Genomic DNA, 113,506 nt, shown 5'->3' with positions numbered 1-113,506 from the left:
GGTGTGGGGACTCCGACCAGGACCACCGTGCCGGCGAGGTCCCGGGCGTAGAACGCCTGCTGCCAGGTCTCCGGTCGGCCGACCGCGTCGACCACCACGTCGGCGCCGAACCCGCCGGTCAGCGCTCGGATCGCCTCGACCGGGTCGGTCTCCCGGGCGTTCACGGTGTGGGTGGCGCCGAAGCCCCTCGCCCACTCCAGCTTCCGGGGGTCGGTGTCCACCGCGATGATCGTCGTCGCGCCGGCCAGGACGGCACCGGCGACGGCACCGTCACCCACCCCACCGCAGCCGATCACCGCGACCGAGTCGCCCCGGGTCACCTGTCCGGTGTTCATCGCCGCGCCGAGCCCGGCCATCACCCCGCAGCCGAGCAGGCCGACCGCAGCCGGTCGGGCCGACGGGTCGACCTTGGTGCACTGTCCGGCGTGGACGAGGGTCTTCTCCACGAACGCGCCGATGCCCAGGGCCGGTGCGAGTTCGGTGCCGTCGGTGAGGGTCATCTTCTGGGTGGCGTTGTACGTGCTGAAGCAGTACCACGGCTTGCCCCGGTTGCAGGCCCGGCAGTCACCGCAGACGGCCCGCCAGTTCAGTACGACGAAGTCGCCCGGTGCCACGCCGGTGACACCCTCGCCGACCTGCTCCACTATCCCGGCTGCCTCGTGTCCGAGCAGGAACGGGTAGTCGTCGTTGATACCGCCTTCGCGGTAGTGCAGATCGGTGTGGCACACCCCGCAGCTCTGCACCCGCACCACGGCCTCGCCCGGTCCGGGGTCCGGTACGACGATCGTGGCGACCTCGACCGGTGCCCCCCTGGCCCTTGAGATGACACCGCGTACTTCCTGACCCACTGGTCCGCCCTCGCCTTCGCCGCGATCGATCCTCGGTCTTGATCTCGGAGGTATCACATCACGTGCATCGATCGAGTACCAGACGTCAATCGCCGAGCAGCCGACCGTTCCGCTCGGCGATCCGTACCGCTTCGGTCCGATTGTGCGCCTCAGTCTTGCCGATCGCGGTCGGACGCCGAGCAAATCGCCGGAACGGCCGCCGCGTGCTCCGATCCGCCGGCGCCCTGATGCCGGAACCACCGGAGTCGTAGGGTGGCGACGATGAACAGGACCGCGCTGCGCGCCCAACCGCTCCAGCCGTGAACCGGATCGCGGCGGCGCCCCACATGACGCGTGGCACCCCGGTCGGCGGATGCGTCGGCGAGCATTATCAGAATCCCTGCCGTGCTCTCCTGCCGGCTCGGGCAATGCCGCCTCGGCGATCTGACCGGCATTGGGCGACCAGGGGTCTGCGTGAGAATCCCTTGGCTGCACTCGTACCCAAGGTCAACGCGTGAAAGTGCTGGTGGAGCCAAGGGGACTCGAACCCCTAACCCCTGCCTTGCAAAGGCAGTGCTCTGCCAGTTGAGCTATGGCCCCTAGCGGAGTCAGCCGCCGGGTAGGGCAATCCGGATCGCGGAGTTACCGGAGGTCGGGCGCGGTGGTGGCCTCGTGCCACAGGGCGCGCTCGTCGTTGGATTCCTTGACCTTCTTGGCGATCAGGGCCGCCACGCCGACAATGCTGGCGAGGATCAGAAGCTTCTTGAACATGACAGTCCCTCACGCTCGACTGCTGTCGGTCTAAAAGTGGGGCTAGCTGGAATCGAACCAGCGACCTCAGAGTTATCAGCTCTGCGCTCTAACCGACTGAGCTATAGCCCCTTGCGACGAGCAAGGTTACCGTACCTCCGGGCCATCTCCCAACTCGGGGGCTGACCCCCGCGCCGAGCTGCGACGATGTCCCGCGCGCGGGGCGCCGTGGCGGCCCTGGAAGACGCTACCGAATATGAAACGCCGGGGCCACCGCATTCGCGGGACCCCGGCGTTCCGCACGTTGTCAGTCGCGCTCGGCGAGGGTCAACTCGATCCCACCGACCAGGTCGGCGCAGACGTTGTAGACAAACGCGCCGAGCGTGGCCAGCGCGGTGAAGAGCACCACGTTCACCAGCCCGATCAGTGCCGAACTGAGGATCACACCCTTGGCGGTGATGGTGAAGGCACTGTCACTCTGACCGCCGCCGGCGTTGATCAGGTCGGCCAGGCTGCTGTTCACACTCTCGAACACGCCCATGGCGTCGAGTGCGAGGTAGAGCACCGAGGTCGCCACGATCACGACGACGAAAAGCACCAGAGACACCGCGAACGAGAACTTCATGACGGACCAGGGGTCGATCCGCTTGAGGTTCAGCCGAGCCCGACGCGGCCCACGCGAGGCTGCGGAGCCGACCGAACTACGGGCCGACCGCACCGCCTCGCTGACCCGGGCGGCACCGACCGCAGCGGCGCCTGCGAAGGTACGTCCCGCTCCGCCGCCGGGGTTCGGTCGAGCCGATCCGGTGGCGGACCCCTCGTCCTGGGCACCCGGACCCGCGACGGGTGCTCCCGACGACGGCTGGCCGAGTACGGACATTCCCGGCGAGGTCTGCCCGGGGGTGGTCTGCCCCGGGGTCGGCGCACCCGAGGGCTGGGGCCGGCCGGGCGTGGCTGGCCGGCTCTGGGCACCCGGTCCCGTCGAGCCGCTGGGCGACGGGGCGGCCGACGACGCGGTGGCAGTCGGTGCCGTACCCGACGACGGCGCGGGGCCCGCGCCGGCTCCGGGAGCTTCCGCCGGACGGCTCGCCTCACCGCTGGGCTGGTCCGGCGGGGGCGGCATGCCGGGTGCCCGGGTGAACTTCGGCGACGGCGCGTCGGCGGGGACAACCGCCCGGCCGACGGCCGCGCGGCCGGTCGCTGGTGCGCCGCCGGCAGCGGCCTCCTCATCGACCGGGTTGGCCGAGGTCCCCGCGCTCCCCGACTTCGCCTGTGTCTCCGTCATCAACTAGTCCTGTTCGTCAGGCTCGTCGGCATTGCGAGCAATGGCCACGATCGTCACACCATCCGGGAGGTCCATCAGCTTGACCCCCATTGTGTTCCGATCGCGTGTACGGCGTACAGGCTTCACCGGAGTCCGGATCACGCCGCCGTTACTGGTGATCGCGAACAGCTCGTCGTCCGGGCTGATCACAACTGCGCCGACCAGTCCACCACGACGTTCGGTGATCTTTGCGGTCAGCACACCCTTTCCTCCCCGGCCCTGGACCGGATATTCCTCGATCGGCGTACGTTTTGCGTACCCGCCGTTCGTCGCCACCAGGACGTCCATCCCTTCGCGGACCACCTCCATGGCCAGCAGGACGTCATCGTCGGTGAAGCGCATCCCGATCACGCCCGTGGTGGCCCGACCCATTGGCCGGAGCGCCTCGTCGGTGGCGTTGAACCGGATCGCTTGCGCCTTTTTGGACACCAGCAGGAGATCATCCTCTGGTCCGGCAAGTGCCGCTCCGACCAACTCGTCCTCATCCCGAAGGTTGATCGCGATGATGCCACCGGAACGGTTGGAGTCGAACTCCTCCAGCTTGGTCTTCTTGACCAAGCCCTTCTGTGTGGCCAGCACCAGATAGGGCGCGACCTGATAGTCCGGGATCTGGATGACCTGGGCGATCTGCTCGTCCGGCTGGAAGGCGAGCAGGTTAGCGACGTGCTGCCCCTTCGCCGTCCGACTCGCCTCGGGCAGTTCGTACGCCTTCGCCCGGTAGACCCGACCCTTGTTGGTGAAGAAGAGCATCCAGTTGTGCGTGGAGCAGACGAAGAAGTGGCTGACGATGTCATCCTGGCGCAGCGTGGCGCCGCTGACACCCTTGCCGCCCCGGCGCTGCGAGCGGTAGAGGTCGACCTTGGTGCGCTTGGCGTACCCGGTCCGGGTGATGGTGACGACCACGTCCTCGCGGGCGATCAGGTCCTCCATCGAGACCTCGCCGTCGAACGGCAGGACCTTGGTACGCCGCTCGTCGCCCCACTTGGCCACGATCTCGCCGAGTTCCTCGGAAATGATCTTCCGCTGCCGCTCCGGCTTGGCCAGGATGTCCTTGAGGTCGGCGATCTCAATCTCGATCTTCGCCAACTCGTCGATGATCTTCTGACGCTCCAGTGCGGCGAGCCGCCGCAGCTGCATGTCGAGGATCGCGGTCGCCTGGATCTCGTCGATCTCCAACAGTTGGATCAGGCCCTGCCGCGCCTCTTCCACCGTCGGGGAGCGCCGGATCAGGGCGATCACGTCGTCGAGCGCGTCGAGCGCCCGGACCAGACCGCGCAGGATGTGCGCCCGCTCCTCGGCCTTACGCAGCCGGTACGCCGTCCGCCTGCGGATCACGTCGATCTGGTGCTCGACGTAGTAGCGGATGAACTGGGCGAGGTTCAGCGTGCGCGGCACCCCGTCGACCAGCGCCAGCATGTTGGCGCCGAAGGTCTCCTGGAGCTGGGTGTGCTTGTAGAGGTTGTTCAGCACCACCTTGGCGACCGCGTCGCGCTTGAGCACCAGCACGATCCGCATACCGGTACGACCGGAGGACTCGTCGCGGATGTCGGCGATGCCGGCGAGCTTGCCCTCCTTGATCAGCTCGGCGATCCGCTCGGCCAGGTTGTCCGGGTTGACCTGGTACGGCAACTCGCTGACAACGAGCGACGTACGCCCCCGCTTGTCCTCCTCCACCTCGACCACGGCCCGCATCCGGATCGAACCGCGGCCGGTGCGGTACGCGTCCTGGATCGGCTGGTGGCCGACGATCAGGCCGTAGGTCGGGAAGTCCGGCCCCTTGACGATCTCGATCAGGGCGTCGAGGGTGGTCGCCTCGTCGGCTTCGGGGTTCTCCAGGCACCACTGCACCGCCGCACCGATCTCGCGCAGGTTGTGCGGCGGGATCTTGGTGGCCATGCCGACCGCGATGCCCTCGGAGCCGTTGAGCAACAGGTTGGGAATCCGCGACGGCAGGATCGTCGGTTCCTTGGCCCGGCCGTCGTAGTTGTCCTGGAGGTCGACGGTGTCCTCGTCGATGTCCCGGAGCATCTCCATCGCCAGCGGGTCGAGCTTGCACTCGGTGTACCGCATGGCGGCGGCGGGGTCGTTACCCGGCGAGCCGAAGTTGCCGTTGCCGTCCACCAGCGGGTAGCGCAGCGACCAGGGCTGGGCCATCCGGACCAGCGCGTCGTAGATGGAGGAGTCGCCGTGCGGGTGGAACTGACCCATCACGTCGCCGACCACCCGGGAGCACTTCACGTACCCCCGGTCCGGCCGGTAGCCGGAGTCGAACATGGCGTAGAGGATCTTGCGGTGTACGGGCTTGAGGCCGTCCCGTACGTCCGGCAGGGCGCGACCGACGATCACGCTCATCGCGTAGTCGAGGTAGGACCGCTGCATCTCCACCTCGAGCCCCACCGGCTCGATGCGGTCGTGCTGGACCACCGCCCCGCCGGCGGCAGCCGCTTCCGGCTCGCTATCGAAGGACTCGGGAGTATCCGTCACTGTCAACCCTTATCAGACTAATTAGCCGCTCTCCATGTGGATAACGGCTGTGGAAACCGTCGAAGCTGTGGATAACCCTGTGGATTTCACCTGCCCGTACCCACTGGTCACCCTGATGTCCACCCTCAGTCATCCGGAAACCCGCGTCGCCGGCGAGACCTTGGTGTCCAGGATTAGCCTTAAATATCCAGGAACCGGACATCCTTCGCGTTCCGCTGGATGAACGACCGGCGCGCCTCCACGTCCTCACCCATGAGAACGCTGAAGAGCTCGTCGGCGGTTGCCGCGTCGTCGAGCGTGACCTGACGCAGCGTACGCGTTGCCGGGTTCATGGTGGTCTCCCAGAGTTCCGGGTAGTTCATCTCGCCCAGACCCTTGAACCGCTGGATGTCGTCCGGCTTGGCGTTGGCCTTCTTCTGCTGCCGCAGCGCGATCAGCCCGTCCCGCTCCCGGTCGGAGTAGGCGTACTGGGCGTCGTCGCCCTTCTTGTTCCACTTGATCTTGTACAGCGGCGGGGCGGCCAGGTAGACGTGCCCGAGCTCGACCAGCGGCCGCATGAACCGGAACAGCAGGGTGAGCAGCAGGGTCTGGATGTGCTGGCCGTCGACGTCGGCGTCGGCCATCAACACGATCTTGTGGTAACGCAGCTTCTCGATGTCGAAGTCGTCGTGGATGCCGGTGCCCAGCGCGGTGATCAGCGCCTGGACCTCGTTGTTCTTCAGCACCCGGTCAATCCGGGCCTTCTCCACGTTGAGGATCTTGCCGCGGATCGGCAGGATCGCCTGCGTACGGGGATCACGCCCCTGCTTGGCGGAACCACCGGCGGAGTCACCCTCGACGATGAACACCTCGGACTCGCGCGGGTCGGTCGACTGGCAGTCGGCCAGCTTGCCCGGCATCGAGCCGGACTCCAGCAGCGACTTGCGCCGGGCGAGCTTGCGCGCCTGGGCGGCGGCGATCCGGGCCCGGGCGGCCTGCGACGCCTTGGTGATGATCATCTTGGCTTCGGCCGGGTTCCGGTCGAACCAGTCCACCAACCACTCGTTGCAGACCCGCAGCACGAAGCTCTTCACCGGGGTGTTGCCGAGCTTGGTCTTGGTCTGACCCTCGAACTGGGGGTTTGCCAGCTTGACCGAGATGATCGCGGCAAGCCCTTCCCGGATGTCCTCGCCGGAGAGCTTCTCGTCGCCCTTGAGGAGTTTCTTCTCCGCGCCGTACTTGTTGACCACACCGGTCAACGCGGCCCGGAAGCCCTCCTCGTGGGTGCCACCCTCATGGGTGTTGATCGTGTTCGCGAAGGTGTAGACCGACTCACCGTAGGACTCGTTCCACTGCATGGCGATCTCGACCGACATGCCCTCCTCTTCGGCCCCGAACTCGACCACGGTCTTGTGGATCGGGCTCTTCGAGGCGTTCAGGTGGCGGACAAAGTCGGCGATACCGCCCTTGTAGCAGAAGGTCACCTCGCGCGCCTTGCCGTCCTCCTCCTGGACCCGCTCGTCGCGCAGCTGGATGGTGAGCCCACGGTTGAGGAAGGCCATCTCCTGCAACCGGCGGTAGATCGTCTCGAAGGTGAACTCCACCGTCTCGAAGACGTCCGGGTCCGGCCAGAACGCGACCGAGGAGCCGCTCAGGTTGGTGGTCTCGCCCTTCTCCAGCGGCGTCGGCTTGGAGTTGTGGTACTGCTGCCGCCAGACGTTGCCGTTCTTGTGGATCTCCAGAGCCATCCGTACGGAGAGGGCGTTCACCACCGAGACACCGACGCCGTGCAGGCCACCGGAGACCGCGTACGCCTTACCGTCGAACTTCCCACCGGCGTGCAGCACGGTCAGCGCCACCTCGACACCGGGCTTCTTCAGCTTCGGGTGGATGTCGACCGGGAAGCCACGGCCGTTGTCGACCACGCGTACGCCACCGTCGGCAAGCAGCGTCACCAGAATGGTGTCGCAGTATCCGGCGAGTGCCTCGTCAACCGCGTTGTCAACAACCTCCCAGACCAAGTGGTGCAGACCGCGCTCGCCGGTCGATCCGATGTACATACCGGGCCGCTTGCGGACCGCCTCCAGGCCCTCGAGCACCTGGATCGAGTCGGCACCGTATTCCTGCTTGTCCTGCGCTGCCACCTTGGCCACTTTCTCGCACCATCCGGGCACCAGGGCGCGGCGGCGCGGGTTTGGCGGGCACGGCGACCTCGGCGCACGGACCGGCACCACGATTGAACTGCGGATACGGCCGGAAGCGCCGGTCGCCGCGGATGCCCGCGGATCGCGATCGGCTCAGACCTGGTGCGGACTGGTGGCACAGGCCGGCCGGCCCGCGTCGTCGCTCCACACCCTGTCCTCGTCTCTGCGTCAATCCTACTGTGCCGAGACGACAGAACCAGTACGCGGCACCCCAGCGGACCGCCTCAGACCTCCGTAGCGGGCCGCACCCCGCCTCCCACGAATCCCCCCACACGCCAACAGTCGGATCATCGCCGCTCTCCGGCGCAACGCTCGATCCGCAAACGGATCTTGTCGGCTGGGGGGTCGCGCGAACCGCTCGCCGTGCCGTAACTTTGCGTCGCTGTCGCCGTGCCTCGGACGGCCGGTTCTGCTTGCGCTCAGGAAGGTGACGACCGATGGGGCTGGACAATGTCGCGGTGCATTGGCCGCGGACCGGCCGCTTCTACGACCCGGTGGCTCCGGCCGACTTCGTCGACTTCGGCGATCTCGCCGACGCGCCCGAGGTCGCCGCGCCGACCGCCGCACTGGCCGGCCACATCGCCAAGACCGGAACGGTCCGGGCAACGGCCTACACCGAACTGGTCGACCTCCTACTCGGCCTGGACGGTGTGCTCCACGCCACAGAGGCCGCCGCCGAGGACGAGGATCCCGTGATCGATCCCGACGGCTGCGCGTGGATCGCCGGCGGCCTGGAGCGATTCGTCGACGGCCACCGCCAACACGGCGATCTCGTGACCTTCGACACGGTTGGTGCCGTACTCCGGTCGGCGCTCGCCGACGGCCGCCTCGCCGAGCAGCAGTTGCGGTGGCTGGAGAGCCGGCTCGACGCACTTCGGGACGAGTCGGGTGCCTCGCCGCAGTGGAGCTTCGTACGCTCCGAGCTGAGCGTGCTGGCCGGTTTCTACCGACGCTGCGCCGACCGTGGGTTCGCCGTCTACGCCGACTCCTGATCCGCACCGGATCCGACCCCGTGGTCCGGCTCCACTCGACCCGCTTGTGCGTCCGCCCAGCTCAGTACGGGTGCGCGCCGGGTGAGGTCGATCACCAGAAGTAAGTGTTTCGCTACGACTCAGGCCAGTATTGCGGGTCGTCACCGAGGGTCGGTGACGAGTCGGGATCTGGTGGGTGCACACCGCGGCCGCCGTCCAAGGGGGTCGGCACGCGGCCATGCGCGCCACATTCGCTGCACTGCGCCATCGCAACTACCGGATCTGGGCCGGCGCCGGCTTCATATCGATCATCGGCACCTGGATGCAGGTGCTCGGGGTCAACTGGTACGTGCTCCAGGCGACCGGTTCGATCACCTCGATGGGCTGGACCATCCTGCTCCAGGCACTGCCCAGCCTGCTGTTGAGCACCTGGGGCGGCGCACTCGCCGACCGGTTGCGGGCCCGCCCCCTGCTGATCGGCACCCAGGTGATGCACACCGCGCTCGCCCTCGGCCTGGCGGCCGTCGCCTGGTCACACACCGGCGGGCTCCCGGTGATCTACGCGATCTCACTGATCAGCGGCGCCGTCTCCGCCGTCGAGGGCCCGGTGATGGGTCGCTGGGGTTCCACCCTCGTGGACCGGGCCACCCTCGGCAACGCGCTCGCGCTCGGCTCGCTCACCAACTCCGCCGGCCGGATCCTCGGCATGAGCGTCGGTGCCGTACTGGTCGCCGCTGCGGGGCCCGCCCCACTCTTCGTCATCAACGCGGTCAGCTTCGCCGCGGTGGTGCTGGCGCTCTTCTCGATCCGGCAGCGGGACCTGCACACCCCCGACCCGACGAAGCCGGGGGACTACGCCCCGCGCATTCCGGAGGACCCGACCCTGCCGGACAGCGGGTCGACAGCGGCCGTGGAACCCGCCGCCGACTCGGGTGGCGTCCGAGCCGGGTTCGCGTACCTGAGAGGTCAGCGGCTGGTACTCACCATGCTCGCGCTCGCCTTCGTCCTGGGCAGCCTCGGCCGCAACTACCAGGTGACGATGGCGGCGATGAGCGACGGTCCGCTCGGCGCCGGAGCCTCGGGGTACGGCATGCTCTCCACCGTCTTCGCGATCGGTACGGTCATCGGCGCGCTGGTCGCCGCCCAGCGTCGGGAACTCGGCTACGGCATCCTGGTCGGCGCCGGAATCCTCGCCAGTCTGCTCCAGATCCTGGCCGGTCTGGCCCCTGGCACCTGGACCTTCGCCGCGTTCATCCTGCCGATCGCGGCGACCGCGGTCATCATCGACACCACCGTCGGCACCCGGGCGCAGTTGGACACCGCCGGCGCCATGCGCGGCCGGGTACTCGCCGCCGTCGGGGTGACCGGCTCGATCGCCGCCGCCGTCGGTGCGCCCCTGCTCGGTTGGCTCTCCGAACACGCCGGTCCCCGACAGACGTTGGTACTCGCCGGAGGGGTCGCGGCGCTCGCTTCGGTGGCCGCCGGAGTGGCGCTCGCGCGGCAACGACGGCAGGCGGTCGCGGTGGTACCGGAAACCGTCGCAACGGTCACCGTCGGACGGGCGGCGGCCCGGCTGCGCGGCGCCGCCACGGTCAGCCGTATGTGTCCCGCGGGCCACGCCCCCGTACCCGTCGCGGCCCGCGCGACCACGATGGTGCGGTCGGCCCATGGATATTCAGCTTCCGAACCACGTTATGGCCGACCTCGCCGGCGATCCGTTGCAGCAGCGAACCGGCCAGCAGTCGAAGCTGGGTCGCCCACGCGGTCGACTCCGCCTCCACCGTGAGCTCGCCGTCCTCCAACTTGACCGGCCGGCTGTGCTTGGCCACGTCCGGACCGACCACCCGCTCCCAGGCGCCGAAGACGGTTGCCTCCGCCGTCGGTTGCTGCCAGCCGCGGGCCTTGACCAGACGGGCGAGCACGGTGCCGAGCAGTTGCGGGTCGCGGGGGTCCGGTCCAGGACCCGAATAGCCACGTAACCGCCGCCGGGGTTGCCCGTCGGCGCCCTCGCCGCCCGAGCCGTCCGCGCCAGGGCGGGCCCGCCGCTGCGGGCGGTTCGCCTCCCGACGGGCCCGCGCCGCGTCGAGTACGGCCCGCGCCAGTTCCGGACCGCTCGCCTCCGCCGCTGCCGGCAACATCGAATCCGCCGTCTTCGGCTCTTGCTTCGGCCCCTTCGCCGATGTCGCCTTCAGCCCAGTCGTCGGCTTCGATTTTGGCTCATCCGCCACGGCGCACCGTCCCCTCGGAGACGGCGTACCGGCCACCGCGCAGCAGCCGTGGCACGTCGTCGTCGACCGCGCAGGTCACCAGCAGTTGGCTCGCCCCGCCGACCAGTTCCGCCAGGCGCTCCCGGCGGCCGGCGTCCAGCTCGGCGAAGACGTCGTCGAGCGCGAGTACCGGCTCGATGCCGTCGGCCCGCAACAGGTCGTACGCGGCCAGCCGCAGGGCGAGCGCGTACGACCAGGATTCGCCGTGACTGGCGTACCCCTTCGCGGGCATCGGTCCGAGAGTGAGGGCCAACTCGTCCCGGTGCGGCCCGACCAGCGTGACGCCACGCTCCACCTCACTCGGCCGGGACTCGGCCAATGCGGCGGCGAGCGCCGCCTCCAGAGCGGACCGGTCCGGCAGCTCCCCGCTGAGTTGGATCGACGGCCGGTACGTGATGCCGGCCGCCCCACGTCCCGCCGCCACCGCGTCGTACGCCTTGCTGACGTGCGGCGCCAGGGTGGCGACCAGTTCGAGTCGCCCAGCGAGCAGTTCCGCCCCGTGCCGGGCGAGCTGCGCGTCCCAGACGTCGAGGGTGGAGAGGTCCCCGCCGCGCGACCCACCGGTCTTGCGCGCCAGGTACGACGTACGCAGCAGCGCGTTGCGCTGTTTGACCACCCGTTCGTAGTCGGCCCGTACTCCGGCGAAGCGGGGCTGCCGGGTAACCATCAGGTCGTCCAGGTATCGCCGTCGCTCCGCCGGATCGCCACGAATCAGTTCCAGGTCCTCGGGGGCGAAGAGCACCAGCCGCAGCGCGCCGAGCACGTCCCGGGCCCGGCGCGCTGGAGATCGTCCGAGCCGTGCCCGGTTGGCCTTGCCCGGCACGATCTCCAGCTCGACCAGGAGTTCCCGGCCGTCGTGCACGATCGCGCAGCGGAGTACGGCCGAGCCGGCTCCGAACCGGACCAGCGGTGCGTCCGTGGCGACCCGGTGACTGGCCAGGGTCGCCACGTAGCCCAACGCCTCGATCAGGTTGGTCTTGCCGACCCCGTTGGGGCCCACGAAGACATTTCCGCCCGGCTCAAGATCCAGCTCGACCCGCTCGTACGAGCGGAAGTTGACCAGCTCGAGCCGGCGGACGTACACCGGTTGCTAGTTCTTGTGGATGGCGTGGCCGCCGAACTGGTTGCGCAGCGCGGCCACCGCCTTGATCGCCGGAGAGTCGTCCTGACGAGACACGAACCGGGCAAAGAGCGATGCCGCGATGACGTTCATCGGCACCGCGAGCCGGATCCCCTCCTCGACCGTCCAGCGTCCCTCGCCGGTGTCGTCGGCGTAGCCCCGCAGGCTGGACAGCTCCGGGTCCTCGTCGAGCGCACGGTCGAGCAGGTCGAGCAGCCAGGAACGGACCACGGTCCCCTCCCGCCACGACTTGATCACGCCGGGTACGTTCGTCACCAGCTCCGAGGCGGCCATCAGCTCGTAGCCCTCGGCGTACGCGTGCATCAGGCCGTACTCGATGCCGTTGTGCACCATCTTCGAGTAGTGACCGGCACCGACGGGGCCGGCGTGCACGAACCCGAACTCGCCGGCCGGCTTGAGTGCCTCGAAGATCGGCATGAGCCGTTCGACGTGCTCGTTCGAGCCACCGACCATCAGGGCGTAGCCGTTCTGCCGGCCCCACACACCGCCCGAGACGCCGACGTCGACGTAGCCGATGCCGAACCGGTCCAGCTTCTCCGCGCGCGGCGCGTCGTCGCTGAATCGCGAGTTGCCTCCGTCGATCACGATGTCACCGGCGGTGAGCACGCCGGAGAGCTCGTCGATGGTGGCCTCGGTGACCTGTGCGGGCACCATCACCCAGACGACCCGAGGTGTGGCCAACTTCTCGGCCAGCTCGCTGAGGCTGGACACATCGGTGACCCCGGGGTCACGGTCGAAACCGACCACCTCGTGTCCGGCGGCGCGCAGACGTTCGCGCATGTTGCCGCCCATCCGGCCGAGTCCAACTAGGCCGATTTGCATTTCCGTTTCCCCTTTTGTTACGGCTTGCCGGCTTGGGTCATCGTGTAACCCGGATCGGCATGATCAGATAGCGGTAGCCGGGGATGATCTCCCCGTCCTCCCCGCAAGGGGAGATCACCGCGGGCTTGAAGGCGTCGACGAAGGAGAAGAGCGCCGTCGCGGCGCCCAGATTCTGCAACCCGTCGATCAGGTATCCGGGGTTGAACCCGATGGTCAGCGCCTCACCGGTGAAGGTCGCCTCCATCGCCTCACTCGCCCGTGCGTCCTCGGTGCCACCGGCCTCGACCACCAGGCCGTCGGCGCTGAAGCTCAACAGCACCGGGGTGGTCCGCTCGGCGACCAGCGACACCCGCTTGACGACCTCGACCAGTGTGCTGACCGCGACCCGGGCCTCGGCGTTGTGGCTGCTCGGGAAGAGCGAGCGGACCGGCGGGTAGTTGGCGCCGTCGAGCAGGCGACTGGTGGTACGTCGGGTGCCGCCGGCAAAGCCGATCATGCCTTCGCCAGCCGCGCCCTGGGCCAGGGCCATGGTCACGTGGCCGCCGATCGGGCCGAGCGTCTTGGCGGTGTCGTGCAGGGTCTTCGCCGGCACCAGCGCGTTCAGGCTGATCTCCGGGTCGTCCGGCTGCCACTGCATCTCGCGCAGCGCCAGACGGTACCGGTCGGTCGCCAGCATCGCGAGGGTGCCGCCGTTCAGCTCGATCCGGACGCCGGTCATCATCGGCAGCGTCTCGTCCCGCCCGGCCGCGATCGCAACCTGGCCGACCGCAGCCGCGAACGCGGCGGCGTCGATCGTGCCCGCGCTGGCCGGCATCTCGGGCAGGGTCGGGTAGTCCTCGACCGGCATCGTCGGCAGCGTGAACCGGGCGCTCCCACAGACCAGCTCCAGGTGCGAGCCGACAGCCGCGATGTCCACCGGCTTGGCCGGCAGCGCCTTGGTGATCTCAGCGAGCAGCCGCCCGGAGACGAGTGCCGCACCATCCGCGTCGGCCTGCACCTCCACGGTCACCTGGCTGGAGACCTCGTAGTCGAAGCCAGAGACGTGCAGGCTGCCCTCGGCGACCCGCAGTAGCACTCCGGCAAGAACCGGCACCGAAGGCCGGTTCGGCAGACTCTTGGCCGTCCAGGCCACGGCGTCGGCGAGCGCGTCGCGCTCCACTCGGAACTTCATGCCATTGCCTCCGCGTCGACGTCAGCGACCACTGTCTCATGCCGGGTGCCGCCTGCCCGCCCGGCCAACCGTGCGGATCCCCATCGCACCTTAGGCCGCGATGCTGTCGGCTGTGCGTCCGCCCCCGGTGTTCCGGTTCTCGATGCGGATCTTCGGTGAGGTCGAACAGCTGAATCCACAGAATGCCCAACGGTGATGATTGGTTTTTGTTGTCTTAGAGATAAAACTCATCGTCTTCATCGGTGTTGTGCAAACTGTGGATGGGCAGCGTTTGGGCAGGCCAGAGCATTATCCACCGGTGGGTTCGCTGTGGAAACCCTGGGGTAAAACCCGGCCCCAGATCCACAGCCGGTCGTCGGCTCACAGGCGTCCACGGTTATCCACCGGTTGTCCACCGGTTCTCCACCGGGTTTCTCCCCAGGGGTGGGGACAACCGATTCCGTATCGATCATCACCGTCCCCAGAACCTTCAACAGGCGATCCACAGCAGGACGTCACCCGTGGATAACTCGACTACGGAGCGTGTCTGTCCACAGCGGTTTCCCCAGAAGTTGTCCACAGGTTGTGGACCGTGGGGAGGGTTGCCACTACGGGTTGTCCACCGTCGGTGGATAACAAGGTGTGGACAACCTGTGGGGATCGGGGCGCCGGCAGGTGGGTCGGCGGCGGGCTCGACCCGGAGGCCGGCACAAAAAACTCGGGTACGGCGCGCGTCGGCGCCGTACCCGAGCAGATTGCCGTACGAGTGGAACGCCATGGGCCGACGATCGGGCCCTCGACGGATCAGGTGTTCTGCTTGATCCGGTTGGTCAGCTCGGCGATCTGGTTGTAGAGCGACCGCCGTTCGGCCATCTGCTGGCGGATCTTGCGGTCGGCGTGCATGACCGTGGTGTGGTCCCGCCCACCGAAAGCCTGGCCGATCCGGGGCAGCGACAGCTCGGTCAACTCGCGGCAGAGGTACATCGCGACCTGACGGGCGTTCACCAGCACCCGGGACCGGGACTGCCCCCGCAGGTCCTCCAGGCTGACGCCGAAGTAGTCGGCGGTGGAGACCATGATCTGGTCGGCGTTGATCTCGGGGCCCGAGCCGTCCGGAATGAAGTCCCGCAGGACCTCCTCGGCCAACGACAGCTCGACCGTCGCCCGGGTCAGGCTGGCGAAGGCGGTCACCCGGATCAGGGCGCCCTCCAGTTCCCGGATCGAGTTGGAGACCCGCGACGCGATGAACTCCAGTACGTCCGGCGGGGCGTACATCCGCTCCTGGGCGGCCTTCTTCTGCAGGATCGCGATCCGTGTCTCCAGGTCCGGCGGCTGGATGTCGGCGAGCAGCCCCCACTCGAACCGGGTCCGCATCCGGTCCTCCAGCGTGGCGAGGTCCCGGGGCGAGCGGTCGGAGCTGATCACGATCTGCTTGTTCGCGTTGTGCAGGGTGTTGAAGGTGTGGAAGAACTCCTCCTGGGTCCGCTCGCGGTTCTCCAGGAACTGGATGTCGTCGATCAGCAGGATGTCGACATCGCGGTAGCGACGCTGGAACGCACTTGTCTTGTCGTCGCGCAGGGAGTTGATGAAGTCGTTGGTGAACTCTTCGGTGGAGACGTACCGCACCGAGCGGGCGTTGCCCAGCGTGGTCGCGTAGTGCCCGATCGCGTGTAACAGGTGGGTCTTGCCCAGTCCCGAGCTGCCGTAGATGAAGAGCGGGTTGTACGCCTTGGCCGGCGACTCGGCGACCGCCACCGAGGCCGCGTGCGCGAACCGGTTCGACGAGCCGATGACGAAGGTCTCGAACATGTACTTCGGGTTGAGCCGGTTCCCGCCGCTGTTCGCGCTCTCCATCCCGCCGCCGAGCCGGCGGTCGTCCCGGCCCCCGGGGCGGTGGTCGATCGGGGCGCTGCCCCGGCCCGGACCGCTGTCCGTCCCGTTGTCGCGCGGCAGTCCCCGCGGACCGATGTCGCCGCCGACGTCGTTGCGGTAGCGCTGCTCAAGCTGCCGGGGGTCCAGACCCAGCGGACTGCCGCCCAGCCGGTCGGTGCCACGGTCGTCCAGGTTGCGCCGCTCCTGTTGTGGCGCTGGTGGCCGTCCGGGGTCGACGTAGGTCGCGTCCGGATAGGTCTGGTCGGCGTACGGCTGCTCCGGGTAACCCGCGCCGAAGAGGGTGTCCTGGCCGCCGTCACGGCTGTTCGGGATCAGGCCCATCCGGGCCGGGTCGACCGGCGCGGCGGGGAACTGGGCGGACCCGGTCGGTACGCGCTCACTGTGGTCCGGCGGTGGGCCACTGTCGCGTGGTCCCTCCGGCGTCGCCCCCGGCGGGTAACCGCCCGGTGTCGGAGGGGGCGCGTAGCCGCCCTGTGCCGGGCCGGGCCCGTAACCACCCGGACCACCGGGATTGGGGGAACTGCCGTAGAGGGTGCCGGTGGGGCGCCCCTGGCTGTCCTCGGGCGGCCGGACCGTCACCGCTACCTGGATGGCCCGACCGAGATGACGGGAGAGGGCGTCGGTGATGGCCGGGCGGAGGCGGGACTCGATCACGTCACGGGTGAAGGCGTCCGGCACCGAGAGCAGTGCGGTGTCCTCGACGATGGCGCGCAGGCGGGTCAGGCGGAGGTAGGCACGCTGCTGTGCTGAAATGATCTCGTCGGCGAGATCGTCGGTCGCGGCCATCCACACCGCGGCAAGGTCGATCGTGTCGGCCACCGTCGCGCCACCCCCATCGCCTCTGCGTTCCCGGCCGCCGCTGCTGCTTTGCCAGTCGACCGTTCCGGGCCTGCCACCGCTTCCGAACAGGCACGACCTGGCATGCCTCGGCGGCTGATAGAACCGTCGTCCACAAGTTATCCACAACCTGTGTATCGACTGATTGTGGCTCCCCGCCGGACCCCTGCCCGACCTGCCCCCGGCCGAATCAGTGTTGACGCGGGTTCATCTGTCGAACGATCGACCAGCTTGTCCAGTTTTGCCCAGCAGCGACAACTCAGCCCCCTGACGCTGACCGGCAAACGGGCACGCTAACAGCGTTCTCCACAACGCTTCAACCGTCGAACCGGTGCGGGCCCTCCGGAGATCGGCGAAAACTACCCCTTCGAGCATCGACGTCCCCTGCTGCCCGATTCCTCGGGGCGCCGCGCGTGATGTTTGACGGTCATTGCGGCCCTGCGTAGGCTCTAATGGCTGCTCTCTCGCCCTCTGCTAGGGTGATGGGTGCTTGCTGTCCGCGGTCGCTAGCCCGCGCCACGCCGGTCCGTGCACCACGGGGCAGCAACGACCATAGGCCACCCGTCTGGCGGCCGATGGCGGTCCACCACCCGACCCCGTAGTCGACCGACCGGGGCTCGTACGAAGACGGAGAGCCTGACGTGAGCAAGCGCACCTACCAGCCGAACAACCGCCGGCGCGCGAAGACCCACGGCTTCCGGCTGCGCATGCGTACCCGCGCCGGCCGCGCCATCCTTTCGACCCGACGCGCCAAGGGCCGTGACCGTCTGTCGGCCTGATAGCCGACGGGCCGGTCCGGGATGTAGACGTCGTGCTGGCGGCCGCGCAGCGACTGCGGCGTAGCGGCGAGTTCGCCGTGGCGGTCCGCGCCGGACGTCGTGCCGGCCGGGGTGCCGTTGTCGTGCACCTGGACCTGCCACCCGAATCAGCAACGCCAGAACCGGCGCGTCCGGTCGGCGCGGAGCCAGTCTCCGTGCCGGCCCGCGCCGGTTTTGTCGTTTCCAAGGCGGTCGGCCCGGCTGTGGTCCGGAACACCGTGCGGCGCCGGCTGCGGCACCTCGTCCGAGAACGGTTGGCCGACCTGCCAGCCGGGGCAACCCTCGTCGTACGAGCGTTGCCCGCCGCAGCGGACCAACCGTACGAGCGACTCGCCGCTGACCTGGACGCGGCGATCATCGCGGCGCGTCGTCCCCGTCGCCCCGCCCGGCGGTCGGGATGATCAAGGTCACGGGGCGGTCCCGGCCCGCCACACTCGGTGCCCGCGTGCTGGCAGGAGCCATCGTCGCGTACCGTCGTTGGATAAGCCCGGCGCTGCCGGCCCGCTGTCGGTTCTACCCGTCGTGCAGCGCATACGCCCTTGAGGCGGTGACGCGGCACGGTGCCCTCCGGGGAACCGGTCTCGCGGTCTGGCGGCTGTCGCGCTGCCACCCTTTCCACCCTGGTGGATATGACCCGGTGCCGGAGCCGGGCGGCCGCCGACATGCCGATGTGACTGGAGCCCCGAATTGAGTCTCGACTGGATCTACTGGGCGATCTCGTGGATCCTGCTGATCTGGCACTCCGCGTGGGACGCGATCGGGGTGCCGGCGACAGCTGCCCTCGGTACGAACTGGGCCTGGATCCTCTCGATCGTTTTCCTGGTGATCACCGTCCGGGTGATCCTCTTCCCAGTCTTCGTCAAGCAGATCAAGTCGCAGCGGGCCATGCAAGCTCTCGCGCCTCAGATCAAGGCGTTGCAGGAGAAGCACAAGGGTGACCGGGAGACGCTCCAGAAGGAAACCATGGAGCTGTACCGGAAGGAGAAGGCCAACCCGCTGATGGGTTGCCTTCCGATGTTCCTGCAGATCCCGGTCTTCCTCGGACTCTTCCACGTACTCCGTCGGCTCAGCCCGGACAACCCCCAGCCCACGATCTACGGCTGGACCCTGGACCAGTTCACCAGCGCGTCCAACGCCAAGCTCTTCACCGCCCCGATCTCGGGCCGGTTCGGATCGAGCGCAGCGCAACTGAGCGAGCTGGGTGCCAACCCGACCACGGTGAAGATCATCGCGGGTGTCCTGGTCCTCATCATGATGGCGACCACGTACCTGACCAGCCGTCAGATGATCCTCAAGACCGGCTGGGCGCAGGACCCGCAGCAGCGGATGATCCAGCGGCTGATGCTCTACGGCATCCCGGCCTCGCTGCTCATCTCCGGCTCGATCTTCCCGATCGGCGTGATCATCTACTGGGTCACCAACAACCTCTTCACCCTCGGCCAGCAGCAGTGGGTGCTGCGGAAGTACCCGCCGCCGCCCACCACCAACCTGACCGGCCTGCCGGGCTCCGCCCGTATCGGGACCGGCAGTCGGCCGACCACCGGCGGCAAGGCGACCGCGCCGGCAGCGAAGCCGGGCGGACTGTTCGGTCGTACCAAGGCCAACGGCGCCGAGCCGGCAGCGAAGCCCGCGATCGACACCAAGGCCCTCGCGCCCAAGCCGGGTGCCAAGCCGGTGAATCCGAAGAAGGGCCGTCCGGCCAACAAGCGTCAGGGTTGAGCTACCGGGCTGCCGGCGGGACCAACCGTCGGCAGCCCGTAGGAATCCGGAGTCCAGGCAGCCGCCAGCGCGCCCGGCGCCGGATCCGGATTCCGCCGCGCACCGCCGCGGTTGCGGGCGAGACTGCCCGAGAAGACGTGCCCGTGGCACTCGGCGACCTCCCGCCGGGCCCGGGAACCAGCGGACCGAACAGGTCCGGCCGAGCGAGTACGGAGATGAGACCGTGACCGACACCAGCATTCCGCGCGCCGAGCAGACTCTCGCTGAGGAGACCGATCCGATCGCGGTCGACACGCAACTCGATTCCGACGATGTCGATGACGACGCCGACGACGCGGTCGAGGCGCAGTCGGGGAGCGCCAAGCCCGCGACCGGCGCCACTGACGCCGACCTGTTCCGGCAGAGCGAGATCGCCGCGGACTATGTCGAAGGACTGCTGGACATCCTCGACTACGACGGTGACATCGACGAGCTGGTGTCGGCCGGTCGCCCGATGGTCGAGGTGGTCGGCGGTCGGCTGCAGCCGCTGGTCGGCCAGCGAGGTGCGACGCTCGAAGCGCTCCAGGAGCTGACCCGACTCGCCGTCTTCCGTCAGACCGGCACGCCGAGCCGGCTGCTGCTCGACGTCGGCGGCTACCGGGCCAACCGGCGCAAGGAACTTGCCGCAGTCGCGAAGAACGCGGTGGAGAAGGTCAAGGAGCACGGCGAGCCCGTACGGCTCGAACCGATGTCCGCCTTCGAGCGCAAGTGCGTGCACGACGTGGTCAACGCTCTCAGCGGCGTCGAGAGCGAGTCGGAGGGCGTCGAGCCGAACCGTCGCATCATCGTCCGCCCGGTCGGCTGACCGAGCGATGACGTATGACCCTGCGGCTCACGCCGCCGCCGGCCCGGGTGGTGTCACACCGCCCGGGCCGTCCCCTTTCTCCGCGCCGTACGACTCGGACCGCCGTCCGGGTCAGGAGGACCTCGCCGCCGTGCCGCTCCCGGTAGAGCTCACCGAAGCGGCGCGCACGCTCTTCGGCGACCGGCTCGACCTCGCGACCGAGTACGCCGAACTGCTTGCCACCGACGGGGTGCTCCGGGGGCTGATCGGACCTCGCGAGGCGCCTCGGATCTGGGACCGGCATATGCTCAACTGTGCGGCTCTGGCTGAACTGATTCCCGCCGGCTGCTCGGTGGTGGACGTCGGGTCGGGCGCCGGCCTGCCCGGCATCGTGCTCGCCATCGCCAGGCCGGACCTGTCGGTCGTGCTCGTCGAGCCGCTGGCTCGACGGACCGCATTCCTGACCGAGACGGTCGCCGCCCTCGGCCTGGATGAGTCGGTGACCGTGCTTCGGGGCCGGGCGGAGGAGTTCGCCTCCGGTGGACCCGATGGCGAGATGCTGCCGGCGGAGATCGTCACCGCTCGGGCAGTGGCGCCACTCGACCGGCTTGCTGGCTGGTGCCTGCCGCTCGTGGCGGTCGGAGGACGACTGCTCGCGATGAAGGGTGCCTCCGCAGCCGACGAGGTCGCGGAGTACGGGCAGGCGGTTGCTCGGCTCGGAGGTGGGTCGCCGGTGGTCAGGCAGTGTGGTGTGGGTCTGGTCGAGCCGGCTACGACGGTGGTGGAGATCGTGCGCGAACGCGCGCTCGGAGGGTCCGGTTCGCGAGCGGCTCGGACTTCGCGTCGGGTGGCTGCGCGCTCGGATTCCGACCGTCGTGGTGGTGGACGTACGCAACGCCGATGATGTCGGACTGTCCCGGCACGCGCGCCCGCACCTCGTTCGGCAAGGCGTATTTGTTGGCCACCCCGGTTGACCTTGCCGGGAGCCATGGCCTCGTTGGCCCATCAGCCGTAGGCTGGCCGCGCGTCGATAGTCTGGAGCGGGCGGCGGCCGGCCGGCCCTGTGGGCCACTGCCGGTTCGTGCCGGGCCGTAGGCTACAACCCGGAAGCGCGCAGATGTGGGCGCTGGCGGTGCCGACCCGTCCGAAGCTGGCAGGGATGACACGGTGCATGACAACGGTAGGTATGACGACCAAGGGATAACCGACCCCCGGAGCTATCGCTCGGATGGCACCGATGTTTCACGTGAAACCGAATACGAGGGTTGGTCGGCAGGGAGCCGGAGTCGCTCCCCGCATCCGGACGCCCCGAGCACGGTTCCAGGCGAGGAGTACGGCCTACCGCGACGGCAGGTCGAACCGATGAGCCGACCGGCGGGACACGAACCATCGGGCCAGACGCCCGCGATCCAGCGGACGGAGCAACCGAGCGCCGAGCGGCCCGATCCGCCACGGCAGGCATCCGCCGTACCCGCACAGCCCGCTCCGGTGCCGGCCGCCCCGGTGTACCAGTCGACGAACGTGATCGGCCCGGTCGCATCATCAGCCACCGGGACCCCGGCCGAGCAAGCGGGTCTCCCGGAGGTCGCTCCGGCAGACACGCCCTCGTCCACCGCTGGGCCCTTCCATGAGGATCCGAGCGGGGACGCGTACGTTTCACGTGAAACCACGTCTCGGGAAGAGGATGATCCCCCGTTGGCTATGGAGGCAATGCGCGCCGTGCAGATCCTGAACCCGAGCGGCGAGGTGAACATGCCTCGCCCCAGCCGGACGAGGGTCATGTGTGTCGCGAACCAGAAGGGCGGCGTGGGTAAGACCACGACCACGGTCAACCTGGCGGTCGCGCTCGCGCTGCACGGCAACCGCGTCCTGGTGGTCGACCTCGACCCACAGGGAAACGCCTCGACCGGGTTGAACGTCCCGCATCATGCCGGTGTCCCTGACGTCTACGACTGCTTGATCGAGAACGTGCCTCTCGCAGAGGTGGCCCAGGCGGTCGAGGGTATCCCCAACCTCTGGTGCGTTCCGGCAACCATCGACCTCGCCGGCGCCGAGATCGAGCTGGTCTCGGTCGTGGCCCGAGAGTCACGACTGGGGCGTGCCATCGCCGCCTACCCCGGCCAGTTCGACTACGTCTTCATCGACTGCCCGCCCTCACTCGGTCTGCTGACGGTCAACGCGCTGGTGGCGGCCCAGGAGGTGCTGATCCCGATTCAGTGCGAGTACTACGCGCTGGAGGGGCTCAACCAACTGATCAACAACATCAACCTGGTCAAGCAGCACCTGAACCCCACCCTTGATGTCTCGACCATCCTGCTCACGATGTACGACCGGCGCACCCGACTCGCGGACGCCGTGGAGCAGGATGTTCGGAACCACTTCGGGGACAAGGTGCTCCAGGCGGTCATCCCTCGCAACGTACGGGTTTCCGAGGCTCCGAGTTACGGTCAGTCGGTGATGACTTACGATCCCGGTTCGCGGGGCGCGACGAGCTACTTCGAGGCGGCCCAGGAAATCGCGGAACGTGGGGTCAAGGACCCCGTCGCCCGGAATGCATAGGTCGGTTGATTCGGTGGGAGGCGTGGGATGAAGAACCGTCCGCGGGGCGGGCTTGGCCGAGGCCTGGGGGCGTTGATCCCCACGGCCCCCATGGCGGCTTCCGGAGTGGCGACGGCCGAGGACGTCCCAGACCGGATCGAGGTCGCCCACTCGCTCCCCGTCAATGGTGAGCCTCTCCCGGTCGAGCCTGAGCCGTACGCGCCAGAACCGGTGGACGAACCGGGCCCCGAACTGGCCCCGGTGCCCGGAGCCCACTTCGCGGAGATTCCGGTCGGGTCGATCGTGCCCAACCCGAAGCAGCCCCGGCAGGTCTTCGACGAGGAGGCGCTGGAGGAGCTCAAGACCTCCATTCAGGAAGTCGGCTTCCTCCAGCCCATCGTCGTACGACGGCTCGATGACGAGCAGTACGAACTCGTCATGGGTGAGCGCCGGTGGCGTGCGGCCCAGGCGGTCGGCCGGGAGGCCATTCCGGCGATCATCCGGGACACCCGGGACGACGCCATGCTGCGGGACGCACTGTTGGAGAACATCCACCGGGCGAACCTGAACCCTCTGGAAGAGGCCGCCGCATACCAGCAGTTGCTGGAGGAGTTCGGTGCCACCCACGAGGAGTTGGCTCGCCGGATCGGCCGAAGCCGGCCGCAGATCTCCAACACCATCCGGCTGTTGAACCTGCCGGCCCAGGTGCAGCGGCGAATCGCGGCGGGTGTGCTCTCCGCCGGTCATGCCCGCGCCCTGCTCGGGCTGGACGACCCGGACGCGCAGGCCGAACTGGCCCTCCGGGTGGTGGCCGAAGGGCTGTCGGTCCGGACCACCGAGGAGTTGGTCAAGCTCGCCGCCTCCGAAGAGGGAACGACGAAGAGCACCCCGGCGACCCGACGAGCCAAACCACACGCCCCGGCTCTGACCGATCTCGCGGATCGGCTCTCCGACCGGTTCGACACGCGTGTGAAGGTCGACATCGGTCGGAGCAAAGGCAAGATCACGATTGAGTTCGCTTCGGTCGACGACCTGGAGCGAATCGTCGGCATCATCGGCATGGAGGAGCAGGAAGCCTCCAACTGACCCCAGCGCCGAGCCGATGGCCGCGTTGCCCACTCCGGTGGGCCGCGGCCATCACTGTTTCGGCGTCCGCCACTGCCGATAGTGCGATGGTCCCCGGGTTTGCGGGCCGGGCCGTTGGTACCGAGGCAGCCGGCGCTGCGAGCCCGAGTGTCGTACGAGCACTCGTGCGGCGACGGCTCCCCGTTGCCCCGGGAGGCCCGTTCTCGGTGCGGCCGGTCTGGCGATGGTGTCTTTGGAGGGGCTGCGCTCAGGAGCCTGGTCCCACAGGGGCGCGGTCCCGCAAGGGCCTGGTCCCGAGGGCACGGTTCCACAGGGGCACGGTGACAAGAGCCCGGTTTCACGTGAAACCGGGCTCGGGAGGGAACTGGAACGGACGGGCCTTCCGCTCGTGAGGCGCGGCCCCTTCGGGGCAGCAGGCAGACCTGCCCCCGGCCCGGTCGTTCCCATCGCTCGCCGATCGCCGCAGTTGTTCTGGCGAGTGACTCCCCGAACCATCCGGACGCCGACCCGCAGAAGCGGTTACCCGGATTGCGGTCGCCGTAGCGTGGGCGGTCAACCGGACACGGTCAACCGGACGCGGTCGCCGCAGCGCGCGCGGTCAACGGGGCGCGGGCACCCCTGACGCGGGCACCCCTGACGTGGTCGTCGGGACGCGGTCGTCTCAGGCAGCGAATCTTGCTTCACGCTCGAATCGTTCAGGTGTAACCGAGGTCGTCTACTGAGGCGGGCGCCGGCCCGGATCGCGCGGGTGCCCCGACTGGACACGTGGGCGACTGCACGCTGAGCGACTGCTGTGCCAAGCCGCTGTCCCGCGGCGCGGGTGCCGCAGGAGGCGTCGGGCGAGGTTGGCCGGGCAGGGACTCGGGAGTCCCATCCTGCACTCGGGCGCGGTTGTCGGTGCGCCGTCGGTGCGGTGTCGTGCCGGCGCAGGACCGCTTCGGTGGACCATGACGCGTAATCCACAGGGTTTTTCCACAGGGCAGCCCCGTTTCACGTGAAACAGCGCGTGAAACGGGGTGTTCGCCTGTGGATGACGGGCCGAAAACCGGGCCGTTATGGCCTGACGTGACACCGGGAGTCAGGGCGCTCCGATACCCAGGGCCGGACGTTGCCGCCATCAGAGCAGGCGTATCGGGCGGATCGCCGACGGCAGTGGTGGCGGGCAGCGGATAGATCGCCGACGACAGTGAGAGCGTTCGTCAGGCGTACGTGAGGCTGGTGCGGAAGGTGTGGCCGAGGAGATCGTCGGGTCAGATTCGACCTTGATCGCAGGCGTGTCCGCCGCCCGAGATGGGGAGGGACAGCCGTCTGTAACTCGGTTAGGGTCAGCGTCGTGCCCCACACCCCTCTCTCTGTTCCAGACTTCGCCAAGTGGCCCTCGTTCCCCTTCGAAGGCGACCTTCGGGTGAAGCACCTCGACGATCCGGTCGACGTCGAGCCGGCACGCAAGGGCGAAGGCTCTGCCGAATGTCTCTCCTGCAACGCCCCGGATGACGCCTACATCTGGGTCAGTGAGCGTTGGCGGGTACGTGCCATGGACCGCCCCACCGGGCTGCCGATGGTGCTCATCCTGGAGTCCCGGTCGCACCTTGACCTGGGTGACCTACCCAACCTGCTCGCCGCCGAGCTCGGTGTGATGACCGTGCGTCTGGAGCGGGCTATCCGATCCCTCGACGGTGTTGCCCGAGTGCACGTCAACCGCTGGGGTGACGGCTCGGCGCATCTGCACATGTGGTTCCTCGCCCGGCCGTACGGCCAACTACAGCTGCGGGGCACCTTCCTGTCACTCTGGGACGCCATTCTGCCCGCGATCCCCGAGTCGACCTGGCGCGAGAACCTTGCCCATGTTGCCGCCTGGCTCGCGGAGTTCGGTGGCCGTCCCCTGGCGGCACCGCCACGCATTCAGTGGCAGGCACCTTCGAGTCTGACCCAGCAGGCGGAGGCTGGCCACGGCTTGGACGACCCGGCAACAGAGGCCGGAGCCGCAGACGATATTGCGTCCGCGGATGTTGCTGGGAGCGAGCGGAAGCAGGATGGTGCTACCTCGGTCAACGGCACGAACGCGGCGTCGGTGACGGCGCAGTCCGCCCCGGCAGCCGACGAATCTCTGGTGGCGTACGCCGAGGCCCCGCCCGAAGTGACCGACACCGCGCAGGACGTGACGGCGGCGGAGGACGTGACGGCGCCGCAGGAGGAAACGGTGGGGCGGACGGGGACGCCGCCCGACGACACGCGCAAACCACCAGTCCGACCGGACGATCGGACAGCAGATTGACTAACCCGCCCGGCGAACCCCGAGGGGATCGGGTCGGCAATCGGAAAATCCGACGGCTCCCGATCCCCTGGCCGGGGCCGACCAGGGGATGCCGTATGACAGGAATGGCTGTCTGCCGGCGCTGGGGCGCGTCCGCACCGCGCCTCTAACCACGTATGAGGGCGGTAGGAGACAGCCGCTAGCTCTGGCGGCCGACGGCGCGGGCGACGAGTGAGCCGAGGAGCTTGCCGAAGTCCAGCCCGGCGGCCTGTACGGCGAGCGGTAGCAGTGAGGTCTCGGTCATTCCCGGAGAGACGTTCACCTCGAGCACATGCGGGCGGCCGTCAGCGTCGACGATCAGGTCCACCCGGGACAGGTCACGCAGGCCGAGCGCGTTGTGCGCGGCGAGCGCCGTGTCGGCAACGTCCGCGGCCACCGTGGGGGAGAGCCGGGCCGGTGCGTGCCAGGTGGTCAGACCGGCGGTGTAGCGGGCGGCGTAGTCGTACACGCCGTTGCGGGGCACGATCTCGACCGCTGGAAGTGCCTGGGGGCCGTTGCCGAGGTCGACAACGGAGACCGCGACGTCCATGCCCGGCACATACCGTTCGACCAGGGCCGTCGAGTCGTACGCGAAGCATCCGACCATCGCGGCTGGCAGCGCGGCCGCGTCCCGCACGACTGCCGCGCCCAGTCCGGAACCGCCCTGCGCCGGCTTGACCATCAGCGGCAGACCCAGCCGTTCGACGATCCGCTCCAGCACCGCGACGGCGCCGAGTTCGGAGAAGCGGTCGTGCGGCAGCGCGACCCAGTCCGGCGTGGGAATACCCGCCTCCCGCAGCACCGTCTTGGCGGACGGCTTGTCCCAGGCGAGCCGGGAGGAACGGGCGTCACAGCCGACGTACGGCACGTCGCAGAGGTCGAGTACGCCGCGGAGTGAGCCGTCCTCGCCGGTCGCGCCGTGCAGCGCGATGACCACCGCGTCCGGCGGGTCGACCAGCAACGAGGGAAGCAGTGCGTTGTCGGCGTCCCGCAGCTCGACCTCCACCCCGATCGTCCGGAGCGCGTCCAGCACCCGCCGTCCGGAGCGCAGCGAGACGTCGCGTTCGTACGAGAGTCCGCCCGCCAGCACCACCACGCGCAGTTCGCCGGTGACGTACGCGCGCGGCGACTGTGGTCGGTCGGTCGGGAACCCGGGGGCGGCAGAGGGCGTACTCATGCCCGGAATCATGCCAAGTCAGGACCCGGGGCGTCAGCGCCGGCCTGTCCCCGACGACGGTGGGCCGGCCGGTCGACCGCTCCGAAGACCTGGCGCATCGCCATCTCCTGTTCCATGACGCTGGCAAGTCGCCGAATGCCTTCGCGGATCCGCTCCGGCGGTGGGAACGAGAAGTTGAGCCGCATGTGACCGGTGCCGGTGCCGTCGGCGTAGAAGCCGGTGCCGGGGACGTACGCGACGCGCGCGGCGATCGCCCGGGGCATCATCGCCTTCGAGTCGAGGCCGTCCGGGAGCGACGCCCAGACGAAGAGTCCTCCCCCGGGCTCGGTCCAGGTGGTGCCGGATGGCATCAGGTCGCCCATCGCGTCCAGGATCGCGTCCCGGCGTTCCCGGTAGACCTCGCGGTAGGTCTTGAGCTGTTCGCGCCAGGGCATCGTGGTCAGGTAGCTGGTCACCGCGGACTGGGCGAACGCGCTCGGGCAGAGGATCTGGGCCTCGCTGGCGATCACGAGTTTGTCCCGGACCGCGTGCGGGGCGAGGATCCAACCCACCCGGAGCCCGGGTGCGAAGGTCTTGGAGAAGGTGCTGAGGTAGAAGACACCGTCTCGGCGTCGCGCCCGTAGCGGTGCCGGCGCCTCACCGTCGAAGCTGAGCTGGCCGTACGGGTCGTCCTCGACGACCAGCAGACCGGCGCGTTCGCAGATGTCGAGGACCCGTTCGCGCCGCTCCTCGGTGAGGGTCACGCCGGTGGGGTTCTGGAACGTCGGGATGGTGTACAGGAACTTGGCCCGTCGGCCGGTGCGTGCGACCTCGGCGATGGCCAGCTCCAACGCCTCGGGGATGAGCCCGTCGGAGTCCATCGGTACGTGCACGACCTGCGCCTGGGCGGTCTGGAAGACGCCGAGCGCGCCCACGTAGGTGGGGCCCTCGGCGAGCACCACGTCGCCCGGGTCGAGGAAGAGCCGGGCGACCAGGTCGAGCGCCTGTTGCCCGCCGACGGTCACCACCACGTCTTCCGGGGAGGCGCCGCACCTGCCGTCGATGCCGGATAGCGCCATCACCTCGCAGATCTGTTCCCGCAGGTCGAGCATGCCCTGGCCGATGCCGTACTGCAGGGTCGTGGCGCCCTGCTCGGAGGCGAGCCGGCCGAGCATCTCGCCGACCGCGTCGAGTGGCAGTGCGGAGATGTACGGGGCGCCACCGGCGAGCGAGACCACCTCGGGTCGGCTGGCCACGGCGAAGAGAGCTCGGATCTCCGATGCGGTCATGCCCCGGACACGACGGGCATAGCGGTCGGTATAGTCGTCGAGCGTCGTGCCGGTCATGGCTCTCCTCGCTGCGTCGGTCATGACGTCCCTGATCGCAGGTTGCTGGTGCCGGCCAACCCTAAGCCAGACAGCACCGGTAACTCGATCGTAATCCGGGGTCGACGCGTACGTCCGGATAGCCGAACCGGGGTCCACATCCCGGACGCTGGTCCGCCCGACCCTTCCCGTGGCGCGAAGTTACGGCGTACGATCGCTCGTTGGGGGCAAGGCGCGGCTGTGGCGATATTTCGCGGTCTTTGGACCTCCGACCGGATTTTTGGGGATACGGCGATGTCGCGACGTCTGGTCAGTCTGACCCTCGATACGCTCGAGGATCTTCCGCGCCCGTGCCGGCAGTGCGTCTACTGGGAACTTGACCCGGTTTCCGCCGAGCGGGCCTGCGCGGCCGGTGACCCGGGGCTGGAGAAGGAGGCATGGGTCTCCCAGACTCTGCTCGAATGGGGCTCCTGCGGCAAACTCGTCTACGTCGACGGGATGCCGGCCGGTTTTGCCATGTACGCCCCGCCGGCGTACGTGCCGCGCTCGATGGCCTTCCCCACCTCGCCCGTGTCGGCCGACGCCGCACTGCTGACCACCGCCCACATCGTGACCGCGTTCGCCGGCGGCGGGCTGGGCCGGATGCTGGTCCAGGGCGTCGCTCGCGATTTGACCAAACGCGGCATCAAGGCGATCGAGGCATTCGGCGACGCGAAGTTCGGTGAGGCCGGTGACGAGGCCGGGGGCTGTGTCGCCCCGGCCGACTACTTCCTCTCCGTGGGCTTCAAGACGGTACGCCAGCACCCGCGTTACCCGCGGCTGCGGTTGGAGTTGCGTACGGCGCTCTCGTGGAAGTCCGACGTCGAGTACGCGCTGGAGAAGCTGCTCGGTTCGATGAGCCCGGAAAGCCTGCTCCGCCCCGTCCGTCCGGCCACCCGGACCACCACCGGCTAGCTCCCGGCTCAGCGGGCGGCGGCCACCGCCGCGCGCAGCTCGCTGACGTCGATCGAGCCGGTCGGCACGTCCTGCTCCACCGGAAAGTACATCCGTTGTACGGCGGCGACGATCGCCTCCACCACGTGGTCGCGGAACCCGGGATTCACCAGCCGGGCGAGATCCGTGGGCGAGGTGAGGTAGCCGACCTCGACCCGTACGGCCGGCATGCGGGTGAGTCGGAGCAACTCCCACGTCTTCGCGTGCACCTGGCAGTTGCGCATGCCGGTTCGGGCGACGATCTCGCGCTGGACCAGGCCGGCGAGCCGCTCCCCGACGGTGGAGGTCACCCCGTTGTCGGTGCCGTAGTGGTACGTCGCCACGCCGTCCGCCTCCGGGTTCACGTGGCCGTCGACGTGCAGTGAGATGAACAGGTCACCGCCGAGTTCGTTCGCCAGTTCCGCCCGGGCCAGGTCGGGCAGGGGTGCGGCAGGCATCGGTCCCCGGGTGAGGTGTACCCGCATGCCAGCGGCGACGAGGCGACCCTGGAGCCGGTTGGCGAGGTCGTAGGCGAGTTCCGCCTCGGACCAGCGCAACCCTCCGTCGGGAACCACGACGCCGAGGTCGGCTCCGCCATGCCCGGGGTCGATGACAATGACCTTGCCCATCAGGTTCGGACCGGACTGCCGGATCGCGTCGGACTCGCGTAGCCACTGCGGTCGGCCGCCGACCACTTTGCGGCCGAGGCGGCGCAGCGCGTGCATCGTGTGTGGTCCGCAGGTGCCGTCCGGGGAGAGCCCGACCTCGCGTTGGAACTGGGCCAACGCCCTGGCGGTCTGTGCCCCGTAGATGCTGTCCGCCCGCCCGACGTCGTACCCCATCTCCAGCAGCCGTTCCTGGAGTGTCCGTACGTCCTCGCCGGTCAGCGGTTCGGGGATGGCGTAGTAGAGGGTACGGGCGCCGAGTCGCCAGCGGGCGGCGTCGAGGGCCCGCCAGGTCTCCGCGCCGACCTGGCCGTCAACGCTCAGTCCACGGCTCTGCTGGAAGGCGCGGACCGCGTGTTCGATCTCCGCGCCGAACTCGTCGGGTGGGGCTGACGCGTCTGCGGCGAGCAGGTCGAGGCCGAGGAGGACGCCTCTGATCTCGGTGACCGCCGGACCACGGTCACCACGTCGGACCGGACGCACAAACGACCTCCCTCTGCGCGTGGTGTTCGGTCGGCCCTGTCGGTTGGGCGGGTCGGCCGGATCATCCCGCGATGTCCTTTCCGTAGGCCGCCCGTCCGCGAGTTGAGACGCTTCCGGAGCCTATCGTGGCCCGCTCTTCGCCGCCCTCGGTTGACGGGAAGCGGTCGTTGCGCTCCGGTGTACCCAGACCTACCCGCCCGTACCCCCGATTTCGCCGGCCTCTGGGTGGCGACGGTTGCGCGGGGCCGGGCCGAAAGGCACCGCGCCCGCCTCCGGCAGACCGGAGACGGGCGCGGAACAGAATGATCCGAGCGCGGGCTAGAGCGCCGCTTCGATCAGCTTGACCAGGTCGCTCTTGGGGCGGGCACCGGCCACCGACTGGACCGGCTGGCCGCCCTTGAAGATGGTGAGGGTCGGTACTGACATCACCCGGTACGCCATCGCGGTCTCGGGGTTCTCGTCGATGTTCAGCTTGACGATCTCCACCTTGTCGCCCATCTCGCGGGCGATCTCCTCCAGGAGGGGAGAGACCTTGCGGCACGGTCCGCACCACTCGGCCCAGAAGTCGACCAGCACCGGCTTCTCCGACTGGAGCACGTCACTGACGAAGTTCTTGTCCGTGACCGCCTTTGTTGTTCCCATGAAAGACCCTCCTCCGGGCGTACGTTCTCGGTTGTCTCAGACTTCCAACGTGGCGAGGAAGCGCTCGGCGTCGAGCGCTGCGGCGCAGCCGGTGCCGGCGGCGGTGATCGCCTGGCGGTAGGTGTGGTCGACCAGGTCGCCAGCGGCGAAGACGCCGGGCACACTGGTCGTCGTTCCCGGCGCGTTGACCCGGACGTAGCCGTTGTCGTCCAGGTCCACCTGGCCCCGGAAGAGTTCGCTGCGCGGGTCGTGGCCGATGGCCACGAAGACACCGGCGACGTCGAGCACCTTGGCCTCACCGGTGTGTACGTTACGCAGCCGTACCCCGGAAACCTTGCCGTCCGCGCCGAGGACCTCCTCGACCATGGAGTTCCACTCCACCCGGATCTTCTCGTTGGCGAGGGCCCGCTCGGCCATGATCTTGCTGGCCCGGAAGCTGTCCCGGCGGTGCACGATCGTCACGCTCGAGGCGAACTTGGTGAGGAAGTTGGCCTCCTCCATCGCCGAGTCACCACCACCGACGACCACGATCTCCTGGCCCCGGAAGAAGAAGCCGTCACAGGTGGCACAGGACGAGACCCCGTGACCGAGGTACTCCTGCTCGCCGGGTACGCCCAGCGGGCGCCAGGCGGAGCCGGTGCTGAGGATGACCGCCTTGGCCCGGTACGCGGTCTCGCCGACGTACACGACGCTGACCGCGTCGGAGCCCGGTTCTCCGGTGTCGGCCAGTTCGACCCGGCTGACGTCGTCGGTGATGAATTCGGCGCCGAACCGCTCGGCCTGCTTGCGCATCGAGTCCATCAGCTCCGGGCCGAGGATCCCGTCCGGGAAGCCGGGGAAGTTTTCGATCTCGGTGGTGGTCATCAGCGCGCCGCCCGACTGCACACCTTCGATGACCAGCGGGTTCAGGTTGGCACGAGCGGCGTACACGGCGGCCGTGTAGCCGGCCGGCCCTGAGCCGATGATGATGAGGTTGCGGACCTCGTCCACTGCCGTCTCCCGAGTCTGTGGTCGCCAACCGGCACACGTATCGATGCCGGCCGACATGCCGGCCGATGATCCGCGACCGGCAACTGATGAGCAGAACGCCATACTACGAAGCGGAAATTCCCCAGCCGGTCGTCCGGTGGGTCACGTCACGCCGCCGGCCAAAGGCCGGTGAAGGAGTGGATTCACCCTACCCGTGCGTGGTAGCGGGTGTCGGGTCCAGACCCGGGCTGTCCGCACGCCACCCCGCTGACCCAGCCCCAGCGGGCACCGGTCTGGTCGGTGAACGCGACGACGAGGGCGGGATTTCCTTCGAAGGTGGCGAAGTCGACCAGTTTGAAGGTGACCGGGCCGAGGCCGTGGGTCAGCGCGATCGCGTCCAGGCATGCGGTGAGCGCGGTCGGATCGCCCAGGCGGGCCAGGGCGGCGGGAATCCGGACGCGGTCCTCCTGCGTAGAAGGTGCCGCCATCGTCCCTGGTGAGCCGCTCGGTGGTGCGGCGGTGTCGGCGCCGCCGCGTTCCTCACCGCTGTGTCGTCCGAGAGCGGCGAGTGTCGACGACAGGCCGGTCGAGGTGTAGTTCGTGCCGCTGGCGAATGCCCGCTCGGGTGCGAGCTCGTTCAACGGCAGTTCGCTGACGGCCGGTGGTGCGTCGACGGTGTTGGAGGTGGCGCCGCCGTCTTCGGCGGACATCCCGAGCCGGCTGAGTCCGAAGCCGGCGAAGGCGGCGACCGCCGCGGCGACCGCCACCGGACCGGCCAGCCGCGACCAGCGTCGTCGGCTCGCCCGGACGGGGCGGTCACGGTCGCCGGGCACCCGGTCCTCCGGATCGGGTACGAGGCTGAGCCGGCGTTCCGTGACCTCGGTGGGCTGGGACGGGATGGTCGCCGGTTCGATCGGAGCGGCGTTGGCGAGCGCGGCGGTCAACCGGTCGGTGATCTGGGCCGGCATCGGTTCGGGTGCGGCGGCGAGGACGTCGAGGCTCGCCCCGACCGAGTCGAATGCCCGGCTCAGCTCCGCGTGGGCCGATGCCCACTCCGGGTCGGTGCTGATCAATCGGGTGACCGCAGCCTCTTCGGGGGTGTCCGTCAGGACCCCCCCGAGGTAGTCGGCCAGTAGGTCGAGGTCGACCCGACTGGACTGGCCCGCGGTCACTGTTCCTCCTGGATGCCGTCGCGTCCGGACTGACCCGACCCCGATCGGACGTTGTCGCCGGGCACGGGGTTCCCCGGGGTGACCGACGGCACGGCCTCACCCGACCTGCTCGGCGCCGGTACGACCGGACCACGCGGTCGTAGGTGGCCGAGGATCAGGGCCAGCCGGGCGCGGCCCCGGGCGCAGCGGCTCTTCACGGTGCCCTCCGCCACGCCGAGCATCACGGCGACCTCCGCGACCGGATAGCCCTGCACGTCGACCAGGATGATCGCTGCCCGCTGTTCGGCCGGGAGTTGGGCCAGTGCCTCCTGGACGACGAGCGCGGTGTCATGGTCCGGAGCCGGGGCGGCGGGCTCTGCCCCTGACCAGCGTACGGACTCGTCGGTCCGGGAGCCGTCGGGCAGTGGCACGGTCGGATGCGCCTGTCGCCGCCGGATCCGGTCCAGGCAGGCGTTGACCACGATCCGGTGCAGCCATGTGGTGACCGCCGCGTCTCCGCGGAAGCGGGCCGCCGCCCGATGGGCCGAGAGGAGCGCGTCCTGGAGGGCGTCGGCCGCGTCCTCCCGGTCGCCGAGCGTACGCAGCGCCACCGCCCAGAGCCGGTCCCGGTGCCGGTGGAAGAGCTGGGCGAAGGCGTCCCGGTCACCGTCGACGTGGGCCCGGAGCAGGTCTGCGTCGGTATGCCCGGCGAGCCGGTCCGGTGCGTTGTCGACGGGCTCGCCGCTCGCCTCGTCCGACACCGGGAGGCCGGTCATGACTCGGCCCGGCCCCGTGGACCGGTATTGCGAGACGGCCGGCCGGTCACTATCCCTGGACCGTGATTTCCTGGATGCCGAGCCGGTACTCGCCCTTGGCGTTCTTGTCCATGTCTGTCACCCAGAAGAGCAGGTACTGGTATTTCTGGGTGGCGTCGAAGGCGCTGAAGGTCATGTTCGACCCGGCCCGCTCGTACGGCTCGCCGACGATCTTGTACGTGCTCACGATCTGGTCGTCCGCGGCCTTGCTCGACGCCGGGTTGATGTCACCGCTCTTCAGTTCGGCGGTGACGCCGCCGCTGGCGAGGTGGACGGTCAGGGACTTGACGGTGCGGGGTTCCTTCAGGTCGATCAGGACACCCATGCCGGACTTCAGGTTCGCGAACTTCGGCCCGTTGTAGGAGTCGGACTCCCAGCCCTTGTTCTCGTCGCCGTCCACCACCGCGGCGGCGCCGTCGAGTTCCTCGCCCCGGTCGCTCCCGGTGCTGACAATCCGGACGCTGCTGCCGTCGATCGCGATCTTCTGTGGCTGGGAGGCCGGAGTGTCGCCGCCGCCGGCAGGGGAGCTGACCCCGGGCGAAGTGGGCAGGGTGGCAGTGTCGGTGCCGCCCTTGTCGTTCAGCGCGTTGATGCCGAAGTAGAGACCGATCAGTGCGATCACCAGGAGTGCCGCCACCCCGGCGACGATCTTGCGGGTGCCGGCCGGCTGCGCCGGTGCTCCGACGCCCTCGTCGTGGTTGGCGAACCGCAGTGGCCCGCTGTTGTCCAGGTACTGCTCCTCCGCGGCGGCGTTCAGCCGGCCCAACTCGGCGGCGAGTACGTCGACGGAGGGGACGGCGAGCTGCGGGTCGAGCAGGTCCATGGTCAGGTCGTCGAGGTAGGCCGGCACGCCGGCCCGGACCTGGCGGGGGGCGGCGAGGGCACCGTTGGCGTCCCGGACGCCGTCCGGCAGGGCGGAGCGGCCTCGGCCGCCGGAGAGGTTGGCTTCGACGTGTGGCCACGCGCCGGTGAGGGCGAAGTAAAGCACGCCGCCGACCGCACGGGCGTCGGTCTCGACGGTGTCGGCACCGTCGGCGCGGGCGTCGGCGAGCACCACGCGGCCGTCGTCACCGACCATCACGGTGCCCGGGTGGACGTTGCCGTGCACCATGCCGGTGGCGTGCACGGCGGCGATGGCGCCGGCGACGGAGTGCGCGATGCTGGTGGCGCGGGCAGGTTCGAGTGGGCCGTCGGTGACCAGTTCCCGCAGGGAGTGCCCGTCCACCCATTCGCGGACGACGTACGCCCGGTCCTCTTCGTCGATCGCGTCGTAGACGCCGACCAGATTGGGGTGGATCACGCGGCTCGCGGTCACCGCGGCCTGGAGCATCTCCATCGCGGAGTCGCCACCCGGGTAACGCAGCACTACCGCGACGGGTCGGCGGAGCACGACGTCGACGCCCCGCCAGACCTGTCGGCCGGCGCTGTCGTCGTTGATGTGCTCGGCCAGCTCGTACCGCTCGGCGAGGACCTCACCGACGGCGGGTGCACCGAAGGCCAACGCGGGCGGAGCGACCTCGTCCGCCTCCTGACCTTCGCCGACCTGGGTCACCCGTCCTCCCTCGATGATTGTCGCGATCGATGGACCCGTGCTGCTGGGCATTGATTTTCCGCTCTATCGCCGGTGGACCGGACGCTGGGCGCCATCCCATAGCGTAGGCGCTCTCCGCACCTGTCGAGAGCGACCTTACCTGGGATGGACTCATCCCCGACATGTCATCTTGCGGGCGTACCCCACCTGGTGCCGGGTGTATGCCGAACAGTCCAAGTACGACCGGCGCCATCCGCCTTGACGGCACCGGCAATTCATAATCTATCGGTTCATTTCAACTAGATGGAGGAGGGGCAGGAGGTCTGTACCTTCCGGCACCTTCCCCCGCTGGCAGGACCCGCCGTTGTCCACAGCCCATCGGCAGCTCATCCACGACCACCCCTTGGTTATCCACAGACCATCCCCAGGCCGGTACGCCCGATCAACGACCGATCTTGCGTCTCACCAACTGGACCACCTCGCTGATCTCACGAATCCGCAGCAACAGGGCGAGGCCCAGATAGGTCAGCCCGATCATGCCGCCGCCGACGATCAGATGGATCAGTGCCTCCACCCGGTTCGGGGTGGAACCACCCGGCAGCAGTTGGAGGACGAGCCACCCGACGAGCGCCGAGCCGAGGGCGGCGACGATCACCTTGCCGACCGTCGCCATGATCTCGCCGAGCTGGAGCCGGCCGATCCGCCGACGCAGCAGCAGGGCAGTGATCACCACAGCGGCGAGGTACGACACCGCGTTGCCGAGCATCAGTCCAGCGGCGGTGAACGAGGTGCTGAACGCGGCGAAGAGCCCGACCTGCACCACCACCCGGATTCCCACCACCGGAATGTTGATCAGTGCCGGGGTCTTGGTGTCCGGAAGCGCGTAGAAGGCGAAGGTGAAGAGCTGGCTGACCGCGAACGGGATCAGCGCCAACGCCCCGACCAGGAGCACCACCGAGGTGGCGGTCGCGCTCTCGGCGCTGAAGGCGCCGTACCGGAACAGGGTGACCGCGATCGGACTGGACAGCACGGCGTAACAGACCGCGATCGGGGCGAGTACCGCGGTGACCACCCGGGTGCCCCGGGACAGGTCGGCCACCACGTCGGCGTACCGGCCCTCGGCTGCGGCGGCGCTCATCCGAGGCATCAGCGCGGTGAGGATCGACACCGCCACGATGCCGTGCGCCATCATCACCAGGAGGAAGACGTTGTTGTAGATCAGCGGGCCGGCGTCGTCCTCGTGCCCGGCCCGGTTCAGCAGGTTGAAGAGCACGGCCAGGCCGATCTGGCTGACCGCGACGTAGCAGAACATCCAGGCGCCGAGGCGGCCCAGCTCCCGTAGCCCGAGAGCGCGGAAGTCGAACCGCCAGCGCCACCGGAAGCCGACCTTGCGTAGCGCTGGCAGCAGCCCGGCGGCCTGGATGACCACGCCGAGCAGGGTGCCGCCGCCGAGCAGTGCGATCCGGCCGGGCGTCATCTCGTTCGCCGGGATCACCTTCGCGCCGAAGATCGCGATGTAGACGCCGAAGGTGGCGATCACCACCAGGTTGTTCAGGATCGGCGTCCACATCGGGGCGGCGAAGTGGCCCCGGACGTTGAGAACCGCGCTGATCAGCGCGGAGAGGCCGGTGAAGAAGATCATCGGCAGCATCAGGTACGAGAGGAGCGTGACCAGTCGCTTGAAGTCGTCGCTGGTCTCCTCACTGCCGTACAGCGCCGTCAGCACCGGGGCCGCGATCACCGCGATCACCGCTGCCACGGCCAGCCCCAGCACCGCCAGGGTGAGCAGGCGCTGCGCGTACGCCTGGCCCTGGTCCGGGTCGGCCTTGCGGCGGCGTACCAGCACCGGGATCAGCACGCTGGTCAGGATGCCGCCGAGCAGGAACTCGTAGACCATTCCCGGGAAGATCTGGGCGGTGGTGTAGGCGTTGCCGACGGCGAACGTACCGAGCGCCGCGCCGAGGGCCACCGTGCGCAGGAAGCCGGTGCCCCGGCTGACCAGGCTGCCGATCGCCATCACCGCGCTGTTCGAGGCGGCGTTTCCCTCGCCCGGCGGCTCCGGCGCCGGCGCGGTGGTTTCGACCATGGGCTGGTCGAGTGACTCGATGGAGATCAGCGTGGCGCCGTCCGGCGGCGGCGCGGACCCCTGCGGCATGGCGTTCGCGCTGCGGTACAGCCCGTCGCCCATGTCAGCCTCCCCAACCGGTACGGCGGGCAGGCGTGCCCACCGATACTGCTCAGACCTTAGTCAACCGGTGCGGGCCTACGCCGCGCCGAGTCCGATCCCGCTGGTCTGCCCGCTGCGGCGTGGCTCCCGGCGGACCGATAGGCTGGCGCTCCCATGTCCGAATCCTCCGCTCAGAACGCCGCCGAATCGGCCGCGTCAGCCGCCGGCAGCGCCGCGGCCCGGTCCGCCGCGCCCGGATTGACCACCGCACAGCGCAACGCCGTCGCCGAGCTGATGCGGGTCTCCCCCGTCGCCGACGAACTGGGGCGCCGGTTCGCCCGGGCCGGGTTCGAGCTGCACCTGGTCGGCGGTTCGGTCCGGGACGCACTGCTCGGGCGACTCGGCGACGACCTCGACTTCTGCACCGACGCGCACCCGGACGACACGTTGCGCATCGTGAAGGGCTGGGCCGAGGCGACCTGGGAGACCGGGCGGGAGTTCGGGACCATCGGCGCGCAGCGCGAGGGTCTGCGACTGGAGATCACCACCTTCCGGGCGGAGTCGTACGACCAGATCACCCGTAACCCGGTGGTGGAGTACGGCACCAACCTCGCCGACGACCTGCGGCGGCGGGACTTCACCATCAACGCGATGGCCGTCAGCGTTCCCGGGCACAGCTTCACCGACCCGTACGGTGGCCTGGCCGATCTGGCCGCACGGGTGATCCGTACGCCGGGCACGCCCCGGGAGTCGTTCGGTGACGACCCGTTGCGCATGCTCCGCGCGGCCCGCTTCGCCGCCCAGTTGGGCTTCACCGTGCAGCCCGAGGTGTACGCGGCCATGGAGGCGATGGCGGGCGACCTCGACCGGATCACCGCGGAGCGGATCCGGGACGAGTTCACCAAGCTGCTCTGCGGCGCGGACCCGATCACCGGGCTGCGGCTGCTGGTCGACACCGGCCTCGCCGAACGGTTCCTGCCCGAGCTGACCGGCCTGAAGCTGGAGATCGACGAGCACGCCCAGCACAAGGACGTGTACGAGCACACCCTGATCGTGGTGAGTAACGCGGTCCGGCTGGAGGGGCCGGAATGCGACTTCATCCTGCGGATGGCCGCACTCATGCACGACGTCGGCAAGCCGGCGACCAAGGCGGTCGGTTCCGACGGGCGGGTCAGCTTCCACCACCACGAGGTGGTCGGGGCCAAGTTGACCAAGCAGCGGATGAAGGCGATGCGTTACCCCAAGGACGTGATCTCGCAGGTGGTCGCGCTGGTCGGCCTGCACCTGCGGTTCTACGGCTACGGTCGGGGCGAGTGGACCGACTCGGCGGTCCGTCGTTACGTCGCCGACGCGGGTGAGCTGCTGCCACGACTGCATAAGTTGACCCGGTCCGACTGCACCACCCGGAACCGACGCAAGGCGCGGCAGCTCGCGACGGACTACGACGCGCTGGAGGAGCGGATCGCGCGGATCCAGGAGGAGGAGGACCTCGCCCGGGTCCGGCCCGACCTGGACGGCAACGCGATCATGGAATTGCTCGGCGTACCGCCGGGTCCGCTGGTCGGGCAGGCGTGGCGGCACCTGAAGGAGCTGCGTCTGGAACGTGGCCCGATGGACCGGGACGAGGCCGAGGCGGAGTTGCTCCGCTGGGCACGTACGCAGGGCATCGGGGGCTGAACCCGGCGGAGGTCGGAGACGGAAGGGGCGGCGTCCGTCCGGACACCGCCCCACCTGTGGTACCTCGTGCGGGTGACGCTCTTACTTGCGCAGCGTCTTGAGCGCGCCGCCCCAGGCCACCACCTGGTCGAGCACGGTGGTCAGGGTGTCGTCGTGCATCGGGGCCGGCTTGAAGACGCTGTAGTTCTCGAAGTCGTTGTACAGCGAGAGAGCGACCTGGGCGCGGACGGTCGCGACCTGCAGCTCGGCCATGATCAGGCGGAGGTGCTCGACCGCGCGGGTGCCACCGACGCTGCCGTAGCTGACGAAGCCGGCAGCCTTGTTGTTCCACTCGCCGTAGAGGTAGTCGATCGCGTTCTTCAGGGCACCCGAGGTGGAGTGGTTGTACTCCGGGGTGACGAAGATGTACGCGTCGAACTCGGCGATCTTGGCAGCCCACTCTTTGGTGTGCTCGTTGGCGTACTGCCCCATCGACGGCGGGATCGCCTCGTCGAGGTGCGGCAGGTTGTAGGTCGCGATGTCGACCAGCTCGAACTCGGCGTCGGTCCGCTTGCTCGCGATCTCGTTGACCCAGCGAGCGACGGCCTCACCGTTACGACCCGGTCGGGTGCTGCCGAGGATGATGGCTACCTTGGTCATGTTGCTTCTTCCTTTACTAGGGTGACGTGTCATCCTTAGACACCGCCGTAGCCAGGATGACACGTCACCCTTGTGCGGATCATCAGACGTGACGCATGCCTCATGGCTCCCGAAACGAGGACCGGGCAACCGCCGGGATGAGGTGCGGTCGAGTGACAAAAAGCCCCGGTAGGCGCCAGCATCGCACGTACGACCGGAGCAGGTCCGGGCTTCCGCGAAGCCGTACCGGCAGCAGCCGGTTCGAGCCACAGGAGCGGTCCTCCGGGGGCGCCGAGGTCCCGGGCCCGCCGACGGATAATGGGCCGATGCGCTGGACCGTGCTCGACTCACCGATTGGTGAACTCTCCGTCGCCGTGGACGAGGTGGGTGTCTGCGGGGTGCAGTTCGGTCCCGTCGCGGGCGCGGCCCGGGCCGACGCCGAGCCGGTGCCGGGAGTCGGGTGGCTGCCGGCCGCGCTCTCCCAACTGCGCTCGTACTTCACGGGCGAGCTGACCGACTTCACCGTTGCGCTCTCCGTCACCCGTGGCTCCGATTTCGAACGGGCGGTCTGGCGCGAGATGACCACGATTCCGTACGGCGAGATGCGGACGTACGGCGAGGTAGCCACGGCCCTGGGCGATCCGGGCGCGGCTCGGGCGGTGGGGGTGGCCTGTAACCGGAACCCCATCCCGGTGATCGTGCCGTGCCACCGGATCGTCGGCGCCGGCGGCAAGTTGGTCGGCTTCGGCGGGGGTCTGCCGCGCAAGCGCTACCTGCTCGAACTGGAGGCCCGGGTGGCACTGCAACGGGCCTGGGGCTGACCGGTCCTCGGGCCCGGGGCTGATCGGCCCGGAGAAACCAGCGAGGGCCGGGTCCATGTGGACCCGGCCCTCGACGCACTGACCGGTGCTCAGCGCACGCGGTGCGGTGCGACCGTCAGCGCTCGACCTTGCCGGCGATGAAGTCCTCGACCGACTGGTGGGCGTCGTGGTCGGAGTACTGCACCGGCGGGGACTTCATGAAGTAGGACGAAGCCGAGAGGATCGGTCCGCCGATACCCCGGTCCAGGGCGATCTTCGCCGCGCGCACCGCGTCGATGATGACGCCAGCGGAGTTCGGCGAGTCCCAGACCTCGAGCTTGAGCTCGGCGTTGAGCGGCACGTCGCCGAAGGAACGACCCTCCAGGCGGATGTACGCCCACTTGCGGTCGTCCAGCCACGGCACGTGGTCCGACGGGCCGATGTGCACGTCGCCCTTGTTGATCTCGTGCGGGATCTGCGAGGTGACCGACTGGGTCTTCGAGATCTTCTTGGAGACCAGGCGGGTGCGCTCCAACATGTTCATGAAGTCCATGTTGCCGCCGAAGTTGAGCTGGTAGGTGCGCAGCAGCTCGACACCGCGGTCCTCGAAGAGCTTGGCCAGCGCGCGGTGCACGATGGTCGCGCCGACCTGGCTCTTGATGTCGTCGCCGACGATCGGCAGGCCGGCGTCGGTGAACTTCTGTGCCCACGCCGGGTCGGAGGCGATGAAGACCGGGAGCGCGTTTACGAACGCGCAGCCGGCGTCGATCGCGGCCTGGGCGTAGAACTTGTCCGCCTGCTCGGAACCGACCGGCAGGTAGGAGACGACCACGTCGACGCGCGCGTCCCGCAGCGCCTGCGCTACGTCCACCGCCTCGGCGTCGGACTCCTGGACGATCTCACGGTAGTACTGGCCGAGACCGTCGAAGGTCGGGCCACGCTGGACGACGACGCCGGTCGGCGGTACGTCAGCCAGCTTGATGGTGTTGTTCTCGCTGGCCACGATTGCCTCGGCCAGGTCCATGCCCACCTTTTTGGCGTCCACGTCGAACGCCGCGACGAATTCCACGTCGGAGACGTGGTAGTCGCCGAAGGTAACGTGCATGAGACCCGGCACGCGGTCGTTTGGGTCGGCATTGCGGTAGTACTCCACGCCCTGAACCAGGGACGAGGCGCAGTTTCCGACACCGACGATGGCGACGCGGACGGAGCCCATCGCGTTTGCCTCCTTCTTTATCACGGCCGCTCCGGCTCGGTGCTGGACTGCTGCCCAGGCGGAGACGGGCTTATTTCGGTTGATGGGGCCCCGCCGACACCCGAATCGGGTGCCGAGGGGGACCGGCCGGAGCGCTCGTTGGCGATGAGCTCCTCCAGCCAGCGGACTTCGCGTTCGCAGGCGTCCAGCCCGTGGCGCTGAAGTTCGAGTGTGTACGCGTCGAGGCGCTCGGCCGCTCGGCCCAGCACGTCGCGCAGGCCCTCGCGACGTTCCTCGATCTTGCGTCGGCGACCTTCCAGGATCCGCAGACGGGTGGCCTGGTCGGTACGGGCGAAGAACGCGAAGTGCACCCCGAATCCGGTGTCCTCGTACGTCTCCGGACCGGTTTGCGCGATGAGTTCGGCGAACCGTTCCTTGCCTTCCGCGGTGATTTTGTAGACCACCCGACCCCGTCGGCTGGTCAGGGCCGGGACCAGCTCGGTGGTGACCGATGTCTCGGTGGCCTCGGCTATCCAACCGGCGGCTTGCAGCCGGCGTAGCGTCGGATAGAGCGAGCCGTAGCTGATCGCCGCGCGGATGGCGCCGAGCTTGGCGGCGAGCTCCTTGCGCAGCTCGTAGCCGTGCATGGGGGACTCCTGTAGGAGGCCGAGGATGGCGAGTTCAAGCATCTGGTGCCTGTCCTCCATTCCCCGCTTGTTCCCTGGTAATCCACCCGATGTATCGGACCGATACATCGCACCGTAGACCCCTTGCCCCCGCCAGGGCAAACCCTGATCAGCATGCGTGTTGTCACAGAGTGTGACGGCGGTCGCCTCGTAGGCCCGAACCGCGTACCCTTCACCGCATGCGTACGCAGCGCCAGGTGGTGGACTACTCGCTCCAGAAGCGGGCGGTTCTGCGTGAGGTGTACGCCGGACGGGTTGGCACGTACGAGGTGTGTGACGCGTCTCCGTACCTGAAGAATGCCGCTCGCTTCCACGGTGAACCGACCGAGGTGCGGTGCCCGATCTGCCGGCGCGAGAATCTCACGTACGTCCACTACATTTACGGCGATGAGCTCAAGCAGTCCGCCGGCCAGGCGCGCACGTTGGCTGAGTTGCCCGTGCTCGCCATGACGGTGCGTGAGTTCCAGGTCTACGTAGTCGAGGTGTGCCGCGCCTGCGACTGGAACCACCTTGTCGAGCAATACCTGCTCGGCAGGGATGGCTTGACCGGTGAGCAGGGGGACTCGCAAATGGACGAGGCCGTCGCCGCCACCGGATCCCGAGCCCCGGTGGCTCGACGAAGGCGTGAGGCGCGCCGGTGATCCCACCGCCCCCGGCCCTTAGCACGGTTTCCCAGGTAAGTCAGGGCGAGTGGCGGATTACTAACCGGATAAGTCCGGAAATTCCCGAAGCGGCTGCAGGCAATGGGCAATACCGGCCAAGCTTGCAGCGTGTTCTAGCTCACGGCAACCCGGTGGCGGCCCTCGTGCGCGCCACCGCGACCGGCAGGGTGTGACAGATGAACTCGTACGGCGACCCCAGTTCCGCGCGCGGTCAGGCCCATGGTCCAGGGCCCAACGGCGACCCCGGACCCGCGGCGGACGACCCGTACCGGCGTCCGGCATCGGCCGCCCCGACCTACCGCTCGTCCGCACCGGAGGGTACGGCCGGTGGTTGGTCCGCCCAGAGCGGATCGAACGGCAGCAACGGTCCGGCCGCGTCACGCGGATCGGCCTCGGTGGGCCCGGCGTCGAGTGGACGGGCCTCGGTCGGCTCAGCCTCGGTCGGCGGCGCGTCGGCCGGCCCCGGGCCGCGCGGTGACTCCCCGGCCGGTCCCGGCGGCAGAGGCCCGGCATCGCGAGGAGCAGCCTCGGTCGGTTCGGCCTCGGTGGGTTCGGCGTCGCGTGGTGCCGCTTCGGTCGGTTCGGCATCCGTCGGCGCCGGGTCTGCGGGTCGGGCGCAGGTTGGCCGGGCCACCCCGCCCGGGGCGGACAGCGGATTCGGCGGTGACCGACCGGCCGGTCGGGCCAGCGTCGGCTCCGCGTCGGTGGGTGGCGTCGCCGCCCGGGCGAGCGTTCGCCCCAGCGGTCCTGCCGGACCTGCCGGGCCTGGCGGCCCGGGCGGACCCAACGGGCCGGACGGGCCGGGTCGACGTGGTCGGCGGGGCGACGGCGATCCCGAATCCCTGCGGAAGGCCAAGATCCGTAAGCGGGTCAACTGGTTGATCGCCGGATTCGCGGTGCTCATCATGCTGGCCGGCGGCGGCGTCGTGGGCGTGACGTACTACTCGACCCAGGTGCTGCTCCCGTCGGACATGCCGCTCCCGCTCTCCAGCACCATCTACGCCAACAATGGCAAACAGGAGATGGTGAAGCTCGGCGAGGTCAACCGGAACTTCGTCACGATCGACCAGATCCCCGACGAGGTGGAGCACGCGGTCGCCTCGGCCGAGGACCGCAACTTCTACACCCACGGCGGTGTCGACTACGTCGGTATCGCCCGGGCGGCGTGGAACAACTTCACCGGCGGCACCAAGCAGGGCGCCTCGACCATCACCCAGCAGTACGCGAAGAACGCGATGGACCTGACCGGTGGCTACGGCCGGAAGGTCAAGGAGGCAGTGCTCGCCTCGAAGCTGAACGAGAAGTACCCGAAGCCGAAGATCATGGAGTTCTACCTGAACACCATCTACTTCGGCCGGGGTGCGTACGGCATCGACGCGGCGGCGCAGGCGTACTTCAAGAAGCCGGTGGACAAGCTCAACGTCGGCGAGGCGGCGGTGCTGGCGGCGGTCATCAAGCAGCCGCAGCCAGACCAGGAGACCGGCCACAAGGGTTACGACCCGGCGGAGAACCTGGAGGCCGCCCAGGGGCGGTGGACGTACGTGCTCGACGGAATGATCGAGAAGAAGTGGCTCACCCCGGATCAGCGGCCCACCGAGTATCCGAAGGTCGAGCCGAAGCCGGCCGACACCGCCTGCAGCCTTGAGTGTGGCATCAACACGCCGTCCGGCAACGTGGTCAACTACGTGCGCGACGAGATGGTGCAGAAGAAGATCTGCAAGGACGCGGAGACGTGCATCAAGCAGATCCGCGACGGCGGTTACAAGATCACCACCACCATCGACTGGAAGATGCAGAAGGCGCTGGAGGCCGCCGCCTGGCGTAAGGCGAGGGGCTCCGAGCTCGAGGGTCAGCCGGCGAACCTGATGGCGGCGGCGGCGGCGATCGAGCCGGGAACCGGGCGGGTGCTGGCCTACTTCGGTGGGGACAACGGCGTCGGCCACGACTATGCCGGCAAGAACATGGAAGGCGGCCTGACCGGTGGTCACCCACCAGGCTCGACCTTCAAGATCTACACGTTGGCGGCGGCACTCGAGGCCGGCATAGCGGTCGACTCGCACTGGGACTCGACCGAGTTCAAGGTCCCTGGCGGCGGCCCGACGGTGAACAACGCGAACCGGAAGCCCGCCTGCGCGAAGTACTGCACGCTGGATGAATCGACTGTCCAGTCGTACAACGTGCCCTTCTACCACGTCACCGAGAAGATCGGGATCGACAAGGTGGTCGACATGGCCAAGGCGGCCGGTATCACCACCATGTGGACCGACGACGGCAAGCCGTACGACATGGTCAAGGGCTCCGGCAAGGACTCCCCGTTCGACACCTACGTCGGCTTCGGTCAGTACGGCGTCACCGTGCTCGACCATGCCACCGGTGTGGCCACCCTGGCCGCGCGGGGCATGTACGCCGAGACGCACTTCATCAAGAAGATCGAGCAGAAGAACAAGGAGACCGGCGCCTGGGAGGAAATCGGCGGCGAGCAGATCAAGCCCGTGCAGCGGATCCGGAAGGTGGTGGCGGACGCCGTCAACGCGGTGCTTGAGAAGGTCCCCGCGGTCGGCAAGGACACGCTCGCCGGTGGCCGCCCCGCCACCGGCAAGACCGGCACCTGGGAACTGAGCCCGACCAGCAGGGAGAACGCGCACGCGTGGATGGTCGGAGCCACGCCACAGGTGGCCACGGCGGTCTGGGTCGGCAACGTCGGTGACCTGAAAGCGATCAAGGACAAGAACGGCGCGTCGATCCAAGGTTCCAGTCTTCCGGGTGAGATCTGGAAGGTCTTCATGAACACCGTCATGAAGGGCCAGGAGACGGAGAAGTTCCCCGACCCGCCGAAGGACTTCGGTGACCCGGACGCCGGCAACGGGGTCAAGCCGGTCGCGCCGTCGATCTGCACCCTCCCGGTCCAGATGTTCTGCCCGCCGGGTAGCACCTGGCAGCCCCCGGTGCCGCCGCCTGGTCAACCGGGTGGGCCTGGTCAACCGGGTGGCCCCGGCCAACCGGGTGGCCCCGGTCAACCCGGTGGGCCCGGTCAACCCACACCTGGCCTACCGGATATACCCGGGCCGCCAGGTGGTGGCAACGGTGGTGGGATAGTCCCCACCGACGGCACGCGACGCTGATCGACTGAACGGGCCGGCGGCCGGGTGTGAACCCGGCCGCCGGCCCTTTTGGTTTAGTTGTAGCGGGTGCCGCACGCGCGGGCGGTGCCCTGCTGGGGTACGAACGCGACCGCGTCCCAGGCGATGTCAACCTCGCCGAAGGTGCCATCGTCGATCATGTTGCTCAGTTGCACGTGGGCGCCCGGCTTCAGGAGATACCTGCCCAGGTTCACCCATCGATCTTCACCGAGCGTCGACGCATCCTGATCGATCACGCAGCTGGATTCGAGTGTGCCGATGGTGTCGGATTTGATGATGTACTCGGCAGCGGGGACGTTGGCGCCGTGTGACGGTAGGTGCACCAGGATGTCGTAACCGCCCACTGTCGGGAGGTTGGGCGTCCAGGTCCCGACGATCCTGTGGAGCATCGCCGCCGTGTTTCCGGTGCGGAAGTCGGGGTCGTATGCGTGGCTGAACCACATGTGGCCCAGGTAGCCGGCGCCCGCCTGGTGCAGGTCGATCTTGGCGTACTCGCTCCAATGGATGCCGGTAGGACTGCCGGTACGCATGGTGAACTTGCCGCCCCACGGTTGGTTCGCACACCCGAGCCGGTTGTCGGCGGTGCTGGCCAGGTCGTCCACGATGATTGCGCCCGCTGCTGACAGCGGTGCGCAGTTCGTGGGATAGACGCGGATCACCGACGGTTCCGGGAACCCGGGAAGGTAGCTCAGCTGCTCCTTGGCGAACTCCAGCTCGCTGTTCGCCTCCAACCAACTCGTGGTGCCGTGCCAGTAGCACAACTCGTTCCACGACGGGCAAGGGTCCGGCTGGTCCTCGTCACAGTTGTTCACGGGGCCGCAGAACTGGTAGCGGGACGGGAGAGCCAGCAGGCCGCCCGAGTCGGGACCGAAGTCGGGGCTGGCGTACTTGGTGAAGGGGTCGATCCACTGCCACTGTGGAGTCTCGGCCCAGCCCATGATCTTTTCGGGATAGGTCCAGTCGGACGGGTGGCTGGCATCATCGAGCGAGCCCCGCAGGAAGGGCTCACGGTTGGCCGGGTAGTCCGGGTTGGCGGGGTTGTTGAAGAAGCCCACACCGTAGCCGCCGGGCCCAATAGCGTGGATTCCACTGTTGTAACCCCAGACCGCTAGGTACCAGTTCTCCAGGTAACGCGGATCGTCGTTGTTCACCCAGCTGTTCGTCGCGCGTACCTCGTTGTACTTCGCGACGAGGATCTGCAGACCGGCCGCGATGTTCGCCGCATAGTCGAGCGCGATGGCATTCTGCTGCTGTGCCGTCCACCGCGACGAGCCGAACACCATTCCATCGGTCACCTGCGAGATCCCGTAACCGCAATCGGCCTCGTCGAAGTCGATGACCTCCACGTCTCCACCCCAGGCGCGATGTCCGTAGTAGTCGGAGACCAGCGGGTTGCCCGTGTCGCCGGGAACGGCGTGCCAGGAGGCCTGGTACATGTTGGTTTCCTGGGCCAGTACCGCGAGCATGATCTGGGCTGGCACCTGCGGACCGCTCACCGGCTTGAACAGCGTCTGTGGGACGTATGCCGCCGACCCGGGGTACAGGTAGCCGGCCGGACGCTGAATCTTGAGTTCGCCGTGGACGGCCAGGTCAACCGCCCACTCGACCTGGTTGGCACTTGGTTGCCTGGACTGGCGCTTGACGTCATTGCGGGGAACGATGCACTTGGGTTTGGTGTTGTTGTCCCCCATCGTCGTCATCCCGGAGGTGGTTCGGCCCCCACCAGTGCTGGGCGGGACGTCCGCCGCCGGCTTGCGCTCCGTGCCGACCGTTCCGGTACTTATCCGGCCGGTGCCCGTCGCCTGTACGGTGGCGCGGAACGTCCCGGTTGTCGGTGACGGAGTTTTCGCTCCCGCCAGCAGTGCCGGCGCCTGCGCGGCCCGGTCGGTCAGCATCTCCAGCGCGAGCAGATGGCCCTGCTGGGAGACAGCGCGTACCTTCTTCGACGCACCCGCCAGGGTCAGATCATTCTGGCCGGTGGCGTTGATGCCGCTGATGTCTCCGGCGAGGATGTTACGGCCGCCGGAGAGCCGGAACAGCTCGAGTTTGGTCCGGGGGGCGTCACCGAGCCGGGTCTGCTTGCCGTTGACGTAGCGGTAGGCCACCGCCCGCTCGGCCGCGCCCTCTGCCGGGCGCTGCACGGTCAGCAGGTCGATCGCGCCCGTTCCGGTTGCCTGTACGGCGAACGGCTGCCCGCCGGGCTTGGCGATCGTGGTGAGCTTGCCCGACGGGTCGACGCGGCTGAGCGCGCCGCTCACGACGCCGTAGTCCCCGTCCGGTGCGGGCACCGGGTTGGTGAGATGGGCGTCGATCCGCCTGGTGCCGATCGCCTTCCCGGCCGCCGGATCCACGGTGATCAGATCGGTCTTCGGTTGCTCGACGGCGGTCGACCGGGTCAGCAACACACGGTCGGTCGGACCGCAGGACGGGTTGAAGTAGGCGAGTTGCACCGGCTCGGCGATCGGGCTCACCTTGCTGCTTTGTAGGTCGACGACGGCCGCGAAGGCGCCGCCCTTCACCAGCTTGGGCTTGTTGGCGAAGGTGGCGGGCGCGAACACGACGGCCGCGTACCGTCCTGAGCCGGTGACGCAGACGTTGCCGGTCCACGCGCCGACACCGGTCAGGCCCGCGTTCAGGGTGACCAGGGTGGTCCACGCGAACGCGTCCTTCTCCTTGGCGACGTAGAGGTGGAAGCCCTCCGTGTCGCCCAGGCCGGTGACCAGGACATCGCTCGACTGCCGCCAGTTCGCGCCCAGTGCCACGTCCGGGTCGACAAGAGCTGCCTGGTCGTACCTGGTCGTAGGGGGAGCCTGGACAGCCGGTCCCGGTTGTGCCGTCGCGGATGCCGGGACGAACAGGGTCGCGACGGCGAGTGCCGCGCACAGTCCGAGCCGCACGGGGCGTCGCATCGTTCTTGTCAAGGTCAGAGCCACGGCGTACACGCCTCCCGGTCGTCGAAGTTCCAGGCAGAGTTGGTCCGCACCGGAGCAGGGTCCGACGATCTGTAGATCCAGACACAGAGTTGGATGGATGTGTTCCAGTCCACCAGCGGCGTGCGGTAGGTCTGCGTACCGGGAATCTGGTAGTAGGGCATGTTGCTGCCGCCGACCGGGCGTTCTGCCCAGATCGTCTGGGCCCATCCGCCAGTCTGTGGTTGGCTCCAGAACTGGAGGTCCGGCACCCAGGGGTCGGTTGCACCCCATTCAGCCCAGCTGAAGTTGAAGTCGGCCCAGGCCGCCCGACATTCCGGCGAGTAGTACACCGTTCCGTTGCCTATGTAGTCCTTGCCGTCGTGCCCGGGCGTCGGGTCATCGGAGGTTTCTTCGTCGGCGTCGAACTGGAACGGGTGCAGGAAGATTTCCTGTGTGTTGGCGGTCATGCAGCCCGCGGTGTCCGGCCACTGTCCATTGCAGGTCTCCGCCAGGCAGCTCGCCGCCTGGGCTGGCCGCTCGGCGGTCGTGAAGGTGGTGCTGGTGACGGCGATGACGAGCAGCAGGGCCGTGCTCCCCAGCCGGAGCCAGAACCGTCCCTTTCGGGGCGGTCGAGGGGCCAGCGCGGGTGGTCTCGCTTGCATGGGTGCTCTTCCCTTCTCCGCGTCCACGGCGGACGCACAGAAGGTCACCGTCGCAGCCCCTGCCACTCCCCTGTCACCATCGCGTCACTCATCGGCGAACGTCACCGCCGTGTGGGGATCCAGCCGGCCGGGCAGCATCCGCTCCAGGCCGGAGATTCGACCCGAGGGCCGGTCAGCTCGGCGCAACCCGCGGTGACGTGAGGACCGGGGACGTTGGCCGTTCCGAGGTGATACCGATGCGGGTGACGGTGACCGACGGGGCACGCGCGGCGACCACGTACGGGACCGCCCGGTCGGGCGCCCGACCGGCCAGCGGAGCGAGGGGCCCAGGACTACCCGCCGATCTTGGCTCCCCGAGGGTCGGGCGAGTGCCCGGAAAGCAGCAGTTGGACCGTTGCCGTCAGATCGGCCAGGGTGGAGGCAACCGATTGCACGATGTCCAGGTCGATGTTCACGTAGCCGGCCCGGGGGAACTCGTCGGCCGGCTTACCGAGGATCTTCTGTTCCACCTCGCGTAGCGCGGGGCTCGGGCCGATGCCCAGATCGGTGTCCAGTCTGAGTTTCAGGTCGTGGATCACCTGCAGTGCCTCGGCGCGTCGAGACGCACCGTTCAGGGCTTCGGCGAGACGGCCGTGCATGCCCTCGTGGTACGGGTGCAGCCGCACCCACGAGGTGAGGTCGGCGATCAGAGCGTTGTGGTTGCCCTGTGCGAACTCCAGTTCGATGAGACCTTCGATGGCATGGACCCGCGTCTCCTCAAGGTTCGCCGCGTCCGCGATCAATGCGTCGGAATGCACATCCTCAAGTGCCCGACCGTGCCATAGGCTCAGTGCTTTACGAAGCGAGGCGGTGGCCTTGGATAACTCGCCCGAACGAGTCAACAGGTCGGCATCGTGGCAGAGCCGCTTGAATGCTTGCCCGTCGACAAGATTGTCCGGGAGTTCGAGCGTGTAACTGTTGGCTCGTCGCGAGAGAACGTGGTTCCTGCCCGCATTGGTGAGGATGGTCCTGAGCGACCCAATGCAGTTCTGAACCTGCTGGCGGGCGGTGGCCGGCGGGGAGTGCTCCCACAGCACATCGATCAGCCGGTCGGTCGAAACGGGTTCGTTGACCTCCACCAGGAGGGCTGCCAGCACTTTTCGGTGACGTGCTCCGCTTGGTGAAATCTGCTTATCATCTGAGCGAACAGTTACTGGCCCAAGTATTCGAAAATCCACTGTTCCCCCCGTTCGGGTCCACGATCAAGTATCACATGGGGATCTCTCTTGATCAATACCGGCTTTGGGGTGAATTGACCATCAGGTGGGCGCAACAGGTCGAGGGCACTAATGCCTGGTCAGGTGCACATCAATGGGTGCCGGATCCGGGACTGGCCCGACGGACAAGAGTGGTCTAATCAGGCATATGAGTCTTTGGGGTCGTCGGGTAGGACGGCTCGACCACCCGGCCCGCCACCAACCGACCCGCGTACCCGCCTGTCAGGGCTGCACCGGTCATCGTCTGCCGCATCCGTGACCGCCCACGTACTCGTGGGGGGCTCGTTGATGCGGCATTATGTCGGGTCATGAGCGTGCAGCCAACGGCAGGCATCGACGAGCCTGAAAAGGTGGACCACCCCTCCCGTTCGGACGGGTTCGTCCGGGGGCTGGCCGAGGCGATCGGTGGACCCCTCGGCAACTACGCCGTAGAGGTCGGCCACCCCCGTGGCAGCCGTGGTGGTGTGTTCTGGAGCGCCGCACGCATCGTGCTGGCGCTGACCTGTCTCACCCTCGCCCTGCACTGGGTGCAGAAGTCGCCCTGCCAGGACGGCGCGTGGCAGAACAACATCCAGTACACCCGGCTCTGCTACACCGACGTGCTCGCGCTCTACTACGCCGAGGGCCTCAACGAGGGCAAGGTCCCCTACCAGGACCACCCGGTCGAGTACCCGGTGGTGACCGGATACTTCATGGGCGCGCTCGGCCTACCCGTACACGCGCTCGGGGAATCCCGGCCCGGCCTCAACCAGGGCATGTGGTTCTACAACCTGAACGCCGTCGTACTCAGCGCGCTCGCGGTGGCCACCGTCGCCATGCTCCTGTCACTGCGCCGACGTCGACCATGGGATGCCGCGCTCTTCGCACTCTCCCCGGCGCTGCTGGTCACCGCGACCGTCAACTGGGACCTGCTCGCCATCGGGCTCGCCGCCTTCGGCCTCTACGCCTGGGCCAAGCGTCGACCGGTGGCGGCCGGCGTCCTGCTCGGGCTCGCCGGCGCCGCGAAACTCTTCCCGTTGTTCATCATCGGCCCGATTCTCGTGCTGGCCGTACGGGCGAACCGACTGCGTCAGGCCCTGGTCGCGACCGGTGCCGCCGTCGTCACCGTGGTGGCGGTGAACCTGCCGGTGGCGATCCCGTACCGGGAGAGCTGGATGCGGTTCTTCGACCTGAACAGCGAACGGCCGATCGACTGGGGCACGCTCTGGTACATCGGCCGCTACCTCGACGGCAAGTGGAACAGCGGCAACCCCGGCGACCAGGGGCCGTTCCAGTGGCTGAGCAACAACGTACCGACGCTCAACATCCTGACGTACGCCCTCTTCATCCTGGCGTGCGGCGGTGTCGTCCTGCTCGCCGCGTTCGCGCCGAGACGGCCCCGGCTGGCCCAGTTGGCCTTCCTCGTGGTCGCCGCGTTCCTCATCTTCAGCAAGGTCTGGTCCCAGCAGTACACACTCTGGCTGCTGCCGCTGCTGGTGCTCGCCCGACCACGGTGGGGCGCCTTCCTCGCCTGGCAGTTCGCGGAGATCTGCTACTTCGTCGCCTTCTACGGTGAACTACTCGGCGCCTCCGGCAAGCAGGTCTTCCCGGAGGGCGTGTTCGTGCTCGCCGCGACGCTCCGCTGGGTCACGGTGGTCATCCTCTGCGTGCTGATCGTGCGTGAGGTCCTCCGACCCGAACTCGACCCGGTGCGCGCGACCTACGAGGACGACCCGGACGGCGGGGTGTTCAACGGCGCGCCGGACGCGCCGTGGTTCACCCGTTGGCGTACGGGTCGGCGGGCGGACCACTCCGACGCCGCACCCGAACCGCCCTCGGCCGGCCAACCCGTACCGGCCCCCTGACCGGCAGCACCGAGGGTACGAATCGAACTGGCCCGGACCACCGCATCGCGGCGGTCCGGGCCAGTGCTGTTGCCTGCTTGATCCGCGCCCGGGTCAGCCCTGGGCGAGCTGGTAGACGATGGTGTCGCCCTGGTCCTCGCGCTGGATCCCGAACTGATCCACCGGCAGTTCGGCGGCCTGCTCCCAAGGCGTGCCGGCGATCCGGTCCTTGAGCAGTACGACCGTCCTCACCCCGAGCCCGCGTAGGTAGTCCACGCTGCCCTGGTCGGGGAAGGTCTGGGTCCGCTCGCGTACCTCCGCGAGAGACTCCGGGGTGAAGCCGCTGCCGCCGTTCACCACGTCCTGGAACCGGCTGGTCGACCAGAGCATCACGTGCTGGTCGGTGCCCTGGTCGGAGGGGAGGACCATGATCGGCCCGTCGACCGTACGAAGCGCGGCGGGTTGGGCCGGCACGATCGGGGTCGGGGTCGAGTTGAGTCCTTCGACCAGGACCAGGGCGAGCGGCAGCAGGGTCGCCAGGCGCAGCAACGGGCCGGGACGTGGCGGGATCCGCTCCGCCGCCGAGATGTCCCGGGCACGCCGCGCGAAGGCGCTCACCGCACCGGCGCCGAGGATGCCGAGCAGCAGCGTGGTCCAGATCATCAACCGGCCCGGCGTACGTACCCCGTCCCAGCCGGGAAGGTTCTCGAAGAGCGGCAGGTAGGTGAAGCGTCCGCCGAAGAACTCGGTGCCCATCGCGAGGATGGCGGTCACCAGCGTGGCGGCGAGCAGAAGCAACCGCTGCCGTACGGTCCAGATGGAGAAGAACAAACCGGCGAGGGCGAGCGCGTAGAGGGCGTACCCGGGCAGGAGGGTGTTCTCCGGCGCCCACGGCAGCCCGGCCCGCGCCGCCTCGTGCAGCCGGCCCCAGATCAACGACTCCTGCGGTGCGACCACGAATCCGCTCGGCGGCGGCGAGAAGAGCGCGAGGTCGCCGACCGTACGTTTGGCGTTCGGGTGCAGCTCGGCGACCTTGAAGTACGGGATGGCGAGCAGTGCGCCGATTCCGGCGAAGATCACCGCTCCCCAGAAGTCAGCCAGCAGCAGCCGGATTCCGAGCGGTCGCCGTTCCTTCCACACCCAGGTGCGTCGGACGAACCAGGTCACCGCGGCGACGAGCATGATCACGGCCAGGAAGTACGCGAACGGAAGGCCGATCCCGAAGCCGAGGCTGAGCTGCCAGGCCGCGACGAGCCAACCGGCGAGCGCCCACCCGGCGTGCCGACGTTCCGGCCGGAAGCCGTGTCGCAACGACCAGCCGTGTCCCCGCGCCAACATCGCCAGCGCCAGCGGAATTCCGCCGTTGGAGAGCACATGTAGGTGACCGGCTTGGGAGAGGAGCCACGGCGGGTAGGCGAAGGCGACCCCGGCCACCGCTGCGCCGATCTTGCCAGCGCCGAGTTGGCGGACCAATGCGTACGCGCCGAGCGCCGCGAGCGCGTGCGCCAGCACAAAGATGATGTTGTAGCGGAGGATCGCCGCGACCGGACCCTCTCCGATCATGCCCGCTGGCGCGTAGCCGAGCAGGGTGTCGGAGAAGGCGAAGCTCCACGACTCCGGGTAGAACGCGTTCGATTGCCAGAGCAGTGCCGGATTGGTCAGCAGGATGTGTCCGGACCAGGACATCTGCCATGCCTGGAGAGTCGGGTCCCAGATGTCCTGGGCGATGGTGTGCTGCGGGTAGCGCAGGGTCGGCCAGGTCAGTACGACCGCCAACGCCAGACTGGCCAGACTGGCCAACGTCCACTCGTGGATCAACACCCGCCCGACCGCGCGGCCCACCCGACCGACCGGTCCGGGCACGGGCTCCGGTGCCGGCCCGAAAGCGGACCATCGGTCCACCGAGTCGCTCGCGGCAGACCCGGCCGGGGTGGTCGTGGCGCGACGTCCTGGCACGATCCGCCGCCACCAGGGCCGGCGCACGACGGGCTGGGCGGCGACGTCGGGGGCGATGGTGCCGAGGTCGATGACGGTGTCGCCCGCCGCTTTCTCCGTCCCAGCCGCGTCGACCTTCTTCGCGTCGTCCGTCTTCTCGCTGGCCTGGTCAACCCCACTGGACTGGCCACCGGTGGTGGCCTCGCCGTTCTTGGCGGGCGAGGTGGCCTTGGTGCCCTTGGCGGGCGGGGTGACGCTGGTCGACCCGTTGGTGCTGCTGCCCGATCCGCCGTTGGTCGCTCCGTTGACGGCGGGAGCTGCGTGGTCGGCTGCTTCGGCGGGAACGTCGGTCATGTTCGACTGGTTCGTTGTCATCAGGCTCTTCCCCTACCACCCGCGTGCTGCTCGCCGCTTACGCGTTCACGCAGGTAGGCGATGTCCGCGCGCTGCCCCTCCGCCCCGCCCGGTGTCTCCACCACGACGGGTGCGCCAGCGGCGCGGATCACGGCGACGACCAGGTCCGGATCGATGTTTCCCTGCCCGAGGTTGTCGTGCCGGTCGCGGCCGGAATCAAATCCGTCTTTCGAGTCGTTGGCGTGAATCAGGTCGATCCGACCGGTGATCGCCTTGACCCGGTCCACGATGTCGAGGAGGTCCTCACCGCCGGCATGGGCGTGGCAGGTGTCCAGGCAGAAGCCGACACCGTACTCGCCGACGGCGTCCCACAGCCGGGCGAGCGAGTCGAACCGGCGGGCACAGGCGTTGTCACCACCGGCGGTGTTCTCGATCAACACTGGGGTGGCGAAACCACCGGACTCCGCCGCGTACGCGAAGGTCTTCCGCCAGTTGTCGAAACCCTTCGCGAGGTCGTCGCCCTTGTTCACGTGCCCGCCGTGTACGACCAACCCTCGCGCGCCCACCGTGGCAGCCGCGTTGGCGTGCTCGATCAGCAGTTTGCGGCTGGGGATGCGGATCCGGTTGTTGAGCGTCGCCACGTTGATCACGTACGGCGCGTGGATGTAGACGTCGACCTCGGCGGCGCGTAACCGGTCGGCGTCGGCGCGGGGTTCCGGTGGCTTCCACCCCTGCGGGTCGGCGAGGAAGAACTGCACCGTGTCCGCCTGCCGGAGGGTGGCCTCGTCCAACGGGTCCGCCGAGTCGACGTGGGCTCCGATACGCATGAAGGCGAGCCTACGTCCCGACGCCGTGTGCGACATCGCGGCAGACCGCCGGACCTCGTAGCGCAGGCGTTCCGGCACCCTGCGTTACCGCCCGCGAGGCTGGTCGTTAGCACTGGTGAGACTCATGGTCCGGCAGTTTCGGACCGGGTCTGGAAGCACTGCCGAACCAAGGGATGAAGAAGTGCCGCCGCTGCTCCGTCACCGTCGCGCCACCGTGGCTGTCGCCGCGTTGTTCGCTGGCGCGCCGCCGTTGGCGGCGGCGGTCGCGGTCGGCGCCCCGGTTGCCGGCGCTTCCGGACGGGACAGCGCCTCCGACACCGACTCGGGGGGCAACCACCTGCTTCGTCTCCGCCACGCACCCGTGGGGCGGACCGACTCGACGAGGGTGCCCTCGCCGCGGTCGGGCTGCCGGGTCGCCGCCGGTTCGGTGGTGCGGGTGGACGTGGTGTCGCCGTTCGAACGTACCTTTGACGTTGATCAATGGGCCCCCTCCGTCGCGCGGCCCGGCGCGGCGGAGGGGAGTGCCCGCTGGTCGGCCTGGTCCGCGAGCCCGGCAGCGGGATCTCCCGGATCCGGTGGATCGTCCCGGAACTCCGGATTCACCGGTTTGCTCGCGCTGGTCGCCACGGTGTGCGTGGTGGGAGTCAGTGCTGGGGCAATTCGGGCTATTGTCGCTCAACGAGCAACACGGACTGTTGTGGCGTAAGATGACAACTCAGTAGGCTCCGCGGGGCGCCTCCTATCCAACCTCATCGGTGTGGTCGTTCCTCCCCAGGTCCCACCCAAAGAATGCGGATAGGGCGCCCCGCGGCTCTGCAAGGAGGGGCCCCTTCCCGTCGATCCGAGACGGGAAGGGGCCCCTGGTAACACCCGTACGCCCGGTGAACGTCTCGGTACGCCACCGGGTATCCTGGTCAGGTTGTCCATGTGCCCGAGGGTCCCCCCTCCGGAGTACGCGGCAACGACGCACGACCTCCTGCCACGGAAGGACCGTGGCCGCTAGCCCATAGGAGGTGAGCACGTCTTGCGTCATTACGAGATCATGGTCATCCTCGATCCAAGCCTCGAGGAGCGCACCGTCGCCCCGTCGCTCGACACGTACCTCAACGTGATCCGCACTGCGGGTGGCTCGGTGGAGAAGCTCGACGTGTGGGGCCGCCGGCGCCTCTCGTTCGAGATCAACAAGAAGGCCGAGGGCATCTACGCCGTCATCGACCTGCAGGCCACGCCTGCTGCGGTGGCTGAGCTGGATCGTCAGCTGCGACTCAACGAGTCCGTGCTGCGCACCAAGGTCATCCGGCCGGAAACGCGCTGACGCGCGTTCTTTCCCGGCACGCCCGGATCAGCCTCAGGGCTCTGTCGTACGGCTCTGGCAGCCTTACGACGGAGTCTGATGAGTGCGCGAGGAGTTGGTCATGGCAGGAGATACCACCATCACGGTCATCGGCAACCTGACTGATGACCCCGAGTTGCGTTTCACCCCGTCCGGCGCGGCGGTCGCCAAGTTCCGGATCGCATCCACGCCCCGGTTCATGGACCGGGCCACGAACGAGTGGAAGGACGGCGACCCGCTCTTCCTCGCCTGCACCGTATGGCGGCAGGCAGCGGAGCACGTCGCCGAGTCGCTACAGCGGGGTGCCCGCGTGATCGTCTCGGGCCGGCTGCGTCAGCGGTCGTACGAGACCCGCGAGGGTGAGAAGCGCACCGTCATCGAGCTGGAGGTCGACGAGATCGGCCCGTCGCTGCGGTACGCCACGGCGAAGGTGCAGAAGATGTCGCGCTCCGGCGGTGGCGGTGGCGGCTTCGGCGCCTCCGGCGGTGGCGGTGGTGGCCAGGGCGGCGGAGGCAACTTCGACGACCCGTGGGCCACGGCAGCCCCGGCCTCCTCCGGTTCCGGTTCGGGCGGCGGAAACTTCGACGAAGAGCCTCCGTTCTGATGGCGCCGCCGAGCGCTCGAGATCGCAAACCAGGAGCAAGAGCAATGGCAAAGGCTGCGGCACTGCGCAAGCCGAAGAAGAAGGTGAACCCGCTCGACAAGGACGGGATCACCTACATCGACTACAAGGACACCGCGCTGCTGCGGAAGTTCATCTCCGACCGCGGCAAGATCCGCGCTCGGCGGGTGACCGGGGTTACCTCGCAGCAGCAGCGCCAGATCGCTCGTGCGGTCAAGAACGCCCGTGAGATGGCGCTCCTGCCGTACACGGCCACGGCCCGCTGAGAGGAGACGCCGACATGAAGGTCATCCTGACGCAGGAAGTGTCCGGTCTTGGTTCTCCGGGCGACATCGTCGAGGTCAAGGACGGCTTCGGCCGGAACTACCTGCTTCCGCAGGGCTTCGCGATCGTCTGGACCAAGGGCGCGGAGAAGCAGGTCACGGTCATCAAGCGGGCCCGTTCGGCTCGCGAGATCCGCGACCTCGGCCACGCCAACGAGGTCAAGGGCCAGCTCGAAGGGCTCAAGGTCAGCCTGAAGGCGCGGGCCGGCGACGGTGGCCGCCTCTTCGGCTCGGTCACCCCGGCCGAGGTCGTCGACGCGGTCAAGGCCGCTGGCGGCCCCGTGCTCGACCGGCGCCGGCTGGAACTGCCCGGCCACATCAAGTCGATCGGTGCGTACGCGGTGCGGGTCAAGCTGCACCCGGAGGTCACCGCCAAGTTCGACCTGAACGTGGTGCAGGGACGCTAGTCCGGAACTGACGAGTGAAGGCCGTGCCCGTACGGGCACGGCCTTCACTCGTGTGTGGCACCGATGTCCTCGCGCTGTCGGTTGGGCCCGACGCATGTTCAGCCGAGTGGTTGGCCCGTGATCACGCTGTACAGGACCGTGGAGAGACCTCCGCCGACCACTGCCGAGGCGAGCCCGAGGCTCGCCGGCCGCCATGCCTTGCTGACCCAGCGCAGCAGTAGGGCCACCACCAGGCTCCCCATCAGGGCGGCCCCGAAGCGGGGCGCGGCGCCGAGGATGGAGGTGAGCGCCTGGGCCCGGTCCGAATCGCACCCGCCGCCAGCGGGATCGGTGACACAACCCGGCGGCGGGCTGTTGTCCAGTGTCACCAGCCAGATGAAGAAGACCAGCACCGGTACGGCGTACCAGGCGGCGGTGTAGAGCACTGCGGCAAGATGGGTGCCGGGCTCGGTGTCGAGCAGGTCCTCTTCGAGCCGACGACTGCTCCGGCTGGGCGGCACGGCAGGATCGGGCGTACCACCCGGGGTGGTGCGGCTGCTCCTGGTGACCTGGCTGACGCTCGGACCGCCCCGCTTGCTCCGGCTGATGCGCGGCTCGGCCGGCATTGCGGCGACCCGGCTCCCCGTTGTCGTCGGTGTCGGATCGTCCGGTGGCCTGATCCTCGGCGGACGGGGGTAGGCGACCGCCGGCGACCGAGGCGCGGAGGTGGGAGTCTCCATCCAGCGTGGGTCGTCGTCGGCCAACCGGGCGCCGGACCAGAAGTCGCTGCCCCGGTCGCGCCAGGAAGGGCCGCCGGCCCGGCGCTCCTGCTCGTCCAGCGCGTCCAGTTCGCTGCGGTCCCAGACGCCGGTGTCGGTGAACCGGTCCCACTGGCCCGTGTCGGTGAACGAACTCCACACCCTCGGCTCCGCCTCCCGGTCCGGGCGGTCTGTCTCGTCCAAACGGTCCCATTGGCCGGTGTCGGTGATCCGGTCCCACTGGCCGGTGTCCGAGGTCTGATGCCGGTGTCCCTCGCCCACCTCGGTCACCCGGTTCCACTGACCGGTCTCGGTGAACCTGTCCCGACTCCGGCCACCGGTCGCCGGGTCGGCACCGGTCGCCCGTCCACCCGCCGCCGACTGGTCCGTGGTACGGCCGCGCCGGCTCCGGTCACGGGTCGACCGAGCGCCCTCGTCCGACCGGGCGGCCGTACCTCGCTCGGGATCCGGGGCGGGTCGCTGGCCTCGTCGCCCGGTTACCGGGTCACCCGTGCCCGCCGTCGTACGCGGCCCCGACCACTCGGCTCGACCACCACGTTCCCGCCGGTCGGCGCGTCTGTCCGGCTCGGCGCGCCGGGCGCCACCCCGACCAGGGGTCGGCTCCGGTGGCGGCTCGGGACGATCCTCGCTGCCCCAGTGCCAGACGCCGGTATCCGTGAACTGGTCCCAGCGTCCGGTCTCCGCCGTGCGGTCGTCCCGGCGTGGCCTGCCCGTCCGGCTCCACTGCCGGCTGCCCGTGCCCTCGCTGCCGCTCCTCGGACCGGCGCTCTCGGCCTCGCCGGTGTTCCACCTACCGGTGCCTCCGGCCTCGCCGGTGCTCCCCCTACCGGTGCCTCGGGCCTCGCTGGTGCTCCACCGACCGGTGTCGGTCAGGTCGTCCCGACGGTCGGCGGGCCGATTGTCCGACCGGTCACGATCACGGCGGTCCGAACGCCGCCGACCGCCACTCGACGACCCGCCGGTGCGGGTGCTCTCCGAGCGGGCGCCGTCGTCGCTTCGGTCGGCCCAGGTCCGCCCGGTGTCCGTCGCCGGGCCGCGCCGCTGCGCGTACCCGTCCTCCTGGCCGGTGCGGCGATCTCCGGAGCGGCCGTCGAGATTGTCGGCGTGCCGGCCCGTGCCGCGCGGACGCTCTTGCGCGGCTTCGGTCTCGGCCCGGCGTCGCCGTCCGGTGGTGGTGGGTTCGGTGTCGGACCAACCGGTCGGCGCGGTCCAGTAGTCCGTGGCCGGGCCGCCGCTGTCCCGCCCGTTCGTCCGGGGCGCTTTCGTGAGGGGCAGGTCGACGCCCCGAGGGGTGTCCGACCAACGCGGGGCCCGTTCGTCGTCGTCACGGTGCCGGCCGCTCTCGTCGCGATCCGGGCTGGACGACTCCCGTGCCCAGGTGGGGGTGTATCGGTCGGGATCACTGCGACGCGCCCCCCGGTCACGACCGGGGGGTTGGTATCCCTCGCCGGTGTGCGAGTGGGGGTCACCAGGGCGAGGATCACCGTCATCGACCCAGGCGTCGGCTGGGCGCCGCACGGGGCGGGTGGACTCACCGCGCCCCCAGTCCCGATAGTCCACGGCCGGAGCGTGACCTTTCTGAGATCGAATGGCAATCGACCGTCCAGACAGACATGTCGATGCCGACAAAATCATGCCAGCTCGGACGGATCTCCCTGGAGTTTTCTTTCTCCACACCGTGGGGACGGAGTAGGCCCAAGTCACGGCGGGTACAGGCTACCTTCCCCAGGCGTTATGCACAGCCTGTGCACAGGGCCGCGCACATCCTGGTGCCCACTGTCCACAGGTTGTCCCGAGGCTCATCCACCGCTGCGTTTGGGGTCCTGACCTCGACTTTCGTATGGTTACCTCGCGGATCCCCGCCCCTGACGCGATGGCCCCCGGTCGTATCGGAGGGTTGGCCCGAAGCGAAAACTTGTCACACCTCGGCGGTTCGCTCAGAGACAGCCGATCCAGCGGAGGGGGAGTCGGTGTCGGTCAGCGATGAAATCCGCGCGGAGGCCAGGTCGGCGGGACCCCCCGCAGGCCCGCCGGCCCAGCGCGACGGCCAGTTCGACAAGACCCCGCCGCAGGACATCGCGGCCGAGCAGTGCGTGCTCGGCGGAATGCTCCTCTCCAAGGACGCCATCGCGGACGTGGTGGAGATCCTCAAGACGAACGACTTCTACCGACCCGTACACGCCACGATCTTCGATGTGATCCTCGACCTCTACGGTCGCGGGGAGCCCGCCGACTCGATCACCGTGGCGGCGGCGCTGGCCGATGCCGGGGACCTGGCCCGGATCGGTGGGGCGCCGTACCTGCACACGCTGATCGCCAGCGTGCCGACCGCGGCCAACGCCGGCTACTACGCCCGGATCGTCGGGGAGCGGGCGGTGTTGCGCCGGCTGGTCGAGGCCGGCACGCGCATCGTCCAACTCGGGTACGGCTCCGCCGCCGGCGGCGGGCGCGACGTGGACGACGTGGTCGACCTGGCCCAGCAGGCCATCTACGACGTCACCGAGAAGCGGGTGAGCGAGGACTTCGCGATCCTCGCCGACATGCTCCAGCCCACGCTCGACGAGATCGAGGCAGTGGGGGCCCAGGGCGGAGTGATGACCGGCGTACCGACCGGTTTCTCCGATTTGGACCGATTGTTGAACGGGCTTCACCCGGGTCAGCTAATTATCGTCGCCGGACGTCCCGGCCTCGGCAAGGCCCTCGCCCTCGACACGCCGCTGCCCACTCCCACCGGTTGGACCACGATGGGCGCGGTCACGGTCGGTGACCGGTTACTCGGCGCCGACGGGCAGCCGACCACCGTCACCGCCGCGTTCGAGGTCAGGTACGACCGCCCCTGCTACGAGGTGGAGTTCTCCGACGGCAGCCGGATCATCGCCGACGCCGAGCACCTCTGGCAGACCACCACCCTCGCGGAACGCCAGGCTGCCGTCGGGATGGCCGGCACCGCGGGTGGCGCGGCGGCCGGCGGCCACACCGCGTCCTCCACGGACGGCGTACGCACCACCACGGAGATCGCCACCACGCTCTGGGCGACGGACGAGCCAGCCGCGTACGGTGCGGAGACGCCGGGTGGAACCACCCGTGTCGCCGTGTCCCCGTACGGACGCACCACCGGGCCGCTCACGCCGCCACGGCGGCCGAACCACGCGGTCGAGAACACCAGGCCGCTCCGGTTGCCCGAGTGCGAACTGCCGGTGCCGCCGTACGCGCTCGGTGTCTGGCTTGGGGACGGATCGCAGCCCGGCAAGCGCCACCACGTACCCGCGATCACCGAGCTGCTCGCCCCGTCCGGCGAGGCACGGGACCAGCGGATACCCCCCGCCTACCTGCGAGCGGCCGAGGTGCAGCGTCGGGCCCTGCTGGCCGGACTGCTCGACCAGAGCGCGACGGTGGGAGCACGGGGCGAGATCCGCTACGTGACCGCCTCGGCCCGGCTAGCGGAGGACGTCACCGAACTGGTCGTCAGCCTCGGCTACCACTGCTCGGTCACCCCGCCGGAGCGGTCCCACCAGCCGACGAAGGCCCGGTCCGGCGGCTACACCGTGACGTTCTCGACCCGGGACGAGGTGTTCCGGGTGTCGGAGCAGGGGCAGACGCACCGTACCCGGCGGGAGGCCGTACCGGCTCTCGACGCCGATCGGCGGTTCGTCGTCGCGGTGCGGCCGGTGCCGAGTGTGCCGGTCCGCTGCGTGACGGTCGACAACGACCACCACCTGTACCTGGCTGGCCGCTCGATGATCCCGACACACAACAGCACCGCGTCGATGGACTTCGCGCGGAACGCGGCGATCCGGGCCAACCAGGCGGCGGCGATCTTCTCGCTCGAAATGAGCAAGGTCGAGATCGTGATGCGGCTGCTCTCGGCCGAGGCCCGGGTGCCGTTGCACGTGTTGCGCAGCGGGCAGCTCTCCGACGACGACTGGACCAAACTCGCCCGCTGCATGGGCGAGATCAGCGAGGCCCCCCTCTTCGTCGACGACACGCCGAACATGAACCTGATGGAGATCCGGGCGAAGGCACGGCGGCTCAAGCAGCGGCACGACCTGAAGATGATCGTGGTCGACTATCTCCAGCTGATGAGTTCGCCGAAGCGGACCGAGAGTCGTCAGCAGGAGGTCGCGGAGCTGTCCCGGGGACTGAAGCTGCTGGCCAAGGAGGTCGAGTGCCCGGTCATCGCGGTGAGTCAGCTCAACCGTGGTCCGGAGCAACGCACCGACAAGCGACCCCAATTGTCTGACTTGCGGGAGTCTGGCTCGATTGAGCAGGATGCGGACGTGGTCATCCTGCTGCACCGCGACGACTACTACGACAAGGAGTCACCGCGCGCGGGCGAGGCGGACTTCATCGTCGCGAAACACCGTAACGGCCCCACCGACACGGTGACCGTCGCGGCGCAGTTGCACCTCTCCCGCTTCGTCGACATGGCGATCGTCTGAACCGACGTGGCGATCGTCTGAACCGACATGGCGACCGTCTGACCGACGCCTCGACACGGACGCCGGCCAGGGCCCGAAAGCCCTGGCCGGGCGCCACGTTCGGTCAACCGTTCGGATTGTTACCGAAGGTCAGTCGAAGAGTTCGTTCAGGAAGCTCTTGCGCTTCTTGTGCCGGTAGTGCCCGTGGTAACCCTGGTGCTGCTGCCCGTACACGGGGGCCGGCGGGTAGCCGTGGGTGACCGGGGGCGGCGGCGCGTGGCCGGGCGCGGGGTAGCCGGGCTGGTGCTGCCCCGGGGCGGGCGGGGGCGGCGGGTAGCCGGCACCCGGCGGAGGCGGAGGCGGTGCGTAACCACCAGCCGGCGCCGCGGACGGCTGCCGGGGCGGGGTGCCGCCCTGCTGGTTCCAGTTCGCCTCGGCCTCAAAAAGCTTCTCCAGCTCACCGCGGTCGAGGAAGATCCCGCGGCACTCGCTGCACTGGTCTACGGTGACGCCGCTGCGCTCGTACTGGCGCATGTCGCCCTGGCACTTCGGACATGTCAGATGCATCACTCGAAGGTACCGGGTCAAGTCACCTTCACCCACCGAGCATGGCCGTTACTTCCCCATCGGACACCTCGTGGAAGTCGTCGTAGTAGCGGCTCACCGCGCCGAAGTCGTCCGGACGCTGCGGGCAGACAACCTCGTCCGCCTCGGTGACGAGAGCGTGGTACGCCGCAGGCGAGCCCACCGGCACCGCCACCACCACCCGACGCGCGCCCAGCTGCCGGGCGACCGCCACCGCGGCGCGGGCGGTCGCGCCGGTGGCGAGCCCGTCGTCCACGATCACCGCGGTACGTCCGTCGAGCGACAGCGGCGGTCGACCCGCCCGGTACAGCCGCTCCCGGCGCTCCAGTTCCGTGGTTTCCCGGCGTACCACCTCGGCCTGCTGTTCCGGGTCGACATGGTCAGCCAACTCCGGGTTCAGCACCTTGACCCCGCCGGGGCCGAGCGCACCGAACGCCACCTCCGGGGCCTGCGGCAGGCCGAGTTTGCGTACGACCAGGACGTCCAGGGGAGCGCCGAGCCGTTCGGCGACCGTGGCGGCCACCGGCACGCCGCCGCGTACCAGGCCAAGCACGGTGTTGTCGGACCGGTCGGCGAGATCGGCCAGCCGGTCCGCGAGATCGGCACCCGCGTCGGCCCGGTTCCGGTAGGTCGTGGTCATGCCTCAAGGTGTACGCCTCACCGGCCTGTCCCGCCCGCCAGTCGCGCCAGATTGGCTGGGCACGAGCGTGCCAGGACGATCCGGGTCCAGCCGTCGGTCCAGCCCGCCAGGTCCAGGCTGACCGTGTTCAGCTCGCCAGGGTCCAGGCTGACGGGGTTCAGCCCGCCAGATCCCGCCTGACGGGGTTCAACGCAGCCCCCCGAGCCACCAGCCGAGGGCCGCCGCGCCGAGTCCGGCGACCAGCGTCGCGGCGACGTTGCACACGGCCCGCAGTCGCCCCCCGGGACCGCCGGCCGCCAGCCGTACGGTCTCGTAACTGAAAGTGGAGTACGTCGTCAGCGCACCGCAGAAACCCGTACCGAGAAGAGTGCCGACCCATCCGGGCACGCTGCCGCCCAGGCCGGCGAGGAGTCCGAGCACCAGGGAGCCCACCACGTTGACGATGAGCGTGCCCCACGGCAGGGTGCCGCCCAGCAGCCGGCTGGCGAACCGGTCGACCAGGAACCGGCAGGGCGCGCCGACCGCCCCACCGGCCAGGACCAGGAGCAGGGTCATGGTTTCGGCCCGATCCGGGCGACCAGCCAACCGCCGAGCCAGACGGCAGCCAACGCACCCGCCAGGGTGCCGAACACGTACCCGGCGGCGAGCAGGGGCCGTCCGGTGTCGAGTAGGCCACGGGTCTCGACCGCGTACGTGGAGAACGTGGTGTACCCGCCGAGCACCCCGGTGCCGAGGAAGGGGCGGAGCAGCCGATGCGGCGCGATCCGGGCGGTGACGAATCCCATCAGCACGCCGAGCAGGGCGCTACCGGTCAGGTTGATGACCAGGGTCGCCCAGGGCAGATGCCCCGGCGGGGTTGGCCAGGCCACGCCCACGCCGTACCGGGCGGCGGAGCCGAGCGCGCCTCCGAGCGCCACCGCCGCGACCACATCCCAGGGCAGCCGGTCGCTGGGGAGCGCGCCGGATGGGGGTCCGCCGTGCGGCTCGGTCGCCTTGCGGATCATGTGCCGGTCGCCGCCGTGGTCGGGGTGGCCGGGTCGGCGACGCCTTCCGAACGGGTCTCTCCGAGCCGCAGGGCGGGCGCCCAGGCCAGGAACGCGATCGGGTAGAGCAGGTAGCCGAACCGGGTGGAGGGCATCAGGGCGATCGCGGCGAGGAGCCCGTACCCGCAGATCAGGGCGGCTGTGGCGGCGGTCGGCGGCGGCCGGCGGAGCAACCGTACGGCGATCGCGAGTCCGGCCGCGACGAGCAGTGCGGCGGCGATCACCCGACCGGCGGGCAGTGCCGAGGCGATCAGGTAGCCGGGGAAGGGCGACTGTGCGGGGCTGGTCACCACGCCGTGCCCGAGGGGGAAGCGGAACACGTTCTCCACCAGCGCCGCCGAGTCCACGAGTTGCACCGGGATCAGCGCGGCCACGGGCAGCCCGATCGCCCCGGCCGCGAACCACGTCGCCTTCCGCCTTCCGTGGGTCGCCGCGTACGCGATCAGCACCAGGGCGACCGGCCAGGCGAAGAGCTTCAACGCACCGGCGAGGCCGATCACCACCCCGGCGGCACCGAAGCGTCGGGTCGCGGCGAGGGTCAGGGCGAGCAGGCAGAGGGCGAGAACGGGCAGGTCGTCACCGCCGGTGGCGAGGGTGAGCGCGCAGACCGGCAGGACGGTGGCGAGCTGCGCCGCGCGTACCAGGGCCGAGTCGCGCGCGGTGCCCGGCGGCGGTTGGTCGGCCGACCACACCAGCCGGCGCGGACCCGCGCCGCCACCTCGCACGGTGACGATCGCGAGGACCAGGGCGGCGGCGGTGGCGACGGCGAACCAGATCCGGGCGTCGGTCCACCAGATGTCGCCGACGAGCCCTCGGGGCAGGCCGAACAGGGCCATACCCGGCTGGTACGGGGTGTAGCCGAGCAGTTGCTCACCGGCCGGTAGTGCCCGGATCGCGTCCGGGCCGAGGTACGGGGTGCCGTGGTCGAGGAGCCGGATGCCGGCGTGCTCGATCACGACAACCTCCTCCTGCGCCCGGTCGGTACGCCCGGCAGCCCGTTCGACGCTCTGCCACACCATCGGTAACAGTGCGGTGGTCGTCCAGGTCACCGCGGTGAGTGCGGCGCGGGCGCCGGTGCCGGTCAGCCGGGTGTAGCCGCGCCGACGGAAGATGAGCTGTCCGACGACGACAAGCGCGGCGACCAGGTAACCGGCGGTGGCGACCGTCCCCCACGCACGGTGCGGCAGCAAGGTGGAGGTGGCGGCGGTGACCGCGGCGAAGACTGCCGAGGCCGAGTAGAGCCCGAGGTCGGCGGCGAGCCCGCCGGCGGCGGAGTCGAGCCGGTGCCAGAAGCGGCGGCCGTGGGTTCGCCAGTTCTGGGGGATCACGCGGGCAAGTGTGGCAGACGGTCCGTGTGTCGCAGGCCGGTACGTCGACCCGGGGACAGCCGGATCACCGAACCCTCGTCGTGCAGCGGCTGGGCGAGCGTTCCCGACCGGCCGTCGGCCCCCCTTCGGAGCGCGGCGAGCATCCGGGTCGCCGCCATCGGCCGGGCGAAGAGGTGACCCTGCCCTGCGGTGCAGCCCAACTCCCACAGGGCCCGCCGTTGCGGCTCGCTCTCCACCCCCTCGGCTATGACCAGCAGGTCGAGACTGCGCCCGAGGTCGACGGTGGAGCGGATCACGGCGACCGCCTCGGCGGAGGTCTCCATCGCCATGACGAACGTACGGTCGATCTTCAGCTCGTGGACCGGGATCCGGGAGAGGACCGAGAGCGACGAGTAGCCGGTGCCGAAGTCGTCGAGGGCGAGCCGTACGCCCGCGTCGCGGAGCTGGCCGAGGACTCGGTCGACGACCTCTAGCTGGCTGAGTGTCAGGTTCTCGGTGAGTTCCAGGACCAGCCGTTCGGGCGGCAGGCCGTGCGATTCGAGCCGGTCGAGTACGACCCTGGGGAAGCTCGCGTCGAGCAGGCTGCGGGGCGAGACGTTCACCGCCACGGTCAGGTCGAAGCCGGCCGCCTGCCATTCGTCGGCGGCGACGATCGACTGGTCGAGGACGGCGCCGGTGAAGGCGGGCAGGAGGCCGGATCGCTCGACCGCGTCGAGGAACCGCAGCGGGTCGATGGTGCCGTGGGTGGGGTGTTGCCAGCGGGCCAGTGCCTCGGCCGCGACGACGGCGCCGGTGCAGAGGTCGACGATCGGTTGGAAGTCGACGGTGAACTCGCGTTCGGCCACCGCGCGGGAGAGGTCTCCGCTGAGGGTGAGGCGGCCGACGTCGGCGGTGTCCCGGCTGGCCGCGTAGCTGGTGAGCCGCAGCCCGGCGCGTTTGGCCTGGTACATCGCGACGTCGGCGCGGCGCAGCAGCTCGGGCATCCCACCGGCGCCGGGGGCGACCGCGATTCCGCCGCTGGCCTCGACGCTGATCCGCATGCCGTCCAGCTCGATCGGTTCGTGGAGCGCGGCGAGCAGCCTCTCGGCCCGGTGGGTGGCGACTGCCGGGGCGGGCAGGCCGCTGATGAGGATGGCGAACTCGTCACCGCCGAGCCGGGCGACAAGGTCGTCGGGGCCGGCGACCGCCCGCAGCCGGTCGGCCACCGCGATCAGGACGCGGTCGCCCGAGGGGTGCCCGAGCGTGTCGTTGACCTCTTTGAAGTGGTTGAGGTCGATCAGCAGCACCGCGGCGAGGCCGTCGGCGTGCCGCCGGTCCAACTGTTCGGTGCCCCGTTCCAGTAGATGGCGTCGGTTCGCCAGGCCGGTGAGTACGTCGTGTGACGCGGCGTGCGCGTGTTCGTCGGCGACCCGGGTCAGTTCCGCGTACGCGGTTGCGTTCCGGATCGCGGTGCAGAGCGCCGAGGCGAACGTACGCAGGGTGTACCGCTCCCGTTCGGAGAGCTGGATCGGGCCGGGGAACCAGAGGTGGAGCAGCCCGATCTCCACACCGTCGTGCCCCTGGAGCGGGGTGGTGATGGTGGTTCCGGTGCTGGGTAGCGGCTCGTCGGTGGGGCCGTCGAGGGTGATGGTGGTGCTGTCGCCCCGTACCGTCCGTCCACCGTCGTGTCGGGTGACCTCGACCTGGTCGGCGTTGAACAGGTCGGCCGCACTCTGTACGGCGGTGCGGAGGACCTGGTCGAGGTCGACGTCGTTGAGCGCGTCGGTTGCCCGCGCCAACTGCTGCCAGGCGTCGCGTTCGACCCGGCTGCGCAGTCGGGACGAGTAGGCGAGGTGCAGGCTGAGCACCAGTGGTGGGATGATCAACAACAGGCTCTTGTCGGCCTGGAGGATCAGCACGATGGACCCCACCACCAGGAGGCGGGCGATACCGCTGGCGAGCCGGAGGTCCCAGTGGCGGGAGAAGAGCTTGCTGAGGCTGACCCGGCTGGCGAGCGAGATCACGGGCAGGGTCAGCGCCTCGTCGAGCACGACCACCACCAGGTACGCGGCGATCAGCGGCACGATCCGCTCGGAGAGCGGTTGCTCGTCCGACCAGGACCAGCCCAGGCCCAGGAACACCAGTCCGGCCGCGGTGGCGAGCAGCATGTCCTTCGCGACGCCGAAGGCGAGTTTGAGTGGGGCGAGCCGGACGATTGCCCGGGCGATGCCCACGCCGAGTCCGGTGCAGAGGATGACCCAGGGAGTGGGGGCGAACGCGAGGCCGGCGAGGACGGCGACCTCGGTCCAGGAGATGCCGTGCGGGGTCGAGCGGATTCGTATCCGCACGCTGACCGTTGCGCCGACAACCACCAGAAAGGTCAGTTTGGCGGCGGTGGCGAGGTCGTCGAAGGTGGGAATTCCGTGGGTCGATATATCACGGATGCTGATTACTGCGGCTATGGCAGCAGAAACGACGACGAGACCGACAAGCAGCACCAGCCGCCGATCGGTCCCAGTGTCGTCCTGTTCAGTCCGAGTCATACCAGTCCTTTGTCGCCACTCGGTATTTCTCTGGTGACGGTATGTCTCGACAGCCTACGACTCGCAGTTGTTGTCGGGTACCTCTGCTCAGAGCCAGTCGGTAGCACGCATGTCCGTGTCCTCTCTCGTCGTACCGATGAAGCGGGAGGGGGTCGGCGCTTCGATCGTTGCTGTTCGACGGGAGAATCGTATGGCCCGGCAAGCGGAATATCGACCATTAAATGTCGATATGCGCAGTATCCGTTAATCCTCGCCTAGTTTGCTACGTTCCGTCCTGATATGGAAACTGAATGCTGATAAAGGTCGTCGGATCAGCGCCATATTTCCTATTTGCCGATTGAGAACGGCGTAATCGAGAACGAGTGCCGCTCGACCGATAGGCACCGCCGCGCGAGGGCTGTCGAGCCTCCCACGCACTCCCGCCCCGGCCAGGGTGATCGGTTCGGCCCTGCCCGCCCCGGGCAGGCAGCCGGCCCGCCCCCAGACATCCCACCCAGGGTGTCATCGGCGGATGTTCCCTCGATTCGGCGGCCCAGTCAATTTTCGGCCCGCGACGCTCTCCGCCGGCACGGCTCTCCGTGGGCCGTCCGGGCATAGCTCTCCGCCGGCTTGCCCGGGCATGGGTCTCCGCCGGCTGCCCGGGCACGGCTCTCCGTCCTGTCCGGCACGGCGCGGACCGCGCACGGTCGCGACTGGACGGCGATGGTCGATAGGCTCGCGGCGTGACCACCTCGGAGCACCTCACCCACGTCGACCGGGCCGGGGCTGCCCGGATGGTCGACGTCTCGGACAAGTCGGTTACCGGCCGCCGCGCCGTCGCCGCCGGTCGACTCCAGACCACCGCGGAGGTGGTCGAACTGCTCCGCCAGGACGGACTACCCAAGGGAGACGCCCTGGCCGTGGGACGGCTGGCCGGCATCATGGGTGCAAAGCGGACGCCGGACCTGATCCCGCTCTGTCACCCGATCGCGTTGCACGGCGTCACCGTCGACCTCCGACCAGGAGACACGACGGTGGAGATAACCGCGACCGTGCGCACCGCCGACCGGACCGGCGTGGAGATGGAGGCGTTGACCGCCGTGGCCACCGCCGGACTCGCCCTGATCGACATGGTCAAGGCGGTCGACCCGGCTGCCTCCCTGGAACACGTACGGGTGCTGCGCAAGGAAGGTGGCAAGACCGGGGACTGGAACCGACCGGAGGACCGCTCGTGATCCGCGCCAGGGTGGTGGTCGCCTCCAATCGTGCCGCTGCCGGGGTGTACGCCGACACCAGTGGCCCCCGACTCGTGGCCGGCCTGCGTGAGCTGGGCTGCGAAGTCGACGAGCCGGTCGTGGTGCCCGACGGCGAGCCGGTCGCGACCGCACTGCGCCAGGCCCTGGCCGACGGGGTGGACGTCGTACTGACCAGCGGCGGGACCGGCATCACACCGACCGACCGCACCCCGGAGATGACCCATGGGGTGCTGGACTACGAGATCCCCGGCATCGCCGAGGCGATCCGCGCGCACAGCCGGGCGACCGTGCCGACCGCCGCTCTCTCCCGGGGGCTGGCCGGAGTGGCCGGGCGGATGCTGGTGGTCAACCTGCCCGGATCGACCGGCGGCGCGAAGGACGGGCTCGCCGTGCTCGGCCCGATCCTGGTGCACACCATCGACCAACTCCGCGGCGGTGACCACCCGCAGCCGGGCTGAACCGACCCGGACGGCTCGACGGGGACCAACTCGGCGGCGCGCGGCGATAGGCTCGATCGGTGAGCGCGAAAACTCGATCGGTGCGTGCCAAGAAGAGCCTGCCGAGGGCGGCCCGGTGAGCGTCGAACCCGCTGTCACCACGGAGAGCATCCAGCGCCCCCCGGTCGACTGGGCAACGGCACGTGACCAGGTGTACGCGGCGGGTCAGGCGGACGCCCTCGCCCCCGAGGACCTACCGTTGCCCGAGGCGGACGGCCTGACCCTGGCCGAACCGCTCACCACGCTGACCGATCTACCCGCCTTCCCCACCTCCAGCGTGGACGGTTGGGCGGTCCGGGGTGCCGGCCCGTGGCGGGTGGTCGGGCGGGTGCTCGCCGGCGGCACCCCACCGCCGCTGCCCGAGAACGGTACGGCGGTCGAGATCGCCACCGGGGCCATGCTGCCGGACGGCGCCGACGAGGTCCTACGGATCGAGGAGTCGACCCGTACGGACGACGGCCGGGTGGCGGGCACACCCCGTACCACGCCGGAGTGGCGTTCCCCCGGTGAGGAGGCGTACGCCGGTGAGGAACTGCTTCCGGCCGGCACCCCGGTCGGACCCGGCGTGATCGGGTTGGCCGCCTCCTGCGGCTACGACCGGCTGCGGGTGCGTCCGGCGCCACGGGCCGCCCTGCTGGTCTTCGGCGACGAACTGCTCACCGCCGGGCCACCGCAGGCCGGTCAGGTCCGCGACGCGTTGGGACCGGCGGTGCCGGCCTGGTTGCGGCGCTACGGTGCCAGGGTCGCGCCCACGGACGTGATCGGACCTGTGGCAGACACGCTCTCCGCGCACGTGGCGGCGTTGCGTACGGCGCTGGCCGGCGCCGACCTGGTCTGCACCACCGGCGGGACCATGCACGGCCCGGTCGACCACCTGCATCCGGCGCTCGCCGAACTCGGCGCCGACTACGTGGTCAACACCGTCGCGGTCCGTCCCGGCTTTCCGATGCTGCTCGCCCGGGTGACCGGGCCGGACGGGCGTAACCGTTACGTCGCCGGGCTGCCGGGCAACCCGCAGTCCGCGATCGTCGCCCTGGTCTCGCTGGTGGCGCCGCTGCTCGCCGGGTTGCAGGGGCGGCCGATGCCGCTGCTGCCGTACGTCACCCTGGACGAACCGGTCGCCGGGCGGGGGGACTACACACATCTGGCCCTGGTCCGGGTCGACCCGGTGCTCGGCACCGCCCGTCCGGTCCGGCACGTCGGCTCGGCGATGCTGCGCGGGCTGGCACGAGCGGACGGGTTCGCGGTGATCGAGCCCGGTGGCACGGGTGAGGCGGGGGCACGGGTGCCGCTCGTACCGTTGCCGTTGTTGCCCTCGGTGGGATCATGACCTCGGCCCCTCGGCCACGTACGGAAAGGTGGGCGCCGTGAGCGCACCGACTACCACGGGTGTGACCGAGGTGGCGGTCACCAGCGAACCACTCGACCTCGCCGCGCACGAGGCGGCGGTCGCCGACCCCCGTGCCGGCGCGGTCGTCTCCTTCCAGGGTGTGGTCCGGGACCACGACCACGGCCGTGCGGTCACCAGCCTGGAGTACGAGGGTCACCCGAGCGCGCTCGACGTGCTCCGTTCGGTGGCCGCCGAGATCGCCGCCGACCCGGACGTGTACGCGGTCGCCGTCTCGCACCGGATCGGGCCGCTGGCCATCGGCGACGCGGCCCTGGTGGCGGCGGTGAGCACCGCCCACCGGGCGGCTGCCTTCGCCGCCTGCGCCCGGCTGGTGGACGAGGTCAAGGCCCGGTTGCCGATCTGGAAGCGGCAGGTCTTCGCCGATGGCACCGAGGAGTGGGTCAACTGCCCCTGACGTCGGCCGACCCGGCTCAGCGCGGCCGGTTGTAGAGCGGGAGGCGGTCGAGCCGGCGCCGTTCGGTGTAGAAGGCGGGCTCGGCGCCGGGGCGCCAGGGCAGGGTCGCCACCAGCACGATCAACGCCAGCGCCAGGGAGTTCTCCATCAACGCGCCGAAGAAGCCGTCCTGGTAGTGCGAGACCTCGGGGAGCTTGTGCTCGTACGGCCAGATCGGCGAGATCACGAAGAGCAGGTAGAGACTGACCGCCGCCACAGCGTGCCGGAGTCCGGTCAGGGTGGGGAACCAGATCGGTGACCGGAGCCCGACGAGGCCGACCGAGTTGATGCCGGCCGGCGGACCGATCCGGTCCAGCAGGCCACGGCTGGCGCGTCGACGACGCAGCGCGGTGTCGGCGAGCACGATGATTGCCGGCAGCACCCAGACCAGGTGGTGTGACCAGGAGATCGGACTGATCACATTGGTGGTCAGACCGACCAGGGTGAACGCGGTCAGTTCGTCGCCGTCGGCGTGTGCGTTCGCCGCCCGGGAGAGCCCGATGGCGAGGATGACCAGGGCGAACGAGAGCCAGAGCAGTCCCGGCGTCTCGATCGAGTCGTAGAGGCGGGCGAGTACGCCGGCCAGCGACTGGTTCGGCGTCATGTCCGCCGCGCCGACCCGCTCGGTCTGCCAGAGCACTCCGGTGAAGTAGCTCATCGACTCGCGGCCGGCGATGGCGAAGGTTCCGAGGGTGACGGCGATGGTGGTGCCGATCGCGGTCATCGCGGCCCGCCACTGACGGGTTACCAGCAGGTAGAAGATGAACAGCGCCGGGGTGAGCTTGACCGAGGTGGCCAGCCCGATGCCGACCCCGGCCCAGGCGCCGCTGAAGAAGAACCGGCGCAGTGGACGGTCCGCCCGGCCCTGACGGGTTCCCCGGTGAGCCCGCCAGCGCAGTGCCACCAGGTCGGCGATGATGAGCCCGAAGAGGAGCAGGTTGACCTGCCCGTAGCCGAGGGTCTCCCGGACCGGCTCGATGGCCACCGCGAGCGGGACGGCGATGCCGACGACGAACCAGAGCGATCCGCCGAGCCGTTCGGCGATCGGTCGCAAGAGGGCGGTCAGTACGACCGCGAGTACGGCGATGCTGGCGAGGACGTTCAGCCAACCGGCGACGCCCACCGGGAACCACGCCATCGGCAGCATCATCAGCGCCGCGAACGGTGGATAGGTGAAGCCGAGCGTGGTCATCGGCGCGATGAAGGTGTAGATGTCGTTGCCGCTGGCCCACCAGACGACCGCGCCGTGGTAGATGCGCATGTCGAAGAAGTTGTACGGGCGTCCGAAAACGTCGATGGCGAGCCAGGCAGCGTACCAGACGGCGGCGATGATGCCGAACCGGGCAGCGGTTTTACGATCGATGCCACGAGTGGCACGGCGGACTGGGTCGAGTCGGTCCAGCCGTCTCCCGACGGTCGCCGGCATGGTGTGGCACCCCCGTACAAGTGTCGTACTTTCCGAAAATCCCGCCCAGGTCCTGTTGGGAGCCTAGAACGGGGGACCACTCGCTCGCCCGTTGCGTTATCCGACCGTGTCCGATCCCACACTAGTTCGCGACATTTCCACCGCGTTAACGCGGGGCGACTGTTTCACGTTATTCGCGGTTTCCGTCGTACCGGAGAGGACACGCCCCGATATCGACGCAGCTCAGCCGTGGACCGCGCGATCATCCGGGCAGCCGCCGCATGCCCAGTGCGGACTTCGCGGCGATTCTCGTACCCCGTCGGGCCCCTCGTACCGTACGTCGTACCGACCGGCGGCCGTCGTCGAGCGCGTGTCCGGCCCGCCACCGCAGCCCCGGCCGACCCTCGGTGTCGACGGCGGCGAGCAGCAGACCGCCGAGCAGGCCCAGGTTTCGTACGAGGTCGGTGCGCTGTTGCCGGCGTTGGGCCGGATCGTTCTCCGTCCAGTAGGCGTGCCCGGCCAGCGTGGTCGGCACCAGCGTGCCGGCGAGCGCCAGTGCGGCCGGTCGGGCGAGGAATCCGGTGGCGAGCATCAGCCCACCGACGAGCTGGACCGCGCCGTTGATCCGGACCAGCGACGCCGGGTCGGTCGGTATCCGCGGATTGATCCGGGTCAGCGTTGGTGCCACCCGGTCCGTCACCCGTTCCGCACGGACCGCGAACGGCTTGGGGTCTGCCACGGCCTGGGCGCCGTTGACCACGAAGATGCCGCTCAGCAGGGTGCGCGCGACGGTACGTACGGGTCTCATGAGACCAGTCCTACCCGCTCGGCGTCCCCTTCACCCCCGCAACCGCCGAACTGACCGGTGGCCGTCACTCCCGCGCCGTACGCCTGTGACCAGCGTGGATCACACAACTGCTCGGCCAATCGTGATGCAGACCGGGTGCTGCTACCGGTAGCGTCGCCAGGCGTGACGACTGTACGGCTGCGACCCGAGGGGATGGCCGACGCCGCGGCGATCCGCCGGGTGGTGGCCGCCGCCTTCGCAGCCCCGGACCGTCCGGTGCCGGCCGAGGTTCGGCTGGTCGAGGCGCTGCGAGACAGCGAGGCGTGGCTTCCGGAGCTGTCCATGCTGGCCGAGGTGGACGGCGAGGTGATCGGTTACGCGCTGCTCACCCGGGTGTTGGTGCAGCCGGGAGCGGTGCCGGCGCTGGCGCTCGGTCCGGTGGCGGTGCTGCCCAAGCGGCGCGGGGCCGGCTACGGCACGGACGTCGTGCAGGCGGCGCTGGCTGCCGCCACCGAGTTGGGCGAGCGGCTGGTGGTCGTGCTCGGCGACCCGGCCTACTACTCGCGGTTCGGGTTCGTGCCGGCCTCCCGGTACGGGCTGACCAGTCCCTGGTCGGGGCTTGGCGCACCGTGGCAGGCCCTGGTGCTGCCGCCGTCGGTGAGCGGTGACGGCGCCGTACCGGTCGGCGAGGTGAACTACCCGATGCCCTGGTCCCGGGTCTGACCGTCGCCCGTGCCCCTGTCGGCGGGCTCGTCCGGTAGTCGGTCGTTCAGGCCGGTTGGGTACGCAGGTAGCGTCCGAAGTGCGGCACCGTGAAGGCGACCGTGCCCCGCTCGCCCGAGTAGATCAGCCCCTTCTTGATCAGCGCGTCCCGGGCCGGGGAGAGGCTCGCCGGTTTGCGGCCGAGCGCACGGGCGATTTCGGCGGTCGGTACCGCCGCGTCCATGTCGTCGCGTTCGACGCCGCTCTCCTCCCCGGCGACCAGGGAGAGGGTGGCCATCGCCCGCATGTACTCGCGTTCGGCCGGGGTGGCCCGCTCGAATCGGGAGCCGAAGAAGCCGACGGCCAGTTCCGCCTCCGCCTCGGGAGCGGCGACCCGTACGTCGGCGGCGGTGACCGGCGAGCGGGGCGCGTGGTCCCAGGTCGCCTTCCCGTACGCCTGGACGAAGTAGGGGTATCCGCCGGACTTCTCGTAGAGCAGGTCGAGCGCCTTCTGCTCGTACTCGACGCTCTCCCGTTCGGCCGGCGCGCAGAGCGCCTGGTCGGCGGCGATCCGGTCGAGCCGGTCGATGCGCTGGTAGCGGAAGAGGCGCTCCGAGTAGGACTTGGCGGCGGAGAGCACGGCGGGCAGGTGGGGCAGGCCGGCGCCGACCACGATCAGCGGTGCGCCGAGCTGCGACAACTCGTGGCAGGCGGCGCAGAGTGCGGAGACGTCCTCGGGGTTGACGTCCTGCATCTCGTCGATGAAGACGGCGATCCCGGTGCCGACGTCGGTGGCGACGCTGGCCGCGTCGGTGAGGAGTTCGACCAGGTCGATCTCGATGTCGCCGGAATCGGCCCGGCCGCTGGCGGCGGGGACGTCGATCCCGGGCTGCCAACGGTCGCGGAGCTTGGTGCCGGCCGATCCGCGACCGCTGCCGGCGGCGGGGCCGCCGCGCAGGGCGAAGGCTTTGAGTACGCCGAGGAAGCCGTCGATCCGGTCCGGCGCGCGGTGGTGCGGCGCGAGTTCGCGTACGGCCATGTGCAGGGCGGCGGCGACCGGTCGGCGCAGTGACTGGTCCGGCCTGGCCTCGATTTTGCCGGTGCCCCAGAGGCGTCCGATGGCCTGCGAGCGCAGGGTGTTGAGCAGGACGGTCTTGCCGACCCCGCGTAGCCCGGTGAGCATCAGGCTTCGTTCCGGTCGTCCTCGTGCGACGCGTTCGAGGACGATGTCGAAGACGTCGAGTTCCCGCCCCCGGCCGGCGAGCTCTGGTGGGCGCTGGCCGGCGCCGGGGGCGTACGGGTTGCGGACCGGATCCACGCATTGCACCGTATCGGCATGTCTAGCCAGTGGGCTAGAAATAGGTAGATCCTGCTACGGCGTGTCGTCTCGTGAATAAACTAGGACTGTCTAGCAGAATTGCTAGACAGTCCTAGTTTCCACAATCACTGCGACTTCAGGCAGAGTACGAAGTCGAGCACGTCGAGTTCGCTGTTGAAGAAGTACCACTCGGTATAGCCCTCGACCTGCGCGCACTTGGTCTTGGCGTCATTCTCGCCGTCCGTGGCACCGTCGAACCGCCGCAGTACCTGGTACGTCTTCGGCCCGCACTGGGTGATCGCCAGCTTCGGCTTGCCGTTCGCGTCACCCTCGTTCTTCACGCACTGGCCCTCCTTGACCAGCCGTGCGTCGGTCGACGACTCCGGTGCGGGGGTGCCCTGTTCGGGATCCGCGCTCGGATCGCCCGGCGCACCCTCGCTCGGATCCGCACCGGGCAGGGACGCACCGGCAGCGGGCGTACCACCCGAGTCACCACCGTCCCTGGTCGCCCACCAGAGTCCGGCACCGCCGACCCCGAGGACCAGCACCACCAGCGTCACCAGGACCGCGGTGAGCGCCTTGCTGCCCTTGCGGGGTGGCACCGGCGCAGCGGTCGTCCACTCCGGATCCGGACCCGGCGCCGGGTAGCCCGGCGGGTAACCCTGGCCCGGACCGCCCGGACCGCCCGGACCGCCCGGACCGCCCGGACCGCCGGGGTAGCCCTGGCCGCGATAGCTCTGGTCGCGGTAACCCTGATAGTCCTGGTAACCGCTCGGCGAACCGGGACCGCCCGGCGGGACCGAGGCCGGCCTCTCCTGCCACGGCTCCGGCTCGCCACCCCACGGGTCCGCCGGCTGGGCGTACGGATCACGGGACTGCCGGTACGGCTCCTGCGGCGGGGACTGCGGGGCACGCGGCTGCCGGTACGGCTCCTGGCGGTACGGCTCGGCCTGCGGCTGCCGGTACTGCCCCTGCGGGTAATCCCCGGGGGTCGGTTCACCCGACGGCTGCCGGTACGGCTCCGTCTGCGGCCGGCGGTACGGGTCGTCCGGATGCTGCCCCGGCCAGGACCCCGAGCCCTGCCCTCGGTGGGGCCCCTGCTGCTGGCCGGGCCATGGCTCCGGCTGCTCGCCCGGGTACGGCTGCTGGCCGGGGTACGGCCCGCCGGGCGGTCCGTGGTGAGACATGGACTGTCCTCCTGGCACGAGAGTAAGAGGCTGGCCACCCGTACGGGACGGCGATGCTCTGGTCACCGTAGCGTGACCCCCTGATCGGCTCACCTCCCGGAACCTCGTCAACGTCGGCAAGTCCGCCGGCTTTGCCGGATCCGTACCGACCCGTCGCTCTCCGGCGGGGTGCGATTGTCATCCACCCGACCCGGGATCTTCACCCGCGCCGTGCACGGGGTCGACCGGTGCCGACCGCGGCGATAGCATCCGGGCGCATGTCCGCCGCGCTCACCGCGACCGCCGTCGCGACGGTGCTCGGAGCGGTGCTCGCGGCGTTCACACCATGGCTGGTCCACCGGCTCTCCGTCGAGCCGGGATCGCCACCCCGGTCGGCCTGCGAGCGATGCACCCGCCCGTTCCCGCCCGGCCGGCCCGGCTGGGTACGCCCCGGCGCACGCTGCCCGGGCTGCGGCGTGCGCCTGGGTCCCCGTACCGGAACGGTCGTGGCTCTCGGCACCGCCACCTGCGGCCTGCTCGCCGCCGGGCTCTCCGGCACCGACGGAATCGACCCGGCGCTGCCGGCGCTGCTCGCGCTCGCCGTGGTCGGCCTACCGTTGGCCCTCATCGACCGGGCCTGCCTGCGGTTACCGGACCCGCTGCTGGCGCTCGCGGCGACAGCCGCACTGCTCGGGCTCGGCGGCGCCACCATCGCCCTCGGTACGCCCGAACCCCTGCTGCGGGCGATGCTCGCCGCAGTCGCCAGCGCCGCCGGGTATGTGCTGCTCGCGCTCCTGCCCGGTTCCCGGCTCGGGTTCGGTGACGTGAAGCTGGCCACCCTGCTCGGTCTGCCGCTGGGCTGGTTCGGCTGGCCGGTCCTGCTGCTCGGCCTTTTCCTGCCGCACCTGATCAACGGGGTGGTCGCGTTGGCGCTGCTGCTCACCGGGCGCGCCGGCCGGGGCAGCACGTGGGCCTTCGGACCGGCACTGCTCGCCGGCGCCCTGTTCGCGCTCCTGCTCCGCTGAGCACACCGGCGGGCGGGACGAGGTCAGAGGAGCCGAAGCTGACGGTCCTTGGGACGGCGTGGCTCGGCGTCACCGAACCGTTCGAAGAGTCCCGCGTCGATCGGAGCCAGGAACGGCGTCGGGCTGCACTCGCGTTCCTGACCGTGCCGAACCCGTCGGGCGACGTGACTGAGATAGAGCCGGTCCTGTGCCCGGGTGAGTCCGACGAAGAACAGGCGCCGTTCCTCGGCCACGTCGTCGTCGGTCGGCGGCCGACCCGGGAAGCGGAGCGGAAGCAGCCCGTCCTCGCAGCCGACCAGGAACACCACCGGGAATTCCAGCCCCTTGGCGGCGTGCAGGGTGAGCAGGGTGACCGCCTCGGCGCGCGGATCGAGCGCGTCCACCTCGGCGCCGGTGGCGAGCTGCGACAGGAACAGCGACAGGTCGTCGCCGCAGCGCTGGGCGAGCGGGGTGAGCAAATCGACCGCGTTGCGGATCTCCTCCGGGCCGATCCCACCCGGGGCGTCCAGGGTCGGAGTGGCGAACCGTTCGGCGAGCACCTGACCGGCGAGGCGTACCCGCGCGGCCAGTGAGCCGCCGAGCCCGTCCGCGTGCCGCAGCTCGCGCGCGATCACCGCCACGCCGGGCCGGTCGCGCAGCCGGTTGTGTGAGCGCTTCTGCACCGGCACCCCGGCCCTGACCAGGGCGTCCACGATCGGGGCTGCCTGGGCGTCGGTCCGGTAGAGGACGGCGATGTCGGAGAACGAGACGGTCGAGTTGCGCCCGTCGATCCGGCCCGAGTCCAGCGAGCGGTGCGACAGCCCGCCGACCAGGTCGTCAACAGTCCGTACGACGAAGTTCGCCTCGTCCGCCACCGACGCGGCCGGATAGCGGCCGACCAGCGGCGCCTCCAGGTCCAACCGTGCCGGGTCCAGCCGTCGCCCGGGGACCAGCGACGACGGGGCGATGGCCTGCACCGAGGCGGCCAGGATCGGCGCCGAGGAGCGGTAGTTGCGGGTCAGCCGGACCAGCCGGGCGTCGGCGAAGTCCTGCGAGAACCGCAGGAAGTACGCCACGTCCGCACCCCGGAACGAGTAGATCGCCTGGTCCGGGTCGCCGATCGCGCAGAGGTTGCCGTCCGGCGGGGCGAGCAGCCGAAGCAGCTCGTACTGCACCGCGTCGACGTCCTGGTACTCGTCGACGAAGATCCACCGCCACCGGTCGCGGTACTGCCGAACCAGCTCCGGGTCGTCGCGCAGCACCCGTACCGGCAGGGTCACCAACTCGTCGAGGTCGACCAGGTCCTGGCCGCGCAGCAACTTGACGTACGTCGCCTCGTCCTCGCCCGCCTCCGCCCGCGCGGCGGTCCGCTCGGTGTCGTCGGCGATCCGGAAGTCGGCGGGCAGACCGGCCGCAGCCGGATGTTCGCGCAGGATCGCCAGGCCGAGGGAGTGGAAGGTGGCGACGGTGATGTCCTCCGCCACCGGGCCGAGCAGCCCGTCGAGCCGGACCTGCAACTCCTCGGCCGCCCGCCGGGTGAAGGTGATCGCCAGGCAGTGCTCCGGGAAGACGTTCAGCTCCGCGCAGAGGTACGCGATCCGGTGGGTCAGCGTACGGGTCTTGCCGGTTCCCGGACCGGCGACGATGAGCAGCGGCCCGCCCGGTGCGGAGGCGGCCACCCGCTGCATCGCGTCCAACCGGTCGAGCAGGCCGGTGCCGACCTCCTCCATCCCCGCGAGCATCGGTTCGAAGGGTTCGTGCGGTGACGGCGGCGGGGCGATCGGTGGGGCCGGCGGCGGCACGGCACGGGCCGCCCGCCGCTTCGGCTCGGCAGCCTTCGCGGGGGCCTTGGCGCGTGGCTTCGGCGCCGACTCCGCCGCCGGTCGCGGCCGGGGCGTGGAGACGGGTACGTCGAAGAGCGCCTCCGGCTGCCCACCCGTACCCGGGCCGCGCAGCTCCTCCGGGGCGAAAAGGCTGATCACGCCGTACTCGCCGTCGAAGCCGGGGACGCGACGTACCTCGCCCCGACGGAGCCGGTCGATCGCCTCGGTGAGCCGTTCGCCGCCCGCCTGCCGTAGGTCGTCCAGGGGTACGGCGGTGAGGATGTCGAGTTCGGCGCCGAGCGCGGCGACCAGGTTGTTGAGCTGCCCCTCGACCGTCTTCGACTTCGGGCCGACGCCGTTGATCTCTCCCAGGATCTCGGCGAGCTGGACCAGGTGGGTGACCCGTGGCGCGTTCGCGGGTGCGTGTCCCTCCGGCCGGTCGGCGAGGTCCTCGACCCGGCTCAGTACGCCGACGGTCAGCGGCTTGCCGCACTCCGGGCAGAGGCCGCCGGCCTGCCGGGTACGTTCCGGAGCCCAGTTGACGCCGCAGAGCCGGTGCCCGTCCGCGTGGTACTTCCCCTCCTCGGGGAAGAACTCGATCGTGCCGGCGAGCCCGTCCCCGGTACGCAGCGCCGACCGGATCGAGAAGTAGTCGACGTCGGTGGCGAAGACGGTGGCCTCGCGGGCCAGCGCGGCGGGCGAATGGGCATCGGAGTTCGACACCAGCCGGTACCGGTCAAGGCTGGACACCCGCCAGTTCATCGCCGGGTCGGAGGAGAGGCCGGTCTCGACCGCGAAGATGTGCTCGGCGAGATCGGCGTAGCAGTCCGCGATCGCGTCGAAGCCGGACTTGGAGCCGAGCGCGGAGAACCATGGCGTCCAGATGTGCGCCGGCACCAGGTAGCCGTCCGGGCTCGCCTCCAGCACGATTTCCAGCAGGTCGCGCGAGTCGAGTCCGAGGATCGGCCGGCCGTCCGAGCCGATGTTGCCGATCCGGCCGAGTACCGCGTTGAAGCGGGCGACCGCGTCCAGGTCCGGCAGGTAGATCAGGTGGTGCACCTTGCGGGTCCGGTCGTCCCGCTTGTAGATCGTGGAGATCTCCACGCTGAGCTGGTAACGCACCGGGTTGGCTTCGGCCACGCTGGACAACCGGGGCGGCAGTCGGCGGGCGATGTCCCGTTCGGCCTCCGGGCTGAGCCGGTAGAGCCCCGGTTCGGCCGGCTGGAGGGTCTCGCGGAGGTGGTCGTACCACGCGGGGTGGGTGAAGTCCCCGGTGCCGAGCACGCTGATGCCCTTGCGTTTGGCCCACCAACCGAGGTTGGGCAGGGTCAGGTCGCGACTGCACGCGCGGGAGTATTTCGAGTGGATGTGCAGGTCCGCGACGAACGAACCGCCGGCCAGGGCGGAGCCGCCGGAAGGTGCAGCGCTGAACGGAAGCACGCCGCATACTGTCATGCACCGGTCCGCCCGCGCGTGGCGCCACGCACAAGCGTGAGATCCGCTATGCGACAGGCGACGTGCGCTCGCCGGTCAGCGCCGCCTCGCTCGCCGGTCAGCGCCGCCTCGGCGGCCGGTCAGCCGCCGGCGAACGGGGGCAGTACGTCGACCGTGGCGGCTGACGGCAGCGGCTGCTCACGATCGTGCTGGACCACGCCGTCGACCAGAAAACTCGCCACCTTCAGCACGGCGGCCAGTCGTTCGCCGTGCCGGATGCCCAGTACGTCGGCGAGTTCGGCCAGGCTGAGTCCGCCCGGAGCGGGCTCCTCGCGTACGCCGGCCGCCGCCCGTGCGGCGGCGAAGTAGCGGATCGTCAGTTCGGCGCTCATCGTCAGCCTCCGATCGCCGACATCGGGCGGGCCGGCTGGAGAAAGGTCGGGTCGTCGATGTCGTGTCCGGCCCGCTTGCCCCACATCGCGGTACGCCACCGACGTGCCAGTTCCTCGTCGTCGGCGCCGGCCCGGAGCGCTTCGCGCAGGTCGGACTCCTCGGTGGCGAAGAGGCAGGCGCGTACCTGCCCGTCGGCGGTGAGCCGGGTCCGGTCGCAGTCGCCACAGAACGGGCGGGTGACGCTGCCGATCACACCGACCCGCGCCGGGCGGCCGTCGGGCGCGGCGAATCCGTCGACCAACCAGGTCTCGGCCGGTGCGCCACCCCGGTCGACCGGGTCGGGCAGCAGGGTGAACTCGGCCTGTAGCGCGGTCAGGATCTCGGTCGCGGTCACCATCGCCTCGCGATCCCAGCCATGTTGGGCGTCGAGCGGCATCTGTTCGATGAAGCGAAGTTCGTAGCCGTGGGCGAGGGCGAACCGGAGCAGTGCCGGCGCGTCCTGGTCGTTGACCCCGCGCATCAGCACCGAGTTGATCTTCACCGGGGTCAGCCCGGCGTCGGATGCGGCAGCCAGCCCGGCCAGTACGTCGGCGAGGCGGTCCCGTCGGGTCAGAGTGGTGAACCGGTCCGGGTCGATGGTGTCGAGCGAGACGTTGACCCGGTCCAGCCCGGCGTCGCGTAACGGTCGGGCGAGCCGGGCCAGCCCGATGCCGTTCGTGGTCAACGACAGTGTCGGCCGGGGGCTCAGGCTGGCGGCGGCGGCGACGATGGCCGGCAGCCCGGGACGGATCAGCGGTTCACCGCCGGTGAACCGCACCTCGGTCACACCGAGCCGCAGCACCGCCACCCGGACCAGACGGCTGATCTCGTCGTCGGTGAGCAGCCGGCTCTTCGGCAGCCACGGCAGCCCTTCCTCGGGCATGCAGTAGGTGCAGCGCAGGTTGCACCGGTCGGTCAGGGAGACGCGCAGGTCGGTGGCGACCCGGTGGTACCGGTCGACGAGACCGTCCACCGCCGGTCGTTGTGGCACGGCCGCCCCCGGTGCTGTCTGCTCGGGTGCGGTCGCAGTTTCCGGTCCGGCTGCTCGCGCCGTGCCGGCGGCGGTCGATTGGATAACCCGGATGCCCATCGTTCGACGGTATACCGTCAACCGTCCAGCGCGGAGCCAGCCGCTGTGCTTACCGCCGACCGGTAGCCGCCGCCGAAGAGGGCGGTGTGCACCAGCAGCAGGTGGAGTTGGTGCAGCGGGAGCCGTGCGCGCCAACCGTCGGCGAGCGGCCAGACCTCCTGGTAGCCGTCGAGGATGCGGGGCAGTTCGGGGGCGCCGCCGAAGAGCGCCAACTGGGCCAGGTCGGTCTCCCGGTGTCCGCCGTGGGCGGCCGGGTCGACCAGCCAGACGCGTCCGTCGGCGCCCCAGAGCAGGTTTCCCGGCCAGAGGTCACCGTGGATGCGAGCGGGCGGCTCGTCGCCGCCGTACCCGTCGATGGTGTTGATCACCCGCTCGACCAGGTCGACCTCCGCCGACCCGAGGGCGCCGTTGTCGACCGACCGGCGCAGGTACGGCGTCAGCCGGTGTTCGGCGAACCAGGCCGACCAGGGGCCGGGCGAAGGCGTGTTCGACTGCGCCAGTGCGCCGATGTAGCCGGACCAGTCGGCACCGAAGGTCGGCGCGCCGACCCGGTGCAGGGCGGCCAGGTCCCGGCCGAAGCGGGTGGCCGCTGCCGGGGTCGGCGGGCCCGGTTCGACCCATTCGAGGGCGAGCAGTTCGGGCAGTTCGGCGACGACCTCCGGCACCGGGACCGTGCCGGCCGCGCGCAACCAGCGCAGTCCGGCCGCCTCGGCTGTGAAGAACCCCTCGGGTACGGGTGTCGCCGCGCCCTCGGGCCAGCTCTTGGCGAAGACCGAGTTGCCGTCGTCGAGGGTGAGTCGACGGGCGTCGCAGATGTCGCCGCCGGCGACCGGCGTCTCCCTGATCCGTTGGTGGGTGAGGAAGGTGGGCAGGTGCTGTGGGTGCGCCCGCAGGTACGCCAGGTCCATCCGCGCAACGTACCGCGCCTGGCTCGGGTGCACCTGTCAGTGGCTGACCAGCGGAACTACGCTCTGTGTCTGTGGATAACCGCGCGTGTCGTCCACAGGGTCTGGCAGCCGTTCCAATCCCGGGCGACGCTCGTGGCATGACCTCGACCGACCCGCCACGGCTGACCGTACGCTCGACCGCCGATCTGATCTCCGCGGTCCCCTACCTGCTCGGGTTCCATCCCGCCGACAGTCTCGTGTTGCTGGCGATGCGGGACACCCGGATCGTCTTCGTCGCCCGGGGCGACCTGCCGGAGCCGGGTGATCCGGCCGCACTGCGTCAGGCCGCCGAATACCTGACCGCGGTGATCCGCCGGCAGGGCGCACAGGCGGTCACCATCCTCGGGTACGGCCCGGCGGACCGAGTCACCCCGGCAGTGGACCAACTGGAGGCGGTGACCCAACTCGCCGGCCTGATGGTCTTCGACGCGCTCCGGGTAACCGACGGCCGCTACTGGTCCTACCGTTGTGACGAGCCCGGGTGCTGCCCACCGGAGGGGACCCCGTTCGACCCGGCCACCAGCGTGGTCGCCGCCGCCGCGACCTTCGCCGGTCACGTGGCGTTGCCCGACCGGGCCGCCCTGACCGGGCAGGTCGCCCCGGTCGGCGGCACCGAGCGGATGGCGATGGGACTGGCCACCTCCCGGGCCCGTGAGCGCCTCGCCGACCTGCTCGCCACCGCTGCGCCCGGTGATCCGACCGGCCTCCGTTCGATCCGGGCGGCCGGTACGGACGCGGTACGGCGGGCCGAAGGCAGGCACCGTGCCCGCCAGCCGTTGCGGGACGACGAGGTCGCCTGGCTCTGCGTGCTCCTCACCCACCTCGACGTACGCGACCACGCGTGGGAACGGATCGGTGCGGACGACTGGCAGGTGGCGCTCTGGACCGATGTGCTGCGCCGGGCAGAGCCGGGGTTGGCCGCCGCGCCGGGAGGACTGCTCGCCTTCGCGGCCTGGCGGGTCGGAAACGGCGCGTTGGCGGCGGTGGCGGTCGAGCGGGCACTCGCCGACGACCCCGGGTATTCGATGGCGCAACTCATGGCGGACGTGCTCAACGGCGGTCTGTCGCCCTCCGCGCTGGCCGAGAGCTGGGCGGGTCCGAAGAGTCCGAGCCGTACGTGGCGCCGGGGCGGATCGTTGCGACGACGCCCCGACCCGGGTGGGCCGTCCGCCCGGGTCGCGCGGCAGCGCCGCCCGAGGAGGTCCCGCCGATACTGGCGACCCGCCCGGCGCGACGTTGGCTAGAGCCCACTGACACGCCCCACGGATCCATCGAGCGCGGCTACTGTAGGTCGATGATCGAACTGGGGGCGGTGGTGCTCACCGGAGGCGCGGCACGCCGGATGGGCGGGATCGACAAGCCTGCCGTTCCGGTCGCCGGACGGTCGATGCGGGACCGTGTCCTCGCGGCGGTCGCCTCGGCGGCGCCACGGGTGGTGGTCGGGCCGGCCGTCGACCTGCCGCCCGGAGTGTCCGTCACCCGTGAGCAACCGGCGGGCGGCGGCCCGGTCGCGGCGACCGCCGCCGGCCTCGCCGTGCTCGGTGTCTCCGGCCCCGCCACGTCCGCTGTTCCCGACTCCGCCCAAGGCCGGCCCGGTGTACGCCCGAACCCGCCGGAGTTCGTCGCGTTACTCGCCGCCGACCTGCCGCTGCTGACCGGGGAGGCGGTCGGTCTGCTGGCCGAAAAGATCGCCGGATCGCACGCGGACGGTGTGCTCTACCGGGACGACGACGGTCGGCGGCAACTGCTCTGCGGGGTGTGGCGAACCGTCGCCCTGGCCGCCGCCCTCGACCGGCTGCACCAGCAGCGCGGCGGAACGCTCGCCGGGGCGTCGATCCGCGCGCTGGTGGCCGAGTTGACGGTGGTCGAGGTCTCGTGGGTCGGAGCCGGGCCCCCACCGTGGTTCGACTGCGACACTGACGACGACGTACGCCGGGCCGAGGAGTGGACGCGATGACAGTTTGGGACCAGTTCGGTTCGCCCGATCGGATCGTGGTGAGGCACTGATGGGGACGCTCGACGACTGGGTGGCGGCGGCCTGCACCGAACTGGGGCTCGACCCGTCGACGGCGGAGGTTCCGGTCGTACTCGACCTGGCCCGGGACGTCGCCCACCAGGTGCTACGCCCGGGTGCGCCGGTGACGGCGTACCTGCTGGGGATCGCGGTCGGGCGCGGCGCGGACCCCGCTCAGGCCGCCCGCCGACTGGCCGCGCTGGCCCGGTCGTGGCCACCGCCGGACGGCCCGGCCGCCTCCGACGCCGCCGGCTGAACGGAGCCCTGCGGCGGATTCGGTCGCTGTCTGTCCGATCCGGGTCCGCTCTCTGCCCAGCCGAGGTTGCGCTGGGTAGGGTGTGTGCCTGACGGACGGAGGCGATCATGAACGCAGAGCACCCCTCGGCGACCGGGTCCGGCGCGATCGAACCTGCGGCGGGTGAGCTTGCCGCTACCGGGTCGGCCACGGCTGGCGACACCTGGCCCGGCCAGCACGATTCGATTCTGCTCGACGAGCCCAGCACCGCCGACCTTCAGTCGAAGGTGACCGAAGCGTGGCAGGAGTTCGCCCGTGCCCTGGCCGCCGCGCTGCGTACGCTTCCGGCCGGGGCCCACGTGGAGGTGACCCTCGACCCCACCGCCTCCGGCACCGGCGACGCCATCTACTCGGTCAGCATCGAGATCCTCGCCGAGGGTCGGATCGGCGCCCGCGCGGTCGGCAACTCCGCGCTGCCGGAGGGCTTCCGGCTCAACCGGAGCGCGGTGGCCGAGATGGTGGCGCTCGGCTGGTCACCGCCGGGTGTGGTCGAAGGCTCCGGTCCGCACTTCGGGCTGCGCAGCGGTACGTCGGAGGCGAGCCGGCTGGCCACCACCGTCGTTCGTACGCTCCGTGACGTCTACGGTGCGCCGCACCCGGCCTTCCTGGTCTACCTGGCCCAGAACGCCGACGACGAGCCCCTCCCGGTCGAACCGCTCGGCACCGCGCGTGCCGCGCTCGCCCCCGACGCCGACGCCGACGACAGCACCGACGTCGACCTGGACGAGGCGCTGGCCGCCGCCCGGGCCGCCCAGGGTGTCAGCGACGACGTGATCCCGCTTGAGGAGCGGGTCCGGACGGTCGTCTCGGCGATGATGAAGTCCACTTCGGAGCATCTACAGGTGGACTCGGACGGCGACATCAACATCCGGGCCGGGTCGGCGATGGTCTTCGTACGGGTCCGCGACAACCCGCCCCTGGTCGACGTCTTCTCCCCGATCCTGACCGAGATCGAGCCGACCGAGCAGCTCTACGTCAAGCTTTCCGAGCTGACCAATCGGATGCCGATCGGGCGGCTCTACTGCACCAACGACACGGTCTGGGCCTCCATCCCGGTCTTCGGCCGCAACTTCCAGGCGACCCACCTGATGCTGGCGGTCCAGGTGATGACGGGGCTCGCCGACGAACTCGACGACCGGTTGCACGGCGAGTTCGGCGGCAAGCGTTTCTTCGGCGAGGGCGACAAGCCGACCAACCGGGAAACCGGCGAGCACCGTACCGGCATGTACCTGTAGGACGTGTCCGGCGGATCCTTCCCGACGGGAGGCTAGTCCAGCTCGACCCAGCCGGCGGTGTCCATGCTGGAGAGTCGGGTGGCTTTCAGTCCGGCGTCCGAGACGGTCCAGAGCATGTCGCCCACCACCAGCGACCGGCGGATCGCCCCGTTGCGCTCCGGTCCGGCCTCGTCGGTCTGTTCGACGAGGCCGAGCGGGGTGAAGCCGCGTTGGTCCACCCGCAGGGTCAGCGCGCCCTGGGTGGGCATCCTCCGCCCGCCGTCCCCGCCCCTGTCGTACGCGGTGACCGGCACCACCACGAGTTGCTCGGCCGGCCAGTAGAGAAACGCGTGCGGGTCGACCTCGGCCTCGGAGTGGCCCTGCTGGACGTGGTGCTGAGCCAGTCGTCGGGGCGCACCGAGGTCGGACACGTCGAAGAGGGAGAGCTGCGTTCCCTGGGTGATGCCCTGGCTGTTGGCCTCCTGGCCAACTCCGAGCAGCCGGTCTCCCTCGATCGGGTGCAGGTACGCCGAGTAGCCGTTGATCTTCAGCTCGCCGGTCACCCGTGGCGCGGTGGGCTGGCGCAGGTCCACCGTGTACAAGGGATCGGTCTGCCGGAAGGTGACCACGTACCCGGTGCCGCCGACGAACCGTACGGCGTAGATCCGTTCTCCCCTGCCCAGGCCGGTCACCCGGCCGGTTTCGGTCAGCGTCCTGCCGTCGGCGCGCAGGACGTACACCGCCGAACTGGACCGGGGATCGTCGCCCCGGGCCTGACCGGTGGTGGTGGCGACGCGGAGGTGGCCGTCCCACTCGGACAGCGCGTACTGATTGATCAGCCAGCCGGGAACGGTGGCGGCGGTGACGAAGCGCGGTGTGCCCGACCCGGCGGTGTCGAACTGGTAGATCTCGGTTGCCTCGTCCCTCGCCTCCGGGGCGAAGCCGCGACCGGCGGTGGTCCGCCACCGCTGGTCGTTGCTGAGGTAGAGGCGGGATCCTGTGCCGTAGACGGTGTCGCCGTCCGCCACGACGGTGAGCGGGTCGCCGTCGGTCAGGCTGGTGGCGCCGAGGTCGAAGCTGAGCAGGGTGACCATGGCGGTGCCGGAGTAGTTGGCGGGTCGGACCAGCCGGTCGCAGCCGACCTGGCCGGAGCGGGTCACGCCGCCGGTGGTGATCTCGTAGCGGGGGAGCCAGGCGTCGGCGGGTGCCTGGTCGATCAGGTCGCGGTTGCGCGCGATCGCCTCTTTGTCGCTGTCGTCCTCCCGGTACGGGAAGACCAGGCGTGGCGCGGAGCGGACGACGACGCGGACCGTGGAGCCGACCTGGCGGGCGTCGACCAGGCTGCCGTCGGTGGCGTACTCGGCGAGGATCCGGGGCGCTCCGCTCAGGTCGACCAGAATCAACCGTGGCCCGCTGACCGCGTCCAGGGCCGGGGGCATGACCTCGGAACCGGCCGCGATGCCGGGGCGTCGTACGTCGGCTCGGCCCACGCCGCCGCCCCAGCCGTCCCGTACCAGCACCAGCGCCCGATCGCCGTGCAGGAGCAGGCTGTTCTGGTCCCATCGGCCAGGATCGGTGGTGGGAAAGAGTTCCAGCCGTCCGGTCCGTTGCCGAGCGACGGGGTCGATGACGTGCAGTGCGCCGTCGCCGACGGTGACGATGCGCCGGCCGTCGGTCTTGACCAGGTCCGGTTCGTCCACACCGGCCTCGTGCACGTTGGTGCCGGAGTAGCGATCGGCTGCCCCCGCCTCGGCCGGTGCCGCTCCCGCCTCGGCCGGTGCCGCCCCGGCGGGTATGGCATCCGCCACGGTGGCCCGCCTGCTGCCGCCGGTCGCGTCTTCCAGCAGGTTGGCCCCACCGAATCCCCAGGGTCCAACGGACGACTTCGCGGCCGATCTGAGCTGGGTCAGCGCCTCCGCGCACGAGTCGAAGGCGACGAGTTGCCAGCCACCGGCCGGTACGCCGGGATCCCGGATCGGGCGCTCGTCGGTCGGGCTCGGGCTGCTGCCGGCGACGAGTGCGAGGGTGGCGAGCAGCGCGGAGCCGGCGATGACGACGGTGGGGCGAGCGAGGCGCCTGCGGGTCATGGTCGGTACGACGTGTCGAGCGCGCCTCGCGTTCCGTCAGCCGGCGCACCTTCCGCCGATGATCGGGAAGAAGCTAGCGGTCCATCCCGATTTGCGGCGTTGCATCCACGAGAAATCCCATGCATGCTCTCTGTGACTGCTTCGTCACCGTGTTTCACGAAGAATCTCGACAAAGGACGCTACCGCGCGCGTACCCGGAGGTATTGGTGATCGACAACCGCTCGCCACACTGGCACAAACCCCACTATGCCCAACCCGAGCGCGAGGCGGACCTGTTTGCCGTACTTGACGGGGCGGACGTGTCCGAGCCGGTCCGGGCGGCCGTGGCGCACGCGCTGAAACGCCCTCCGCAGTTTCCCCGGCAATCCGGTCCTACCTGGCCGGAGCAGGCCACCCACACCCGATACACGCTGCACCTCACCTTTCCCGCAGCGAACCTGGACGAGGCGCGGGCGCACGCGGTCAGCTACGCCGAGGGGCTCAGCGTGCTCCGGCCCGAGGTCGGCGTGCACGCGCCCCTGCTCTCCCGGGCCGACACCTGGAACCACATCGAACCGCTCTTCTGCGGGGCGGTCGGACCCGACGACGAGGTCTGCGCGGACGTACGCGAGCATCCCGGCTTCCATCGCGCGGCCGGACTCGGCGGTCTGAGCTGGGGTGGCAGTGACGCGACCCCCGGTCTGCGCTGACCAGCGCCTCCCTTCCGGTGAGCGGCGCCGTTCCGTCGTGGCGGCGCCGTCACGCGCCCCGGGTCAGCCGCCGGTCGGGGCGGGGATCACGGTCGGCGAGTCGACCAGACGGGACAGCACGATCATGCTTCGGGTGGAGGTCACGAACGGTTCCGCCCGTAGCCGTTCGAGCGCCTGTTCCAGGTGGGTGATGTCGGCCGCGCGGAGGTGGACCAGGGCGTCCGCCTCACCGGAGACGGTGTACGCGCCGACCACCTCCGGGTGTCGCCGGGTCGCCACGGTGAGCTGCGCGGGGGTGGTGCGGCCGGTGCAGAAGAGTTCGACGAACGCCTCGGTGTTCCAGCCGACCGCGGCCGGGTCGACGACGGTGGTGAATGCCCGGATGACGCCGCCCGCGCGCAGTCGGTCGACCCGGCGCTTGACCGCCGGAGCGGAGAGTGAGACCCGGGTGCCGATCTCGGCGTACGACTGGCGCGCGTCGGCGATCAGCGACGCAATGATTCGCTGATCTATGTCGTCTATCTGCAACGTTCCGCCTCTAGCAAGCAACAGATCCGGCTGTTTGTGCAGCTCCACCGTACCTACCCTTGGTATCCGTGAACCAGCGGCGGATCCCGCGAAAGCGGACATATCTCCTGTGCGCGCCCGAGCATTTCAGCGTGCAGTACGTGATCAACCCGTGGATGGATCCCACCACGCCGGTCGACGTCGATTTGGCGGTCAAGCAGTGGGACCGGCTGCGGGAGACGCTGCTCGGTCTCGGCCACACGGTGCACGTACTGCATCCGGAGCCGGGCCTGCCGGACATGGTCTTCGCGGCCAACGGGGCCTTCGTGGTCGACGGCACCGTGTACGGGGCCCGGTTCAGGTACGAGCAGCGCACCGCGGAGGCGGCTGCCCATCGGGCGTTCTACGAGGCCGAGGGCTGGCGGTACGTGGCGCCGACCGTGACCAACGAGGGTGAGGGCGACTTCGCGTACCTGCCCGAAGCCCACGGCGGGACGATCCTGGCCGGTTACGGCTTCCGTACCGAGGTGTCCGCGCACGCCGAGGCGCAGGAGGCCCTGGGCCGCCCCGTCGTCTCCCTGCGCCTGGTCGACCCGCGCTTCTACCACCTCGACACCGCGCTGGCCGCGCTCGACGACCGGAACATCGTCTACTACCCGGGGGCCTTCTCGCCCGCAGCCCAGCAGGTGCTCGCCCAGCTCTTCCCCGACGCCGTGCTTGCCGACGAGGTCGACGCGCTCGCCTTCGGTCTCAACCTGGTCGGGGACGGCCGGCACGTGGTGCTCAACAGCGAGGCGAGCGGTCTGGCCACCAAGTTGGCGGCAGCGGGTTACGTGCCGGTGCCGGTCGAGCTGGGTGAGCTGAAGAAGGGTGGCGGCAGCGTCAAGTGCTGCATCGCCGAACTGCGCCACTGAAAGTCGGACGGGCGGGGGAACCGCTGGTGTACGGCCCCCCGCCCCAGGACCGGCTAACCGAGCGTGGCCAGTTCGTTGATCAGTACGTTGGAGAGCAACTGCCCGTCCCGCTGGACCTTGCGCAGGTACCACTTCTGCTGCGGGGTGCGGGGCTGGTTGAACTGCCACGGCCCACGCGGGCTGTCGATCTGTCCCACGTTGCCGAGGGCGAGGTTGACCTGCTGCGGGGTCGGGCGCGTGCCGGCGATCCGGATCGCCTTGTTCAAGACCTGCGCGGCGTCGTACGAAGCCATCGCGTACGTGGTCGGCGACGCGCCGTGTGCCTTGCGGAACGCCGAGGCGAATCGGCGATTGGCCGCGTTGTTGAGGTCGGCCGAATAGTTCAGGGCGGTGAAGATCCCTTCCGCCTCCTCCGGCTTGAGCTCGTTCAGCACGGTTCCCTCGGTCAGGAAACCCGGCGCGTAGATCGTTTTGCGGTAGCCCGAGCCGCGTAGCTGCTTGACGAACTCCACCGCCGCCGCACCGGCGTAGAAGCAGAAGATCGCATCAGGGTTCCGGTCCTGGAGCTGTTCGATCTTGGCGGAGAAAGCGCCCTTGCCGGGATTGGTGGAGAATTCGGTCCAGAGGACCGGAGCGGCGATTCGGGGATCGGCGGCCCCGAACGCCTGTTGGAAGCCGGCCACCGCGTCCCGGCCGCTCTGCCCCTCCGGGGCGATAATGGCGACCTTCTGTCCGCGTGGGACCTTTCCGGCCACGTACGGCGCGATTGCTCGCCCGGGTTCGTCGTTGACATAAGACGTGCGCCAGATGTAGACGACGCTCTGCAGGGTGGATGGGGAGGCGTTCGAACCGACCAGCGGGACCTTCGCCTGTTCGACCGCGTCCCGGATGCCGAGCATGACCGACGAGTTCACCACGCCGGTCAGGGCGAGCACGTTCTGCTTGAGCAGCCCGTCCAGGGCGGCCTTGCCGGTCTGGGCCGTCTCGCCCTCGTCGGCCTGGACCAACTCCACCGGGTGACCGCCGAGCCGCCCTTCGTTGAGGTCGAGGAAGAGCTGGAAACCCTTCACGATCTCGTCGCCGATGGGCTTGTAGCCACCCGTCTGCGGAGCGAGGAGGCCGATCCGGACCGGCTGGTCACTGACCGGTCCGCCGTCCGCGGCCACCGTCCCGGTGTCGGTACTACACGCGGCGGCGAGCCCGGTGCCGCCGAGTGCGGCGAGAAGTTTGAGCGCCTGCCTGCGGTCCAAATGCGACACAGATCGTTCCTCCCCGAACGTCATTGGGCGGCCCACAGCCCCTCCGCGTTTTACCGGGTTGGCGACGCTGCGTCAATGCCGCTCGATCATCCGTTCAAGGAATGAGATGTCAGGGGTGGAGTGACGCCAGTGCCTGCGTCACCATGATCCACGGTGGCGATTCGGGATCGATGAGACCGAAATGCTCACAATCAGATAGCTCAATCAACTGACAATTCGCCCCGGCTGCCGCCGCGTACCGACGACTCATCCACGCCGGCACCTGTTGGTCGAGGGTTCCGTGCACGATTACTGTGCGTGTGGAACAGGGCACTTGTGAAGGTGAATGTCCCTGTGGTGACTCCGGTGCACCGGGCCATCCGAGCGCGCCGTACGGGTCGCTGAACGCGTACCGGTCAGGGAACTCGTCCGGACCACCGCCGAGCAGCGCCGCGACCGCCCCGTCGTCAAGATCGAGCCGGTACGCCTCGGCCAGGTCGCTCACCGGTGCGAGCGCGAGGACGCCACCCACCCGGTCCGGCAGGTGGCGGGCGCAGTGCAGCGCGAGCTGCCCGCCTGCCGAGTGGCCCAGCAGGATCGGCGCGACCGGAGCCGGCCCCGAAGACGCCTCCGCCCCGGTGTCGGACCGGAACAACCCGGCCACGAGCGCGGGAAGCGCGGCGACCCCGGCGACCACGTCGTCCAGGGTGCCCGGCCAACCACCACCCTCCTGCCCGGTACGCCGGTACTCCAACTGCGCCACCGGGTACCCGCGCGCCGCCAGATCGGCGGCGAGCGGCGAGGTGTGGGTCCGGTCGTACTCGGCCCGCCAGAAACCCCCGTGGATCACCACGACAAGTGGGCGGGAAGGGCCGTCGACGGCCGAGGGCAGCCGTACGTCAGCGAGGTGTTCGGGGCCGGGGCCGTAGCGGACAGTGGCGTCGGGTGCGGGCGCTGCGCGGGTGAGCACGGCTCGGGGGTCGGGGTACACGGCCAGACGGTATCTCGGGACCGGCCGGTGGTGGATACGCGCGCTGCGTGAAAATGGGGGCATGACCGATGCCTCGCGCCCCGAGAACGAGAACGACGAGTCTCCCCGTCCGGAGGCCGGCCGACCCGGCACCGTGGTGGTGGTCGGCCCCGACGGCCAGCCGGTCGGCACCGTGCCGATCGGTGGTGACAAGCAGGACGAGGACCCGGGCAGCCTGATCGAGCAGCCGGCGAAGGTGATGCGGATCGGCAGCATGATCAAGCAGTTGCTGGAGGAGGTGAAGGCCGCGCCGCTGGACGAGGCGAGCCGGCACCGCCTGCGTGAGATCCACCAGCGGTCGATCGTCGAACTGGAGGACGGTCTCGCCCCCGAACTCCGGGAGGAGCTGGAGCGGCTCTCCCTGCCGTTCGAGGAAGGGGTGACTCCGAGCGAGGGCGAACTGCGTGTCGCGCAGGCCCAGCTCGTCGGTTGGCTCGAAGGGCTGTTCCACGGCATCCAGGCCGCGCTGGTGGCCCAGCAGATGGCGGCCCGGCTCCAGTTGGAGCAGATGCGCACGGGTGGGCGTCAGGCGCTCCCGATCGGCCCCCAGGGCGCCGGCATGATGCCCGGCCTGCCAGGCCAGCAGGGCGAGAACCCGAACACCGGCCAGTATCTCTGATCCTGGTCGCAGCGTAACGCCGGCGCGTGGTGGGATCCGGTCGCGACCGAACCCCACCACCCTGCGGGTCAATCGGATGTGGCTCAGTACCTACCGGTGCAGGCGATGATGGTCCGCCGGCCGGCCTCCTGGTCGGCGTCGTTGTTGTACTGGAAGAAACAGGCACGGGCGGTGATGCCCTTGTCGTTGACCATGAAAGACCAGGCCCCCGGCGAAGTGTCGCTGGTGTAGGTCCTCCGCAGGGTGCCGTTGGCGTTGTAGCTCTCCACCAGCACGCCGGTCAGCCAGCCGAGACTCCCGGTCTGGCGGGCCCACGCGGTCTGGCAGTAGGAGCTGTACCGCAACTCGACGTTGGTCGCCGCGTAGATGGTCGAGGCGCCGACCAGGCCGCAGATCCCCTGAGACCCGTCCACGGTGGCGATGTAGGTGGACGGCTCCTTGCCGTCACATGCCGCCCCACATCCCGAGCCTGCCGCCATCGCAGGGGTCTGGGTGGTCATGCTGACCCCGAGGGCCGCGACGATGACGAGCAGCAGGGCGAGACCCCTGCGGACGTACGACGATCCGTTGCCAGGTCTGGTGGTACGACGGGCGATGCGCATCCTTGCTCCCTGCGAGATCGATTGTGCCGACACTTTTCGCGCCAGGCTGGGCCACGATCGGCACCGTTGCGGACACTAGAGCCGTGTCCCATCGATCCGTCCTCGTCGCGCCACGCTCGCGACATCAGGGCGCGTCATGAGCTGAGCACCGCCGGTCAGGCGGCCGGCTCCGCCACGCCGTACAACTCCTCCAGGTAGGCCGCCACCCCGTCCTGTTCGTTGCTGAGAGTCACCGCGTCGGCCACCTCCAGCACCGTTGGGTGCGCGTTCGCCACCGCCACCGCACGACCGGCCCAGGCGAGCATCGGCAGGTCGTTCGGCATGTCACCGAAGGCAACCACCTGGTCCGCACGCACCCCGTACCGGGCGCAGAACCAGGCGAGCCCGGCCGCCTTGGTCACCCCGGCAGCGGAGATCTCCACCAACCCGGAGGAGGACGAGTGGGTGGCCTCGGCCAGCCCCGCCACCGCTCCGGCCACCACCTGGACGAAGACGTCCGGGTCCTGGGTGCCGGCCCGGGCGAGCAGCTTGACCGCCGGGAGCGAGAAGAGTTCCTCCGGCGACTCGATCCCCCGGACGTCGGGATCGCCGGCCTCCCAGCGCAGTGGCCAGTCGGCCTCGTGCCGCATCTGCCTGCCGTCGGTGATCTCCACAGCGAGCCGTACGCCGGGCACCTCCGCCCGGAGCCGGCGGGCCACCTCGGCGAGCAGATCCGGGGCGAGCGGGTCGGCACGCAGCACCACGTCGTCGACCGGGTCGTACACCACGGCTCCGTTGGCGCAGATCGCCGGAACGGTGCCGTGCAGGTGCTCGTACACCCGTTGCAGCCATCGGATCGGCCGCCCGGTGACCAGCACGACCTGGGTGCCCGCCGCCGTGCAACGGGCGAGCGCGTCGGCGGTACGGGCGCTCACCGTACGGTCCTCGCGGACCAGGGTGCCGTCGAGGTCGGTGGCGACGAGCCGGGGCAGTTGATCCATCAACGGGACAGTAGCCGGTCCAGGTACACGGCCACGCCGTCGTCGTCGTTGCGGAGGGTGATCTCGTCGGCGATCGACCGTACCGTCGGGTGGGCGTTGCTCACGGCTACCCGGCCCCATCCCGCCCACTCGAACATCGGCAGGTCGTTCGGCATGTCACCGAAGACCAGCACCTCCGCCGGGTCGACCCCGAGGGCTTCGGCGACCACGGCCAGCCCGGTCGCCTTGTCCACCCCCGGCGGGCAGATCTCGATGAAGCCCAGCCCGGCCTGGGTGACCGTGGCCTGCTCCGGTGGCACGATCCGGCGCGCCGCGTCCAGCAGCGCGTCGACATCGTGGTCCGGGGTACGGGCAAACGCCTTGATCACGTCGGTGGCGCAGCAGTCGAGCCGGGTACGGGCCTCGAACCGCTCCGGGTAGGGCCACGTCGGGTCGAAGTCTCCCCAGAGCGGGGCGTCCTGGGCGTCCAACGCCTCGACCATGACGGTCAGCGGCCCGACCCCGGCCTCCAAGGCGGCCAGCAGCTTGGCCAGCTCCGTACCGGGCAGCCGTTCGTCACGCAGCACCACCGGGCCGGCCGGGTCGGTCTGGTCGACCACCCAACCGCCGCCCGCCATCACCAGGAAATCCGCGGCTCGGATGTCGTTGCGACTCAACTCCGCCAGCCGTGGGCCCCGGCCGGTGGCGCCGACCACCGGGATGCCGGCGGCCCGTACCCGGTCGAGCACCTCGTGGGTGAAGGCCGAGACCGTGTCGTCGCTACGGACCAGGGTGCCGTCCAGATCGGTGGCGACCAGCTTGGGCAGACCAGGTCGGGGCATGGTTCCTCCTCCGCCCCGCCTCCTCCGTCGGCCCTTGCGAGCTGGTGGGATTCGTCCAGTCCGGGGCCGGTCCGCGAGGGCGGGGGAGCAACCGTATCTCACACCGTGCGACGTGCCCATGACTTCGCGGCGAATAGTCCGGTACCAGCACGCGGGTACGCGCCGACCGGTCCACCCGGGTGGTACGGGGTGGGCCGGTCGGCGGTGGTTCGAGTGTCTTCCGCTGCGGAGCGGGGGCTCGGCTCAGCTCGGTTCGAGGATGTCCCGGCCGCCGAGGTAGGGCTGGAGTGCCTTGGGGACCCGTACCGAACCATCGGGCTGCTGGTGGTTCTCCAGGATCGGCACCAACCACCGGGTCGTGGCGAGCGTGCCGTTGAGCGTCGCGGCGAACTGAGGCTTGCCGTCTTCGTCCCGATAGCGCACGTTCAGCCGCCGAGCCTGGAAGGTGGTGCAGTTCGAGGTCGAGGTGACCTCCCGGTAGCGCCCCTGGGACGGCACCCACGCCTCGCAGTCGTACTTACGGGCGGCGCTGGAGCCGAGATCACCCGCTGCCACGTCGATCACCCGGTACGGGATCTCCACCTTGGCGAGCATCTCCTCTTCCCAGGCCAGCAGCCGCTGGTGCTCCTCGTGTGCCTGTTCGGGCCGGCAGTACGAGAACATCTCGACCTTGTCGAACTGGTGCACCCGCATGATGCCCCGGGTGTCCTTGCCGTACGACCCGGCCTCCCGTCGGAAGCAGGACGACCAACCGGCGTAGCGCAGCGGTTCGTCCTCCAGCTTCAGGATCTCCTGCGAGTGGTACGCGGCCAGCGGCACCTCACTGGTCCCGACCAGGAAGATGTCGTCCGCCTCCAACCGGTACACCTCACTGGCGTGCGCGCCGAGGAACCCGGTGCCCTCCATCGACTCCGGCTTGACCAGCGCCGGGGTGATGGCGGGGATGAAGCCGTACTCCACCGCCTGGGCGATGGCGAGTTGGAGCAGGCCGAGCTGGAGCAGCGCGCCCACCCCGGTCAGGTAGTAGAACCGGCTGCCGGAGACCTTCGCGCCGCGCTCGACGTCGATCGCCCGCAGCGCCTCGCCGATCTCCAGGTGGTCCCTGGGGTTCTCGATCGTCGGGCGGGTACCGACCTCGCGCAGCACGACGAAGTCGTCCTCGCCGCCGGGGGGCGCCCCCTCCTCGACCACGTTCGGGACCGCGAACTGCGCCCGGCGCAGCGCCGCCTCGGCGTCACTGACGGCCGCCTCGGCCGCCTTCACCTCGGCCGAGAGTTCCTTCGTACGCGCCAGCAGCGCGGTCCGCTCGTCACCGGTGGCCCGAGGCATCTGCTTGCCGAGCTGTTTCTGCTCGGCCCGCAGCGCCTCGAACCGCCCGACCGCGGCCCGGCGCTGCTCGTCGGCCTGGAGCAGGTCGTCGACGACCGAGTCGGACTCGCCACGGGCACGCTGGCTGGCACGGACGGTTTCCGGTTCGTCGCGAAGCAGACGCAGGTCAATCACGGGAAGTGAGCCTACCGGGAACGGTACGGCGGCTTCACCGCGATATCGGCTGAGCCGGGGGTTCGGCGCGCATCGAGGGGTCAGCGGCCCTCGGGTGTGTCGGGCGTGGCGAACGGGGCGGTCGGGCCGACCGTCAGGTCCCGAGGCTGGGCTTCCAGTTCGTCGCCCGAAGCCGCGCTGCTCTGCTGGCGGCGCCAGGAGAACATGCTCTCCTCGGTGTTCGCCTCGGTCGACTCCGGCTCGTCGCTCGCGGGCGTGGTCGGTGTGCGCGGGGCCGGGTCGGGGCGGGTCCGCCGGCCGGCCAGGACGAGCGCGAGCCCGAGGAAGCCGATGCCGACGTACGCGGCCGTCAGGCCACGGCCGTAGCGGATGCTCAGCGCGGGATCCGTCATGAACAGGCCGAGCCGGGCGATGTCGTCCAGCGTCAGCGTGGCGGCGATCAGTACGGCCAGCACCCCACCGGTGAGCGCCAGTCCCAGTATCCGCACGTCGCGCCGTACGCGGGACGAGCCGAAGAGGACCAGCGCCAGGCAGCAGACGACGCCGAAGAGCCCGAACAGGTAGGCGACGCCGAAGCCGTCGAGCTGCGCCACCCCGGCCGGGGCGCGACCAGTGGGGCCGCCGTCGGCGCCGAAGCCGGGCACCTCCACGATGGTCCATTCGCCGACCAGCGAGGCGAAGGCGGCTACCGCGCCGATACCGCCGAGTACGGGCAACAGCCGGGCGTCCCGGGCGAGCCGGGCGAGCAGGTCCCCCCGACCTTGGGCGCGGGTCGGCTCGGCCTGGTCGCCCCACTCCACTACGGCGACTCCGTCCGACCGGACATCCTGCCGGGGAATCGGATGATCCTGGGACATGGCCGAGCCCCTTCCGGGTAGCGGTCCTCGCCGCATCATGACACAGCTTTCTGACCGCGCGGCGTTCCGTGACCCGCGGCACGCGGAGCCGTCGGCCCGCCCCTCTCCATCGCATCGCCCGCCGCTTTGCACTAGCGTCGTGGGCATGCCTATCCGTAGTGCTTCCGCCCGCTGGCAGGGCAATCTGACCGAAGGTTCCGGCACGATCCGCACCGGCAACGGCGGACTCGAAGGGAACTACTCATTCAAGTCCCGCTTCCAGGAGGGTGAGGGGACCAATCCCGAGGAGCTGATCGGCGCGGCTCACGCCGGCTGCTTCTCGATGGCCTTCTCGAAGGGCCTCGCCGACGCCGGGTTCACCCCGACCTCGGTGGAGACCACGGCAAAGGTCCACCTGGACAAGACCGACGGCGGATTCTCCGTCACCCGGATCGACCTCGAAACCGTCGGGGACGTGCCGGGCATCGACGACGCCGACTTCCAGAAGATCGCCGAGGGTGCGAAGGAGAACTGCCCGATCTCCCGGCTGCTCTCCCCGGGTGCCGAGATTTCCCTGGTGGCACGCCTCTCCGCCTGAGCGGAGGCGGGTCCCGAAGAACCACTGAGCGCGGTGTTCGTGGCACACCCGCACCCGTCGACCATCGGCGGGCGCGGCTGCCGGAGCACCGCGCTCAACCGTTCGGGCGTACGGATCCGGCACAATGGTGGGCGTGCCGGTCGAGATGAGCCGCGAACGTTTCGAGGAACTGGTCGGTGAGGCGCTCGACGAGGTCCCTGCCGAGCTGCTTGGTCTGATGAGCAACGTGGTGATCCTGGTGGAGGACGACTCGCCCGCGGGCGAGCCGGAGCTGCTCGGACTCTACGAAGGCCACGCGTTGACCAGCCGGGGCTGGGACTACTCCGGGGTCCTGCCGGACCGGATCTTCATCTACCGTCGCCCGATCCTGCGCATCTGCGACAGCGACGAGGACGTCGTCGAGGAGGTCGCGGTTACCGTGGTCCACGAGATCGCCCACCATTTCGGCATCGACGACGAGCGGCTGCACGCCCTCGGCTGGGGGTGAGGCTGCGCGCGTTTGCGTCGGCTGCCTATTCTCGGGCCACAACCCCGACCAGGAGGAACGCTCATGCGCAGCGCGCTGTTCTCCGCGGAGAACCTGGAGAAGGAGTCCGCTCAGCCCGGCCTGCGGCTGCAGAACTCCAAGATGCTGAAGATCGAGCTGAACGGCGAGGCGATGGCTCGCGTGGGTTCGATGGTTGCCTACCAGGGCCAGGTGCAGTTCCAGGCGCTCGGCTCCGGAGGACTCGGCAAGTTCCTCAAGCAGAAACTCACCGGCGAGGGTGTGCCACTGATGAAGGTCGTCGGCCACGGCGACGTCTTCCTCGCCGACTACGCCAGTGACGTCCACCTGATCGACCTGGATCACGGCGACGCCTTGTCGATCAACGGTTCCAGCGTGCTGGCCTTCGACTCGACCCTGCAGTACGACATCAAGATGGTCGGCGGAGCGGGCATGGCCTCCTCCTCCGGACTGTTCAACTGTGTGTTCACCGGCCAGGGCCGGATCGCGATCACGACCAAGGGCACCCCGGTCGTGCTGAACGTGGACCAGCCGACGTACGTCGACCCGCAGGCGGCGGTCTGCTGGTCGGCGAGTCTGCAGACCGGCTACCACCGGGCCGAGCAACTCGGTCTCGGCACGCTGCTCGGACGCCGGACCGGCGAGGCATTCACGATGAGCTTCGCCGGGCAGGGGTTTGTGGTGGTGCAACCCTCCGAAGAGCCGCCGACCCAGGGCAGCGGGCAGCAGGAGCAGCAGGGCGGCCTACTTGGCGGTCTGCTCAGCTGAGCGGCACCACTTCGCGGGTCGGGCCGGTCGGGTGACCGGTTCCGGCGCCGACACAGCGGCTCCGGGCCAACTGGGCGGTCAGCTCAGCTCGCCGGCCCGGAGCCGGGTGAGCCAGGCGGTCGCGTCGGCGTAGTCGGCGTCGGAGAGGCCGGGCGGCGCCGGTACGGGCCGTTCGTGCGGGGCCACTCCCCAGCGGTGTCGGGGATAGGACCCGAGGAACCGCACCTCGGCGCAGATCCGGCGGAGCCCGCGTAGCGCCTCCCCGACCCGGTCGTCGGCGACGTGGCCGGTGCAGTCGAGGAAGAAGACGTACCGGCCGAGCGCCTCGCCGGTCGGGCGGGACTCGATCCGGGTCAGGTTCACCCCGCGTACGGCCAGTTCCATCAGGACGGCGAGCAGCGCGCCGACCCGGTCGTGGGCGATGAAGACCGCCAGCGAGGTCACGTCGTCGCCGGTTGTCGGCGGCGGTGTGCTGGGCCGGGTGACGAGCACGAATCGGGTGACCGCGTCACCGTGGTCGGAGATCTTCTCGGCCAGTACGGCGAGTCGCTGCCGGCTCACCCCGATCGGTGCGCAGATGGCGGCGTCCTGCTCCCCGTTGGCCGCTGCCACCGCTGCCGCGCCGTTGGAGAGCACGTCGACCACCGTGGCGTTCGGCAACTGTTCCCGTAGCCAACCTCGGCACTGGGTGGATGCCTGCGGGTGGGCCGCCACCGTCCGGATCTCGGCCAGGGACCGACCCGGGCGGGCGGCGAGGACGAACTCGACCGGCAGCACCACCTCGCGGGCGATCATCAAGGGTGAGCCGTCGACGATCTCGTCGAAGGTGACCCCGACCGCGCCACCGATCGAGTTCTCCAGCGGCACCAGGGCGGCGTCGGCGTCGTCGTTTCGGACCGCGTCCAGCGCCTCCGGCACACTGCGGGCCGGCGTACGGCTGCCCCGCTCGGCGGCGGGGATGGTACGCAGCGCCTGCTCGGCGAAGGTGCCTTCGGGACCGAGGTAGACGAATCGGGTCGGCGGTATGCCGGGCATGAGCCCCAGCCTACGCACCGGGTACGGGCGGCGGTGTGGTGTACCCGCCGGGCAGCGCCGGCGGAGCTTCGCAGGCGGCGGTACGGATACCGGCGGGTGCTTCCGTACGCACCGGGATGCTGCACACGTCGGTTCCGGCGGTGACCAGCGTCAGTGACGTGGCCGGCCCCTTGGAAACCACCTGGAGTGGTTCCCGGTTCGCCACCTGGACCACCGTGTACTGCCAGTCGCCGGCGCAGAGCGGGCCAGGCGCCGGCACGGTCACCTGGATGCCGCCCGGGATCAGGCTTGAGGCGCGGCGTAGCAGGGCAACCACCTGGTCGCCGCTCGGCCGGCCCTGGCACGCGACGGCGGTCGCCTCGCCGAAGCCGGGGGTGCGGGTCGGTTCGACGGTCCGGCTCGGGGCGACCGGTGTGGTCGGAACGATCGAGGTGGGAGTTGTCGGGGACGGCGACGGGAGGCGGCTGCCGGGCGGCTGCCGCAACTCCGGCGGTGTGCCGCAGCCGGTCAGGACGAGGGAACCGAGGAGCAGGCCACCGGCGATGAGCCGGAGGGCCACTGCGGTGCGTGGGAGTGGTGCGCGAAGCACGGGCCGATTCCTTGAGCCGAGGCGGAGTGGCCGATCAGTTGACCGAGCCCATGGTAGGCCCGCTGCCCGCAGGCGGGAAGATGCTCAAGCGGCGACGCGGTGCCCGGCGTGGGTGAGCGTGGCCAGCGCCTCGGCGAGTCGGACCGCCGGCACCATCAGGTAGTCGGTGTCGTAGGTGGAGAACGCGAAGATGTTCACTCTGGCCTCCGCGAGCGGTACGACCAGCGAGGCGAGGATCCCGGTCAGCGCCAGGTCGAGGGGGCCGGCGACCCGTAGACATCGCCACGGCGTCTCGACGGTCGCCCCGTCCGGTGCCCGGTCGGCCCGGCAGATGATCGACACTTCGTCGGGGGTCCAGGTCACCGACATGAGGCCGGAATCCGCCGAACCGCTCAGCAGCCCCGCGGGGATCGACGAGCCGGCAGGTAGCCGACACACCGCGTACTCCTCCGGGAGCAGAGCGATATCCAACATGAGGGCACCTTACGGCGAGCTGGGGTTCGGTCCCAACTCCTTGGCATGCGGTGAACGCCACAGCGGGTGCTGAACGGTCACACCCTGGCGAGGAAGGTGAGGGAGCCGGCGACCGTGCCGCCGACCAGGAGCGGCGTGGCGATCGCATCGACGGTCGTGTCGGTGGCCGGGGTGGCGCCGGTCTGCACTCGGAGCAGGCCACGGACGAGCCGCCCGGAGCTGAGGGCGAGCAGGGGAGGGATCTTGTCGGCTTCCTGCTCGGTCAGTTCGCCCCGCGCCGCGGTGAAGTCCAGCAGGCGTAGTTCGCCGCCGAGCAACGGCTGGCCGATCACCTCGGCCGGCGGGTTCAGGCCGAGCAGGGTGCAACAGGAGACGGAGATCGCACCGATGGTGGCACGTAGGTCAATGAGGAGGCACGGCTCGGCGGCCCGGGAGACGGTGGCGGACCAGTGGGCGAAGCTGTCGGACTCGTAACCCGATGAGGTGCCGTCGCCCTGGGGCACGAACGCCTCTGTGAGTGAGAGTTCGACGTGGGCCACCGCGCCTCCTATGCACTCCACCAACCGCACCCACGCTAGCCGACCGACGACCGCCGGTGTCACCCCCGGTGGGGACGTCGCGACGGCGAGCCACGACACCGCGCCGGTCCCGAGCAGGGTAGAGCGGTGCCGCGTCGGGGACAAAGCGGACGCCCGCCCCGATAGGTGACGCTGGCGGTGACGTTACCGGTGGCTGGCCCGCTTGTCAGCGGCCGTTCGGCCGTCCTCGTACCAGCGGTAGTCGGCCGCGGACCGGTACGGGCCGTTCAACCAGGTGGAAGGCGCCTGGGCGACCTGGGAGAGTTTTTCGGCGGTGGCGGCGCTGATCCGGGTGCCGCCAGCGACGAGGAGCCGGTCCAACTCGCGGTGGGTCGCGACCAGACACTCCTTCGGCAGCCCGTAGACGCTGATCACGCCGGACCCGACGAAGGTGAGCACCGGAGTGACCGGGATGCTCAGCCCGACGGCGGTGGAGAGCGCCTTGCTGGCCCGCTTGGCGTCCCGGCGCGCTTCGGCGACGTACGTCGGGCGCTTGCCGTTGATCTGCACCACGTCCCCGGCGATCATCACGCGGGCCCGGCCGTGGTCGGCGATGGTGACCGCGAAGAGTCCACTGGGTCCGATCGCGAGGAAGCTGGCCCGGTCGTCCCGGGCGGCGCGGTCCAGGTCGAGCGGGTGAGTCGAGGAGAGGTCGGCCCGGGGGAAGTCGATGACGTGCCAGGAGGGGCCGAGGTGGTCGAGCTGGTTGAGCGCGCGGGCACCCGCTGCCTCGACCCGGCGGGCCTCGCGTTCGGCCCGGCGACGACGAGCCCAGTCCAATGGGGTGGGTCGGACGGTCTCAAGGGTGGCGGACGGTCCGGTCGGTGGCGGTGCGGGTAGGGCTCGGGCGGTGGGTACCGCGCGGCGCGCAGGAAACACAGTCATCGTGACCTCCGGCAAAAGGTCCCTCGGGTTATGTCTTCACTACCGTACGTGGCCACACGGGTGGTTCTGCAAGACGAACCGCTGAGTGAGTATGGATGAATGCCACATTCACCCCCAGCCCGTTTTCCCGGATGGTGACAAGTCCTGCCCTACGCTTCGATGGTGACACACTTCGTCGACAGCGAGGTAGGCCAACTTCGTACCGTGCTGTTGCACCGCCCGGGTGGCGAACTCGCCCGGCTCACACCACGGAACAACGGCTCCCTTCTCTTCGATGCCATCCCGTGGGTCGGGCGGGCGCAGGAGGAGCACGACGCCTTCGCGGCGGCCCTCACCGCACGCGGCGTGGAAGTTCTCTACCTGGGGAACCTGCTGGCCGAGACCCTCGCCCTGCCCGAGGCCCGAGCCGAACTGACCGAACAGGTGCTGGCCGACCCCCGGCTCGGCGAAACCCTCCGTCGGCGGGTCGCCGACCACCTGACCTACCTCGACCCCGCCGCGCTCGCCGGCGTACTCATCGCCGGACTGGCGCACGAGGAACTCCGCACCAGTTGGGACCGCCCCGGCGGTTTGGTCTACACGTTGCTCGGGCGTCACGAGTTCGTCATCGACCCGTTGCCGAACCTTCTCTTCACCCGAGATTCATCCACCTGGATCAGGGACCACGCCGCAGTGACGAGTCTCACCATGCCCGCTCGGGATCGGGAGACCTCGTTGACCGACGCGATCTACCGGCACCACCCCCGCTTCGGCGGTACCCCTTTTGTCTACCAACCGGGTCTGGAGCGGATCGAGGGCGGCGACGTGCTGCTGCTCGCCCCCGGCGTGATCGCCGTCGGTGTCGGCGAACGGACCACCCCGGCCGGAGCCGAACGACTGGCCCGCCGGGTCTTCGGGGCCGGGCTGGCCCACACGATCCTGGTGGTCCCGATCGCGCAGGAACGCGCCACCATGCACCTGGACACCATCTGCACCATGGTCGACGTCGACCTGGTGCTGATGTACGCCAACGTCGCCGACACCCTCACCGCGTACACCGTGATCGCCGGCCCCGACGGCGAGCCGCAGGTCGACGGCCCGGCGCCGTTCCTGCGGGCCGCCGCCGACGCGATGGACCTGGAGACACTGCGGGTCATCGACACCGGCCTCGACCCGGTCACCGCCGAACGAGAGCAGTGGGACGACGGCAACAACACGCTGGCGCTGGCGCCCCGGCTCTGCGTCGCCTACGAGCGCAACGTCGAGACGAACGCGCAGTTGGAACGGGCCGGCATCGAGGTGATCAGGATCGCCGGCTCCGAACTCGGCTCGGGTCGGGGCGGACCGAGGTGCATGTCCTGCCCGCTGGTCCGCGACCCACTGCGCAGCGACCCGCTCCTGCGTGAACCGCTGCTGAGCGAGTCGCTGGCACGTGAGCCGATGCCAAGACGGCTCAGCGCAGGGTGAGCTGCCGGCCCACGAGCCCCTGGCGGGCGCGGCGGGCGGCACCGTCCAGCGGCGACGGGTCGGCGAGCGCGGCAGCGTACCGCTTGGCGAAGTCGGCCAGTGGGGCCTCCCACTCGTCCGCCTCGGGTGCGCGGGGCAGGTCCCAGACCGGGACGAGTCGACCGTGTGCCCGGAACATGCCGGCGAACCGGGTGCCGTCGCCGAGCGGCAGCTCACCGGCGGCTCCCAGACGGGAGAGGGCGTCGAGTGCGGCGTCCTCGTCGTCCGGCAGGACCCAACGTACGTGGCTCTTCTCCGGGACCCGGCACCAGTACGCAGCCGGAGCGGCCGCCAGCCGTACGGTCGGGTAGATCGACGCGTTGGCCCGCTCCAGGGACGCCTGTACGGTCGGATCCTCCGCGGCGTCGGCGTCGAGCCAGAAGTCGAAACCCTCGTGCATGCTGATGTCGAGCCGGTCGGTCGCCAGCAGGTCCTGCAGACGGGGGCCGACGCCGGGCAGTGGCGGCACCGTGACCTGCTGACCGGGCTCGCTCTCCAACGCCGCCAACAGCGCAACCGCCAGATCCCGGGAGACGTCGCCGGACTGGTCGTGGCGCTGCAGGCCGATGAAGACCCGCCCGTCCGGCTTGGTCATCGCCGGCCAGGCCATGGGGAGCACGGTGGCGAGCGTCACCGGGCGGTCGCCGTACTGCTCGACCAGCTCGGGGGTGAGCCGCAGCGGCGCGGAAGCGGCCGGTACGAGTTCACGCAACGCGATCCACTCGGCCTCGTCGGCAAGTCCCTCGAAGGGCCGGGGGACGAAGACGTCGCGGACCTTCTGCCGCTTCTCCTTCGCTGACCGCTGGCCGTCGGCCTCGGCGTTGTTCGAACTGGCCTCGGCCACGGTCCGGGTCTGCTTTCGACGCTTGCTCACGGCGAGACAGCCTAGATGATCGGGCGCCGGTGCTCGGGTCGCCCGGCGGATCGGGTCAGTGCAGTGTCACCAGGCGGTGGTCGGCCGGCACGGCGAGTTCGGCCCAGACGCTCTGGCCGAGCCCGTCCCGTTCGACCCCCCACTCGGTCGCGAGCGCGGTCACGATGTGCAGGCCACGGCCGTCGTCGGCGTCGAGCCCGAGCGGACGGACCCGGGGCGAGGTGGCCGCACCGCCGTCGGTGACCCGGATGCCAACCACGTCGGCACCGGAGCCGTTGCGCAGGCGCCAGGCCACCCGGATCACCCCACCGGGCAGCGGGTCGGCGTGCCGGACGGCGTTCCCGACCAGTTCGGCGAGGACGGCCACCACGTCGGCGAGGAGTTCGGCCGGGATGACCCCGGCGAGTTCCGTGGCCAGCCGAAGGCGTGCCGTTCGTGCGCCACTCGCCTCGTGCGGGACCACCACGCACCACGAGCGTTCAGCGATCCCCGTTGTCACGAGCGTGCCTCCTCGGACACCGCCGGAATCCATCGGTACGGCTCACCCTCGGGGCAGCCGCACCTCTGCGACCGTACCGCCCCCGGGGCGGGGACGCAGGGAAACCCATCCATTCTGTCGTTCGACGATCCGCCGGACCAGATAGAGCCCGAGTCCGGCGCCCGGATAGCGCCGCCGGTCGCCCGACTCCCCCTGCCAGAACCGCTCGAAGGCACGTTCGACGTGCTCCGGTCGGATGCCGACGCCGCGGTCGCTGACCCGGAATGCCACCGTTCGCCGGTCCGCCTCCGCGCGCAGCTCCACGGGGGAGTCGGGGGGCGAGTACTTGTCCGCGTTCGTCGCCAGCTCGGTCAGCACGGTGGCGAGGCTGGCCCGGTCGCCGAACGCCTTCGGCAGGTCTGCCGGGAGGGCGAGGACCAGCCGGCGACGCAGGTGCGAGGGGAGGTCGGCCACCGCGGCGCGCAGCGCCTCGACCAGATCGAAGGGTACGGGGGGTGCGCCGCCGACCGGTCCGGCGTCGTTGGCCGCGGAGAGGAGTCGGTCGACCAGGCGGGCGAGTTCACCGGCCCGTTGCCCGATCACCCGAGCTGCCTGGCGCCGGTCGGGTTCGGCGAGCGATTCCCAGTGGTCGGTCAGGGTGTCGGCGTACCCCTTGATCACGGTGACCGGGGTACGGAGTTCGTGGCTGGTGACCGCGACGAAGAGGTCGGTGTCGTGGTCGGCGCGGAACTGGTCGGTGACGTCGCGGAAGGTGACCACGCGGGAGGTGACCGCACCGGGCAGCTCACCCGATGTGATCTTGATCCAGCGCCCGTCCGGGAGCCGGTGGTCGAGAACCTGTCCCGGGGGTGGCAGCGGGAAGGGCAGTGGTTGGTTGAGCACCTGGTCCGCGCCGCGTCCGACGATCTGTGCGGCGGCCGGGTTCCAGAGCCGGACCAGACCGTCCCGGTCGGCGATGGCCAGGCCGTCGGCGAGCGCGGCGACCACCGGCCCGTCCCCGTGGATCGGCAGTCCCGCCTGGTCGCCGTAGACGTGCGCCACGCAGGTGGCGAGATAGGTGAGTACGGCGCGGTGCTCCGGCGTGCAGTCGTCGTCGCCGTCCGGGTAGAACGCGTGCAGGCTGCCGATCATCACGCCGCCGATCTCGGCCCGGGCGACCCCCATCCGGCGCAGGTCCGAGCCGTCGGGTTGCCGGCCGAGTTCCCAGGAGAGCGCTTCGACCCGCATGTCCTGGACCCGAGACCCGGTCCGCAGGCGTTCGGTCGCCGGGTCGTCGAGCGGCACGGGCCGACCGATCGCCCATTCGGCGCCCCCGGAGGCAGCGATGATCCTGCCCTGGGTGGGGCCGTACTCCACAAAGGCCATGCCGACCGCACCGAGCACCCGTTGGGCGACCCGGAGCAGGTGGCTGAGGACCGGCAGGGCGGCGTCGCCTGAGTTGATCATCTCGATGATCACGGTCTGGCCGGTGATGAGGGCGGAGTAATCGGGGCGGTCCGGCATGCCCCGAGTCTGCCTCGTCCGGTCGGTTTTGGGCAGTACCGGGTCGGGCGTCGGCTACTTGTCCGGTCGATGGCCGGTGACGGGACTGTCAGCAGCCGGTCAGCGTCCCAGCCGGTCGAGGATCAGAGCCGGACGGTCGGTGATGATGCCGTCGACCCCGCAGTCGAGGACCAGGTCGAGGTCGGCCGGGTCGTTGACGGTCCAAACGTAGACCTGGTTCCCGGCTGCCCGCAGTGCCGGCACCAGTCGCGGGCGGGCCCGGACGAGACCGATGCCGGGGCCTGCGATCCGGGTGCCGAACGGCAGCCGACCCAGCCGCAGCCAGGGCGGCAGCACCTCAAGTAGCAGCACGGTGGGCAGGCCCGGGGCCAGGTCGCGGATCCGACGTACGGCCAGCGGCGAGAAGGACATCACGGTGACCCGCACCGCCCCGTCCGGGTCACCGTCGACCAACCCGTGCTGGCGGAGCAGTTCGACCAGTCGGCGTTCCACGTCCGCCCCGTACCGGGTGGGGTGTTTGGTCTCGATCAGCAGCCGGACGGGTCGGCCGGCCGCCCGGACCGCGCGCAGCAGCCCGTCGAGGGTGAGCAACCGGGTACGGGACGGGTCGACCGGTACGTCGGTCGGGGCGTCCTCGCCAGCCAGACTGTCGTGCCAGGAGCCGAAGTCGAGTTGGTCGAGTTCGGCGAGGGTACGGGCGCTCACCCGACCTCGACCGTTGCTGGTCCGGTCCAGCCGTCGGTCGTGTACGCAGACCAGGTGCCCGTCGCGGGTCAACCGGACGTCGCACTCCAACCCGTCGGCGCCCTCGTCGAGAGCGCGCAGGTACGCGGCCAGGGTGTGTTCCGGCAGCGCGGCGGAGGAGCCACGGTGCGCGAACACCAGGGGCCCGGTCATCCTCAGATCACTCGGGCCGGCTGTCCGTTCTCGCTCTCCAACGGTCGGCCGGCCGCCGCCCACTCCTGCATGCCGCCGTCGAGGTTGCGTACGTTGTCCCAGCCGTTGCCGAGCAGGTACGAGACCACCTGGCCGGAGCGACCGCCGGAGCGGCAGACGACGACCACGTCCTGGTCGGTGGGGAGGTCGGCGAGGCGGGCCGGCACCTCCATCATCGGCAGGTGGTGGGCGCCGGGTGCGTGTCCGGCCGCCCACTCGTCGGGCTCGCGGACGTCGAGCAGGTACGCGTCGGCGTCGACCTCGGTCACGGAAACTGCGGGCACTCCTGGTCGGTTCACGGCAACCAGCCTAGAGCCCTCCGGGTGGACAGGCCCACCTGGGCGTGCGCATCTTTATAGGTGGTTCACCCACTTTGGGTTGGATTGTGCCCAGCTATCCAGATCGGGGCCGCGCAACGACTGGAACAGCCCGGCGGCGCCCTCGTCCAGTACGACGTACGACGTGTCGCCGATCATTTCCGAGCGGGAGGGGACCTGGATCCCCTTCATCGCCTCCGGGCGCAGCCCACGCAGGCCGAAGAGCAGATCCTGGGTCGGCATCCCGTTGGTGTCGACGGTCAGCGAGGCGCCCACGGCGCGGATCACCTGGTCGAGCTTCATCGGATTCGTCCGCAGATCGGTCGTGTTGGCCTTGTCCATGATCGCCCGCAGGAGTTGCTGCTGGTGCCGTTGCCGATCGAAGTCTCCCCCCGGCAGGTCGTACCGCTGCCGGGCGTAGTCCAACGCGCGGGCGCCGTTCATCTCCTGGCAGCCGGGGTTGAACTGGGTGTTGGTGTGGATCGACCGGACCGGGGTGTCGACGCACATTCGTACCCCGCCGAGCAGGTCGATCACCTTGCGGAAGCCGGAGAAGTCGATCAACGCGGCGCCGTCGAACCGGAGTCCGGTGACCTGGGTCAGTGTCGCGGAGAGCAGACGCGCGCCAGGCTGTCCACCGCCGCCGAAGTGGAACGCGGAATTGATCTTGTCGGAGCCGCCGCCGTACGCGTTCCCCGGCGATGGTGGGATCTCCACCAGGAGATCCCGGGGTACGGAGATGAGGTAGGCCCGTTCCCGTCCGGCGGGTATGTGTGCGATCAGGATCGTGTCGGCGCGTTGGTCCGACTGTTCGGCGGTGCTGCGACGGTCCGAGCCGACCAGCAGGTAGTTGAGCGGGCTGTTGGCCGACGAGCGGTCCCGTCGAGCGGCCGGGTCGAGTAGCAACTCCTTGGCCACGCTCTGGTCGTACCGTTTCGTCACGCCCTGGAGCCCGAGGCCGGCGACGAGTGCGATCAGCACCAGTCCGAACCCGATCCCGATCAGGGCCCGTGGCCAACGGGGGAGACGACGTACGGGTGTGGTGCGACGACTCCGCTCGTCCGATGGTGACGAGTCGGCCTTCTGTACCGAGTGCCCC

General features: G+C 69.8%; 102 protein-coding genes, 2 tRNA genes and 1 pseudogene (1 of these 105 cut by a window edge). 39 read left to right on the top strand and 66 right to left on the bottom strand.

Going from position 1 to position 113,506, the window contains the following annotated elements:
• The 7 genes from ACIBF5_RS03655 to gyrB all read right to left on the bottom strand — a co-directional run.
• Positions 1 to 848, bottom strand: partial view of an S-(hydroxymethyl)mycothiol dehydrogenase gene (locus ACIBF5_RS03655; RefSeq protein WP_396807744.1) — the 5' portion only. It extends 241 nt beyond the left edge of the window; 848 of the gene's 1,089 nt are visible here — the first part of the coding sequence; its start codon is at positions 846 to 848; its stop codon lies beyond the left edge, outside the window.
• 503 nt (positions 849 to 1,351) lie between these two features.
• A tRNA-Ala gene (locus ACIBF5_RS03650) sits at positions 1,352 to 1,427 on the bottom strand.
• Between the two features lie 42 nt (positions 1,428 to 1,469).
• Positions 1,470 to 1,598 (bottom strand): DLW-39 family protein, encoded by a 129-nt coding sequence (locus ACIBF5_RS03645; RefSeq protein WP_396807742.1) that lies wholly within the window; start codon positions 1,596 to 1,598, stop codon positions 1,470 to 1,472.
• Positions 1,599 to 1,635: 37 nt separating this feature from the next.
• Positions 1,636 to 1,709: transfer RNA gene (locus ACIBF5_RS03640), tRNA-Ile, on the bottom strand.
• 175 nt (positions 1,710 to 1,884) lie between these two features.
• A complete protein-coding gene (locus tag ACIBF5_RS03635; RefSeq protein ID WP_396807740.1) occupies positions 1,885 to 2,862 on the bottom strand; it encodes a DUF3566 domain-containing protein in 978 nt (325 codons plus the stop codon).
• Between the two features lie 3 nt (positions 2,863 to 2,865).
• Positions 2,866 to 5,385 (bottom strand): DNA gyrase subunit A, encoded by a 2,520-nt coding sequence (gene gyrA, locus ACIBF5_RS03630; protein ID WP_396807738.1) that lies wholly within the window; start codon positions 5,383 to 5,385, stop codon positions 2,866 to 2,868.
• A gap of 179 nt (positions 5,386 to 5,564) precedes the next feature.
• Positions 5,565 to 7,508, bottom strand: a complete 1,944-nt coding sequence (gene gyrB / locus ACIBF5_RS03625) for a DNA topoisomerase (ATP-hydrolyzing) subunit B (protein ID WP_396808267.1) — start codon at positions 7,506 to 7,508, stop codon at positions 5,565 to 5,567.
• A 497-nt stretch (positions 7,509 to 8,005) separates the two neighbouring features.
• Between gyrB and ACIBF5_RS03620 the strand changes: the two genes are divergently transcribed.
• Positions 8,006 to 8,560 carry a hypothetical protein gene (locus ACIBF5_RS03620; RefSeq protein WP_396807736.1) on the top strand — a complete coding sequence of 185 codons (555 nt, stop codon included), beginning with the start codon at positions 8,006 to 8,008 and terminating at the stop codon, positions 8,558 to 8,560.
• Between the two features lie 217 nt (positions 8,561 to 8,777).
• Positions 8,778 to 9,542: pseudogene (locus ACIBF5_RS03615) on the top strand (MFS transporter); the annotation flags it as partial.
• A gap of 589 nt (positions 9,543 to 10,131) precedes the next feature.
• Here the strand turns inward: ACIBF5_RS03615 and ACIBF5_RS03610 are convergent.
• From ACIBF5_RS03610 to dnaA, 5 genes are all read right to left on the bottom strand, one after another.
• Positions 10,132 to 10,767 carry a DUF721 domain-containing protein gene (locus ACIBF5_RS03610; RefSeq protein WP_396807734.1) on the bottom strand — a complete coding sequence of 212 codons (636 nt, stop codon included), beginning with the start codon at positions 10,765 to 10,767 and terminating at the stop codon, positions 10,132 to 10,134.
• A complete protein-coding gene (gene recF, locus ACIBF5_RS03605) occupies positions 10,757 to 11,890 on the bottom strand; it encodes a DNA replication/repair protein RecF (RefSeq protein ID WP_396807732.1) in 1,134 nt (377 codons plus the stop codon). The genes ACIBF5_RS03610 and recF overlap by 11 nt, the downstream gene beginning before the upstream one ends.
• Positions 11,891 to 11,896: 6 nt before the next feature.
• A complete protein-coding gene (gene gnd / locus ACIBF5_RS03600) occupies positions 11,897 to 12,769 on the bottom strand; it encodes a phosphogluconate dehydrogenase (NAD(+)-dependent, decarboxylating) (RefSeq protein ID WP_396807730.1) in 873 nt (290 codons plus the stop codon).
• A gap of 37 nt (positions 12,770 to 12,806) precedes the next feature.
• Entirely contained in the window at positions 12,807 to 13,940 is a 1,134-nt protein-coding gene (dnaN, locus tag ACIBF5_RS03595) for a DNA polymerase III subunit beta (protein ID WP_396807728.1), read from the bottom strand.
• A 783-nt stretch (positions 13,941 to 14,723) separates the two neighbouring features.
• Positions 14,724 to 16,631 carry a chromosomal replication initiator protein DnaA gene (dnaA, locus tag ACIBF5_RS03590; protein WP_396807726.1) on the bottom strand — a complete coding sequence of 636 codons (1,908 nt, stop codon included), beginning with the start codon at positions 16,629 to 16,631 and terminating at the stop codon, positions 14,724 to 14,726.
• Between the two features lie 659 nt (positions 16,632 to 17,290).
• On the opposite strand from dnaA, the gene rpmH reads away from it, so the two are divergent.
• The 9 genes from rpmH to ACIBF5_RS03545 all read left to right on the top strand — a co-directional run bounded on the left by rpmH (position 17,291) and on the right by ACIBF5_RS03545 (position 25,908).
• Positions 17,291 to 17,428 carry a 50S ribosomal protein L34 gene (gene rpmH / locus ACIBF5_RS03585; RefSeq protein ID WP_091249168.1) on the top strand — a complete coding sequence of 46 codons (138 nt, stop codon included), beginning with the start codon at positions 17,291 to 17,293 and terminating at the stop codon, positions 17,426 to 17,428.
• 32 nt (positions 17,429 to 17,460) lie between these two features.
• The gene (rnpA, locus tag ACIBF5_RS03580; RefSeq protein ID WP_396807724.1) at positions 17,461 to 17,868 is read left to right on the top strand and encodes a ribonuclease P protein component; all 408 of its coding nucleotides are present in this window, start codon (positions 17,461 to 17,463) and stop codon (positions 17,866 to 17,868) included.
• A complete protein-coding gene (gene yidD, locus ACIBF5_RS03575; RefSeq protein WP_396807722.1) occupies positions 17,865 to 18,158 on the top strand; it encodes a membrane protein insertion efficiency factor YidD in 294 nt (97 codons plus the stop codon). Before rnpA ends, yidD begins: the two co-directional genes overlap by 4 nt.
• Positions 18,155 to 19,186 (top strand): membrane protein insertase YidC, encoded by a 1,032-nt coding sequence (gene yidC / locus ACIBF5_RS03570; RefSeq protein ID WP_396807720.1) that lies wholly within the window; start codon positions 18,155 to 18,157, stop codon positions 19,184 to 19,186. Before yidD ends, yidC begins: the two co-directional genes overlap by 4 nt.
• A gap of 223 nt (positions 19,187 to 19,409) precedes the next feature.
• Positions 19,410 to 20,030 (top strand): protein jag, encoded by a 621-nt coding sequence (locus tag ACIBF5_RS03565; protein WP_396807718.1) that lies wholly within the window; start codon positions 19,410 to 19,412, stop codon positions 20,028 to 20,030.
• Positions 20,031 to 20,037: 7 nt separating this feature from the next.
• Positions 20,038 to 20,913, top strand: coding sequence for a 16S rRNA (guanine(527)-N(7))-methyltransferase RsmG (rsmG, locus tag ACIBF5_RS03560; protein ID WP_396807716.1), 876 nt, complete (start codon positions 20,038 to 20,040; stop codon positions 20,911 to 20,913).
• A 263-nt stretch (positions 20,914 to 21,176) separates the two neighbouring features.
• A complete protein-coding gene (locus tag ACIBF5_RS03555) occupies positions 21,177 to 22,568 on the top strand; it encodes a ParA family protein (protein ID WP_396807714.1) in 1,392 nt (463 codons plus the stop codon).
• A 27-nt stretch (positions 22,569 to 22,595) separates the two neighbouring features.
• Entirely contained in the window at positions 22,596 to 23,633 is a 1,038-nt protein-coding gene (locus tag ACIBF5_RS03550) for a ParB/RepB/Spo0J family partition protein (protein ID WP_396807712.1), read from the top strand.
• Positions 23,634 to 24,966: 1,333 nt separating this feature from the next.
• The gene (locus tag ACIBF5_RS03545; protein ID WP_396807710.1) at positions 24,967 to 25,908 is read left to right on the top strand and encodes a hypothetical protein; all 942 of its coding nucleotides are present in this window, start codon (positions 24,967 to 24,969) and stop codon (positions 25,906 to 25,908) included.
• Between the two features lie 178 nt (positions 25,909 to 26,086).
• Here ACIBF5_RS03545 and ACIBF5_RS03540 read toward each other — a convergent pair whose 3' ends face one another.
• Positions 26,087 to 27,103 (bottom strand): D-alanine--D-alanine ligase, encoded by a 1,017-nt coding sequence (locus tag ACIBF5_RS03540; protein ID WP_396807708.1) that lies wholly within the window; start codon positions 27,101 to 27,103, stop codon positions 26,087 to 26,089.
• An 8-nt stretch (positions 27,104 to 27,111) separates the two neighbouring features.
• Positions 27,112 to 28,428 carry a PLP-dependent aminotransferase family protein gene (locus ACIBF5_RS03535; protein ID WP_396807706.1) on the bottom strand — a complete coding sequence of 439 codons (1,317 nt, stop codon included), beginning with the start codon at positions 28,426 to 28,428 and terminating at the stop codon, positions 27,112 to 27,114.
• A gap of 273 nt (positions 28,429 to 28,701) precedes the next feature.
• On the opposite strand from ACIBF5_RS03535, the gene ACIBF5_RS03530 reads away from it, so the two are divergent.
• Positions 28,702 to 29,361 carry a GNAT family N-acetyltransferase gene (locus ACIBF5_RS03530; RefSeq protein ID WP_396807705.1) on the top strand — a complete coding sequence of 220 codons (660 nt, stop codon included), beginning with the start codon at positions 28,702 to 28,704 and terminating at the stop codon, positions 29,359 to 29,361.
• Between the two features lie 8 nt (positions 29,362 to 29,369).
• On the opposite strand, the gene ACIBF5_RS03525 is transcribed toward ACIBF5_RS03530, so the two are convergent.
• From ACIBF5_RS03525 to murJ, 7 genes are all read right to left on the bottom strand, one after another.
• Complete coding sequence (locus tag ACIBF5_RS03525) at positions 29,370 to 30,527, bottom strand: N-acetylmuramoyl-L-alanine amidase (RefSeq protein ID WP_396807703.1); 1,158 nt, start codon at positions 30,525 to 30,527, stop codon at positions 29,370 to 29,372.
• A 318-nt stretch (positions 30,528 to 30,845) separates the two neighbouring features.
• The gene (gene trxA / locus ACIBF5_RS03520; protein WP_121157757.1) at positions 30,846 to 31,169 is read right to left on the bottom strand and encodes a thioredoxin; all 324 of its coding nucleotides are present in this window, start codon (positions 31,167 to 31,169) and stop codon (positions 30,846 to 30,848) included.
• 36 nt (positions 31,170 to 31,205) lie between these two features.
• Positions 31,206 to 32,159: a thioredoxin-disulfide reductase gene (gene trxB / locus ACIBF5_RS03515; protein ID WP_396807702.1), complete on the bottom strand. Its 954-nt coding sequence runs from the start codon at positions 32,157 to 32,159 to the stop codon at positions 31,206 to 31,208.
• 182 nt (positions 32,160 to 32,341) lie between these two features.
• The gene (locus ACIBF5_RS03510; protein WP_396807700.1) at positions 32,342 to 33,310 is read right to left on the bottom strand and encodes a hypothetical protein; all 969 of its coding nucleotides are present in this window, start codon (positions 33,308 to 33,310) and stop codon (positions 32,342 to 32,344) included.
• Positions 33,307 to 34,065: an RNA polymerase sigma factor SigM gene (sigM, locus tag ACIBF5_RS03505; RefSeq protein WP_396807698.1), complete on the bottom strand. Its 759-nt coding sequence runs from the start codon at positions 34,063 to 34,065 to the stop codon at positions 33,307 to 33,309. The genes ACIBF5_RS03510 and sigM overlap by 4 nt, the downstream gene beginning before the upstream one ends.
• Positions 34,066 to 34,114: 49 nt before the next feature.
• Positions 34,115 to 35,707, bottom strand: a complete 1,593-nt coding sequence (locus ACIBF5_RS03500; RefSeq protein WP_396807696.1) for a protein kinase family protein — start codon at positions 35,705 to 35,707, stop codon at positions 34,115 to 34,117.
• A gap of 370 nt (positions 35,708 to 36,077) precedes the next feature.
• Complete coding sequence (gene murJ, locus ACIBF5_RS03495; protein WP_396807694.1) at positions 36,078 to 37,823, bottom strand: murein biosynthesis integral membrane protein MurJ; 1,746 nt, start codon at positions 37,821 to 37,823, stop codon at positions 36,078 to 36,080.
• A gap of 153 nt (positions 37,824 to 37,976) precedes the next feature.
• Here murJ and ACIBF5_RS03490 point away from each other — a divergent pair, with 153 nt between their 5' ends.
• Positions 37,977 to 39,479 carry a CCA tRNA nucleotidyltransferase gene (locus ACIBF5_RS03490; RefSeq protein WP_396807692.1) on the top strand — a complete coding sequence of 501 codons (1,503 nt, stop codon included), beginning with the start codon at positions 37,977 to 37,979 and terminating at the stop codon, positions 39,477 to 39,479.
• 81 nt (positions 39,480 to 39,560) lie between these two features.
• Here ACIBF5_RS03490 and ACIBF5_RS03485 read toward each other — a convergent pair whose 3' ends face one another.
• Positions 39,561 to 40,118, bottom strand: a complete 558-nt coding sequence (locus ACIBF5_RS03485; RefSeq protein ID WP_396807691.1) for an NADPH-dependent FMN reductase — start codon at positions 40,116 to 40,118, stop codon at positions 39,561 to 39,563.
• Positions 40,119 to 40,423: 305 nt separating this feature from the next.
• Here ACIBF5_RS03485 and ACIBF5_RS03480 point away from each other — a divergent pair, with 305 nt between their 5' ends.
• A complete protein-coding gene (locus ACIBF5_RS03480) occupies positions 40,424 to 40,918 on the top strand; it encodes a methylated-DNA--[protein]-cysteine S-methyltransferase (RefSeq protein WP_396807689.1) in 495 nt (164 codons plus the stop codon).
• 115 nt (positions 40,919 to 41,033) lie between these two features.
• Here ACIBF5_RS03480 and ACIBF5_RS03475 read toward each other — a convergent pair whose 3' ends face one another.
• On the bottom strand, positions 41,034 to 42,113 hold the full coding sequence (locus ACIBF5_RS03475; RefSeq protein WP_396807687.1) for an inositol-3-phosphate synthase: 1,080 nt from the start codon (positions 42,111 to 42,113) through the stop codon (positions 41,034 to 41,036).
• Between the two features lie 20 nt (positions 42,114 to 42,133).
• Positions 42,134 to 42,781: a PadR family transcriptional regulator gene (locus ACIBF5_RS03470; protein WP_396808265.1), complete on the bottom strand. Its 648-nt coding sequence runs from the start codon at positions 42,779 to 42,781 to the stop codon at positions 42,134 to 42,136.
• Positions 42,782 to 42,957: 176 nt separating this feature from the next.
• Here ACIBF5_RS03470 and ACIBF5_RS03465 point away from each other — a divergent pair, with 176 nt between their 5' ends.
• Positions 42,958 to 43,419 (top strand): DUF5318 domain-containing protein, encoded by a 462-nt coding sequence (locus ACIBF5_RS03465; RefSeq protein ID WP_396807686.1) that lies wholly within the window; start codon positions 42,958 to 42,960, stop codon positions 43,417 to 43,419.
• Positions 43,420 to 43,735: 316 nt separating this feature from the next.
• Here ACIBF5_RS03465 and ACIBF5_RS03460 read toward each other — a convergent pair whose 3' ends face one another.
• Positions 43,736 to 44,227, bottom strand: coding sequence for a hypothetical protein (locus ACIBF5_RS03460; protein ID WP_396807684.1), 492 nt, complete (start codon positions 44,225 to 44,227; stop codon positions 43,736 to 43,738).
• A 91-nt stretch (positions 44,228 to 44,318) separates the two neighbouring features.
• On the opposite strand from ACIBF5_RS03460, the gene ACIBF5_RS03455 reads away from it, so the two are divergent.
• On the top strand, positions 44,319 to 46,562 hold the full coding sequence (locus ACIBF5_RS03455) for a transglycosylase domain-containing protein (RefSeq protein ID WP_396807682.1): 2,244 nt from the start codon (positions 44,319 to 44,321) through the stop codon (positions 46,560 to 46,562).
• A 53-nt stretch (positions 46,563 to 46,615) separates the two neighbouring features.
• Here the strand turns inward: ACIBF5_RS03455 and ACIBF5_RS03450 are convergent, their stop codons facing one another.
• From ACIBF5_RS03450 to ACIBF5_RS03440, 3 genes are all read right to left on the bottom strand, one after another.
• Entirely contained in the window at positions 46,616 to 49,477 is a 2,862-nt protein-coding gene (locus tag ACIBF5_RS03450) for a hypothetical protein (RefSeq protein WP_396807680.1), read from the bottom strand.
• A 26-nt stretch (positions 49,478 to 49,503) separates the two neighbouring features.
• Positions 49,504 to 50,154, bottom strand: coding sequence for a hypothetical protein (locus tag ACIBF5_RS03445; protein WP_396807678.1), 651 nt, complete (start codon positions 50,152 to 50,154; stop codon positions 49,504 to 49,506).
• 332 nt (positions 50,155 to 50,486) lie between these two features.
• Positions 50,487 to 51,272 (bottom strand): BTAD domain-containing putative transcriptional regulator, encoded by a 786-nt coding sequence (locus ACIBF5_RS03440; RefSeq protein ID WP_396807676.1) that lies wholly within the window; start codon positions 51,270 to 51,272, stop codon positions 50,487 to 50,489.
• Positions 51,273 to 51,718: 446 nt separating this feature from the next.
• On the opposite strand from ACIBF5_RS03440, the gene ACIBF5_RS03435 reads away from it, so the two are divergent.
• On the top strand, positions 51,719 to 53,254 hold the full coding sequence (locus ACIBF5_RS03435; protein WP_396807674.1) for a glycosyltransferase family 87 protein: 1,536 nt from the start codon (positions 51,719 to 51,721) through the stop codon (positions 53,252 to 53,254).
• Between the two features lie 93 nt (positions 53,255 to 53,347).
• On the opposite strand, the gene ACIBF5_RS03430 is transcribed toward ACIBF5_RS03435, so the two are convergent.
• The 3 genes from ACIBF5_RS03430 to ACIBF5_RS03420 form a co-directional block, all read right to left on the bottom strand.
• Positions 53,348 to 55,543, bottom strand: coding sequence for a hypothetical protein (locus tag ACIBF5_RS03430; protein ID WP_396807673.1), 2,196 nt, complete (start codon positions 55,541 to 55,543; stop codon positions 53,348 to 53,350).
• Complete coding sequence (locus ACIBF5_RS03425) at positions 55,543 to 56,349, bottom strand: deoxyribonuclease IV (RefSeq protein ID WP_396807671.1); 807 nt, start codon at positions 56,347 to 56,349, stop codon at positions 55,543 to 55,545. The genes ACIBF5_RS03430 and ACIBF5_RS03425 overlap by 1 nt, the downstream gene beginning before the upstream one ends.
• Before the next feature lie 198 nt (positions 56,350 to 56,547).
• A complete protein-coding gene (locus ACIBF5_RS03420) occupies positions 56,548 to 56,682 on the bottom strand; it encodes a hypothetical protein (RefSeq protein ID WP_396807669.1) in 135 nt (44 codons plus the stop codon).
• A gap of 691 nt (positions 56,683 to 57,373) precedes the next feature.
• Between ACIBF5_RS03420 and rpsF the strand changes: the two genes are divergently transcribed.
• From rpsF to rplI, 4 genes are all read left to right on the top strand, one after another.
• Positions 57,374 to 57,664 carry a 30S ribosomal protein S6 gene (gene rpsF, locus ACIBF5_RS03415; protein ID WP_208810571.1) on the top strand — a complete coding sequence of 97 codons (291 nt, stop codon included), beginning with the start codon at positions 57,374 to 57,376 and terminating at the stop codon, positions 57,662 to 57,664.
• 82 nt (positions 57,665 to 57,746) lie between these two features.
• Entirely contained in the window at positions 57,747 to 58,286 is a 540-nt protein-coding gene (locus ACIBF5_RS03410; RefSeq protein ID WP_396807667.1) for a single-stranded DNA-binding protein, read from the top strand.
• A 44-nt stretch (positions 58,287 to 58,330) separates the two neighbouring features.
• Positions 58,331 to 58,570, top strand: coding sequence for a 30S ribosomal protein S18 (gene rpsR, locus ACIBF5_RS03405; RefSeq protein WP_007073789.1), 240 nt, complete (start codon positions 58,331 to 58,333; stop codon positions 58,568 to 58,570).
• A 14-nt stretch (positions 58,571 to 58,584) separates the two neighbouring features.
• Positions 58,585 to 59,034 (top strand): 50S ribosomal protein L9, encoded by a 450-nt coding sequence (gene rplI, locus ACIBF5_RS03400; protein WP_396807665.1) that lies wholly within the window; start codon positions 58,585 to 58,587, stop codon positions 59,032 to 59,034.
• A gap of 98 nt (positions 59,035 to 59,132) precedes the next feature.
• On the opposite strand, the gene ACIBF5_RS03395 is transcribed toward rplI, so the two are convergent.
• The gene (locus ACIBF5_RS03395; RefSeq protein ID WP_396807663.1) at positions 59,133 to 61,352 is read right to left on the bottom strand and encodes a hypothetical protein; all 2,220 of its coding nucleotides are present in this window, start codon (positions 61,350 to 61,352) and stop codon (positions 59,133 to 59,135) included.
• 410 nt (positions 61,353 to 61,762) lie between these two features.
• On the opposite strand from ACIBF5_RS03395, the gene dnaB reads away from it, so the two are divergent.
• Positions 61,763 to 64,231, top strand: a complete 2,469-nt coding sequence (dnaB, locus tag ACIBF5_RS03390; protein ID WP_396807661.1) for a replicative DNA helicase — start codon at positions 61,763 to 61,765, stop codon at positions 64,229 to 64,231.
• Positions 64,232 to 64,360: 129 nt separating this feature from the next.
• Here dnaB and ACIBF5_RS03385 read toward each other — a convergent pair whose 3' ends face one another.
• From ACIBF5_RS03385 to ACIBF5_RS03360, 6 genes are all read right to left on the bottom strand, one after another.
• Complete coding sequence (locus tag ACIBF5_RS03385; RefSeq protein ID WP_396807659.1) at positions 64,361 to 64,780, bottom strand: zf-TFIIB domain-containing protein; 420 nt, start codon at positions 64,778 to 64,780, stop codon at positions 64,361 to 64,363.
• A gap of 25 nt (positions 64,781 to 64,805) precedes the next feature.
• Positions 64,806 to 65,435: a phosphoribosyltransferase gene (locus ACIBF5_RS03380; protein ID WP_396807657.1), complete on the bottom strand. Its 630-nt coding sequence runs from the start codon at positions 65,433 to 65,435 to the stop codon at positions 64,806 to 64,808.
• Between the two features lie 186 nt (positions 65,436 to 65,621).
• A complete protein-coding gene (locus ACIBF5_RS03375) occupies positions 65,622 to 65,990 on the bottom strand; it encodes a fluoride efflux transporter FluC (protein ID WP_396807655.1) in 369 nt (122 codons plus the stop codon).
• Entirely contained in the window at positions 65,987 to 66,439 is a 453-nt protein-coding gene (crcB, locus tag ACIBF5_RS03370; protein ID WP_396807653.1) for a fluoride efflux transporter CrcB, read from the bottom strand. Before crcB ends, ACIBF5_RS03375 begins: the two co-directional genes overlap by 4 nt.
• Positions 66,436 to 67,806, bottom strand: a complete 1,371-nt coding sequence (locus tag ACIBF5_RS03365) for a glycosyltransferase 87 family protein (protein WP_396807651.1) — start codon at positions 67,804 to 67,806, stop codon at positions 66,436 to 66,438. The genes crcB and ACIBF5_RS03365 overlap by 4 nt, the downstream gene beginning before the upstream one ends.
• Positions 67,803 to 70,328, bottom strand: coding sequence for a putative bifunctional diguanylate cyclase/phosphodiesterase (locus tag ACIBF5_RS03360; RefSeq protein WP_396807649.1), 2,526 nt, complete (start codon positions 70,326 to 70,328; stop codon positions 67,803 to 67,805). Before ACIBF5_RS03360 ends, ACIBF5_RS03365 begins: the two co-directional genes overlap by 4 nt.
• A 722-nt stretch (positions 70,329 to 71,050) precedes the next feature.
• Here ACIBF5_RS03360 and moaC point away from each other — a divergent pair.
• From moaC to ACIBF5_RS03340, 4 genes are all read left to right on the top strand, one after another.
• Complete coding sequence (gene moaC, locus ACIBF5_RS03355; protein ID WP_396807647.1) at positions 71,051 to 71,542, top strand: cyclic pyranopterin monophosphate synthase MoaC; 492 nt, start codon at positions 71,051 to 71,053, stop codon at positions 71,540 to 71,542.
• Positions 71,539 to 72,021 (top strand): molybdenum cofactor biosynthesis protein B, encoded by a 483-nt coding sequence (locus ACIBF5_RS03350; RefSeq protein WP_396807645.1) that lies wholly within the window; start codon positions 71,539 to 71,541, stop codon positions 72,019 to 72,021. Before moaC ends, ACIBF5_RS03350 begins: the two co-directional genes overlap by 4 nt.
• A 148-nt stretch (positions 72,022 to 72,169) precedes the next feature.
• Positions 72,170 to 73,390, top strand: coding sequence for a molybdopterin molybdotransferase MoeA (locus tag ACIBF5_RS03345; RefSeq protein ID WP_396808263.1), 1,221 nt, complete (start codon positions 72,170 to 72,172; stop codon positions 73,388 to 73,390).
• A gap of 37 nt (positions 73,391 to 73,427) precedes the next feature.
• Positions 73,428 to 73,865, top strand: a complete 438-nt coding sequence (locus ACIBF5_RS03340; RefSeq protein ID WP_396807643.1) for a molybdenum cofactor biosynthesis protein MoaE — start codon at positions 73,428 to 73,430, stop codon at positions 73,863 to 73,865.
• A gap of 16 nt (positions 73,866 to 73,881) precedes the next feature.
• Here ACIBF5_RS03340 and ACIBF5_RS03335 read toward each other — a convergent pair whose 3' ends face one another.
• Both ACIBF5_RS03335 and ACIBF5_RS03330 read right to left on the bottom strand, forming a co-directional pair.
• A complete protein-coding gene (locus ACIBF5_RS03335; protein ID WP_396807641.1) occupies positions 73,882 to 75,330 on the bottom strand; it encodes a glycosyltransferase 87 family protein in 1,449 nt (482 codons plus the stop codon).
• A gap of 241 nt (positions 75,331 to 75,571) precedes the next feature.
• Positions 75,572 to 76,117 carry a DoxX family protein gene (locus ACIBF5_RS03330; protein WP_396807639.1) on the bottom strand — a complete coding sequence of 182 codons (546 nt, stop codon included), beginning with the start codon at positions 76,115 to 76,117 and terminating at the stop codon, positions 75,572 to 75,574.
• Between the two features lie 162 nt (positions 76,118 to 76,279).
• Between ACIBF5_RS03330 and ACIBF5_RS03325 the strand changes: the two genes are divergently transcribed.
• On the top strand, positions 76,280 to 76,819 hold the full coding sequence (locus ACIBF5_RS03325) for a GNAT family N-acetyltransferase (RefSeq protein WP_396807637.1): 540 nt from the start codon (positions 76,280 to 76,282) through the stop codon (positions 76,817 to 76,819).
• 46 nt (positions 76,820 to 76,865) lie between these two features.
• On the opposite strand, the gene ACIBF5_RS03320 is transcribed toward ACIBF5_RS03325, so the two are convergent.
• The gene (locus tag ACIBF5_RS03320) at positions 76,866 to 78,116 is read right to left on the bottom strand and encodes an AAA family ATPase (protein ID WP_396807635.1); all 1,251 of its coding nucleotides are present in this window, start codon (positions 78,114 to 78,116) and stop codon (positions 76,866 to 76,868) included.
• 125 nt (positions 78,117 to 78,241) lie between these two features.
• Entirely contained in the window at positions 78,242 to 79,303 is a 1,062-nt protein-coding gene (locus ACIBF5_RS03315; protein WP_396807633.1) for a flagellar basal body protein FliL, read from the bottom strand.
• A gap of 257 nt (positions 79,304 to 79,560) precedes the next feature.
• On the opposite strand from ACIBF5_RS03315, the gene ACIBF5_RS03310 reads away from it, so the two are divergent.
• Positions 79,561 to 80,307, top strand: a complete 747-nt coding sequence (locus ACIBF5_RS03310) for a prepilin peptidase (RefSeq protein ID WP_396807631.1) — start codon at positions 79,561 to 79,563, stop codon at positions 80,305 to 80,307.
• 23 nt (positions 80,308 to 80,330) lie between these two features.
• Here the strand turns inward: ACIBF5_RS03310 and ACIBF5_RS03305 are convergent, their stop codons facing one another.
• The 4 genes from ACIBF5_RS03305 to ACIBF5_RS03290 all read right to left on the bottom strand — a co-directional run bounded on the left by ACIBF5_RS03305 (position 80,331) and on the right by ACIBF5_RS03290 (position 85,973).
• Entirely contained in the window at positions 80,331 to 83,549 is a 3,219-nt protein-coding gene (locus ACIBF5_RS03305; protein WP_396807629.1) for a UvrD-helicase domain-containing protein, read from the bottom strand.
• 134 nt (positions 83,550 to 83,683) lie between these two features.
• Positions 83,684 to 83,935, bottom strand: a complete 252-nt coding sequence (locus ACIBF5_RS03300) for a MoaD/ThiS family protein (protein ID WP_396807627.1) — start codon at positions 83,933 to 83,935, stop codon at positions 83,684 to 83,686.
• A 2-nt stretch (positions 83,936 to 83,937) separates the two neighbouring features.
• Positions 83,938 to 85,065 (bottom strand): GTP 3',8-cyclase MoaA, encoded by a 1,128-nt coding sequence (gene moaA / locus ACIBF5_RS03295; protein WP_396807626.1) that lies wholly within the window; start codon positions 85,063 to 85,065, stop codon positions 83,938 to 83,940.
• Positions 85,066 to 85,082: 17 nt separating this feature from the next.
• Positions 85,083 to 85,973, bottom strand: coding sequence for a fructosamine kinase family protein (locus ACIBF5_RS03290; RefSeq protein WP_396807624.1), 891 nt, complete (start codon positions 85,971 to 85,973; stop codon positions 85,083 to 85,085).
• Positions 85,974 to 86,110: 137 nt separating this feature from the next.
• Between ACIBF5_RS03290 and ACIBF5_RS03285 the strand changes: the two genes are divergently transcribed.
• From ACIBF5_RS03285 to ACIBF5_RS03270, 4 genes are all read left to right on the top strand, one after another.
• The gene (locus ACIBF5_RS03285) at positions 86,111 to 87,256 is read left to right on the top strand and encodes a DUF4192 domain-containing protein (protein WP_396807622.1); all 1,146 of its coding nucleotides are present in this window, start codon (positions 86,111 to 86,113) and stop codon (positions 87,254 to 87,256) included.
• Positions 87,257 to 87,306: 50 nt separating this feature from the next.
• On the top strand, positions 87,307 to 87,969 hold the full coding sequence (locus ACIBF5_RS03280) for a molybdenum cofactor guanylyltransferase (RefSeq protein ID WP_396807620.1): 663 nt from the start codon (positions 87,307 to 87,309) through the stop codon (positions 87,967 to 87,969).
• A 49-nt stretch (positions 87,970 to 88,018) separates the two neighbouring features.
• A complete protein-coding gene (locus ACIBF5_RS03275; protein WP_396807618.1) occupies positions 88,019 to 88,282 on the top strand; it encodes a DUF6457 domain-containing protein in 264 nt (87 codons plus the stop codon).
• Between the two features lie 107 nt (positions 88,283 to 88,389).
• Positions 88,390 to 89,556, top strand: coding sequence for a T3SS (YopN, CesT) and YbjN peptide-binding chaperone 1 (locus ACIBF5_RS03270; RefSeq protein WP_396807616.1), 1,167 nt, complete (start codon positions 88,390 to 88,392; stop codon positions 89,554 to 89,556).
• 32 nt (positions 89,557 to 89,588) lie between these two features.
• Here the strand turns inward: ACIBF5_RS03270 and ACIBF5_RS03265 are convergent, their stop codons facing one another.
• Positions 89,589 to 91,622: a beta-propeller domain-containing protein gene (locus ACIBF5_RS03265; RefSeq protein ID WP_396807614.1), complete on the bottom strand. Its 2,034-nt coding sequence runs from the start codon at positions 91,620 to 91,622 to the stop codon at positions 89,589 to 89,591.
• A gap of 206 nt (positions 91,623 to 91,828) precedes the next feature.
• Here ACIBF5_RS03265 and ACIBF5_RS03260 point away from each other — a divergent pair, with 206 nt between their 5' ends.
• On the top strand, positions 91,829 to 92,311 hold the full coding sequence (locus ACIBF5_RS03260) for a hypothetical protein (protein WP_396807612.1): 483 nt from the start codon (positions 91,829 to 91,831) through the stop codon (positions 92,309 to 92,311).
• A 63-nt stretch (positions 92,312 to 92,374) separates the two neighbouring features.
• Here ACIBF5_RS03260 and ACIBF5_RS03255 read toward each other — a convergent pair whose 3' ends face one another.
• Complete coding sequence (locus ACIBF5_RS03255) at positions 92,375 to 92,839, bottom strand: Lrp/AsnC family transcriptional regulator (RefSeq protein ID WP_396808261.1); 465 nt, start codon at positions 92,837 to 92,839, stop codon at positions 92,375 to 92,377.
• 59 nt (positions 92,840 to 92,898) lie between these two features.
• Between ACIBF5_RS03255 and ddaH the strand changes: the two genes are divergently transcribed.
• Positions 92,899 to 93,732 (top strand): dimethylargininase, encoded by an 834-nt coding sequence (ddaH, locus tag ACIBF5_RS03250; RefSeq protein ID WP_396807610.1) that lies wholly within the window; start codon positions 92,899 to 92,901, stop codon positions 93,730 to 93,732.
• A gap of 53 nt (positions 93,733 to 93,785) precedes the next feature.
• Here ddaH and ACIBF5_RS03245 read toward each other — a convergent pair whose 3' ends face one another.
• Complete coding sequence (locus tag ACIBF5_RS03245) at positions 93,786 to 94,991, bottom strand: ABC transporter substrate-binding protein (RefSeq protein ID WP_396807608.1); 1,206 nt, start codon at positions 94,989 to 94,991, stop codon at positions 93,786 to 93,788.
• Between the two features lie 109 nt (positions 94,992 to 95,100).
• Complete coding sequence (locus ACIBF5_RS03240) at positions 95,101 to 95,961, bottom strand: alpha/beta hydrolase family protein (RefSeq protein ID WP_396807607.1); 861 nt, start codon at positions 95,959 to 95,961, stop codon at positions 95,101 to 95,103.
• A 61-nt stretch (positions 95,962 to 96,022) separates the two neighbouring features.
• Between ACIBF5_RS03240 and ACIBF5_RS03235 the strand changes: the two genes are divergently transcribed.
• A complete protein-coding gene (locus ACIBF5_RS03235) occupies positions 96,023 to 96,619 on the top strand; it encodes a bacterial proteasome activator family protein (RefSeq protein ID WP_396807605.1) in 597 nt (198 codons plus the stop codon).
• An 83-nt stretch (positions 96,620 to 96,702) separates the two neighbouring features.
• Here ACIBF5_RS03235 and ACIBF5_RS03230 read toward each other — a convergent pair whose 3' ends face one another.
• The 5 genes from ACIBF5_RS03230 to ACIBF5_RS03210 form a co-directional block, all read right to left on the bottom strand.
• Positions 96,703 to 97,221, bottom strand: coding sequence for a DUF2690 domain-containing protein (locus ACIBF5_RS03230; protein ID WP_396807602.1), 519 nt, complete (start codon positions 97,219 to 97,221; stop codon positions 96,703 to 96,705).
• 155 nt (positions 97,222 to 97,376) lie between these two features.
• Positions 97,377 to 98,201: an HAD family hydrolase gene (locus ACIBF5_RS03225; protein ID WP_396807600.1), complete on the bottom strand. Its 825-nt coding sequence runs from the start codon at positions 98,199 to 98,201 to the stop codon at positions 97,377 to 97,379.
• Positions 98,201 to 99,022, bottom strand: a complete 822-nt coding sequence (locus tag ACIBF5_RS03220) for an HAD family hydrolase (protein WP_396807598.1) — start codon at positions 99,020 to 99,022, stop codon at positions 98,201 to 98,203. Before ACIBF5_RS03220 ends, ACIBF5_RS03225 begins: the two co-directional genes overlap by 1 nt.
• Positions 99,023 to 99,265: 243 nt before the next feature.
• A complete protein-coding gene (serS, locus tag ACIBF5_RS03215; RefSeq protein ID WP_396807596.1) occupies positions 99,266 to 100,525 on the bottom strand; it encodes a serine--tRNA ligase in 1,260 nt (419 codons plus the stop codon).
• An 80-nt stretch (positions 100,526 to 100,605) separates the two neighbouring features.
• Positions 100,606 to 101,382 carry a hypothetical protein gene (locus tag ACIBF5_RS03210; protein ID WP_396807594.1) on the bottom strand — a complete coding sequence of 259 codons (777 nt, stop codon included), beginning with the start codon at positions 101,380 to 101,382 and terminating at the stop codon, positions 100,606 to 100,608.
• A 145-nt stretch (positions 101,383 to 101,527) separates the two neighbouring features.
• Between ACIBF5_RS03210 and ACIBF5_RS03205 the strand changes: the two genes are divergently transcribed.
• The 3 genes from ACIBF5_RS03205 (at position 101,528) to ACIBF5_RS03195 (ending at position 103,232) form a co-directional block, all read left to right on the top strand.
• The gene (locus tag ACIBF5_RS03205) at positions 101,528 to 101,959 is read left to right on the top strand and encodes an OsmC family protein (RefSeq protein WP_396807592.1); all 432 of its coding nucleotides are present in this window, start codon (positions 101,528 to 101,530) and stop codon (positions 101,957 to 101,959) included.
• Positions 101,960 to 102,083: 124 nt separating this feature from the next.
• Positions 102,084 to 102,446 (top strand): metallopeptidase family protein, encoded by a 363-nt coding sequence (locus ACIBF5_RS03200; RefSeq protein ID WP_396807590.1) that lies wholly within the window; start codon positions 102,084 to 102,086, stop codon positions 102,444 to 102,446.
• A gap of 63 nt (positions 102,447 to 102,509) precedes the next feature.
• On the top strand, positions 102,510 to 103,232 hold the full coding sequence (locus tag ACIBF5_RS03195) for an AIM24 family protein (protein WP_396807588.1): 723 nt from the start codon (positions 102,510 to 102,512) through the stop codon (positions 103,230 to 103,232).
• A 78-nt stretch (positions 103,233 to 103,310) separates the two neighbouring features.
• On the opposite strand, the gene pheA is transcribed toward ACIBF5_RS03195, so the two are convergent.
• From pheA to ACIBF5_RS03170, 5 genes are all read right to left on the bottom strand, one after another.
• Positions 103,311 to 104,267 (bottom strand): prephenate dehydratase, encoded by a 957-nt coding sequence (pheA, locus tag ACIBF5_RS03190; RefSeq protein WP_396807586.1) that lies wholly within the window; start codon positions 104,265 to 104,267, stop codon positions 103,311 to 103,313.
• A gap of 10 nt (positions 104,268 to 104,277) precedes the next feature.
• Entirely contained in the window at positions 104,278 to 104,856 is a 579-nt protein-coding gene (locus ACIBF5_RS03185; protein WP_396807584.1) for a hypothetical protein, read from the bottom strand.
• 84 nt (positions 104,857 to 104,940) lie between these two features.
• Positions 104,941 to 105,330, bottom strand: coding sequence for an ACT domain-containing protein (locus tag ACIBF5_RS03180; protein ID WP_396807582.1), 390 nt, complete (start codon positions 105,328 to 105,330; stop codon positions 104,941 to 104,943).
• Positions 105,331 to 105,407: 77 nt separating this feature from the next.
• Complete coding sequence (locus ACIBF5_RS03175) at positions 105,408 to 105,869, bottom strand: hypothetical protein (RefSeq protein WP_396807580.1); 462 nt, start codon at positions 105,867 to 105,869, stop codon at positions 105,408 to 105,410.
• Between the two features lie 183 nt (positions 105,870 to 106,052).
• Positions 106,053 to 106,793: a hypothetical protein gene (locus ACIBF5_RS03170; RefSeq protein ID WP_396807578.1), complete on the bottom strand. Its 741-nt coding sequence runs from the start codon at positions 106,791 to 106,793 to the stop codon at positions 106,053 to 106,055.
• A 159-nt stretch (positions 106,794 to 106,952) separates the two neighbouring features.
• Between ACIBF5_RS03170 and ACIBF5_RS03165 the strand changes: the two genes are divergently transcribed.
• Positions 106,953 to 108,239, top strand: coding sequence for an arginine deiminase (locus ACIBF5_RS03165; protein ID WP_396807576.1), 1,287 nt, complete (start codon positions 106,953 to 106,955; stop codon positions 108,237 to 108,239).
• Here the strand turns inward: ACIBF5_RS03165 and ACIBF5_RS03160 are convergent.
• From ACIBF5_RS03160 to ACIBF5_RS03135, 6 genes are all read right to left on the bottom strand, one after another.
• On the bottom strand, positions 108,226 to 109,122 hold the full coding sequence (locus tag ACIBF5_RS03160) for a DUF5926 family protein (RefSeq protein WP_396808259.1): 897 nt from the start codon (positions 109,120 to 109,122) through the stop codon (positions 108,226 to 108,228). The two genes, ACIBF5_RS03165 and ACIBF5_RS03160, sit on opposite strands and share 14 nt — an antisense overlap.
• 85 nt (positions 109,123 to 109,207) lie before the next feature.
• A complete protein-coding gene (locus ACIBF5_RS03155) occupies positions 109,208 to 109,684 on the bottom strand; it encodes an ATP-binding protein (RefSeq protein WP_396807574.1) in 477 nt (158 codons plus the stop codon).
• A gap of 9 nt (positions 109,685 to 109,693) precedes the next feature.
• Positions 109,694 to 111,154 carry an ATP-binding protein gene (locus ACIBF5_RS03150; RefSeq protein WP_396807572.1) on the bottom strand — a complete coding sequence of 487 codons (1,461 nt, stop codon included), beginning with the start codon at positions 111,152 to 111,154 and terminating at the stop codon, positions 109,694 to 109,696.
• 99 nt (positions 111,155 to 111,253) lie between these two features.
• Positions 111,254 to 112,051, bottom strand: coding sequence for a glycerophosphodiester phosphodiesterase (locus ACIBF5_RS03145; RefSeq protein ID WP_396807570.1), 798 nt, complete (start codon positions 112,049 to 112,051; stop codon positions 111,254 to 111,256).
• Between the two features lie 2 nt (positions 112,052 to 112,053).
• On the bottom strand, positions 112,054 to 112,389 hold the full coding sequence (locus ACIBF5_RS03140; RefSeq protein ID WP_396807568.1) for a rhodanese-like domain-containing protein: 336 nt from the start codon (positions 112,387 to 112,389) through the stop codon (positions 112,054 to 112,056).
• A gap of 54 nt (positions 112,390 to 112,443) precedes the next feature.
• Positions 112,444 to 113,388 carry an LCP family protein gene (locus tag ACIBF5_RS03135; protein WP_396807566.1) on the bottom strand — a complete coding sequence of 315 codons (945 nt, stop codon included), beginning with the start codon at positions 113,386 to 113,388 and terminating at the stop codon, positions 112,444 to 112,446.
• Positions 113,389 to 113,506: the final 118 nt, after the last annotated feature.

Origin of the sequence: Micromonospora sp. NPDC050417, assembly GCF_044458865.1 — a bacterium.
Taxonomy (GTDB): domain Bacteria; phylum Actinomycetota; class Actinomycetes; order Mycobacteriales; family Micromonosporaceae; genus Micromonospora_G.
This window is presented reverse-complemented; position numbering and strand designations above follow the sequence as displayed.

What these genes read in the sequence shown, in the direction of transcription:
- ACIBF5_RS03645 (WP_396807742.1), bottom strand. Translation starts at nt 1,598, where the DNA reads ATGTTCAAGAAGCTTCTGATCCTCGCCAGCATTGTCGGCGTGGCGGCC.
- ACIBF5_RS03635 (WP_396807740.1), bottom strand. Translation starts at nt 2,862, where the DNA reads ATGACGGAGACACAGGCGAAGTCGGGGAGCGCGGGGACCTCGGCCAAC.
- ACIBF5_RS03620 (WP_396807736.1), top strand. Translation starts at nt 8,006, where the DNA reads ATGGGGCTGGACAATGTCGCGGTGCATTGGCCGCGGACCGGCCGCTTC.
- gnd (WP_396807730.1), bottom strand. Translation starts at nt 12,769, where the DNA reads ATGCAAATCGGCCTAGTTGGACTCGGCCGGATGGGCGGCAACATGCGC.
- dnaN (WP_396807728.1), bottom strand. Translation starts at nt 13,940, where the DNA reads ATGAAGTTCCGAGTGGAGCGCGACGCGCTCGCCGACGCCGTGGCCTGG.
- yidD (WP_396807722.1), top strand. Translation starts at nt 17,865, where the DNA reads ATGATCAAGGTCACGGGGCGGTCCCGGCCCGCCACACTCGGTGCCCGC.
- rsmG (WP_396807716.1), top strand. Translation starts at nt 20,038, where the DNA reads ATGACGTATGACCCTGCGGCTCACGCCGCCGCCGGCCCGGGTGGTGTC.
- ACIBF5_RS03550 (WP_396807712.1), top strand. Translation starts at nt 22,596, where the DNA reads ATGAAGAACCGTCCGCGGGGCGGGCTTGGCCGAGGCCTGGGGGCGTTG.
- ACIBF5_RS03540 (WP_396807708.1), bottom strand. Translation starts at nt 27,103, where the DNA reads ATGAGTACGCCCTCTGCCGCCCCCGGGTTCCCGACCGACCGACCACAG.
- ACIBF5_RS03535 (WP_396807706.1), bottom strand. Translation starts at nt 28,428, where the DNA reads ATGACCGGCACGACGCTCGACGACTATACCGACCGCTATGCCCGTCGT.
- ACIBF5_RS03530 (WP_396807705.1), top strand. Translation starts at nt 28,702, where the DNA reads ATGTCGCGACGTCTGGTCAGTCTGACCCTCGATACGCTCGAGGATCTT.
- trxA (WP_121157757.1), bottom strand. Translation starts at nt 31,169, where the DNA reads ATGGGAACAACAAAGGCGGTCACGGACAAGAACTTCGTCAGTGACGTG.
- sigM (WP_396807698.1), bottom strand. Translation starts at nt 34,065, where the DNA reads ATGACCGGCCTCCCGGTGTCGGACGAGGCGAGCGGCGAGCCCGTCGAC.
- ACIBF5_RS03500 (WP_396807696.1), bottom strand. Translation starts at nt 35,707, where the DNA reads ATGCCCAGCAGCACGGGTCCATCGATCGCGACAATCATCGAGGGAGGA.
- murJ (WP_396807694.1), bottom strand. Translation starts at nt 37,823, where the DNA reads ATGGGCGACGGGCTGTACCGCAGCGCGAACGCCATGCCGCAGGGGTCC.
- ACIBF5_RS03490 (WP_396807692.1), top strand. Translation starts at nt 37,977, where the DNA reads ATGTCCGAATCCTCCGCTCAGAACGCCGCCGAATCGGCCGCGTCAGCC.
- ACIBF5_RS03485 (WP_396807691.1), bottom strand. Translation starts at nt 40,118, where the DNA reads ATGACCAAGGTAGCCATCATCCTCGGCAGCACCCGACCGGGTCGTAAC.
- ACIBF5_RS03480 (WP_396807689.1), top strand. Translation starts at nt 40,424, where the DNA reads ATGCGCTGGACCGTGCTCGACTCACCGATTGGTGAACTCTCCGTCGCC.
- ACIBF5_RS03475 (WP_396807687.1), bottom strand. Translation starts at nt 42,113, where the DNA reads ATGGGCTCCGTCCGCGTCGCCATCGTCGGTGTCGGAAACTGCGCCTCG.
- ACIBF5_RS03470 (WP_396808265.1), bottom strand. Translation starts at nt 42,781, where the DNA reads ATGCTTGAACTCGCCATCCTCGGCCTCCTACAGGAGTCCCCCATGCAC.
- ACIBF5_RS03465 (WP_396807686.1), top strand. Translation starts at nt 42,958, where the DNA reads ATGCGTACGCAGCGCCAGGTGGTGGACTACTCGCTCCAGAAGCGGGCG.
- ACIBF5_RS03445 (WP_396807678.1), bottom strand. Translation starts at nt 50,154, where the DNA reads ATGCAAGCGAGACCACCCGCGCTGGCCCCTCGACCGCCCCGAAAGGGA.
- ACIBF5_RS03435 (WP_396807674.1), top strand. Translation starts at nt 51,719, where the DNA reads ATGAGCGTGCAGCCAACGGCAGGCATCGACGAGCCTGAAAAGGTGGAC.
- ACIBF5_RS03430 (WP_396807673.1), bottom strand. Translation starts at nt 55,543, where the DNA reads ATGACAACGAACCAGTCGAACATGACCGACGTTCCCGCCGAAGCAGCC.
- ACIBF5_RS03425 (WP_396807671.1), bottom strand. Translation starts at nt 56,349, where the DNA reads ATGCGTATCGGAGCCCACGTCGACTCGGCGGACCCGTTGGACGAGGCC.
- rpsR (WP_007073789.1), top strand. Translation starts at nt 58,331, where the DNA reads ATGGCAAAGGCTGCGGCACTGCGCAAGCCGAAGAAGAAGGTGAACCCG.
- rplI (WP_396807665.1), top strand. Translation starts at nt 58,585, where the DNA reads ATGAAGGTCATCCTGACGCAGGAAGTGTCCGGTCTTGGTTCTCCGGGC.
- ACIBF5_RS03380 (WP_396807657.1), bottom strand. Translation starts at nt 65,435, where the DNA reads ATGACCACGACCTACCGGAACCGGGCCGACGCGGGTGCCGATCTCGCG.
- ACIBF5_RS03375 (WP_396807655.1), bottom strand. Translation starts at nt 65,990, where the DNA reads ATGACCCTGCTCCTGGTCCTGGCCGGTGGGGCGGTCGGCGCGCCCTGC.
- crcB (WP_396807653.1), bottom strand. Translation starts at nt 66,439, where the DNA reads ATGATCCGCAAGGCGACCGAGCCGCACGGCGGACCCCCATCCGGCGCG.
- ACIBF5_RS03360 (WP_396807649.1), bottom strand. Translation starts at nt 70,328, where the DNA reads ATGACTCGGACTGAACAGGACGACACTGGGACCGATCGGCGGCTGGTG.
- ACIBF5_RS03335 (WP_396807641.1), bottom strand. Translation starts at nt 75,330, where the DNA reads ATGCCGGCGACCGTCGGGAGACGGCTGGACCGACTCGACCCAGTCCGC.
- ACIBF5_RS03330 (WP_396807639.1), bottom strand. Translation starts at nt 76,117, where the DNA reads ATGAGACCCGTACGTACCGTCGCGCGCACCCTGCTGAGCGGCATCTTC.
- ACIBF5_RS03315 (WP_396807633.1), bottom strand. Translation starts at nt 79,303, where the DNA reads ATGTCTCACCACGGACCGCCCGGCGGGCCGTACCCCGGCCAGCAGCCG.
- ACIBF5_RS03310 (WP_396807631.1), top strand. Translation starts at nt 79,561, where the DNA reads ATGTCCGCCGCGCTCACCGCGACCGCCGTCGCGACGGTGCTCGGAGCG.
- ACIBF5_RS03300 (WP_396807627.1), bottom strand. Translation starts at nt 83,935, where the DNA reads ATGAGCGCCGAACTGACGATCCGCTACTTCGCCGCCGCACGGGCGGCG.
- moaA (WP_396807626.1), bottom strand. Translation starts at nt 85,065, where the DNA reads ATGGGCATCCGGGTTATCCAATCGACCGCCGCCGGCACGGCGCGAGCA.
- ACIBF5_RS03290 (WP_396807624.1), bottom strand. Translation starts at nt 85,973, where the DNA reads ATGGACCTGGCGTACCTGCGGGCGCACCCACAGCACCTGCCCACCTTC.
- ACIBF5_RS03285 (WP_396807622.1), top strand. Translation starts at nt 86,111, where the DNA reads ATGACCTCGACCGACCCGCCACGGCTGACCGTACGCTCGACCGCCGAT.
- ACIBF5_RS03280 (WP_396807620.1), top strand. Translation starts at nt 87,307, where the DNA reads ATGATCGAACTGGGGGCGGTGGTGCTCACCGGAGGCGCGGCACGCCGG.
- ACIBF5_RS03275 (WP_396807618.1), top strand. Translation starts at nt 88,019, where the DNA reads ATGGGGACGCTCGACGACTGGGTGGCGGCGGCCTGCACCGAACTGGGG.
- ACIBF5_RS03270 (WP_396807616.1), top strand. Translation starts at nt 88,390, where the DNA reads ATGAACGCAGAGCACCCCTCGGCGACCGGGTCCGGCGCGATCGAACCT.
- ACIBF5_RS03265 (WP_396807614.1), bottom strand. Translation starts at nt 91,622, where the DNA reads ATGACCCGCAGGCGCCTCGCTCGCCCCACCGTCGTCATCGCCGGCTCC.
- ACIBF5_RS03235 (WP_396807605.1), top strand. Translation starts at nt 96,023, where the DNA reads ATGACCGATGCCTCGCGCCCCGAGAACGAGAACGACGAGTCTCCCCGT.
- ACIBF5_RS03230 (WP_396807602.1), bottom strand. Translation starts at nt 97,221, where the DNA reads ATGCGCATCGCCCGTCGTACCACCAGACCTGGCAACGGATCGTCGTAC.
- ACIBF5_RS03225 (WP_396807600.1), bottom strand. Translation starts at nt 98,201, where the DNA reads ATGGATCAACTGCCCCGGCTCGTCGCCACCGACCTCGACGGCACCCTG.
- ACIBF5_RS03220 (WP_396807598.1), bottom strand. Translation starts at nt 99,022, where the DNA reads ATGCCCCGACCTGGTCTGCCCAAGCTGGTCGCCACCGATCTGGACGGC.
- ACIBF5_RS03210 (WP_396807594.1), bottom strand. Translation starts at nt 101,382, where the DNA reads ATGTCCCAGGATCATCCGATTCCCCGGCAGGATGTCCGGTCGGACGGA.
- ACIBF5_RS03205 (WP_396807592.1), top strand. Translation starts at nt 101,528, where the DNA reads ATGCCTATCCGTAGTGCTTCCGCCCGCTGGCAGGGCAATCTGACCGAA.
- ACIBF5_RS03200 (WP_396807590.1), top strand. Translation starts at nt 102,084, where the DNA reads ATGGTGGGCGTGCCGGTCGAGATGAGCCGCGAACGTTTCGAGGAACTG.
- ACIBF5_RS03195 (WP_396807588.1), top strand. Translation starts at nt 102,510, where the DNA reads ATGCGCAGCGCGCTGTTCTCCGCGGAGAACCTGGAGAAGGAGTCCGCT.
- pheA (WP_396807586.1), bottom strand. Translation starts at nt 104,267, where the DNA reads ATGCCCGGCATACCGCCGACCCGATTCGTCTACCTCGGTCCCGAAGGC.
- ACIBF5_RS03180 (WP_396807582.1), bottom strand. Translation starts at nt 105,330, where the DNA reads ATGTTGGATATCGCTCTGCTCCCGGAGGAGTACGCGGTGTGTCGGCTA.
- ACIBF5_RS03170 (WP_396807578.1), bottom strand. Translation starts at nt 106,793, where the DNA reads ATGACTGTGTTTCCTGCGCGCCGCGCGGTACCCACCGCCCGAGCCCTA.
- ACIBF5_RS03165 (WP_396807576.1), top strand. Translation starts at nt 106,953, where the DNA reads ATGGTGACACACTTCGTCGACAGCGAGGTAGGCCAACTTCGTACCGTG.
- ACIBF5_RS03155 (WP_396807574.1), bottom strand. Translation starts at nt 109,684, where the DNA reads ATGGATTCCGGCGGTGTCCGAGGAGGCACGCTCGTGACAACGGGGATC.
- ACIBF5_RS03150 (WP_396807572.1), bottom strand. Translation starts at nt 111,154, where the DNA reads ATGCCGGACCGCCCCGATTACTCCGCCCTCATCACCGGCCAGACCGTG.
- ACIBF5_RS03145 (WP_396807570.1), bottom strand. Translation starts at nt 112,051, where the DNA reads ATGACCGGGCCCCTGGTGTTCGCGCACCGTGGCTCCTCCGCCGCGCTG.